Here is a 112,781-nt window from a genome sequence, read left to right as displayed (position 1 = left end):
GTGGGACACCGTGCCGCCGACGCCTACATCGACACCGAGGGGATCCGGCTGACCACCTGGCAGGCGGCCTGGCGGATCTCGGCGGGTCTCGACGCCGCGAAGCAGGTGGCGGTGGCGAAGTTCTGGTGCGCCGAGGGGGCGAAGCGGGTCGTCCACGCGGCGGCCCACCTCCACGGTGGAGTCGGGGTCGACCGCGAGTACCCGCTGCACCGCTATTTCCTGTGGGCCCGTCAGATCGAGCTCACCCTCGGCGGCGGGACGCCCCAGCTCCGCAAGCTCGGGCGGCTGCTCGCGGCCGAGGTCGCCTAGCCAGCCTCCGCCGGGGCAGCGGGGAATCGGGGAGTCCGGGATCAGGGAGTCGGGGAACTGACTGCGGCTCTGCGCGCAGGGTCCGGCGCGGTGTAGGATGGCCCGGCTGGGAAGGGCCGGAGGTCCGATGCCGCGCATTTTCCGATTCGCGTTCCCGTGGGCGCTCGCCGGAGCGCTGCTCGCCCTGCCCGCAGCCGCGACGCCCGTGCGGGTCCAGTGGTCGACCAGCGACGCCCTGATCGACGCCGCGTCGGGGCAGGCCCTCGGCGCCTGGACGAGTTTCGACGTCGACGTCGATCTCGCGGCGGCCGGCGAGCAGGCCTATGCGATTCCCAGCCCGACCCTGCAGGTCGGCACGAGCCCCACCGGACCCCACATCGACTACGTCACCGCCAGCGCCGACGCCCTCTTCCTGCTCTACGACGCAGCCACTGGGGCCGGACGCATCGGGGTCGACCCGAACGCGGGGCCGAACGCCTCGATCCTCTTCGAAGCCTTCGACCGCGGCCCGAGCGATCCGGGCTCTTCGGTCGAGACCGACTGCACCTATTGGACCGGACCGCCGGTCGCGAGCTGCGTGGCGCTGACCCTGCTCCTCGGAAACGCGGACCCGCGTGTGTTCTGGTTCGAGGACGGTGGGGTCTTCGCGTTCCCGATCCCGGGGAAGCACTCGCCCCAGTCGGTGTCGGTCGAGGTGATTCCCGAGCCGGGCACCGCGGCGCTCGTGGGTCTGGGGTTGCTGGCGTTCGGCTGGCGACGCGCGCGTCACCCGGCGCGCTAGCGCACGCGGCTCTCGCGCTCCTCGGGGATCGCGAAGCGCTCCTGGTAGGCGGCGTAGCGTTCGCGCAGCCCGTCGCGGTCGAGACCGAAGTCGCGGCCGTCGTAGCGGTGGCGTCCGTGCACGTCCTGCGGTCGCTCGCGCATCCACGCCTCCATGCGTCTTCGGTGGAGCGGGCTCACCTGCGTGCCGAAGGCGGTGTAGAGCCGGTCGACCGACTCCACCGGGTTCGCGACGAAGTCGGCGTACTGGAGGTGCTGACACCAGTCGCGTTCGGTCTGGGCGGCATCGAAGGCCATCCCGCGCGAGACCGCGAGGTGGAGCTTGCGATCCCACTCGCGACCGACGGCGAGCGGATCCGTGTGGTCCGAGTTCGCGCGTTGCAGCGCGGTGTTCAAGCTCGCGACCGACGGGACGACCTTCAACGGGTCGCGGTGGGTCCAGACGATACGGGCGTCGGGGTAGGTGCGTCGCAGGTCTTCGAGATGCCAGAGGTGCTGGGGCGTCTTCAGCGACCAGGCCCCCGTCGGATAGCGCGACTGCAACACCTGGAGCGCCAGCTTGTGGAGGTCGTAGGCGCCCGCCATCGACGCCCCTTCCAACCAACGCCCGTAGGACGGCATGTGGGCCTGGGTTTCGAGCGCGAGGGAGCGCAGCTCGAAATTGAAGAGCGTCACGCACTCGGTGGCGAGCGTGGCACCGAAGGGATGCATGGCGCGCACGGCCGGGTTGAGGTTCTCGAGCTGGCCGAAGCGCTTCGCGGATTCTGCGATCCGCGGGTCTTCCGCGTGGGTGGCCAGGTCCGGCGGCGGCACCGGCTCCGACGCTTCCCACTGCAGGAGCGGACGCATCTCCGGGTCCAGTCCGAGCAGGAGCGAGAGCAGGGTCGTCCCCGTTCGCGGGAGCCCGACGACGACCCAGGGACGTTCGATGCGCTCCTCGCGCACTTCGGGGTGATGCTTCGCCCAGTCGATCAGGCGCAGCCGCGAGGCCAGGCTGCCGACGAGGAGTCCCCGAAGCGCGATGCGTCCGAAGCTGCTGAGCTGGGCTTCGCGCTCGATCGAGTCGCAGAGGACGTCGAGGGGCTCGCGCCAGCCGTCGTCGCCGAAGTCGTCGAGGCGGGCCTGGCTGCGCGCCGCGCCCACGATCGACTCGGGCGTGAGCCGGGGCAGATCCCAACCCATGCGACGCAGCCGAGCGCCGACGCGGTTCCAGGCGCGCAGGACGCGCGGCTGCAGCCCGGCATCGCGGAACGTGACGTCAGGAGCCGACACGGGTGACCTCCCTCTGCACGCTCATTCCCCGAAGCACGTGTCGACGCGCCGCGCGGCTTCGAGCCACGGGTGGTCGACCGGCACCAGCTTCTTCTTGCCGGCTACTTCGGACAGGGGTACCGCGACGGTCTCCTCGCCGCGCACGGCGGTCATCACGCCGGCCTCTCCACGCGCGACGAGGTCTGCGGCGGCGGTGCCGAGCCGGGTCGACAGCAGCCGGTCGTAGGCCGACGGGGTTCCGCCGCGCACCAGGTGGCCGAGGATCGTCAAGCGCGACTCCTGGCCGGTGCGCGCCTCCAGGGCCTCGGTGAGTTCGAGGGTATGGTCGGTGTGGCGGTCGTGGAACTCGTCGAGCTGGGCCGAGAAGGCGCGCCGTTCTTCCTTCGTGCGCGCAGACTCACGCTGCTCGAGCAGGGACTGCACCTGTTCCTGCTGCACCCGGCTCATCGCTCCCTCGGCCACCGCCACGATGCTGAAGTGTTTCCCCGTGCGGCTGCGCGCGCTGATGGCGTCGGCGACGGCGTCGATGTCGTAGGGAATCTCGGGGATCAGGATTACGTCGGCGCCGCCCGCGACGCCGGCGCCGAGGGTCAGCCAGCCCGCGCGGTGTCCCATGATCTCGACGACGATGATGCGGTTGTGGCTGGTCGCCGTGGAGTGGAGGCGATCGATGGCCTCGGTGGCGATCTGGCGCGCGGTGTCGAAGCCGAAGGTGATGTCGGTGCCCGACACGTCGTTGTCGATCGTCTTCGGCAACGTCACGACGTTGAGTCCGGCCTTTGCCAGGCGCAGGGCGTTCTTCTGGGTGCCACCGCCGCCGAGGCAGACCAGGCAGTCGAGGCGGTGGCGGCGGTAGGTCTCGACGACCGCATCGGTCATGTCGAGCACGCGTTCGCCCACGGCCATCTTGTGGGGCTTGTCGCGGCTGGTGCCGAGGATCGTGCCGCCGTCGGTCAGGATGCCCGACAGCGAGGTGAGGTCGAGCTTCAGGGTGCGATCGCGCACGAGGCCGCGGAAGCCGTCGAGGAAGCCCAACACTTCCATCCCGTGCTGTTGGATCGCCGCTTTGCCGAAGCCACGGATCGCGGCGTTGAGACCCGGGCAATCGCCGCCGCTGGTGAGAATGCCCACGTGCTTCGACATCGAACCCGAAGCCTAGGAGGCTCGGCGGGCGGACTCAATGCACCGGGCGCACTCGGTGCCCCGCGCTACTCGATCCGCGAGACCGCGTAGCCTCGGCCCGAGAGCAGCGCCGGGATCCCGCGCTCCCCAACCAGGTGGAGCAGCCCGACCACGACGAACCGCAGCTTGCCGTCCTGGGCCAGGTCTTCGAGTCGACGCGCCATCTGTTCGTTGCGCTTGTAGATGACGTGCTCGTAGAAGGTGGCGAGTTCCGGATCTTGCGGGTCGAGCAGATCGGTCAGTGCGTCGGTGTCCCCGCTCTGCCAGGAACGCACCAGCTGGGCCGGGTCCGCCGCACGATCCGGGTCCGGGTCGAGCGCATCGCGCAGCAGTCGATCCTGGACCGGGATCGGCAGGTCGGCGAGGGTCTGCAGCTGGGATTCGAGGGTCTCGAGCCCGATTACCGGCTTCGGATCCGAGGCCGCGTCGGGGCCCGCGCCCCCCCGAGCCCGGTCGTCGATCTGGCGGTCGATGCCCTGCTCCGGGATCAGGCCGGCTGAAAGGTAGGCACCCTGGACCAACGCGAAGCCGAGCCACCAGGGCTGCATGCCCTGGACCGCTTCGACGGGCTGGCCCGCCTCGGCGAAGCGCGCCTCGACGAGCGCCCAGGTCTCGGGCGTGAGCACGCTCTCCAGCGTCGCCGGCGGTTCGAGGGTTCCGTACTGCTCCGCCAACAGCAGGGTCTGCTCCGGATCCACCTTCGAGAGATCGATCTCCATCACGACCTCGTCCGAACGCGCATAGGCCTCTTCGACGAGCGGGCCGAAGGCGAGGTCCTCGTTGCCGAAGTGGATCGATCCGAACAGGAAGAAGGAGCCGCGGTCTCCTTCGGCGCGCCAGAGACCTGGCCGCGCGGGCGTCCCGGGCGCGTAGGTGCCACCCGGGGCGGCCGGGAAGTCGATCCACGGCTCGGGCAGCTCGACGTCGAGGATCGGCGTCTCGATGGGCGGCGCCGGCGCGCTCTCCGTGGCGCACGCCACGGGGAGGACCAGACCGAGCAGGGCCGCGAGCAGGAGGGGAAAGCGCCGCACTTCCCCCCGAGCATAGACCGATTCTCGGAAGCTGCGGGGCTGGCCTCGGGTGCGCCCGGCGATCGGATGTGCTGGTGTCCTCGGCGTGGGAATCGGGTTCCTCGTCGCCGTGCCCTTGCTGCTCGGTTTGATCGCCTGGGCGAGCGCCGCCTTGTGGATCGACGGCCCTTCCTCTCGCCTCCCCGGGCGCTTGATGGCCCTCGTCTACGCGGCGACCGCCCTCGCGCTGCTCCTCTGGGTGCGGCCGCTGATCTACGGCGTGGCCGGCGCCGCGCTGCTCAGCGGCGGCGTCTATTTCTGGTGGACGACTCTGCGTCCGCGCAGCGACCGCAACTGGGAGGCGCCTCTCTCGCGCACACCCCGCGCGCGCCTGCAGGGCGACGAGATCACCGTCGAGAACGTGCGCTGTTTCGAGTACCGCACGCCCGAGGACTTCGACGAGCGTTGGGAGACCCGCCACTACCGCTGGTCCCAGCTCCAGGGCATGGACCTCTTCCTCTCCTACTGGGGTCCGCGTTGGATCGCGCACATGATCGCGAGCTGGCGTTTCGAGAACGCGCCGCCCCTCGCCATCTCGATCGAGGTGCGCAAACAGGCGCACGAGGAGTACTCGGCGATCGAGAGCTTCTTCCGCCGCTTCGAACTGCACTACGTCGCTGCCGACGAACGCGATCTCGTGCGTCTGCGCACCCACGGTCGCGGCGAGGACGTGTACCTCTACCCGCTGAAGATCGAACACGAAACCGCGAAGGGGCTCCTGCTCGAGTACCTGACCGAGTTGAACGAGCTCGCCGACGCGCCGCGCTGGTACAATGCGGCCACGCGCAACTGCACCACGGCGAGTTGGGACCACGTACGTGCCGTCACGCCTGGGGATCCGTGGAACTGGCGGATCCTGTTGAACGGGCACCTCGACGAACTCGGTTACGAGCGCGGCTTGATCCACACCGGGTTGCCCTTCGAAACGCTCCGAGAGCGGAGCGCCATCACCGCCAGGGCCCAGGCGCTGCCCGACGACGCCGACTTCTCGCGGGCAATCCGGGAAGGCTTGCCCGGTGAAGCTCCCGACCCCATCCCGCCGACGCCGCCCTAGCCAGCGCACGAGGAGGACCTGCATGCCGCGAAGCACACTCGCCATCGCATCCGCCGCCGGGCTCCTGGGGCTGGCCTGCGCGAGTCCGGCGCCGAGCACCCGCAGCACCCCCGCGCCGACGACGGTGGCGCCCGGCGGTTCTTCGCTGGCAGCGCTCACACCCGCTGGGTCGGGGCACGCCGCGTTCTGTGGCGGTCGTTGGATCGATGTGACCGCGCCCGTGAACGCGATCAGCGCCGACTTCGAGGCCCAGCGTCTCGCCTACGACCGCTCGCGCATGCAGGACTGCTCGGGAATGCTCCACCAGGTGTTGCGCCGCTTCGAGGCCGAGTACTGCCCCGAAGCCGCGGGCGCCTTCCCCGACCCGTCGCGCTGGCGTTCGTCCGACGGGATCGCGGCGTTCTACGCATCACGCGGTCTCTTCACGGTGGTCGACAGCGGAGCCGAGCTGCGAAACGCCGAGGCGCTGCGGCCGGGATCCATCGTCTTCTACGGATCGCGGCACCAGCGCTACACCGGGCTCTCGCCGCAGGAAGCGGCGGCGGTCGTCTCCCACGTGGGCATCGTGACGAGCGTCGTGCGCGGCCCCGAGGGTGTGCAGAGCTACGCGATCTTCCACGGTCGGCGCGTGGGCCGACCTGCGGCGGTCACCAACTACCACGTGCGCCAGCCGCGGAACGGGGGCAGCCCGCCGTTCGGGAACGGTCGCCAACAGTGGGTGGGCTGGGCGCCGCTGCTGCCCGGTCGCTGACCTAGCCGAGTACGCCCGCGTCGCGCAGCGCCGCGATCGCGTCGGCGTCCAGCTCCAACAGGTCGCGCAGCACGTCGTCGGTGCTGGCGCCGAGCGGTTCAGCCGGTGTCGTGTCGGTATCGGTGCGTGACAGGCGCACCGGGAAGGCGGGACCGTGGAACCCACTCGCGGCATCCGCTTCGGCGTCGGGGTGATGCAGGGGCACCAGTGCGCCCCGATGCGCGACCTGCGGATCCGCGGTCGCCGCGTAGGCGCTCTGCAAGGGGCCCACCGGCACGCCGGCGGCGTGCAGGGCGGTGACGGCCGCGTCGGTGGTCTGGGTCGCGCACCAGTCCGACACCACGGCGTGGACCGCGTCGCGCGCGGCCACCCGCGCGCGGAGGTCCGGATAGCGCGGCCCGAGTTCGGGTCGTCCGAAGAGCGTCGCCATCTGTTCCCACTGCGCCTGGGACGTGACCACCAGCGCAACCCAGCCATCCCGGGTGGCGAACAGTCCGAAGGGCGCACCGCGCGGATCGCTGTTGCCGTAGCGCTCGGGCACGCCTCGCGCCGCGTAGTGGTCGAGGGGCTCGTCCCAGAGCAGGCTGACCAGCGTGTCGAGCATCGCGATGTCGACCTTCTGCCCCTGGCCGTCCCGATCGCGCTGACGCAAGGCGGCCACCACGCCGAGGGCGGCGTAGATCGCGGGCAGCTGATCGCCGACAGTGGCGCCGACCTTCGTGGGCTCTCCGTCGGCGAAACCGGTCTTCGCCATCAGACCCGAAACGGCTTGCACGATCAGGTCGAGGCTCGAGCGCCCTGCGAGGGGTCCGTCGGGCCCGTAGCCGGTGATGCTGCAGTGGACGAGGCGCGGAAAGCGCTCGCGAAGCATCGCGTCGTCGAAGCCCAGGTTCGCGAGTGCTCCCGGCACGAAGTTCTCGACCAACACGTCGCTCTTCGCGAGCAATGCGGTAAAGACGCGCTTCCCTTCCGGGTGCTTGAGATCGAGCACGATGCTGCGCTTGCCGCGTCCGCGTCGCAGCGGGGAGAGCGCGAGGTCGCGTTCGCCGCGGCGGCCGTCGTGGACCCCGTCGGGCCCGACGAAGGGAGGCGAGAGCCAGGTGACGTCGCCCCCCGGCGCTTCGACACGGACCACCTCGGCGCCGAGGGCGCCCAGCAGCCACGCGCAGAGGGGACCCGACACGACCCGACTCACGTCGAGCACCCGAATGCCGTCGAGGGGCTTCATGGCGCGGGAGGGTGCCCGCCGCCCCCGTCCCGGGCAAGGCGTTACCATGCGCGGCCATGAGTTGGGAGCCCGAAGTCGAGGAACTGGAACGGCGCCGAGCGGCCGCCCTGGAAGGGGGCGGCGCCGAAGCGACCGAGAAGCAGCACGCACGCGGGCGATTGACCGTCCGCGAGCGGATCGACGCGCTGGTCGACGCCGACAGCTTTCGCGAACAGGGCGGGATCGCGGGGATCTCGGAAACCGACGACGACGGCCGGCTGGTCCGCTTCACACCCACCAACGCCGTGATGGGACACGCGCGCATCGAGGACCGCCCCGTGGTCGTCTGCGGCGACGACTTCACCCTGCGCGGGGGCGCGTACTCGCCCGCCGGCATGCAGAAGGCCGAGTACGCCGACCGGCTCGCCACGAAGCTGCGGATCCCGAGCGTGCGCCTGCTCGAGGCGGGAGGGGCTTCGGTGTCCGGCGTGACCGGCACGAAGGGCCGCTCGGGTTACGACTTCGTCGCCGGCGCCACCTCGAATCTCGCGCTCCTGGAAGCGCGCGCCAGCGTTCCGCTCGTCGCCGCGGCGCTGGGCCCGGTTGCCGGCTATCCCGCCGGGCGCCTGGTCGCGTCGCACTTCTCGGTGATGACGAAGGACACCTCGCAGGTGCTCGTCGGCGGTCCGGCGCTGGTGGCCCAGGCGATCGGGGAGGACGCCACCAAGGAAGACCTGGGCAGCGCGAAGGTCCAGGGGCGCAACGGTGTCGTCGACAACGTCGCCGTCGACGAAGCCGACGTTTGGCGCCAGATCCGGGCCTTCCTCTCCTATCTGCCGTCGAACGTCTGGGAAGGTCCGCCGGTGCGCCCCTGCGACGACCCCCGCGATCGCGCCGAAGAGAAGCTGCTGACCTGGGTGCCCCGCGAGAGCCGGCGCGCCTACAAGATGCGGCGCGTCTTCCAGGCGGTCGTCGACCGCGACTCCTTCTTCGAGTTGTCTCCCGGCTACGGGCGCTCCCAGATCACGGGCCTCGCGCGGGTGGCCGGCCATCCGGTGGGCGTCATGGCGAACGACCCCGTGGTGCACGGCGGCAGCATGACGGCCGAGGGCGCGCAGAAGCTGCGGCGCTTCGTCGAGCTCTGCGACTCCTTCCACCTGCCGATCGTGTCCTTCATGGATGAGCCGGGCTTCATGATCGGCACCGAAGCCGAACGCGCCGCCACGATTCGCTACGGCATGGAGACGATGTTCGCCGTGAACCAGACGATCGTGCCCTGGCTGACGATCGTCGTGCGCAAGAGCTTTGGCGTAGCCGCCGGGCTGCACCTCGGGCCGGGCGGAACCGTCGTGGCCTGGCCGTCGGCCCAGAGCGGTTCGATGCCCGTCGAGAGCGGCGTCGCGCTGGCCCATGGACGCGAGATTGCGGCCTCGGACGATCCCGAAGCCCTACGCAGCCGGCTCGAGGCCGAGTATGCCGACGCCCAGTCGATGCTGCCGCGCGCCGAGGAGTTTGGCGTGCACGATCTGATCGATCCGCGCGAAACGCGCGCACTGCTCTGCGACTGGATCGATCAGATCCAACCGGTGCTCGTGCAGCAGCGTGGGCCGCGCCGCTACGCGCCCCGGCCCTGAGGCAGCGAACGTGCAGTCGCGCTAGCGGCGGCGATAGCGCGGTTCGCGCTCTTCGCTGCGCGCCGCCTTGAACTCGGCGTAGTCGTCCGAAGCCTGGGTCAGAACCTGAGTGACCGCCTCTTCCTGGATCGAGGCTTTCACGGCGGGATCGGCCAGGCGCGACAGGGTCCGCCGAAACATCTTCACGGTGAACGCCGGCATGCGGGCGATCTCGTGGGCCATCTCGAGGCAGGTGTCGTCGAGGGCTTCGTCCGGCACCACCCGAGACACGATCCCGTGTCGCAGGGCCTCCTCGGCGTCGAGGGCGCGTCCGGTAAGGGCGAGATCCGCGGCGAGCCCGTGGCCGGCCATCTGGAAGAGCCGCGCCGTGCCTCCCGAGTCGGGGACCACCCCGTGCTTCACCTCGGGCAGCATCATGCGCGCGCTCTCCCCCGCGACGCGCATGTCACAGAGCAGCGCGCGTTCGAAGGACCCGCCGATCACCCACCCCTTGAGCGCGACGATGATCGGCGCGGGGACGCTGAAGAAGTTCTGGGTGCCCGCGTGGCCGCGCTCGATGAAGTCGAGGTTGCTGATGTCCTCGGTCCGCACGCCGAGCTGGGTGGTGTCGCGGCCCGACGAGAACGACTTGCCGTTGCCGCGCCAGACGATTGCGCGCACGTCCTCGCGACCGTGCAGCTCCCCGAGGGCCTGCCAGAGCTGGGCGTCCATCTCATCGTTGGCGGCGTTGTGCTTCTCGGGTCGGTTGTTCGAGAGCACCGCGACGCCGTCCTGGATCTCGAGGGTGATCAGATCACTCGCCACCGTGTTCTCCTCGCGTGTCGCGGGTCCGGGACGTGGGTCGGCGGACCGAGACGGTCGATCCTAACAGGGACGGCGCCCAACGCCTCAGCTCCCAGGCGGCGTGTACCAGATGGGCGACGTCCAGGCGCGCTCCTGCACCGTCTTCGGGAAGCGCTCGTCGCAACAGCCCTCGTAGCCGGGCGGCACCGTCGCGTCGCAGCGGATCCCCGCCTCGTTGCACGCGAACGCTTGCCAGCGGCAGCTCGGATTCTGCAGGACGCGCGCGTAGTAGAGCGCTGGTTCGTCGGCGTCGAAGTCCGGGTCCTCCCAGACCTCGCAGAGCTGGGGGAAGCCTTCGCCTTCCGGCTCGCAGGTGTCGGGGTCGACGCTCGCGCCGTTCCTGCCATCGCCGGCGACATCGACCACCTTCTCGCGGGTCTTTCCGTCCTCCACCCACAGCTTGATGATCTGCACGCGCTGCAGCGGGACTCCCGGCGCGTCGACGGTGCCGACGTCCTGAAGCGCCCAGACGGCGATGCGCGGAGCCGCTTCGGCCGACGCGGCCGGGGCGAGGACGCCGCCCATCGGCACGCCGCCCTGGTAGCCCTCGCGCGCGAAGCGCGGACCGCAGAGATCGTCCGGGTAGTCCCACCCGCCGAAGAGGCGAACTTCGATGCGGGGTCCGCTCGTGCCGAAGGTCTCGCGTCGACGCATGGCCTCGAAGAGCGCGTCCCGCGAGTTCTCTTCCGCCCAGACGCCCGCGAGGCCGCCCGGGTTGTACTCGACGCGATCGAGGAGCGCGTCGGGGACCGTCACCCCGAGCTGAATGCCGGCGCCGCCGTGACCGGGAAACTCGCGCTCCTCGATCAGGCCCGGCGTCCCGAGATGGGTATCGGTGCTGCCGATCACCCCGAACTCGAAGGGGTTCACACCGAGCTGCTGCCCCAGCAGCAATCCCTTCGCCTGAGCACCGCGCGTGAAGTTGATCGGTTCCGGTTCCGGGGCCATGAACGTCAGATAGCGACCCAGAAAGGTCGTGTAGGGGAGCAGCTCCGAGTTGCAGAGCTCGTCGCTGGTCCCGACGCCCACGCGGCACTCGGAGTCGCCCTTGTGCTGCATGATCTCGACGATCGGTTCGTTGGCGAGACGGCGCCGCGCGTAGTCGGTGTCGAGGGGCTCCTCGCTCTGCATCTTGTGGTTCGCGAACATGCGACCGCCCGAGAGGTTCGAGTTGTGCGGGATCACGATCGCATCGCAACCCGGCTTCTCCTCGCGACACTCGGCGTCGAGGGCATCCCAGAGGGCGCGGGCCGTGCGCACGTCCGTGGCGCTCGGCGGCAGGTCCGGGACCTTCTCGTTGCGGAAGATCACGTTGCGGTGGAGGTTGTCCGACGTGCCCGCGACCTTCGTCCACTCGTAGCCGACGAAGCTCGTGAAGCGACACTGGGACGAACGGTCGTAGGCCGCCTCGGCGGCCTCCTGCATCACGTTCCAGGGACCGCGCGCCGCCTGCAGACAATCGGCGCCGCCCTCACCGCAGTACTCGAAGCGCGGAGCGCCACGCGCGTTCATCACGAAGAACGCCATCCGCGGCCAGTTGCGGTAGATGCCGCAGACCAGCGCGTCGTAGCCCGGCGCGTCCGGGTTGTTGCAGATCGAGAGCTCACCGAAGAGCTCGGCGTGGTCCGTAACCGCGGCGAAGTCGATGGGGCGCGCCAGCTTCGCCCGGCGCATCGGTTCGCCACGCGTCGTGAACGGGTGAAGCCCGAGCTCCTCGCCCTGGGCGAAGGCGTAGGCCTGGGCGGGGGTCGTGCGCGTGCCCTGGGTGTTGGCGTCGAGCGAATACCGGGTGTGGACGTGCAGGTCGCCGAACCACGCGCGTTTCAGCGGATCGTGGAGCTGGCAGCGCGCACGGTCCTCGGTGCGTTCCACGGCGAGGGACGGCAGCGCGAAGGCGATCGTCAGCCCGAAGAGCAGCGCGCGCTTCATTCGAAGATGTGCCAGATCGCGGAGCGCGCGCGGGTGCTCGACAGAGGCGTCTCGTAGAGGGGCAGGAGCGACGACACCCCCAGTAGGAAGATCACGGTCCCGACCGCGGCGACTTGCATGGGGGGCGAGCCCACCCGCTGGATTCCCTTCACCGCAAAGCTCACGGCGAGGTAGAAGAGCGCGACGTAGAGCGCCGTCTGGACGAGCCCCAGCACTCCGAAAATCGTGGTGAAGCCGCCGCCGTCCGCGACCATCAACGCGGTCAGCATGCCCGTGAAGAAGGCGAGGCGAACCACCGGCGCCCATTCGAGTTCACCCAGGAAGAAGGGCACCGGCATCGTGGCGAGTACGGCGATGAGGAGCCAGCGTCGAGCAATCTTGGAGGGCACGCGCGCAGTCTACGGGATTGCCCGCAGGCGGTCAGTCACGGATCTTGTACCGAAGCGAGGAGGCGCCCGTGTCCGAACACCACGCTCACGTGAAGTGGACCCACACCACCGAATCGTTCGCCTACCCGGACTATTCACGGAACCACGAATGGCGCTTCCCGAACGGGGCGATCGTCGAGGCGTCGGCGGCGCCCGACTTCCTCGGCAGCGAGGATCGTGTCGATCCCGAGGAAGCCTTCGTCGCCTCACTCGCCTCGTGTCACATGCTGACCTTCCTGGCGATCGCAGCGCGCCGCCGCCTGGTCGTGGAGGCGTATGAGGACCGTGCCGTGGGCACCCTGGCGAAGAACGCGGACGGGAAGCTCGCAGTCACCGAGGTGATCCTGCGCCCCGACGTGCGCTTTCGTGAGGCGCCCGCTGCGGACGCGGTGGCGAAGATGCACCACCAGGCCCACGAGAACTGCTTCCTCGCCAACTCGGTCGTGACCGCGATCCGGGTCGAACCGATCTGAGCGCCGGGCGCGCGGCGTCGCGGGGGCTTCAGCTGGGCTCGGAGAAGATGCCCGGAAGCGCCGGGTTGCGTTCCTCCCGCAACTCGTCGAGGCGCTGGTACAGGCCCGCCTTCACCGGTTCCTGCGCGGGGATCACGTAGAAGCGCTGGGCGGCGACTGCATCGAAGATCGCGTCGGCGACCCGCGAGGGCGGCCAACCGTCGTCGATGCCCGCCGACAGGAAGCCGGTGATGAAGTTCCCGCCCTCACTGAGCGTGCGCGCGTCCGGGTCGCGGTCGCCCGTACCGGGTTGGTTGCGGGCGCTCTCCATGATGCGCGTCTGGATCAGGCCGGGGCAGACGACCGAGACGCCGACGCCGCTCTCGAGCATCGCGAGCTCCTTGTGCAGGGTCTCGCTGAGGGCCACCACCGCGTGCTTCGTGGCGTTGTAGATGTCGAGGTAGGGGGCCGCGGTCAGCCCCGCCATCGACGCGGTGTTCACGATGTGTCCCTCGCCGCCCTGCTCGAGCAGGATCGGCACGAAGGTGCGAATGCCGTGGATCACGCCCCAGAGGTTCACGTCGACGGACCAGCGCAGCTCGTCGAGAGAGTTCTCCCAGAGCGAGCCGGCGACGAGCACCCCGGCGTTGTTGCAAACCAGGTGAACGGCGCCGAAGTGGTCTAGGGCCGCCTCTCCCAGCCGTGTGACCGCGCCCGCGTCGGACACGTCGGTGGGGACTGCCGCGACCTCCGCTCCCGCTGCGCGCAGCGCATCGGCGGCGGCATCGAGGGTCTTCGGCTCGATGTCGGCGAGGACCAGTCGCATCTGTTTCGCGGCGGCAGCTTCGGCGATGCCCCGTCCGATTCCGCTGGCGGCGCCGGTGATGACGGCAACGCGCTCGGCAAGTTCCTGCACGGCTCTCCTCCCGTGGAGGAGCCACCCTACACCCACGGGCAGCGGGGCGGGGAGGGAGAGCGCAGCCCGGCGGCTATCGCGCCCGGATCGTCTCGAGCTCGGTGGCGTGGGGGGCGCCCGCGTCTTCCCACGTGACGCGCACGGCGAGCTTGCGCACCGACGGGTTCGCGTCGGGCATCTCGACGCGCACCGAGACCTGATACAGGTCTTCTCCACGGATCGTGCCGTCGGCTGCGCGGACCACGACCGGGAGGGATCCCGTCGGCAGGCCGGGATGACACTCCCAGGCCGCCGCCTCGAAACCCTGCGTGGGTGCCAGGGTTTCGAGGGGCAGGGTGTTCACGAACTCCATCTGATTCGCCGCGATCTCCTCTGCCTGGGTGCGTCGAGGCGGGTGGGAGACCTCGTCGTCCGTGCGGAAGCCCATCGCGTCCGCGCCCATCCCATCGGCGCCGAGGAACGCCAGCGCAAACAGCAGCTCGGTGCTGGAGTAGCCACCTCTGCGTCTGCGGTCGTGGGGGTGCGCGAACATGGCGAGTCAGTCCTCTCGCTGGAGCCGGAACACCGGCCGGGGGTGCAGGTTGCTCCCCCTCTAGAGCAATCGGCGTACCAACCAGGACGAGCGCGAGGGCGCACCAGACCGCGCCCGCTGCCGCCGTGAGCCGCGGAAAGGGATCCGTTCCTCCCGGATGGGAAACGCGGGTGCCTCGACGGGCGCGGCTCCGCAGGTTCTTGCATGCTCCCGCGGATGGGATCGCGCGGCGCATTTCTCGATTTTAATAGTCAGGAATTTGGGAAAAGGGCGAGCATCGAGATCGCCCGAGGTTCTCGTGTTCGCGCCGCTTCTGGAAGGCCCGGGCCATCCGTTGCGATCTGGAACCGCGTTGCGGTATTTTCTCGCACCCGAATTCCCGTGTTCTGGTGTCTGGAACTCCGGGAAGATCCGTTCCCGAGACTCGGCGACGGCACCCCCCAGCGCGTACCCAAGAGAGTCCCATGGCCCGCAAGAAGGCTTCGAGCCACGTCGTGATCGCGAATCGGCTGGGAGACGGCCGAGTCGTCTACCTGGGCGAGGGCAATACGTGGGCCGAGCGCATCGAGGATCCGGTCGTCCGGGTCGCCGACAACGAGGCCGACGCCGCCGTGCTCGAGAAGGACGGCTTCGCCGCCGAGGCCCGCCAGGAGGTCGTCGGCGCCGAGCTGATCGGGGTCGAGCGCCGCGACGGCGTGGTCGTGCCGGTCCGCTTCCGCGAGGTGATTCGCGCGGCCGGCCCCACCGTCCGGACCGATCTCGGCAAGCAAGCGGGCAACTAGGCCGCCCCCGCGCCCGCGAAGGAACCCCCATGTATCGCTACGACGAATTCGACGCCGAGCTGGTCAACGACCGCGCGGAGCAGTTCCGACGTCAGACGGCGCGGCGCATCGCCGGCGAGCTCACCGAAGAGCAGTTCCGCCCGCTGCGCCTGATGAACGGGCTCTATCTCCAGCTCCACGCCTACATGCTCCGCATCAACGTGCCCTACGGCGTGATGTCTTCGCGGCAGCTGCGCAAGCTGGCCCAGATCGCGCGCGACTACGACAAGGGCTACGGACACTGGACGACCCGTCAGAATCTCCAGCTCAACTGGATTCAGCTGCAAGAAACGCCGGACATCCTGAAGGAGCTGGCCAGCGTCGAGATGCATTGCATCCAGAGCAGTGGCAACTGCATTCGCAACACGACCGCCGACGAGTACGCGGGTGTCGCGGCAGACGAGATCGAGGATCCGCGCGTCTACGCCGAGCTGATTCGCCAGTGGTCGACGCTCCACCCCGAGTTCTCGTTCCTGCCGCGGAAGTTCAAGATCGCGCTCACCGGCTCGCCGAACGACCGCGCGGCGGTGAAGGTGCACGACATCGGCTTGATCATGCACCGCAACGATGCGGGCAAGCCCGGCTTCGAGGTGATCGTCGGCGGCGGTCTCGGGCGGACGCCCTTCGTCGGCAAGACGATCCGCAAGTTCATCGAGACGCGCGAGCTGCTGAGCTACCTCGAGGCGATCCTGCGCGTCTACAACCGGCTCGGGCGTCGCGACAACAAGTACAAGGCGCGTATCAAGATCCTCGTGCACGAGACGGGCACGGAAGAATTCACTCGGATGGTCGAGGAGGAGTACACGCGTCTCGCCGGCGGTGCTCTCGAGGTGCCGCAGGAAGAGATCGATCGCATCGACGCCTACTTCGCGCCGCCCGACTACCGCGCGCTACCGGCGGCGTCCGAGACCCTGCGCGAGAAGCGCGCCGAGAACCCGGCCTTCGATGCGTGGGTCGAGCAGAACACCCACGCGCACAAGCAGCCCGGCTACATCATCGCGAACATCACGGTGAAGACGCCGGGACGCGCCCCGGGCGACATGTCCTCGGATCAGATGGAGGCCGTCGCGGATCTCTCCGACACCTTCAGCTTCGGCGAGCTGCGCGTCACGCATCGTCAGAACCTGACGCTCACCGATGTCGAGCAGGACCGGCTCTTCGAACTCTGGGAGCGTCTGGTCGAGCTCGATCTCGCGACCGCGAACCACGCGCTGATCGGCGACATCATCGCCTGCCCGGGCCTCGACTACTGCGCCCTCGCGAATGCGCGTTCGATCCCGGTGGCCCAGGAAATCGCGACGCGCTTCGAAGACATCAAACGCCAGAAGGACGTCGGCCCGCTCGAGCTCAACATCTCGGGCTGCATCAACGCGTGCGGTCACCACCACGTCGGCAATATCGGCATCCTCGGTGTCGACCGTGCGGGCGAGGAGCTCTATCAGCTCCAGCTCGGCGGCTGCTCGCGCGAAGACGCGGCGCTGGCCGACATCACCGGACGCGGCTTCGCGGCCGACAAGATCACCGACGCGGTCGAGACCGTGATCGACACCTATCTCGAGCTGCGCAACGACGGCGAGACCTTCCTCGATACCTACCGGCGCGTCGGCATGGATCCGTTCAAGCAGAAACTCTATGACGCTGCTTAGACGCGGGGAAGTCATCGAAGACGCGTTCGCATCGGCCGTGGGCGAAGAGAGCCTGCCGGCCGACGGCGCCGTGATCGTCGATCTCGCGCAGTGGCAGGCCCAGCGCGACGCGCTGCTGTCGCGCGGCGCACCGGTGGGCGTCTGGCTGCGGCCCGACGACGATCCGCGCGCCCTCGCGGACGATCTGTCGAAGCTGGCCGTCGTGGCGCTCGAGTTTCCCGCGTTCACCGACGGGCGGGCCTACTCGAATGCGCGCATTCTGCGCGAGCAGCTCTCCTACCAGGGTGAGCTGCGCGCGGTGGGCGACGTGCTGCTCGAGCAGCTCCACTTCATGGACCGGGTCGGCTTCGACGTGTTCGAGGTGCGCTCGGAAGATGCGGTGCAGGCGTGGAAGACCGCGTCCGCCGACATCGACGTCTGGTATCAGCCGACGGGTGACGGGCGCAAGACCGCCCTCCAGCGTCGCTGGGGACGTTAGGGCGTCCCGCAGAAACGGTGTCCGCGACCCGCCGCATCGTCATCGCGGGCCTCGGCGACACCGGCGTGCTCAGCGCCATCCATCTGGCCCAGCGATCGGATGTCGAGGTCGTCGGCATCGGGGCGAAGTCCTGCCTGGTGAGCGGCCAGGAGCTGGGTCTGCGGTTGACGCGTCCCGAACGTTGGAAGCGCGACTATCTCCTGCGTTTCGCGCGCTACCGGAAGCTCGACGCGGTCCGCACGGTGCACGGTGCGATCAGCCAGGTCGATCCGGTGACGCGCTCGGTGGTCATCGTTGACGCCGACGGGCGCACGACCCGCGAGCCCTACGACGTGCTCGTCGTCGCCACCGGGGTCACCCAGGGGTTCTGGCGCAACGCGACGCTCCAGAGCGAGCGCGAGATCGAGGCGGAGCTCTCGGATCAGGCTGCGCGCGTCGCCGCTGCGAAGTCATTCGCCGTGGTAGGAGGCGGTGCCTCGGGAGTGAGCGTGGCGGCGAACGTCAAGCGCCGCTTCCCCGAGAAGGAGGTGCATCTCTTTCACCCGCATGAGGAGCCGCTGCGGGAGTATCACCCGAAGATCCGCGGCCGCCTCGTCGCGCGTTTGGCCGCGCTGGGCGTGGAACGACACCCGCACCACCGCGCCTTGCTCCCGGATGGGATCGAAGCGCCGTTCAGCAGCGAGCCGGTGCTCTTCGAAACGGGTCAGCCGGCGTTTGCTTCAGATCTGGTCCTCTGGTGCGTTGGCCGCGCACGTCCGAACGCCGACTTCCTGCCCGATGCGTGGCGCGACGACGCCGGCTTCGTCCGGGTCGACGCGAGTCTGCGCGTCGCGAGCGCCGAGGGGGTGTTCGCGCTCGGTGACGTCGCTGCCACCGACCCCCAGCGCAGCTCCGCCCGCAACTGGGGGCACCGCGTGCTCACGCACAACGTGGGCGCCTTCCTCGACGGCCAGCCCGAAGGGATGAAGCGCTACCGACCGCCGGCGCATCGCTGGGGCTCGATCCTCGGACCCCAGCACGACGGTCTCGAGGTGTTCCAACCGAACGGCGGGCGGTATCGCATCCCGGCCTGGATCGTGGACCGTGTGATCACCCCTTGGGTGGTGAACCGTGCGATCTACCGCGGCGTGAGAAAGCCCGAAGCGGACGCCGACCGCTAGGCGACGCGGTACTTCTGCGCCATGCGCGATTCCGCGGTGGCGCCGTCGACGCGCACCTTGCGGACGGCGAAGCCCCAGACGCCGTCGCGGCGTTCGAGCCGGTCCGCATAGACGCCCCAGTGGTCGAGACCCACCTCGGTGTAGACGGCGAAGTAGCTGCGCGCCTCGGCCTCGCCCTCGCCGCCGAGCGTGATCCCCACGCTGGAGACGTGGTGGCGCATGCGTGCCGGACGCGGCGTCTCCGCGCTCTCGTCGACCACGTTCTGCAGGCGCTCCCGAATCGCCGCGCGTCCCTCGCAGGGCGGCTCGTCGGGGAGGTCGAGCACGCCGTCCTCGTGGAAGCACGCGCACAGCCCGACCAGGTCGCCGCGGTCGCCCGCGTGGTTGTAGCGGCTGATGAGGTCGCGGATCGACTCGCGCGCGATCGCCTCGCCGGCTTCCATCGGCGTACGCTCCCCGGATGATGCGCCGGCGCCAGTTTCGCATACTGGTTCCCCGTGCCCCAGATGTCCTACCCCGCCGCCCTGCGATCCCACGCAGCACGCACCCCCGAGCGGGTCGCGCTCGTCTGTGGCGATCGCCGTCTCCGCTACGACGAACTCGACGCCCTGTCCGAGCGCTGGGCCCATGCCTTCGCCGCGCGCGACGTGGGTGCGGGAGACTTCGTCACGATCGCCTTGCCCAACGGCGTGCCCTTCGTGCTGGCGTGCTTCGGGGCCTGGAAGCTCGGCGCGGTGCCCCAACCGATCTCGTGGCGGCTGCCCGCGAAGGAGCGCGAGGCGATCCTCGCCCAGGCGAAGCCGCGCCTGGTCGTCGGCGTCGACGCCTCGGACGCCGCCGGGTTCCCGGCCCTGCCCGCCGATTTCGAACCGCCGGTCGTCGACGCACCGCCGCTGCCCGACCGCACCTCCCCTTCGCGTCAGGCCCTCGCGTCGGGCGGGAGCACGGGTCGACCGAAGCTGATCGTCGACGCGCTGGCCGCGGAATGCGATCCGACCCAGCCCTTCTATGGCAACCAGCCCGGCAACACGGTGTTGGTTCCCGGGCCCCAGTACCACGCAGCGGGCTTCGTGAACACGAGTGTGACCCTGTTGCTCGGCGGCACGGTCGTACTGCTCGAACGCTTCGATCCCCAAGAAGCGCTCGCCGCGATCGAGACCCACGGCGTGCAGTGGGTGTCCTTCGTGCCGACGATGCTGCTGCGGATCTGGCGCCTGCCCGAAGCCGAGCGCACGGCCCACGACCTCGGCAGTCTCGAACGCCTGGTGTCGAGTGGCGGACCCTGCCCGGCCTGGTTGATGACCGAGCTGGTGCATTGGATCGGCCCCGAACGGGTCTTCAACGCCTACGGCGGCACCGAGCGCATCGGGGGCACGCTGATCTCGGGTCGCGAGTGGCTGGATCACCCGGGCTCCGTCGGCAAACCGACCGGTGGTCGCAAGCTGCGGATCCTCGCCGACGACGGCCGCGAACTCCCGCCGGGCGAGATCGGCGAAGTGTTCATGATGCCGCCGGGTGGGCGCGGTTCGACCTATCGCTACATCGGGGCCGAGGCCCGCGGCACCGACGACGGCTGGGAAACCCTGGGCGACCTCGGCTACCTCGACGCCGACGGCTACCTCTACCTGGTCGATCGCCGCACCGACATGATCGTGACCGGCGGCGCCAACGTGTACCCGGCCGAGATCGAGGCCGCCCTCGACGCCCACCCGGCGATTCACTCGTGCGCCGTGATCGGCCTCCCCGACGAGGACCTGGGACAACGCGTCCACGCGATCGTCGAAGCCGACCCCGCTGTGGTGGGCGACGAGACCCTGCGTACCCACCTGGCCGACCATCTCGTCCGCTACAAGATCCCGCGCAGCTTCGAGTACGTCACCACGCCCCTGCGCGACGAAGCGGGGAAGGTGCGCCGCTCGGCCCTGCGCGACGCGCGCCTGCCCGCCTCGTGAGCGACGCGCCGGATCCGCGACTCGCTGCCGAGAACCGGGACCGCTACCTCGAGCTCTTGAAGCTCGCCCTGTGCCACGCCCTCTGGGACGAGCCCGGCCTGCCGCTCGCGACGCGCGACTACAAACGCGGGCTGCTGCGCCGCCTTGCCGTACGCGGTGTCGAACGCGCGTTCGCGCGCCTGGGTTGGCGCGTCTTCGAGCGGCTCGAACCCGACGCTGGCCGCAGCGGGCGCAAATGGGCGCTTCAGGCCCACAGCATGATCGGGGTCGACCGGATGGAACACCTGCGGCGATGTGTCGAGCAGGTGTTGGCCGAGGACGTCCCGGGTGACCTCGTCGAGACGGGGGTCTGGCGCGGCGGCGCGTGCGTCTTCATGCGGGGCGTGCTCGCCGCCCACGGCGTCTCGGATCGACGCGTGATGCTGGCGGATTCCTTCGCCGGCCTGCCGCCGCCCGACCCGGAGCGTTACCCCGCCGACGCCGGCGATCGCCACCACCAGAAGCGCTTCCTCGCCGTGACCGAAGCGGAGGTCGAGGCGAACTTCCGCGCCTTCGATCTCTGGGACGACCAGGTCGTCCTCGTCCCGGGCTGGTTCGCCGACACCCTGCCGCGCTTCCCGAGTGAACGCATCGCCGTGTTGCGCCTCGATGGCGATCTCTACCAGTCGACCCGCGAGGCCCTGGAGCACCTCTATCCGCGCCTCTCGGTGGGGGGCTGGTGCATCGTCGACGACTACGGGCTGGCGCCCTGCGCGCGGGCCGTCGACGACTACCGCCGGGAGCACGGGATCGAAGAGCCGCTCGAGAAGATCGACTGGACCGGGGTGGCCTGGCGAAGGGCCCTGGGCTGACTCATTCTGGCAGGCCGTCGGCCCTCGGGCCGTTCCCTCCCGCTCCCCCTCTCCTTCCCGACTGACCGAGGACGCCTCTTGGACCCCCGCACCCCCGTGCTCGTCGGCTGCGGCCAGACGAAGCAGCGCTGTGATGATCCCGCCGATGCCCGCGAGCCCCTGGCCCTGATGGTGGAGGCGGCGGAGCGCGCCGCCGACGATGCCGGCTCTCGCGACCTGCTCGGCCAGCTCGATTCGATCCGGGTCCCGAAGGGCCTGTGGCCCTACACGAACGCAGCGGCGCTGCTGCGCGACCGCTTCGGCTGCACCGGTGCGCAGACGGCGTCCGGCCCGATCGCCGGCTCGACGGTCCAGCGCATGCTGTCCCACGCGGCGGTCGAGATTCAGGCGGGGAAGCGCGATTGCGTCCTGCTCGTCGCCGCCGAGGCCGAGCACACGAAGCGGCGATCGAAGCAAGCGGGCCTCGAGCTCGCGTGGACCGAGCAGCCCGACGCCTGGCCCGACGAGACCTTCGACTCGGACGCGGGCTGGACGCCCTGGGAAGAGCGCTATCGGGGCATGCCGCCGGCGGTCTTCGCCCTCTACGAGAACGCCCTGCGCGCCGCGCGCGGTGAGTCACTCGCGGATCACCGCGCACGCGTGGGTCGGCTCTGGGCCGGCTTCTCCCGAGTGGCCGCCGACAACCCCTACGCCTGGATCCGCGAACCCATGAGCGCCGAGGCGATCGCCACGCCGAGCGACGCGAATCGCTGGATCGCCTTCCCGTACACGAAGTTCCTGGTGGCGAACATGGTCGTCGACCTGGGCGCCGCGGTGATCGTGTGTTCCGTCGAAGCGGCGCGCCGCCACGGCATCCCCGAAGACCGCTGGGTCTTCCCCTGGGCCGCGACGGACGTACACACCACGACGCCGATGGGCGTGCGCGCGAGCTTCCACGACCAGGCGGCCCTTGGCACCGCGGGACGCCGGGCCCTCGCCCTCGCCGGCGTCGAGGCGGATCAGCTGGGCCCCGTCGATCTCTACAGCTGCTTTCCCTCGGCGGTGCAGATCGCGGCGGACGAGCTGGGCCTCGGCACGGATCGGCCGCTCACCGTCACCGGCGGGCTCACTTTCTCGGGCGGTCCCTTCAACAGCTACGTGATGCACGCCCTCGCGACCCTGATGAACCGCCTGCGCGGGCCCGACCGCGGCCAGCTCGGCTACTCGAGCGGCATCGGCAGCTACATGATGAAGCACGCCGCTGCGGTCTATTCGAGTGAGCCCCCCGAGCAGGGCTACCGCTACGAAGACGTCACCGCGGAGGCCCAGAGCCCGACCCTCGACTGGGACGAGTCCTACACGGGCCGCGTTCAGATCGAGACGGTGACCCAGCTGACCGACCGGGATGGCAGCCATCCGCGCATCCTCGTCGCAGGCCGCACCGAAGCGAGCCCGCCGGCCCGGGTCTGGGCGACCAGCGACGATCCGGATCTGTTGGCGAGCCTGCCCCGCGAAGAGTTCTGCGGGCGGACGGCCCGCGTCCGAACCGGCGGTACCTTCGAGCTGCTCTAGGAGGCCCCGTGCGCACGCTCCGCGACGACGAGATCGCTCAGTTCGAGCGCGATGGGGTCGTCGTGCTCCGCCAGGTGATTCCGCCGGACTGGCTCGAGCGGATGGCCGCGCCCCTCGAAGCCGAGCTGCGGGCCGTGCGCAGCGCGGATCTCTCGGAGATGGCGCGTGCGATCGAGGCGCGCGGAGGCGACACCCTCGTCGAGGGCGACGCACCGGCCCAGGGCGGCTTCGTCGCCGGGACCGACCACTGGCGGCACGACGCCGACTTCCGCGCCTTCGCGCTCGAGTCGCCCCTGGCCGCGGCCGCCAGCGCGCTTCTGCGTTCGCGCGCGGTCTTCCTCTACGAGGACAGCCTGCTCGTGAAGGAGCCGGGCACCGCGGAACACACCGCCTTCCACCAGGACATGGGCTACTTCCACGTGCAGGGGGAGCAGGTCTGCACGACCTGGTGTCCCCTCGATCGCGTGACACCGGAGAGCGGCGCGCTGCGCTACGTCGTCGGTTCCCACCGCGACGGACGGCTCTATAAGCCGAACTTCTTCGTCTCGAACGAGGAGGTGCCGGGCACCGAGGGCGAGAGCGTCCCCGACATCGCGGCGGGCGACTTCGAAGTCGTGAGCTTCGATCTCGAGCCCGGCGACGTGGCGGTGCACCACGCGCGCACGGTGCACGGCGCCTTCCCGAACCTCTCGACGGACCGCCGGCGCGCGATCTCGGTGCGCTACTGCGGCGACGACGCGCGCTTCGCTCTGCGCCCTGGGGCGCCGACGAAGCCGCATCATGCCGAGCTCCGCGAAGGCGACCCGCTCGGCGGCGAAGCTGCGCCGCGGGCCGCGCTGGCGAGGGCCTAGGCGCGGGTGCGTCGGCGCAGGCCCCAGGCGGCCAGCCCGGTCGCCATCAACAGGCCCGTCGAAGGCTCCGGAACCACGGTGGTGCCGAGGTTCGTGATCGCGCCGAAGGCGGCGTCGAGGTTCGGCCCGTAGGTGAAGCGCAGAGCCGCATGGGCCTGGCCGTAGCCGCCTGCGCTCAGATCGCCGAGCAGGGCGTCGAAATCGCAGGCGCTGTAGTCGCAGTTCATCTGCAACGTGAAGCTCTGGGTCTCGCCGGGGGCGATGCGCTCGGTCGCGCTGGCACCGGGCGCGGTCCGCAGCGACTGGTCGAAGTTGCCGAAGAAGGCGGTGGTGCGGTCGTAGCCGTAGTCGCCCACGGACCAGGCGCCGGTGTTCGTGCCGTTCACCGAGCTGACCGCTTCCACCAGGTTCAGGTAGCCAACCTGATCGCCCACGTTGAAGAAGACGTGGGAGATGTCGAAGGCGGTCGCGCCGGCCGTGTCGTTGCGGACGGACAGCGTGAAGGTCTGGAGATCCACGACCTCGTAGGAGAGCGTCGCCCCCAGCCATTCGGCCGGCGTCGAGTCGCTACTGGCTTGGCTGAAGCCGAAGGACGAGAGCGCCCCGGCCGGGGCGGCCAGCGCCACCGAAAGAAATCCGAGGGCGAGAACCGCTGCACCCTGCTTGCACCACTGCTGCTTCCGCATGAGACCCTCCTGCGCTGGCAGGAGTGGTCGGGAAGCCCCAGTTGTGTCAGCAGAGTCTCAGCGGAAGGTGTACTCGATCGTTCCCGAGGGGATGTAGTCGGCCCGCAACCCCTGGTCGTTCAAGCGGAAAACGACGTTGGCGGCGATCACGAGCCGGCTCCAGGGGTTGATCTTCAGGCCCGCCGAGACGGCGAAGATGTCCTTGCCGATGTCCTCGCCCCGGTTGATCAGGTGCTCGCCGATGACGTCTCCGGTGAGGGTGATCAGCTCGTGGGGCTGGATGTCGACGCCGCCCGCCCAGCGGAACTGGTGGAGGTCCGTGTCATCGGTGCGGAACTGGAGGCCCGCGTTCGCGTGGGGCGAGATCAGGCCGAAGTTCTTCGAGAAGATCAGGGTCGGGCCGAAGGCCGGGCTGCCGAAGCCGCGCAGGTCGTCCTCGTCGCCGGTCGGGATCGTGACGTCGGCCCGCAGGGCGGCGTCGATGAACTCGCTGGTGAGCAGGCGCGCCTTACCGCGAACCGTGACGTCGCCGAAGCCGAAGGTGTTGTCCCGCTCCCGGAAGGTCCGGACGATGATCGGGTTGCCCGCCGTGTCCGTCAGGCCATAGATCGTGCCCTGACCCGAGGCATCGATGTTGAGCAGCGGGACCACCGCTCCGACGTCGAGCCAGTCGGTCACGCCGTAGTTGAGGAAGAAGGCGAACACGTCGACGTCGAGCTCGGCGTCGAGGAAGGCCTGGACGTTCGGCACGCCCACGCTGCCGCCCCCGAATCCCGAGGTGTGGAAACCGACGAGCTCGCCACCGGGCGTTCCGATCGTGCCGCCGCCGGTGTCGCCGAAGACGATCTGGGAGCCGGGCCCGAGGTTCACGTCCTGGTTGAAGTCGAGGAGGGTGCCGCCGCCCTGGAAGTTCAGCTGACTGGCTCCCGGCGAGGAGCCACCGAGGATGGTGAAGTTCAGTCCCGACAGGTCGATCGGGATGCGGTCGAGGTCGTTGCCCTCGAACACGCTGAACGCCACCCGCGAGTACGAGAAGGCCATGTTGATCTTGCCCTGGCCGGTGGTCTGAGCGCGCTCGGAGAGCAGCGGCCCGAGGCCCTGCGTCGAGCGATTGAAGACGTTCAGCTCCGGGTCGAACTCGAAGGTGAAGGCCGCCACCGTGGATCCGAGCGGGAAGCGCTGGAACTGCCCCGAGATCTGACTGGACAGGCTCGCGACACTGGCCACCGGGTCGACGGTCCCCACGACGAACTGGCCGCCGTCCGCCGTGAAGGTGCCGGAGTCGGTGCCTCCCGTGAAGGTCACCGTGGGCGCGAAGCCCACTTGCTGCGAGCTGAGCTGCGCCTGCTGGATGACGCCGGGAAACAGATCCTCGAGGTCGCCGGCGGCGACCGAACAAGGAACGAGCAAGGCGCAAACCGCGAGGAATCGCGGAAATCGCATAGAGGGCACCTCGGGTGGGGGGACAGTGCGAACGACGCTAGACGGGGAGTCGACCGGCTGTCAACAAACGGTACAGCCGGGCGCGAACGCCACGGACGCAGCGCGTCACGCGCTGGACATCCCACCTGCGCGGCGCGTCGGCTCGGTCAGCGTAGGAGCGAGGGCGCGTAGTCGTCGGGCGCGTCGAGGCCCAGCAGCTGGAGCACCGTGGCCGCGAGGTTGGCCAGGCCCGGTTCGTTCACGCCCGGCCGCAGGGACAGCCCGGCCCCGGGCGCGTGTACGTAGAAGGGCACCTGGTTCAGCGTGTGGCTGGTCTTCGGCTTCGGTCGCCCGTCTCGAGCCAGCACGACTTCGCCCTTCTTGTCGCGCTCGAACATGTCGTCGCAGTTGCCGTGGTCGGCGGTCGCGATCAGCGCGCCGCCCAGCTCGTCGATCGCGCGCAGGAGTCGTCCGAGCTGTAGGTCGACGGCCTCGACGGCGATGACCGAAGCGCCGAGGTCGCCCGTGTGACCGACCATGTCGCCGTTGGCGTAGTTGAGGCGCACATGTCGGAAGCGTCCGGTTCGCAGCTCGGTGATCACGCGGTCGGTGATCTCCGCCGCCTTCATCCAGGGACGTTCTTCGAAGGGGAGCGTGTCGCTCGGCACCTCGACGTAGAGCTCGCGGCTGTCGTCGAACGTGCCGCTGCGATTCCCGTTCCAGAAGTAGGTGACGTGGCCGAACTTCTGGGTCTCGCTGATCGCGAGCTGGTGCACGTCGTTGCGAACGAGGTACTCGCCGAGGGTGCGCTCGATCTCGGGCGGGGAGACGAGGAAGCGCTTGGGGATCGCGAGGTCGCCGTCGTACTGCATCATGCCCGCGAAGAGCACGTCGGGGCGGGCACCGCGGTCGAAGTGCGGAAAGTCGTCGTCCTCGAAGGCCTGGGAAAGCTCCATCGCGCGGTCGCCGCGGAAGTTCAGGAACACCACCGACGATCCGTCGCGGATCGGGCCGACCGGTCCGTCGTCGTCCGCGATCACGAAGGCGGGCAGCTGCTGATCGCCCACCGAGGCGTCTTCGCGGTAGAAGGTCTCGACCGCTTCCTTCGCCGTGCGGAACGCGCGGCCCTCGCCCCGCACGTGGGTCTGCCAGCCCCGCTCGACGATGCGCCAGTCGGCGCCGTAGCGGTCCATCGTCACCAGCATGCGCCCGCCGCCCGAGGCGATGCGGTAGTCGCGGTTCGGCTTGCGCCGCAGGGTCTCGAGCAGCTCTTCGAGGGCGTCGAGGTAGCCGAGGGCGCTGCGCTCGGGGACGTCGCGACCGTCGAGCAGCGCGTGGATGCGCACCGCGCTCACCTCCTCTTCGTCGCAGCGTCGCAGCAGGGCGAAGAGATGGTCGATGTGGCTGTGGACGTTGCCGTCCGAGAGCAGGCCGATGAAATGCAGCGGCTGCCCCGAGGCGCGCACCCGCTCCGTCACCTCTTGCCAGGCATCGCCCTGGTAGATCCGACCGTCGGCAATCGCCTGGGCGACCAGCTTCGCGCCCTGGTCGAAGACCCGGCCGGCCCCCAACGCGTTGTGGCCGACCTCGCTGTTGCCCATGTCGGCGTCGCTGGGCATGCCGACCGCCGTGCCATGGGCGCGGAGCTGGGTGGCCAGCGCGTTCTGGGCGAGCCAGTCGAGGTGGGGGGTGCGGGCGAGGTGGACCGCGTCGGACGCGTCGCGGGCGCCGATGCCCACGCCGTCCATCACGCAGGCCACCACCGGTCCGCGCACGCCGGAGAACGTCGGGTGCGAGCGGAGCTTCCAAGTCATCGACGGGTTTCTAGTACACCCCTTCCTGGGACGCCGGCAGGCCGGCCCAGGCGGATTGGCGCGACCACAGTCCGATGCCGATGGCGTAGACCGCGCAAACGGCGGCACCCGCCAGCAGCGTGGGGACGACGCCGAAGGAGCCCGCGGCGGCGCCGAGCGCCAGCCCGCCCCACGGCACCAGGCCGGCCCAGGCCACCTGGAAGAGGCTCATCACCCGGCCGCGCTTCGACTCGTCGACGAGCTGCTGCACCAGCGTCTGCAGGCTCGTCATGATCGCGAAGTAGCACCATCCCAGGACGAACTGGGTGAGGAGCGCGGCCCAGAGAGACGTGGAAACGGCGAAGGCGGCGAGGGCACCGGAATAGGCGAGCATCACCCACACCGAGCTCGCCAGCGTGGGATCACTGCGCCGGTAGCCGATCGTGAGTGCGCCGAGGACCGCGCCGGCCCCGGTCGAGACGACGATCCAGGCGAAGGCGTCGAGGTTGCCGAGCACCTCCTCGGCGAAAACGGGCAGCACCACCGCGTGGGAGACGCCGAAGAGCGACAGCACTGCGACCACGCTGAGGGCCGGAACCGCGGGTTTGCGCTCGCTCGCGTGACGGAAGCCGCCGGCCAGCCGGGCGAGGATGCCGCCTTCGCTGGGTTCTGGTGTGTAGGGCCGCACGCGCATCGCCGCGGTGAGTCCGCCAGCAATCGTGGCCGCCACGACGAACGCCATGAAAGCCCACTCGAAACGCCCGGTCGCGATGATCGGTGCTACCGCCATCGGCCCGACCACGCGCGTCAGGTTGTTCGCCGCCGACTGGAGCGAGACGGCGCTCGGCATGTCCTCGGGCGGGACCGTGTTGGCGGCGAGCGCGTAGCTCGCCGGACCCGAGAAGCAGAAGCACAGGCCCATTCCGAACCCGATCGAGAGCAGGGAGAGCGGGGTGATCGCGTCGGTGGCGGTGAGCGCAGCCAGCACCGCCGAGAGCGCGGCGATACCCGCGTAGCTCACCAGCATGATCCGCTTGCGGTCGTACCGGTCGGCGGTCACGCCCGCCAGTGGGGCGAGGGCGAAGGCTGGGATGAAGAGCGCGAAGAAGAGCCAGCCGAGCCACAGCGGGTCGTTGCCGCTCTTTGCGGCCATCAGGCCCTGCATGCCGAGGTGGGACAGCCAGAAGCCGGTCTGGTTCACCAGGAACGCGGAGAACAGCAGCCGATACGGGCGGTGGGCCAGCGCGCGAAACGCACGACCGCGCGACGAGCCCAGGAAGCCCGGGGCTTTGGAGGCGGGCACGCCCATCGCCACCTGATCGGCGGGATTGAGGGCGGCGTCCCCGGGGTTGGCCCCGAGGCTCTCTTCGACGTGGGTATCGACCATGGTGCGGGTGCCGACGGGCGTTCGGCCCCAGGAGTGGGGACGGCGCAGTCTACCGAACTCCGTCGGGTCCCCGCGTCGACCCCTGCGAAGCGGAGACGCGCAGCCGCGGGGGGCGCACGAGACGCGATAGCATCCGCGCGTTTCGCGTCCGCGAAGGAGCCCCCATGATCGACCTGCGCCGCGAGGGCGATGTCTTCGTCCTGCAGATGGACTCTGGAGAGAATCGCTTCCACCCGGACTTCGTGGCGGCCTGGAACACGGCCCTCGACGAGGTGGAGAAGGCGTCCGGGCCCAAGGCCCTCGTCACCACCGGCAGCGGGAAGTTCTACTCGAACGGCCTGGACGTGGAGTACATGACGGGCTGCCCCGACGTCCCCGCCTACCTGAACACGGTGCTCGCGGTGATGAGGCGCATCCTGGTGTTCCCGGCCTTCACCGTGGCCGCGCTGAACGGCCATGCGTTCGGCGCCGGTGCCCAGATCGCTCTCGCCCACGATGCCCGGCTGATGCGCTCCGAGCGCGGCTTCTTCTGCATGCCCGAGATCGACATGAAGGCGCCGCTGCATCCGGGCATGACCGCGATCATCCAGGCGCGTCTGCCGCGCCAGACGGCACACGAGGTCATCGTCACCGGCACCCGCTACCCGGCCGAGCGTGCCCTCGAGGCGCGCATCGTCGATCGCGTCGTGCCCGAGCCCGAACTGGTCGCCGCGGCGACCGCCGTGGCCGCCGAGTACGCACCGAAGGCCGATCCGGTCATGACGGTGCTGAAGGAAGGCATGTACCCGCAGGCGCTCGCGGCGCTGTCGAAGACCTTCGGCGAGTAGCGCGCCCGATGCTCGAGACCGCGGTGTGCCGCCTCGACGACCTGCCGGATCCGGGGGCGCGGGGTTTCGTGGTGGACGGGGGCGACGGCGCGCAGCGGGTGATCGTGCTGCGCGAGGGCGACGTCGTGCGGGTCTTCGAGAACCGCTGCCCGCACCGCGGGACGCCCCTCGATCTGCGCCCCGACGACTTCCTCGACCGCGAGGGCGAACACCTGGTCTGCGCGACCCACGGCGCCCTCTTCCGCAAGGACGACGGGCATTGCATCGCCGGTCCCTGCACGGGGGATCGCCTCGAGCCCTTCGAGGCGCGCGTCGAGGCCGGCGTGGTGCTCGTGAACCTGCTGGGCGGGCTCGAGCCCGACCCCACCTGACGCGACGGGTGAAGCCGCCCGCGCTCAGACGCGGATCGGCAGCTCGGTGTAGGCGCGGAAGAACTCGGAGCGCATGCGCTTCGTGTTCGCGGCGTCGACGCGGTACTCGGGGAACGCGGACAGCACTTCCTCGACGAGGATGCGGCCCTCGAGCTTCGCCACGTGCGCGCCCAGGCACATGTGTTGCCCGTGTCCGAAGGAGAGGATGCGGGGGGCGCGCCGCGTGACGTCGTAGCGGTCCGGCTCCTCGAACTCGCGCTCGTCCCGGTTCGCCGATCCCCACAAGAAGAGCAAGCGGCTGCCGCCGCGCAGCGTGTGCCCCTGGAACTCGAAGTCGTTCACGATCGTGCGACCCAGCATCTGGGTGGGCATGTCGATGCGCAGGGCTTCGTAGAAGGCATCGGCCGCGAGGCCCGGGTCGGCGACGCAGGCAGCGCGCTGATCCGGGTTCTGGGCCAGGCGGTCGAGGGTCGCCGAGAACACTTTGGGGAAGGTCTCGGTGCCGCCGATCACCAGCATGTTGAGCTGGATCGCGATGCCCATGTCGTCGAGCTTCTCGCCGTTCAGCTCCTCCTGGTGGAGTTTCTGCATCACGCTGCCTTCGGGCGCGCCCTCGCTGCGCATGCGCTTCGAGGTCTGGAACAGGTAGATCGCGAGTTCCTTCGCGGCCTGGATCCCGCGCTTCGTGCTGCCGCGTTGGCCGGGTTCGCGATCGAAGTAGAGGTTCACCCACTCCTGGATCCGGTCGGCGTCTTCGAGGGGCAGCCCGATCAGCGTGCAGACCACCCGCGACGAGACCTTGCCGCCGAGTTCGACACCGCATCCACCGCCGGCTTTCTGCAGCTCGGCGATCGCGTCACGCGCGAAGCCGCGGATCTGGGGCTCGAGCGTCGCAACGGCGCCGGGCTTGAAAGCCGGATTGAAGAAGCTGCGCACCCGGTTGTGTTCCGGCGGATCGAGTCCGGCCAGGTTGGGGGAGGTCGGCGTCTGCTGGATCACCAGGTGGGTCGACGTCGTGCCGTACTTCGTCGTGAGATTGCGTTGGTCCTGTTCCAGCGCCCAGACGTCGGCGAAGCGCGAGAGGAACCAACAGTCGAACTCCTCCACGTAGTGCACCGGCGAGTGATCGCGCAGCGCGCGGTAGGTGGGGAAGGGATCGTCGTAGATGGCTTCGCTGAACGGGTTGTAGTCGACCTTCACGCCGAGAACGGTACCACTCCACCGTCGGTGACGGCCCTGCGCTAGCGTGCGCCGCGCCATCGAAACGTCCCAGGAGGACCGCCATGAAGCGCTTCGAAGGAAAGGTTGCCCTGATTACCGGTGCCGCCTCGGGCATTGGTCGCGCGACGGCACTGCGCTTCGCCGAGGAAGGCGGACGCATCTTCGGCGCCGACATCAACGCCGAGGGACTCGCCGAGACGGCGAAGGCGGTCGCCGAAGCAGGCGGACAGATGGAGAGTGGTCGCTTCGATCTGACGAAGTTCGACGAGTGCGGCGCCGCCGTCGAAGCCGCGGCCTCGGCCTACGGTCAGCTCGACACGCTGGCCAACGTCGCCGGTGCGAGCCGCTTCCATCACTTCCACGAGATGGAAGAGGGTCAATGGCGCTTCCTGATGGCGCTGAACCTCGATTCCGTGGCCTTCATGTGCATGGCCGCGATCCCGCGCCTGCTCGAGTCGAAGGGCTCGATCGTGAACGTGGCGTCGGTCGCGGGCATGATCGGTCAGGCCTACACCGTCGGGTACTGCGCGGCGAAGGGCGGAGTCGTCCAGCTGACGCGTGCGCTGGCGGCGGAGTACGTGAAGACGGATCTCCGCGTGAACGCGGTCGCCCCGGGTGGCGTCGACACGCCGCTCAACCAGAACATCGACTTCCCCGACGGCATGGACTTCAAACTGGTCCAGCAGTACTCGGGGCATCGGGGCTTCGCCCAGGCGAGCGAGATCGCCGCATCGGTCGCCTACCTCGCCTCGGACGAGGCGCGCTTCGTGCACGGCACGGTGCTGTCGATCGACGCGGGCGTCAGCTCGAGCTAGCGACGCTTCAGGGCCGCCATGCGGGGGGATGCGTAGGCTCGTTCCGCGAGGCGCTCTTCGCCCAACACGCTCGCCGGACTCTGTCCGTCGATGTGGCCCATGATGCCCTTGTAGAGGCTGTAGCCGCAGAGCTCGAGCAGCCGGTCCGAGAAGCCGCGCGCGATCTCGGGCGGTACGCCGAGGTACTGGTTCTGCTGCGGCCGGCACCAACCCGCGCAGTACTGGACGTTCACGCCGAGGCGCCATTCGTCCGAGGTCTGGTTCGCGCCACCGCCGTGCCAGGTGCTGCCGTCCAACAAGAGGACGCTGCCCGCCGGCATTTCGGCCGGGATCCAATCGTGCTCGCCCTTTGGATCCGGGAGACCGGGAAAGCGGTGGCTGCCCGGGATCACACGGGTGGCTCCGTTGGCTTCGGTGAAGTCGGTGAGCGCCCAGATCGACGTGCACATGACGGGCGGGTGGGGCCGCGGTGCCGTGACCACCAGGTCGTCCGGATGGATGGGCTGGGGGACCTCGCCCGGGCCCATGTCGATGGCGGTCATTCCGGAGAGCAGGCAGCCCTCGTCGAGCACCCCCTCGACCACCGGGAGAACGGCCTCGTGGGTGGGCATCTCCTGAAAGGCTGCGCCCTTCGCCAGCAGGTTGTAGGTGCGGAGGGTGGCGTATCCCTCGGTGGAGTTGCCCCGTGGGGCCGCCGCGGCCTCGGCAGTGACCTCCCGGATCGCGTCGCGGAGCCGCCGGACGAGCGCCGGCTCGATCGCGCCTTCCAGGATCACGAAGCCTTGATCGGCCAGGGCTTCGACGGTCTCTTGCGGATCGGGGCCGGTCGACATGCTTTCCCTCCGGGGGTCGGAGGCGGTTCGGAGCGGCGAATTCGGGGCCCCGCCGACACACCTCTCGACCTTTTTTCGAGGCCGTTCATTTTCCTTGTACCCTTTTTGGCCTGAAGGGGCACAGGAAAGAAAGCGAAGATTTTCAGCGGTTTAGGTGCACTTCAGGCTTGAGCTGAGGCTCCGAACTCTGATAGTCTTCGCCTCGACCCACGCTGTTTTCGGCGGGCCGGGTCGCTGCTTCTACACACCGAGTCGGGCTGCGCTGCGGAGTGCCCTCGCACTCCTTGGAGGACGGAAACAATGCTCAAGAAGAACTGGAGCTCCAAGGGACTGTTTATTGCTTCCCTTGCGACGCTCACTTTGCTGGTCGCTGGCGCCGCGAACGCGGTCGCCATGTTCGACCTGACCAGCAAGAAGAACTGGTACGGAAAGTCGTGGTCGACCGAGGTCCACGGCATCGAGCTGAAGCTCACGGCTCACAGCACCGATGGTCGCGAGTGGGTGCACATGGGCAAGTGGGGCACGGGCGTCTACTCGTACAAGGGTGACTCCACTCAGATCGATGGCTGGGGCCCGGACGAGCGCCTGCGCATGCACTTCTCCGAGATGGTGCACATCGTGAAGGTCGAGTTCACCGAGGCCAACGGCAGCGGTGACGACTGGTCGCTCGACATCGACGGCAAGACGATCGTCGACGACAAGGCTTCCGGTAGCGGCATCTGGTGGGCCAACAAGGCTGTCTTCGACAAGCCCGGCACCATCATGGACTTCTACGCCGACCACAAGAACGACGACTTCAAGATCAAGAAGATCTGGGTCAAGAAGTGGGAGAAGCCCGTTCCGGAGCCGAGCGCTGCGCTCGTGTTCGGAATCGGCCTCCTGGTGGCGAGCCAGGCCTCGCGCCGCCGCCGCTAGTACCCGGCCACCGTTCGAAACGAAGCAAGGGCCTCGCTCCTCCGGGAGCGGGGCCCTTCGCTTTGGTGGCGGTGCTCGCCGACCGAAACCCGCCGCGCGCTCAGAACTTCGCGATCACGTCATCGGCGAAGCGGCGCAGGCCGTCCTTCTTCTCCGAGAGCACCTTCGTGTCGCCCTGGGTGAAGATCCACGGGAGCGTCAACACGTGGGTCACGCCGGCGTCGGCCAGGCGGCGGTAACCGTCGACATCGAAGGCGTCGCTCGCGCTGGCCATCACGTCGAGGGGCGCGTCACCGCGCCCGAGCTCCTCGCGGTACTGACGCACGCGCGCAATGCACTCGGCGATCTCGGCCGAGCTCTGCAGGTCGGAGAGCCAGCCGTCGTTGCGCGCCGCGCGTCGCAGCGCCGGGTCCGAGATGCCGCCCACCCAGATCGGGATGCGCTCCGGCGGCTTCGGGTTCATCTCGAGGGGTTCGCACTGATAGAAGCGGCCCTCGTGGGAGACCATCTCGCCGGTCCAGAGCTTGCGGATCAGCTCGATCATCTCGTCGGTGCGCTTGCCGCGGGTGCGGAAGTCCTGGCCCATCAGCGTGTACTCGACGTTCGACCAGCCGACGCCGAGGGTGAGCGTGACGCGCCCCCCGGACATCGCGGCGGCCGTCGCGATCGACTTCGCCGCGAGATACGGGTTGCGCATCGCCAGCACGAATACGTTGTTGGTGAAGCGCAGCCGACGCGTGACCGCGGCGCAGGCCCCGATCGCCACCCAGGGATCGACCCACGGCGTGAAGGCCTCCCAACGCCGCGAACCGTCCTCGGTGTAGGGATAGGGCGTATCGAGCTGCTCCGGGTGGACGACGTGGTCGGGAAAGGCCATCGCCTCGTAGCCGTGCTCGTCGGCACAGATCGCCAGCTCGGTCAGATGGTCGGGGTCGTTGAAGGCAGCGGAAACGACGAACTTCACGGGGGCTCCGTTGGCTCGGGGGTGGACGCACAGGGCCCAGCGGGGCCCGTCGCAGCGGTCGTAGAGCGCAGGGACTAGCGCAAGAGCTGGATCGGCAGCGAGGCGAAGCCCTGCACGAACTCGGTGCGCAGGCGCTCGGCGCCGTCGAGGTCGATGCCGTACTCCGGATCGCGCTCGAGCAGCTCCTCGAGGGCGATTCGCCCCTCGGCCTTTGCCACGTGGATGCCCAGGCAAGCGTGGGTGCCGTGGCCGAAGGAGAGAATGCGCGGTGGGCGCCGCTCGATGTCGAAGCGGTCCGGGTCGTCGAACTCGGCCTCGTCGCGGTTCGCGGAGGCGTAGAGGAAGATCACGGACTCGCCCTCGCGCAGCTTCTGATCGCGGATCTCGACGTCGCGCAGCAGGGTGCGGCCCAGGAACTGGGTCGGCATGTCGTACCGCAGCCCCTCGGTGAACGCGTCGGGTGCCAGGCTCGGGTCGGCCGCCACCTTCGCGCGCTGCTCCGGAAACTCGGCGAGCCGCCGGGCCAGGTTGGCGAACACCTTCGGGAAGGTCTCCGAGCCCCCGATCAGGAGCATCGACATATGGGAGGCGATCTCGTCGTCGACGAGCGGTCGGCCGTCCTGTTCGAACTCGATCAGGACGTCGAGGGGGTCGGCGCCGTTCGTGCCCTGGGCGCGTCGCTTGCGGGTGAGCTCGCCGAAGTACGCGAACATCTCCATCATCGCGGCGATCCCGTCCTCGGTCATGCCGTCGACGCCCTCTTCCCGGCCGAAGAAGCGCTTCACGAGCTCGTAGAGCATCTCGCCGTCCTCGAGCGGGATCCCAGCCACGATCGACGCCACCTTCGTCGCCACCCGGGTGCCGAACTCGCCGACCAGGTCGCCGCCGCCGCGCTCGACCAGCTCATCGAGGGCCTTGCTGAACAGCTCGCGAATCGTCGGGTCGAGGGCGCGTACCCGCGCCGGCCCGAAGAAGGGCCGGAACTGGGAGCGCAGGCGGGTGTGATCCGGCGGGTCCAGGTTGTTGATCATCGGCGTGACCGGCTGGACCTTCGTGAGCTGCTGGGCCGGCGTGGTGCCCTGCGCCACGGAGTAGGACTTCGCGTCCATGCTCGCGTTCCAGACGTCCTCGAAACGCGACAGCGCCCAGCACGGGTAGTCGGCGAGCCGGTAGACCGGGGCCTCGGCCCGGAGCTGGCGATAGATCGGGTAGGGATCCGCCATGATCTCTTCGGAAAACGGGTTGTACTCGACCATCGGCTGCCTCCTCGTCGATCCGCGACGCCGCCGGCGAAGGTAGCTCTACCGACGCCCACGTCCCCGCTATCATCCGCTCCCGTCGGAGGAGGAGACATGGCCGATCCGGTGCTGCGCGAGCTCGACGAGGATGGAGTCCTCCTCGTCACCCTCAATCGACCCGAGAAGAAGAACGCCTTCCACGATCCACAGTGGGACGGGCTGCGCGACGCCCTGCGTGACGCACGCGAAGACCCCCGGGTCGCCGTCGTCGTGGTGACGGGTGCCGGCGACGACTTCTCGGCGGGTCAGGACCTGACCGCGTTCGGCAGGCCAGCCGAACCAAGAGACGACGGCCACCCCAGCGGCTACCACGCGTGCATGGAGGCCCTGGTGGCCTTCGACAAGCCGCTCCTCGCGGCGGCGAAGGGCGTCGGAGTGGGGATCGGTGCCACCTTCCTGTTCCACTGCGACGTCGTCTACGTGGGCGAGAGCGTCCGCCTGCGTCTGCCCTTCGTATCGCTCGGGCTCGTGCCCGAAGGCGCCTCCAGCTACATGCTCCAGCAGGTGATCGGTTCCCAGAAGGCCGCCGAGCTCTTCTACACCGCCGAGTGGATCGACGCCGGCCAGGCGGTCGAACTGGGGATCGCGGCCGGCGTCTTCCCCGACGCCCAGCTGCTCGAGGCGACCCTCGCGGTGGCGCGCGAGATCGCGGCCCACCCGGTTTCGTCCCTGCAGGCGACGAAGCGCACCCTGCTCCGCGCGCATCGCGACGGCATCCAGGCGGCGCTGGACGCCGAAGACCACGGCATGAAGGAAATGGCGGGCTCGCCCGAGAACCTGGAGGCCGTCCAGGCCTTCATCGAGAAGCGCAAGCCCGACTTCAAACAGTTCCGCTAGGCGGCGACCCATGACGCGGCGACAGATTCTCGTCACGACCGCCCTGCCCTACGTGAATGCCGACATTCACCTCGGGCATCTGGTCGAGCACATCCAGACCAACATCTGGGTGCGCTTCCAACGGATGCGCGGCCACGAGGTGGCCTACGTCTGCGCCGACGACACTCACGGCACCGCGACGATGCTGCGCGCCCAGCAGGAGAACCGCGAACCCGAGTCACTGCTCGAAGAGGTGCGCAGCGCCCACGAGCGTGACCTCGCCGATTTCGGCGTCGTGTTCGATCACTACGGCAGCACCCACAGTCCCTCGAACGAGCGCCTGGTCGGCGAAGTCTGGGCGGCTCTGCGCGCGGGCGGGCACGTCGTCAGCCGTGACGTCACCCAGCTCTACGACGCCGAGGCGGGAATCTTCCTGGCCGATCGGTTCGTGAAGGGCGAGTGTCCGCGCTGCGGGGCACCCGACCAGTACGGCGACAACTGCGACGTGTGCGGATGCGTGTATCAGCCGCACGAGCTCAAGGACCCGGTGAGCACGATCACCGGCACCGTCCCCGAGGTGCGCAGCGCGACGCACCATTTCGTCGCCCTCGCTCCGTTCCAGGAATTCCTCACCGAGTGGACCCAGGCCGAGGGCCGGATGCCGCGCGAGACCGCGAACTGGCTGAAGGGAGCCTTCCTCGCCGAGCCCCTGCGCGACTGGGACGTGTCGCGTCCCGCGCCCTACTTCGGCTTCGAGATCCCCGACGAGCCGGGTCACTTCTTCTACGTCTGGCTCGACGCACCCGTCGGCTACATGAGCGCCACCTGGGACTGGTGTGAGCGCACCGGCGACGACTTCGAGCGCTGGTGGGGGAACCCGGAGTGCGAGATCCACCACTTCATCGGCAAGGACATCGCGTACTTCCACACGCTCTTCTGGCCGGCGATGCTGAAGGCCTGGGGGCGGCCGCTGCCCACGCGCGTGCACGTGCACGGCTTCCTGACCGTGAATGGCGAGAAGATGAGCAAGCGCAAGGGCACCTTCGTGCTCGCACGGACCTACCTCGATCATCTTCCTTCCGACTACCTCCGCTACTACTTCGCGACGAAGATCTCCGGCGGCGCGTCGGACATGGATCTGAACCTCGAAGAGTTCCACGCCAAGGTGAACGCAGACCTGGTGGGGAAGGTCGTGAACCTCGCGAGCCGCACGGCTCGCTTCGTCCAAGGAAAGGCGCTCTCGGACGCGTATCCCGACGACGGCGGCCTGTTCGCTGCGGCGGTGGCGAAGGGCGACGAGATCGCGGGAGCCTACGAAGCCTGCGATCACGCGCGCGCGACCCGGCTCGTGATGGGGCTGGCGGATCAGGCGAACGAGTTCGTCGAGGCGCGTGCTCCCTGGAAGCTCAAGAAGCAGGAAGGGGCCGAGGCCGAGTTGCGCGACGTGTGCAGCGTGGCCCTCAACCTCTTCCACCAGATCATCGTGTACCTGGCGCCGGTGCAGCCGCGGCTGGCCGCCGACGCGCGCAGTCTTCTCGGTCTGTCGGCGGAACCCAACTGGGACGAGGCGGCGACTCCGTTGACGGGCACCGCGGTCGGCAAGTTCCAGCATCTGATGGCCCGGCTCGAAGCCGAGAAGGTCGAGGCCTTCATCGCGGCGGGCGCCGCGGCGGCTGCCGTGGCCGAAGCAGCGACGGTGCCGGTCGACGACGGGGAGGCCCTCGCGGGCGAGCCCCTCGAGCCCGAGATCGCCATCGACGACTTCGCGAAGCTCGATCTGCGCGTCGCGCGCATCGAGTCGGCCCAGGCGGTGAAGGGGGCGAGCAAGCTCCTCGAGCTGGAGGTGAGCCTGGGCGGCGACGAACGCCGCACCGTGTTTGCCGGCATCAAGAAGGCCTACGAGCCCGAGTCGCTGGTGGGCCGCCTGGTCGTGGTCGTCGCCAACCTCGCTCCGCGCAAGATGAAGTTCGGGACCAGCGAGGCGATGGTGCTGGCCGCCGGACCGGGCGGGTCGGACCTCTTCGTCCTGTCACCGGACAGTGGCGCGGTGCCCGGCCAGCGCGTCCGCTAGCGCTGCGCACCCAGGGACGAAGGGCAGCGACTCGCGCGCTCAGATCTGGGTGCTGGGGCGATCGGCGAAACGCTCGCGCCAGGCGAGCAGGTTCGCGTACTTCGCATCGATCTCGACATCGCGGAACTTCGCGAAGTTGAACCCGGCCCACAGCGTGCAGTCGGCGATCGTGACGCGATCGCCGGCGACGAAGGGCCCGGCGCCCACGCGGGCGTCCAGCACCTCGAGGTTGGCCTGCAGGTTCTCCCAGGCGACCTCCGCGACCTGCGGCTTCGGCGGCAGGTCGAGCGGGGATTTGGTGGCGTGGATGTAGCGCGCCACCGCCGACAGCACGCCGTTCTCGCAGATGCGCTCGAGCTCGCTGATTCGCGCCCGCTCGAGGGGCGTGGTGCCGACCATGTTGGGCTCGGGGTGGAGCTCCTCGAGGTAGCGCATGATCGCGAGCGATTCGGTGAGGATGCTTCCGTCGTCGAGCTCGAGGACGGGGAGCTTGCCGAGCGGGTTCTTCGCACGGAACTCGGGGGTGTTCTGGGCTCCCTCGAAGAAGCTCACCAACTCGAGTTCGATCTCGATGCCCTTTTCCGCGAGGTAGGTGCGGACCTTGGTCGGGTTGGGAGCAATCGGGAAGAAGTAGAGCTTCATCCCTCGGCTTTAGCTGTCTTCAGAATGCCCTGCCAAAGCGAACGCAGGGCCTGCTGGGCCTGCGCGAGTTCCTTCTGGCCGACCAGGTTCGCGTAGTCGTCCCAGATCTCGTGGATCACGGCCGCGGCGTCGGCCATGAAGGCGCGACCCTTGACGGTGAAGCGGACGATCTTCGCGCGCCCATCGGCCGGATCCGGCACACGTTCGACGTAGCCGAGTCGTTCGAGGTCGTCGACGATCTGACCCATCGCCTGCTTCGTCATCGCGGCGCGACGTGCGAGGTCGGTGAGGCGCGTGCCCTGGGCGCCGAGCCCCTGGAACACCGCGTTGTGCGAGGCCTGGAGCTGGGGGTGGCCCCGCTCCTCGAGCTTCGCCGTGCAGCGGCGCGTGAAGTCCCGCGTGAGCAACTGAACCAGCAGCGGGAAGTTGCGTTCCTTCATGTCGGCGATCGACTGCGCCGCGTCTTGGATCGTGGCTTCACTCATGAGGCTTCCAGTCTATGGTGGGTTGACCGCTTAGTCAAGATAGTTTACCAAATGGGGCGCAGGAGAACCCCCATGCATTTTGGATTGAACGAGGAGCAACAGCTCCTCCAGGAAACGGTCCAGGGCTTCGTCGCTGGCGAGTGTCCCCCGCCCCGGCTCCGGGAGCTCTTCGACGCGGGCACCGGCCACGACCCGGGCCTCTGGAAGGGCCTGGCCGAGATGGGCATTCCCGGCCTGGCGATCGACGAGGCCCACGGCGGCGCCGGCATGCAGCTGCTCGAGCTGGCGATCGTCTTCGAGGAGCTGGGCGCGGGCTGTCTGCCGGGGCCGCTCTTCGGCCACGCCCTCGCTGGCCTGGCGATCCAGCTCGCGGGCAGCGACGCCCAGCGCGAGCGCTGGCTTCCAGGCATCGCGTCGGGCGAGACCCTTGCGACCGTGGCCTTCGCCGACGGGGCGGATGGCTGGGACCCGGAGCAGTGGAGCCTTGGGCTCGACGGCGGGTCTCTGCGCGGCCAGAAGCAACACGTCCCCCACGGTGGGCACGCCGAGTTCTGCGTGGTCGGCGTGGCGGGCGGTGGCTTCGCGGTCGTCGAGACCCAGGCCGACGGCGTGCGCTGCGAGGACGAGAACGGCATCGATCGAGGACGCCCCCTCGCCACGCTCCACTTCGACGGCGCGGCCGCCGAAATTCTCGAGGGCGATGCGGGAGCGGCCGCACGCGTGCGTGATGCAGCCGCGGTGCTGTTGGCCGCCGAGGCCTTCGGCGCGGCCTGGCGCCTGGTCACGATGACCACCGAGTACGCGAAGACCCGCGAACAGTTCGGGACGCCGATCGCCCAGTTTCAGGGGGTGAAGCACCAGCTCGCCGACATGGCGACCCAGGTCGAGGCGTCCCGCGCGCTCTACTGGTACGCCGCCCACGCCTGGGACGAGTTGCCCGCGGAGTCCGCCCATGCGGCGGCGCTCGCGAAGAGCCACATCACCGACCGCGCCATCGAAGTCGCGCGCGCGTCGGTCGAGCTGCACGGCGGCCTGGGCTTCACCTGGGAGTGCGACGTCCAGCTCTGGTTCAAGCGCGTTCTCTTCGATCGGGCCTGGGGGGGGACGCCCGAACAACACCGTCGGCGGATCGCCGAGCTGGGAGCCTGGTAGATGAACCTCACCTACGGACCCGAGTACGAAGCGTTCCGTGCCGAGCTGCAGGAGTTCCTGCGTGGCTGGCCGCTCCAAGGCGACGAAGCGAAGCTGCCCCGCAACGAACAGGAGCGTCTGTTCCGCAAGCGCGGCATCGAGGCGGGCTACGTCTACCGCAGCATTCCCGCCGAGTACGGCGGCGCCGGACGCCAGAGCGACCCGCTCTACGACCGCATCATCCAAGAGGAGTACGCGCGCACCGGCGCGCCCGGCAACCGCCTGAACCAGGGTCCGGGCCTGCTCGTGCCGACCCTGCTCGACTTCGGCACCGAGGAGCAGAAGCGCCGCTTCATTCCGCCGACGCTGGCGGGAGAGATGCAGTGGTGCCAGGGCTACAGCGAACCGGGCTCCGGGAGCGATCTCGCCTCGCTGCAGACCAGCGCGCGTCTCGATGGGGATCACTGGGTGATCAACGGTCAGAAGATCTGGACGAGCAACGCGCGCGAAGCCCACTACATGTTCGGTCTCTTCCGCACGGAGCCCGACGCCGGCAAGCACGCGGGCATCTCGTACCTGCTCGTGCCCATGGACGCCGAAGGCATCGACGTGCGCCCGCTGAAGCAGATGACCGGGAGCGAGGAGTTCAACGAGGTCTTCTTCAACGACGTGCACACGCCCGCGGACCACATCCTCGGCAAGCGCGGCGAAGGCTGGACGATCTCGCGGGCCACCCTGCGCCACGAACGCAACCTGATCGGCAACCCGGCGCTGATGCGCCAGCAGTTCGAGATGATGCTGGCGATCGCACGTCGGACCGAGCGCGGGGGGCGACCGGCCATCGAAGAGCCCGGTATTCGCGATCGCATCGCGGAAGTCGAGGGGTTCGTGCGCTGCGTCGAAACCACCAACCTGCGCATGCTCTCGGCCGAGTCCCGCGGCGAAGCGATGCAGGTGATGCTGCCGATGATGATGATCAAGCTCTACTCCACCCAGGTGATGGAGCGGGTCGCGAGCCTGGCCTACGACCTGCTCGGTGGTGACGGGCTGCTCGCGCCGATTGTCGAAAACGACAGCATCTACGACGGCTCGGGGACGCTCCGCGGCGGCGTGCACAACTTCCTGTACTCTATGGGCCCGTCCATCGCGGGCGGTGCCTCGAACATCCAGCGCAACATCATCGGCGAGCGCGGGCTGGGGCTCCCCCGAGACCTGCGCCCCAGCGGAGGCTGATCCGACTGCCGCGCCGCTGTGTCGGTCGCGGCACGTCTCGAACCCGGATCTCCCCTCGCGAGCGAACGATGAGGTCGTCGTGAGATTTGCGTGATCTTTGCCCGCCACTCTGGGGGCATGGACACGACACGACGACCCGACTCGATCGACGCGAAGGCTTCCGCGGCTCCGGCCGCGGCAGCGCTGGCAACCCCCGAGGCCCTGGCCGAAGCCGCGACCGCCTACCGGTCGCGCCTCCTGGCCGCCGCAGATCGCCTGGTGCGCGATCCGGACGAGGCCGAGGACGTCGTCCAGGAGGCGGTGCTGGCGGCACTCCGCTCGCTCCACCGCTTCCGCGGCGACTCCCAGCTCTCCTCGTGGCTCTACCGGATCACCGTGAACTGCGCGCTGATGCGCCTGCGGTCGCGCCGACGCCGCCCGACCGTGGCCCTGGACGAGGTCTCCAACGGCGAGGCCGAGTGGCCCGATGCGAACCTGCCCGCGGCCGACGAGCGGCTCTGGCAGCGCGAGCGGCTGCACGCGGTCCGCGATTCGATGGAGTCGCTCTCGGACGTCCAGCGCGAGGCGCTGCTGCTCCGCGGGGTCCAGGAGCTGCCGGTGGGCGAGGTGGCGAAGCGCCTCGGCCGGACGCCGAACGCGGCGAAGATGCTCGTTCACCGGGCGCGCGAGCGCGTGCGGGGCGACCTCGAACTGCTCGATTCGGCGGCCTAAGCGTGGCTCTCTCCCTGCCTCCCCCCGACCCGGAGCCTCGGAACCCGGGGGCGTCCCCCGGCATCGAAGGCCCCATGCGGCGCTTGCTGGTGGTGGAGGACGATCCCGAGATCGCCGACCTCGTGCTGCTCCACCTGCGCAACACGGGCTACGAGGCGGAGCACGTGCGGAAGGGGCGCGATGCCCTCGACCGCCTGGACGCCGATCGCTTCGACCTGCTGATCCTGGATCTCGGGCTGCCCGGGGGCGTCGACGGCCTCGAAGTGTGTCGTCGTCTGCGGGCGCGTGGCGACCTGACCCCGGTCGTGATGCTGACCGCCCGGGGAGAAGAGATCGATCGCGTCGTGGGTCTCGAACTCGGCGCCGACGACTACGTCACCAAGCCCTTCAGCGTTCGCGAGCTCCTGGCGCGGGTGAATGCCCTGCTGCGGCGCCTGGAAGCGATCGACGAGCGCCAGGAGGGGCTGCCCCCCGTACTCGAGTTCGGCGCGCTGCGCATCGACACCGTGCGGCACCGGGCGGAGCGCGAGGGAGCCGCGATCGACCTGACGCCGCGCGAGTTCGATCTCCTGGTGTGGTTCGCCAGGCACCCTGGGCGGGTGTTCACGCGCGGCGAGCTGCTCGAACATGTCTGGGGCTATGGCCACGAGGGCTACGCTCACACCGTGAACTCCCACATCAACCGTCTGCGCTCGAAGCTCGAACGCGATCCCGCCGCGCCGGAGTTCGTGCTCACGGTCTGGGGGGTCGGATACAAGTTCGCCGAGCATCCGGCCCGCTGAGCGTGCGCCGCACCCTGTATCGCAAGCTGGCGCTGGCGCTCACCGCGTTGGTCGCTGCCCTGCTCGTGGCCCAGCTCGTGGTCTGGATGCGCGTCAGCCAGGTCTACGAAGACGAGGCCATCCAGGCACTGCACCGAGAACTCGCCGGGACCCTGCTGACCGACGAGGTCGATCCAAAGTGGGGCCTTCCGGTGCTCGAGAGCGAGTTCGAGACGCTCATGCATCTGAACCCGAGCGTCGAGCTCTACTGGCTCGATCCGGCGGGCGGCCTGCTCGCCTACTCGGCACCCGAAGGCAGCGTGGTGCGTCAGCGCGTCGACGTCGAACCGATTCGCGCCTTCATCGAGCGCGGCGAGATGCTGCCGATCTACGGTGACGATCCGCGCGACGCGGGTCGCGAAGTGATCTTCTCGGCGGCACCGGTGTTGGGCGACGACGGCGGACCCACGGGCTTCCTGTACGTCGTGCTCGAAGGCCAGCGCTATCAGAGTCTCGGCGGCTTGATGAGTCGCAGCCGGATCGCCCAGCTCGCCGTCGGCAGCGTCGCGTTGGTCAGCGTCTTCGGCCTGGTCGTCGGGCTGGTGCTGTTCCGCTCGATCACCCGCCGCGTCACCGACCTCGACCAGCGCATGGCGACGTTCCTGGCCGACGCCGACCCGGACGAACCGATCGCGCCGCTGGGCGCCGACGAGCTCGATCGCCTGCGCGCCACCTTCGACCACCTCGCCGATCGGGTTTCCCAGCAGGTGAACGCGCTCGAGGAGGTCGACCGATTGCGTCGTGAACTGGTCGCGAGCGTCTCCCACGACCTGCGCACACCGTTGGCGTCCCTGCGCGGCTATCTCGAGACCCTCCAGCTGATGGGCGATCAACTCTCCCGCGAGGAGCAGCTCCGCTACCTCGAAGCGGCGGCGCGCCACACGGATCGCCTCTCGGCGCTCGTCGACAGTCTGCTCGAGCTGGCGCGTCTCGAGTCGGGGGGGGTCGAGCTGCGCCGCGAACGCTTCGCGCTGGGAGAACTCGTGCAGGACGTCCTGCAACCCCACGTACTCCGCGCCGAGGAAGCAGGGGTGCGACTCGAGGCGAGCGTGGCACCCGGGTTGGCGCCCGTGCACGCTGACATCGGCCTGGTCGAGCGGGTGCTCGAGAACCTCGTCGAGAACGCGCTGCGCCACACCCCCGACGGGGGCGATGTTAGCGTGCGCGCCGAGCGGGCCGGGGCGGGCATCCGGGTCGAGGTCACGGACACCGGCCGCGGGATTCCGTCAGAGGCTCTGCCCCACATCTTCGATCGCTTCTATCGGGTCACGGATGTCCCGGGCGAGGGAATGGGCCTCGGCCTCGCGGTGGTGCACCGGATCCTCGACCTGCACGGCGAGGCGATCGAGGTCGAGAGTGAGCCGGGACGCGGCACGTGCTTCCGCTTCCACCTGCCCTGTGCGGGCGCCGCCGCGGAAGCCTAGGACGCCCGGAAGAACGCCCGCTTCGCGTAGGCCTGGATGCGCCCCGCGAGATCCGCGGGCGCTTCCCGCATGCCGCTCTGCAGCCAGTGGCTCAGGTGCACCTGGTGGCTGGCCCGCATCAGGCTCTGCAGGACGCCCGGATCCTCTTCGATGAGCTCACCTTCGGCGACGCCGCGCTCGTAGAGCGCGTCTTCCATGAACGCCGCCGCCGCTTCCGGGATTCCTTCGGCGTCGAAGCCCCAGCCCCCGGCTTCGCGCAGGTACATGCGGAGGTAGTCCGGGCGGGACGTGAGGAAGCGCGTCGAGACGCCGGAGCGGGCGAGGATCGTCTCCTGCACCGATCCGCCGGGCGGGATCTCCGCATAGGCGGCGGCCAGGGCATCGAGGTTCTCCCGGTGGACCGCGCGGTAGAGATCGCGCTTGCTGGGGAAGCACGCGTAGACCGTGCCCGTCGCGATGCCCGCGCCCAGGGCGATCTCGGCGACCTTCGCCTCGCCGTAGGGCTTGGCGCCGAAGACCCGCACGGCGGCCTCCAGGATCAGGCCCCGGTAGGCCTCCTGTCGGGCGCGGCGCAGGGTGTCCTTGGCGTGGGCTTGGCTGGGCACCCCGGCTCCTCGCGCTTCGGCGGGCGCCTCGCCGCCCCCGACCTCCGGAAGCGCCGGGCTCGGCCCCGCTCACGATTGTATGAATAGCGGTTCATCGAAACGAACGCTAATATTTCGGCAACGAACCACGAGTCATTCCGCGAGCGGGACCCCAGCGGCCCGCACCGCCAAGGAGCTCCCGTGTCCCAGATCGCTTCCTCTCACATCGACTTCGCGGCCTTCGACGCCGACAACCACTACTACGAGGCCGAGGACGCCTTCACCCGCCACATCGATCCGAAGATGGCCCGACGCGCCATGCAGTGGGGCACGCTGAACGGCCGCAAGTGCCTGCTGGTCGGCGGCAAGGTGAACCGCTTCATCCCGAACCCCACCTTCGACCCGGTGGCGAAGCCCGGCTGCCTCGACGAGTACTTCCGCGGTCGCAACCCGGAAGGGAAGAGCATCCGCGAGGTCTTCGGTGACCTCGAGCCGATCAACCCCGCCTACCGCGATCGCGATGCGCGCCTCGCGCTGATGGATACCCAGGGGCTCGAGGGCATGTTCATGTTCCCGACGCTGGGCGTCGGTATGGAAGAGTCGCTGAAGGGAGACCCCGAGGCGCTGTGCGCCGCCTTTGGTGCGTTCAACCGTTGGATGGACGAGGACTGGGGCTTCTCCTACAAGGACCGCATCTTCGCGGCGCCCTACATCACGCTCGTCGACGTCGACCACGCCGTCGCCGAACTCGAGTGGTCGCTCGCGCGGGACGCGCGGGTCGTCGTGATGCGGGCCGGTCCGATCCACACGCCGGCCGGTGGCGTCAGCCCTGCGGACGAGCGCTTCGACCCGTTCTGGTCTCGCGTGAACGAGGCGGGCATCACCGTGGCGTACCACTCGGGCGACTCGGGCTACTACGAGTTCTACGACTCGTGGGGGCTCGGCACCGAGTTCCAGTCCTTCGACTTCAACCCGCTGCGGCTGTGCATGTCGCCGTCGCCGATCCTGGACACGATGGCGGCGCTCGTCTGCGGAGGCCTCTTCGATCGTCACACGCGCCTGCGCCTGGCGACGATCGAGACCGGCAGCTCCTGGGTTCCCCCGCTGCTCTCGAAGCTGAAGAAGGCCTACGGACAGATGCCCTTTGCCTTCAAGCAGGACCCGGTCGAGGCCTTCCGCAAGCACGTCTGGGTGTCGCCCTACTACGAGGACGATCTGCCGGCGCTGCGCGACTCGATCGGCGCGGATCACATGCTCTTTGGTTCCGACTTCCCCCACGGCGAAGGTCTGGCGGATCCCACCGAGTTCGTGAACGACCTCGCGGGCTTCAATGCCGAGGACACGCGTCTCGTGATGCGCGACAACGGGCTCGGACTGACGCGACCGCTCTAGGGCGCGCGGACCGAGGGTCGGGGCCCGGAGCCCCGACCCGCTCTCCGTGCCAACGGGGTCGAAGCAGGACCGCGCACCCGAGATCGCTGTAGCATGCGGTCGTGGAAGAACGCGAGGCGCTGACACTCGGGTCGGGAGGGCGGGACACCGCCCGCTACAGCTGGCTCCTGGTCGCGGTGTTGCTCGCGCTGTTCCTGCCGCCGCTCTTGCGCGCGACCGAGCTGCACGTTCCGACGTTGCGGATCGGCCTCTCGGTGGTGCTCGTCGCCGCGCTGTTCACCATCAGTCGCCGGCGAGCGGTGCTCGTCGCGGGCCTGCTGCTCGGGGTGCCGGCGCTCGTGTTCGATTGGGCCAGTTGGATCACCGCCTCGCGCGGCTTCGCGATGCTGAGTTCGCTCGCAGCGAGCGGTTTCCTGGCGCTGGTGACGGCGACGCTCGGCGCGCGGCTGCTCGCGACCGATCGCGTGACCAGCGACACGATCCTCGGCGGCGCCTGCCTCTATCTGCTGCTCGGGATCCTGTGGGTCACCCTCTATAGCTTCGCCGAGATCGCGCAGCCCGGTTCGCTCTGGATCGAAGGGGCGCCGCTCACCGATGGGAGCGTGCCCGGGGAGACGTTCCGGCATCCCGAGATCCTCTACTTCAGCTTCGTGACGCTCACGACGCTGGGCTACGGCGATATCGTTCCGCGCTCGGATGCGATGCGCGCGCTGGCCGCCGGCGAGGCGATCGTGGGCCAGCTGTACATCACCATCTTCATCGCGCGCCTGGTCGGCCTGCATCTGGCCCACGGACGCCCCGTGCCAAGGCCGCCCGTGGATTGAACCGGGCTCTGCTCGCGCGCCTCACCGGGAATTCGCGACCGGCGCCCGAGGATTCGCAGTATGCTGCCGGCGCGGAGGCCACGTTGGACGCAGGCGCGAATCTTCCCGACATCAGCTCGATTCTGTTCGCCACGAACAAGTCGAGTGCGAGCCATGAGGCCTTTGCCCACGCGCTGGCCGTCGCGCTCGTGCGCCGTGCGTCGCTGACGATCCTCGAGTGCAAGGAACGCGTGCGCGGTCCCGCCATCAGCCCGGCCGTACGCCGCACACTGGCCGGCTGGGGGTTGCTCTCTCCGCGGGCCGCGCGCCGCGAGGTGGCCGAGAAGCTCGGGTTGCGCGTCGTCAAGCAGCCCGGTCGCGGGCATCGCTTGAAGGCGGTGACGCGCTACGCCTACGAAGAACCCACGGACCTCGTGGTCGTGTCGAGCGAGCCGCTGCCGGGTTGGCGTCGCGTCCTGCGGCCGGGGCGGGTCGCGCGCATCTGTGAAGCGACGCCCGGCATGACGCTGTTCGTACCGCGCGACGGTCAGGGACTCGTATCGGCCGAGGACGGCACTCTCTCCCTTCAGCACATCGTGGTCGTGCTCGACGAGGTCCCCGAGCCCGAGGTCCCGCTGCTGCGCGCGTTGGATGCCGCGAAGGCCTACGGCGACGCGGAGGTTCGCATCACGCGCCTGCACGTCGGCGAACCGAGCGCTCCGCCGCCCGACCTCGGCGCGGAACCCGATGGGGTCTGGGAGGATCGCCACCACGAGGGGTCGGCCGAAGACGCGTGGATCGCCGCCTCGGAAGAAGCCGATCTCCTCGTGATGTCTCGCCCGGCGCGCAAACGCCTCGAACGGGCGCTGCCCAAGTTGGCATGTCCGACGCTGGTGATTCCTGCACCGACGGTTTCGACCGACTGACGCACCGCGCGCCTCGTGTTTCGTAAGGCCGCGTTGACAGCGGTCTTGCGCGCTCACCGCCGTCGGTATCCGTGCTAGCGTGGCCAGCCCGACGGGCCTGGCCCCCCGCCCTCGGCAAACTGGCCGTCCGTCGCGCCCTGTTCGTTCCCCCAGTCTCGACGGAGCCCTTCATGGCCGATAGCCCCGACGTTCTGCGCGGGCCCCACGTCCTCGAGTATCCGTACAAGCGGTCGCTCGGGCCGGTGCTCTCGCGTTTCTTCACGAGTCTTCGCGACCGAAAGTTCGAAGGCATCAAGTCCCAGGACGGCAAAGTGCTCGTCCCGCCCCAGGAGTACGACCCGTATACGGGCGAAGCGCTCTCGGAGTGGGTGTCCGTCGGACCGGGCGGCAAGGTGGTGTCGTGGTCGTGGGTGTCGAAGCCCCGCACGAAGCAGCCGCTGAATCATCCCTTTGCCTATGCGCTGATTCAGCTGGACGGGGCCGACGTCCCGCTCCTGCACGCCGTCGACGCGGGCGAAGAGTCCAGGCTCTCGATCGGCGCGCGCGTGCAACCTCGCTGGGCCGACGAGCCGAAGGGCGGGATCAACGACGTGGTGTGCTTCACGTTGGAGGAGGGCGCATGAGCGACGAAGCGAACGAGATCAAGGCGATCGTCACGCCGGTACGCCTCGACTACGACTTCACGGCTGGGCTCGCCGCGACCCAGTTCCTGCGCGGCCTCGAGCAGAAGAAGATCATCGGCGCGCGGTCCGGGCCGGGCGCTCCGGTCATGGTGCCGCCCCGTGGCGCCGACCCGCGAACCTCGGAGCTCGTCACCGAATCGGTCGAAGTTTCCGACAAAGGCACCGTCGTCACCTACTCGGTGATTCGCGTGCCGTCGGACAACATCAAGTTCGAGCTGCCCTACGTGTGCATCAACGTCCTGCTCGACGGTGCGGGGGTCGGCATGTTCCACGTGCTGCAGAAGTGCCCCCTCGACGAGGTGCGCATCGGCATGCGCGTGCAGGCGAAGTGGGTCAGCGACGATCAGCTCTCGCCGAACGTCGCGAGCATCGACTACTTCGAGCCGATCGACGAGCCCGACGTGACCTACGAGCAGATTCGGGAGAACACCTGATGCGCAACGTCGGAATCGTTTCGTTCGCCCAGTCCAACGCGCGCGCCGAGGTGCGCAACGAGGTCGAGTTCCTGCTGCCCGTGGTGAAGGAAGCCGTGGCGCGCAGCGGCATGGAGCGCACGGACATCGAGTTCACCTGCTCGGGAAGCAGCGACTTCCTGCAGGGTCAGCCCTTCGCGTTCGTGTTGGCGCTCGATGGCGTCGGCGCGTGGCCGCCGATCAAGGAGTCCCACGTCGAGATGGACGGCGCCTTCGCGCTCTACGAAGCGTGGGTGAAGATCCAGACCGGCGAAGTCGACTCGGCGATCATCTACTCGTTCGGCAAGACCTCACCGGGTGACCTCGCCGAGGTCGTCGCGCTGCAGCTCGACCCCTACTGCGTGACTCAACTCTGGCCCGATGCGGATAGTGTCGCGGGAATCCAGGCCCGCCTCTTCCTCGAACGTTCGGGGAAGAGCGAGCGGGACCTCGCCGAGATCGCGGCGCGCAGCCGCCGCGACGCCCAGGACAACCCCCACGCGGTGACGAAGGGCGATTTCGATGTCGAGAAGCTGCTCGCCGAGCCGTACCGCACCTCGCCTCTGCGCGACCACGATTGTCCGACGAACACGGACGGAGCGACGGTGATGGTGATCGCGGCCGAGGAGAAGGCGAGGGAGCTCTCGAAGCGCCCGGTCTGGATCCGCGGCATCGACCACCGCATCGATCCGCCGGCACTCGGGGTGCGCGACCTGACGAGCGCACCGTCGGCCGAGCTGGCGGCGTCGAAGGCGGGGGTCGGCAGCGACAAGGTCGACTTCGCCGAGCTCGATGCGCCCTACACCCACCAGGAGCTGATCCTGCGCGAAGCCCTCGGGCTTGCCGATGACCTGCGGGTGAACCCGTCGGGCGGATCGCTTTGTAGCCGCACGCTCTTCTCGTGCGGACTGAACCGGATCGGCGACGCCTTCGAGCGCATCGCCGCAGGCGACGGCGACCGCGCCGTGGCTCATGCGACCCAGGGGCACTGCCTCCAGCAGAACCTGGTCTGCGTGTTGGAGGGCGAGTAGTCATGGCGAACCTGTGCGGCGTGGTCGGCATCGGCCAAACCAAGTACGACGCCAAGCGCATCGACGTCTCGATGCCCGGTCTGCTCCGGGAGGCGGCGCTGCGCGCCCTCGAGGACGCCCAGCTCACCTTTGCCGACGTCGACGCGGTGGTGATCGGCAAGGCCCCCGACATGTTCGAGGGGGTGATGCTGCCCGAGAACTACCTCGCCGATGCGATCGGTGCGACGGGGAAGCCGCTGCTCCGCGTGCACACCGCCGGCAGCGTGGGCGGTTCGACGGCGAACGTCGCGATGAGCCTGATCCACGCGGGCATCCACGACCGCGTCCTCACGATCTCGTGGGAGAAACAGTCCGAGAGCAACGCGATGTGGGGGCTCACGCTCTCGCCGCCCTTCTCGGTGGCGGTGGTGGCGGGCGCCGGTGGCTACTTCGCGCCGCTGATCCACGCCTACATCGAGCGCTCCGGCGCGCCGGAAGACACGGGCATCCGCACGGCGCTGAAGGATCGCAAGAACGCGCTCTTGAACCCCTACGCGCACCTCAAGATCCCGGACATCGACTTCGAGCAGATCGCGAACTCGCCGATGCTCTGGGATCCGATCCGCTACCTCGAGAGCTGCCCGTCTTCGGACGGGGCGTGCGCGATGGTGCTCGCCAAGGAGGACCTGGCCGAGCAGGCGCCGCACGCACCGGCCTGGGTGCACGCCACCGCCATGCGCAGCGAACCCAACCAGTTCCCCGGGCGCGACGCAGTGAACCCTCAGGCGGGCCGCGACGCCGCACGTGATCTCTACAAGCAGGCCGGGATCCAGAACCCGCGTCAGGAGATCGACTGCGCCGAGATCTACGTCCCCTTCAGCTGGTTCGAAGCCATGTGGATGGAGAACCTCGGCTTTGCAGAAGAGAGTCAGGGCTGGAAGATGGTCTACGAGGGAGCGACGGCGCTCGATGGCGACCTACCGGTCAACATGTCCGGCGGCGTGTTGTCGTCGAACGCGATCGGTGCCTCGGGCATGATCCGGTACGCGGAAGCCGCGATGCAGGTCCGGGGACAGGCCGGCGAGCACCAGGTGGACGGCGCTCGCAAGACGCTGGGCCACGCCTATGGTGGGGGCTCGCAGTACTTCTCGATGTGCATCTTCGGGGCCGACAAACCCTGAAAGCCGACGGGGAACGGGACTTTCCGACCGCTCCAGCGGGCGCTCGCAAACCCGCAAAAGGCCGGCCAAGGCCCCGAACCGCATGTAGAATGGGCGCGACGCCAAGCCCTGGCGTCCCGTCTTCGAGAGCCCGCCCCGTCCCAACCAGGGAAGGCCCTCGAGCCCGCTGGTTTCCGTCGCGCGCGCCTCGCGCCGCCGACGCCAAGAAAGGACCGTCATGGAAATCCTCAGCATGGAGGGCTGGAGCGTCCTCCTCCGTTGGTTCCACGTGCTCGCCGGCATCACCTGGATCGGCATGCTCTACTACTTCAACTTCGTTCAGACGCCGTTCTTCGGGACCGAGCTCGGTGGTCAAGCGAAGAGCCTGGTGACGCGCGGCCTGGTGCCCAACGCGCTGTGGTGGTTCCGCTGGGGCGCCATGTTCACCTTCATCACCGGCGTCCTGTTGCTGCTCACCAAGTGGGGGCACGAGAGCGTCCCGCTGAGCAGCGGCTACATGACGCTGATCCTCACCGGCGCACTGATGGGCACGCTGATGTTCCTCAACGTCTGGCTCGTGATCTGGCCGGCGCAGCAGGTCGTGATCGCCAACGCCGAGAAGGTCGCCGCCGGCGGCGAAGCCGATCCGGCCGCGGCGTCCCGTGCCGCGCGGGCGGGCCTGGCTTCGCGCACCAACACGCTGTTCTCCATTCCGATGCTGTTCTTCATGGTGGCGGCGGCCAACTTCCTTTCGCTGCCGCTCGGCACGAACATCACCGCCTACTGGGCGATCGCGCTGGTGCTGATCTTCGCGGTCGAGGCGAACTGCCTGGTGGGTACCGGCCAGGGGCGACAGAAGTTCCTCGGCACCGTTTCCGGCACGATCCACGTGGGCGTGATCCTCACGATCGTCCTGTACATCCTGATGAGCGTGCTCTAGCCGGCGCGGGCGACGGGCCGATGCGGCTCCGACAGATCGCCCTCGCGGCCACGGACCTCGCCGGGACCGTGGAAGCCCTCACCGATGTCCTGGGCATCGAGGTGGGTTTCCGCGATCCCGGCGTTGCCGTTTTCGGCCTCGAGAACGTGGTGATGCCGGTGGGCGACACCTACCTCGAGGTGGTTTCGCCGGTGCGCGAGGACGCCACCGCGATGCGCTGGATCCGCAAGCGCGGCGGCGACAGCGGCTACATGGTGATCCTCCAGTGTGACGACTACGCCCACCTCGAGCGCGAGCTCGCGCGCGCCGAGAGCGCTGGGGCGGTGCGAGTCTGGGAGGGCACCCACGAGGGCGCGCGCGGCGTGCACTTCCACCCGCGTCATCTCGGAGCGATCCTGTCCTTCGACGCCATGCCCGCCTGGGAGGAATGGGTCTGGGCGGGGCCGAGTTGGCGTGCGCACCGACGCACCGAAATTTCCAGCGCCATCACCGGCGCCGTGCTCGAGAGCCCCGAGCCCGAACGGCTCGCGGCGCACTGGGCCGAGGTGCTGGGCGTTGCGGAAGGCGACGGCCGGACGCTCAGCCTGCCGCGGGGCGGAGAGCTTCGCTTCGTGCCGAGCCAGGCGGGTGAAGGCCTGGTCGAAGTGCACATCGCGCTCGCGGATGCCGACGCCTTCGCGTCGCGTGCCCGGGCGCGTGGCGTGCTCGAAGCCGACGGCGCCGCGCGAATCGCAGGCGTTCGCTTCGCCGCCGCCTAGGGCGCGTCCCGCTCCACTTCGGCCAGGTAGGCGGCCAGGGCCGGGATGTCCTTCTCCAGATACGGGAAGCGCGGCATTGCCGAGCTGTCGGGACGCTTCGGCGTGTAGCCCTCGGGGTAGGTGCCGTTCACGACCTTGGCGAGCAGCAGCGCCTCCGACGCACCGGCGTTTGCCGGACCGAGGGCTCCGTCCTTGTTCGGGTCGCCGTTGTGGCAGGCAATGCAGACGTTCTGGTAGATCGCCTCCCCCTCTCGAGCGAGGGGGGAGAGCGCGACGCTCTCGCCGCCTTCGCCGCACGCGATCGCGCCGCACGCGACCAGACCGGCGAGGCCGACGGTCATTGCCTGTCGAAATCGGATTCGGTTCCGTCGCATCGGGCCGCGACTGTAGCGGCGCTGGCTGCGGCGGGTAGGTGGCCCGGAGCGGGGTCCCGCCGGGCACGAATCGGCACGTCGCGCCTGCCTCTCGACAGATCCAGGAGCGCGGGCGAGATTCCATCCATGGCTTCGGCTGCCTCCTGGTCGACGCGCGCAAACGCGCTCACCCTGGTCCGGCTCTTGCTCGCGCCGGCGATCGCAGGCGCGATCCTCCAGGGGATGACACCGCTCGCGGCGTGGCTGCTGGGTCTCGCGATCGCGACGGACTTTGCAGACGGCTGGGTCGCCCGCCGCTACGGCGAGGAGTCGGCGTTCGGCGGTTTCGCCGACCACGCGGTCGACGCGTTGCTGGTCACGGCGGGGACGGCGGCTCTCGCCTGCGCCGGGGTGCTGCCCGCGCCGCTGCCCTGGTTGATCGCGCTGGCCTTCACCCAGTACGCCCTCGACTCGCGCATCGTGGCCGGGCACGCCCTGCGTGCGAGCGCAGTCGGCCGCTGGAACGGCATCGCCTACTACGTGGTGCTCGCGATTCCTCTGGTGCGCGACGCGCTCGCGCTCTCCTGGCCGGCCGACGCATTCGTGCGTCAGCTGGGTTGGCTGCTGGTGGCCAGCACCCTGGTCTCGATGGGGGATCGACTGCTCACGTATTGGCGTCGCGGGGACTGATCCGCCGCCGGTAGCGCCGCAGCGCGATTCCGGCCCACAGGCTTTCCACCGCAGCGAAGGGCCACGAACCAATCGCCACGGCGTAGCCCGCGGAAGCCGCACAGCCGACGGCGAAGAGGGCGGTGTAGCGCGGGTCGCGCGGCTCCAGCGCGTAGGTCAGTGCCATGCTCGACACCGCCAGCGTCCCGTAGATCTCGATCGGATCCATGCGCATCTCCTCCGGAGTCGACGCGCGTTCCGAGGCCGTCGACCCTCGCCGCCTCTGGAAGATCGCAGGACGGCATCGAGGTGAAGATGGGGCTTCGAGCGCACTCGAGGTCAAGGGGGACCGGCGGCGGCATCGACGGGAACGTTCCGGCTCACGTCGACCAGAAAGTCTCCCTGGATCCAGTCACGACCGATCAGCAGCTTGTAGGTCAGCGGACGGCGATCGCGCAGGTTTACTTCGATGCGCTTCTCCACGCCCTGCCAACGCAGTCGCAGCGGCACCCGGTAGCGCGGCTCGCTGCCGTTCGCCGTACTGACCCAGACCACCGCTGAGATCGTCGAGCGCACTTCGCGGGTCTCGCCCCGCTCGTTCGCGACGCGAAACACGATCGGTTTGCCGATGTTCTGGGCCATCGCGTCCGAGGCGTGGGCGATGCGCAGGTCGATGGCGTGGATCGAGGTGGAGTGCGCGCCCGTGTCGACCAGGGCGAGAAAGTCGAGCTCGGCGTCGAGCACCCGGATGGTCTCGGTCGCGCCGAGGACGTGGGTCGGTCCGGAGGGCGTTGCGCAGGCGGCGAGCAGGAGCCCACCGCCAAGGGCGGCCAGGCCGGCGCGGGCCCAGCCCGAGCGTCGCTGAGAGAGGTGGTCACGCATCGGGCGGCCGAGCGTATCGCGGCGCTGGCGGCGTGCCGACCCTTGCCCCGCCGGGCGGCAGCGTCGCCGGACCGGCCTCCGTGACGCGGTGAAAAACCCAGTTGCCGAGGCTACTTTGCCGTCGCTGCCCGACGCCTCGCGACACACGGATCGCGAGGTCTCGGTGACGATCCCCCCAGCGTCGTCTTCCCCAGCCCACGTCCCGAGCGCCCTCGGCGACGTCGCGCTGGTGGCGGCCGGAGGGTTCGCGCCGAGCGGGCGCGACGCGGAGGGGCACCCGCCACGCTCCGCGGCGACCCAACCAGGAGGTGACCCGTGTCGGAGCAGTGTCCTTGGGACATCAGCGTCGAAGACCTGAAGGCGCTGCGTGACGCCGGCAGCGAGTACGTGCTGCTCGACGTCCGGGAGCCCCACGAGCACGAAATCTGCCACCTCGAGGAAGGCCAGCTCGTGCCACTCCAGACCCTCGAGGGTCGTCTCGGCGAGCTGCCGCGGGACGGGCACATCGTCGTGCTCTGCCGATCGGGCATGCGCAGTGCGGCGGCCGTGAACGCGATGCGCGAGATCGGGTTCACCAACACCTGGAACGTCCAGGGCGGCATCCTCGCCTGGATCCACCAGATCGACCCCAGTTTGACGCCCTACTGAGGATGTCTCACGTGAGTGGCGGACAACTGGAGCGCACCCTCGCTGCGATCGACGCGGCGAACGCCGACGACCCGAACACGTTGGTCGTGCGGGGAGAGCTGCAGCCAAAGGAGCTGGCCCACGCTCGGCTGGTCTCCGAATGGATCGAGCGGCTGGCACCCGATGCGGGGGACGCGCTGCGCCTCGCCGGACGCGCTCATCACGTGCGCCGCTGGTCGATTCCGCGAACCGACCATCCCGAGGGCAAGGCCGGCTATCACCGCTGGCGTAAGGCGCTCCAGGCGATGCACGCGGAAACGGCGAAACGCATCCTGAACGAGCACGGCTACGACGCAGCCATGACGAAGCGCGTCGGCGAGCTGATCCAGAAGCGCGGCCTCGGACGCGACCCTGAAGTGCAAGTCCTCGAGGACGCCCTCTGCCTCGTCTTTCTGGAGACTCAATTCGCCGCGTTGGCCGAGCGCTTCGACGCGGAGAAGGTCCTCGACATCACCACCAAGACGCTTCGCAAGATGAGCCCGGCCGGGATCGCGCTGGCGCGCGAACTCGCGCTCGATCCCGACCAGGCGGCTCTCTTGGAGCGCGCCGCCGAGCATCTCTAGCTCACCTCTGGAGGAACCGTGGAAGTACGCGACGGATTCGTCGACACCATCGGCAACACGCCCCTGATCAAGCTCCGCAAGGCATCGGAGCTGACGGGGTGCACCATTCTCGGCAAGGCCGAGTTTTTGAACCCGGGTGGCTCGGTCAAGGACCGCGCGGCGAAGTACATGATCCTGGACGCCGAAGCGCGCGGCGATCTGCAGCCCGGCGGCGTGATCGTCGAGGGCACCGCCGGCAACACCGGGATCGGCCTGGCGCTCGTCGGAAACGCGCGCGGCTACAAGACCGTGATCCTCATGCCCGAGACCCAGAGCCAGGAGAAGAAGGACATGCTGCTCCTGTGCGGGGTCGAGCTGCGCTGCGTGCCCGCGGTTCCCTTCAAGAACCCGGACCACTACGTGCATCAGGCCGAACGTCTCGCCGAGGAGCTCGCGAAGACCGAGCCGAACGGCGTCCTCTACGCGAACCAGTGGGACAACCTCTCGAATCGCAGCGGCCATGTGCGTTCGACCGGCCCCGAGATCTGGGAGCAGACCGACGGGACGGTCGACGGCTTCTCTTGCGCGATCGGTACCGGCGGCACACTGTCCGGCGTCGCCGAGTTCCTCAAGTCGAAGAACCCGAACGTGAAGATCGCGGCCGCCGATCCGAAGGGCGCCTGCATGTACCACTGGATCAAGGACGGTGAGGTCAAGGCCACCGAGGGCGGCTCGATCAGCGAAGGCATCGGCCAGGGCCGCGTGACGGGCAACGTCGACGGGGCGCAGATCGACGACGCCTACTCGATCCCCGATACCGAGATGCTGCCGATCGTCTTCGATCTGCTGCGCGAGGAGGGGCTCTGCCTGGGTGGATCGAGCGGAATCAACGTCGCCGGGGCGATTCGCCTCGCGAAGGAACTCGGGCCCGGCCACACCATCGTGACCGTGCTCTGTGACTACGGCACCCGGTATCAGAGTAAGCTGTTCAACCCGGCATTCCTGCGAGAGAAGGATCTGCCGGTTCCGAGCTGGCTCGAAGCCTAGGAGGCGCATATGGGAACGCGGTTCGCTTGTTGGCTCGTTGTGGCGCTCTGCTTCGGCAGCGCGCCGGCGATCGCTGGGATCTGGGACGACCTGAAGGAAGGCGTCGGTGCCGCCGGTGATCTCGTGGAGGACGTGCGCGAGACCCGAGACGACGCGAAGGACACCTATGACGAAGGGAAGGGCGTCGTCACCGATACCCGTGACGAGGTCGACGCGGCGCTCCCCGAAGACGCGCCGCCGCCGCCCCCGAGCGCGTCGAAGCCGGCCGACCCCGGCGTCGACGCACCCCCGCCGCCGCCGAGCGCACGCCAGTGGTTTCTCGACGATGGCAAGGGGGGCACCCGCAACGTGTCCGAGGCCCACCTGGTGCAGCTGATCCGCAGCGGTGCCGTCGACGCGACGACGCCCGTCTATGGCAACGGGTTGGAAGCCTGGACCGCAGCCGGCGAGGTCCCGGCGCTGGCGTCGCACTTCAAGTAGCCGCGGGCGCCTCGGACGGGTTCAGGTAGGCGAAGCCCCCGCGTTTCACGTAGACGACGCAGGGAGCGGAGACCCGCGGCGTGTGCTCCGCGCCGGTGGGGAGGCGCAGCCAGGTGCCCGGTCCGTGGACGTCGCTCGCGTCTTCCCACTGCCCCTCGATCACGAACAGCTCCGCTCCTTCCGGATAGGAGCGCACGCTCGAGAGCTCGGGGGTCCAGCGCTCGAGCGTCGTGGTGTCGCGGAAAGAGGACTGGGCGTAGAGCGCTTTGCGTTCCAGCCCGGGAGTCTCGGTCGCAGCCCACGGGAGATCGCGGGTCTGAATCGCGATGTGTTCCCGATCCGTACCGGGGAACTGGCGTAGCTTGACGAAGATGTCGCAGCCTTCCTTCGAGAAGGGCGCGTGTCGGAAGCCCTCGGGGTTCAGCAGGTAGGTGCCCGCCGGCCAATCGCCGTGCTCGTCCGAGAACACGCCGTCGAGCACCAGGATCTCTTCGCCTTCCGGGTGGTCATGCGCTGGGAACGCGGCGCCCGGCAGGTAGCGCACGACCGAGGTCACCTGGCCCGACTCGGCGGGTCCGACGCGATGGACCCGTTTGCGCAGCACCTGTGCGCTCGGGCTCGCGACCCAGTCTTCCCGAGTCGTGTCCACAGATTCGAGGATCGAGAGGTCCGGTCGCAGATCGGACATGGGGGTCTCCGGGCGGGCGCTGGCGGATGGGACTTGCGTTTCGATGCCAGCCCCAACTCTGGGAAACCGCGCGCCCGTCGCGCAGGCGCGGCGATCAGCGTCCCTTGAAGACCGGCTTGCGCTTCTCGAGGAACGCCTTCGGGCCTTCGGCCGCGTCCTCGGAAGACATGGCGACCATGCCGTGCTTCATCTCGATGCCGAAGGCCTCGGCCTCGGGCAGCGTCGCGGTCTCGCGGATGGTGGCCATGATGGCCTTGACCGCGAGCGGTCCGTTGTCGGCGATCCGCTGGGCGATCTCGCGGGCCTTGGCGAGGGCCTCGCCGTCGGGGACGACGTGCCCGATCAGGCCGAGGTCGTAGGCGCGCTGCGCGGTGATCGAGGTGCCGGCGACCAGCATTTCGATCGCCACCGTGTAGGGCATCTGCCGCGGCAAGCGCACGGTGGAACCGGCCATCGGGAACAGGCCGCGTTGCACCTCGGTCACGCCGAACTCGGCTCCCTGCCCCGCGACGCGGATGTCGGTGCCCTGCAGGATCTCGGTACCGCCGGCCAGCGCGTAGCCTTCCACGGCGGCGATCACCGGCTTCGCGGGCCGGTAGGTCTTCAGCCAGCCGTCGAAGATCACCGAGCCTTCTTTCAGCAGGCGCTCTTCGTACTCATCGTCGGCCTTCCCCGCACGCAGCTTCGGGATCACCGAGAGATCCATACCCGCGCAGAAGACCGGGCCGGTGCCGGTGAGGATCGCGACCCGCAAATCGTCTTCGGCATCGAGCCGGTGCCAGGCGTCCGAGAGCCCGCACAGCACTTCCGCGTTCACGGCGTTCTTCTTCTCGGGCCGGTTGAGCGTCACGGTGAGCACGTGGCCGTCGGTCTCGGTGAGTAGGGCGGGCATGGAATCTCCTGTGGGATCGAGGGGTTCATCGGGGTGGGCGCGGCCGCGTGAAACACGGGTTCCCGGCGCGACGCGGCCTGCGCGGAATTTTCTCCGGACGTGGCGAAGCAGATGTAACCCCCGACGAGAACGGGGGCACTCATCTACCGCAGCCCGGCCGGAGCGTGGATCCGTATCTGCGTTCCTTATGCGGAGTCAACCACGCGGGCCCGCGCTCCGGTCATGCTGCGGTGGGGTCGCCATCAGCGCCACCCCCAGGTTCGCGTCCAGCGTCGCCTCGCGGACTCACGCTGTTCGACTTTCCGAACACCCTTCGCGCGTCGGTTGCGGCATGCTTGCCCCCGAATGCGGTACAGGAGGCCTTCCCGTCCCCGTCGAGCGGGCTTGCTCGGTGGCCCTCCCGGGTGGGTGTGGCTCGCACTGGCGCTCTGGGCGGGCGTTGCCGAGGCCAGCTCGCGCGGCGAACGGCTCGCGCTGGAGGGCCGCTGCGCGTCCGCGATCCCGGAGCTGACCGAGCACCTTGCCGCGAACCCGGGTGACGCAACGGCGGCCTGGCGGCTCGGCCAGTGCGCCCTGCGTCAGGGGGACCACGCCCAGGCCGTCGAGGCCTTGCGCCAGGCCCTGGATCACGCGCCCGACCTCGCCCACGCACGTCTCGATCTCGCGCGGGCCCACTACCACCTGGGTCAGCTCGACGCGGCGGAAGAAGCCCTCGCCGCCGCCGCCACGCTGGAGGACACCGCGCTCTGGCAGCTCTATCGGGGCATGCTGGCCTGGGCCCGCGAGGACGCCGAGACCGCGGTGCGCGCCCTGGAGCGCGCTCGCGCCCTCGATGCGGCCGCGGTCGACCCGGCGGCCGCCTACTACCTGGGCCGCGCCCTCACGCAGCTCGGCGCCCGCGAGGAGGCTCTCGCCGCTCTGGATGCGGCGGCCGCGGCGGCGCCGGGGAGCGTCTGGGCCGAGGAGGCGGAGCGCCCGCGCCGGCCACCCGAGGCGGCCGCCCGCGGCTGGCTCGAGCTGGGAGTCGGGGCCGAGTACGACGACAACGTGGTTCTCACGGGTCGCGACACGCCGCTCCCCGCCAACATCTCCGACGAGGAAGACCTGCGCGCGGTCTGGCAGGCGCGCGCTGGCGTCGAGACCGGCCGTCGTGACGCGACGGCGCTCGGCGTCATCGCCAGCTACCGGGGCCGCGCCCACGGTGACACGGATCTGCGTGACTTCGACACCCACTTTCCCGGTGCCACGGTGTGGGTGCAGCGGGCCCTCGGCGAAGCCACGGCGGTCCGGGCCGACTATGACCTCCGCTACCTCTGGGTCGACGCCGAACCCTTCCTGTTCTCGAACGCGGGCCGGTTGTCCCTGCGTCATGGCTGGTCCGCCGACCAATCGACGGCGGTGTTCACCAGCCTGTTCCACGACGAGTACCTGTTCAGCGTGCTCGACGTGCCCGACGCCGCGGGTGGGGTCTGCCCGGTCCTCCCGCCGCCCTTCACCGTTTGTGGGCCGCCGGGTCTCGACGAACGCGACGCGCGGGAACGCGACGGCTGGGGTTGGGGTGCCGGCCTCTCCCACGTCCTGCGGCTGCGGCTCGATCCGCTACCGGCCGTGACCCTGCGTGGGGGGTATGCGTTCGCCCGCTTCGAAGGCGAGGGACGCGACTACAGCCATGACGCGCACCAGGGCTTCGCCGGGCTCGCCTGGGTGCTGCCCGGGACGCGCGGGGTCGGCCTCGACCTGCAGGCGGCCTACGTCCATCGCCCCTACCGCCACGCGACCACGTTTCCCGACCCCGGCAACCTGGTGGCAGGCCAGCCCTACGCGCTTTCCCAGATTCGCCGGCGCGAGGATGTGGTCCTGGTGACCACTCAATTGCGCTTTCCCCTGGCGGACCGCCTGACCGCGACCGCCTACCATCGCTACCGCGACCACCGCTCGAACGCCGAGGTCTTCGACTACGACCAGCACGTCGTGGGCCTGCGCTTCGAGGCTGCCCTGGAGCTCTTCTAGTGGCCCATCGCCTCCTCCGCACCTCGCGCGCCCTGACCTTCGGGCTCGGCGTCTGGCTGGCGATGGCCCCGGGAACGCCGAGCGGGGCTGCGGGCATCGCCCCCGCAGGGGAATGTGCTGGCTCCGAGCCCGACCCCCGGATCACCCAGGGCGGCGACGTCGACGTCACCCGCCGCGATCTTCTGGAAGGGCCTCCCGAGTCCCCGGAGGACGATCCGGGCGACGTGGTCGGCCCGCCGTCGGACCTGTTCGACCCGCGGGACGTCGCGGGCGGCCCCGGAATCCGCACCGGAGGCGGTCTGGGCACGGAAACCGACGGAAATCTCGAGATTCCGCGTCTCGACCGTGACCCGAAGCTGCCGGATCTCGACCTACCTGATGCGCCGGGAAACCCCGGGCCCGGGACCCCCCCGTTGGTGGAACCGGAGCCTCCCCCGCCCATGATGGGTCCTCCCGGCGACGACTAGAACCAAGCTGATCTCGCTGGAAGACAACGACAGCAAAGGTCCTGAGAGTTCAGGACATCCCGACAGCCCAGGAGGGAAAATCCATGCAGCTTCGTGTCGTTCCCGGCGGACGCGCCCAAAGGCAGAAAGAAGCCGAGGCCGCCGCCAACGATCCGAACAGCGACCGCGCACTGCTCGCGCGCGTCGTCAAACACGACCACGCGGCCCACCGCTCTCTGTTCGACCGCTACTACCGCCGGGTGTTCTCCTTCGTTCAGCGACGGGTGCGCGACGAAGGACTCGCCGAGGAAGTGACGGCCGATGTGTTCTTCGAGGTGTGGCGCAACGCCGCCTCCTACCGCGGTGAATCGCCGGTGTCGACCTGGATCTTCGGCATCGCGAATCTCAAGGCCTTGTCGGCCCGCCGCTTCTACGCGCAGCCGCGCCGCGCTTCGGTGAAGGTGACACCGGACGAGGTGCTGTCGCGCGTGGCGGATCCCGGCGACGCGGGTGCCACCATCGACGCGCGCGAAGAGCTCACGCGCGTTCTCGGCGCCATCGAGAAACTCCCGGAGGGCCAGCGCGAAGTCTTGCGCCTCGCCTTCCTCGAAGGACGTTCGTACCCCGAGATCGCAGAAGAGCTGCAGATCTCCGAGGCGAACGTCAAGACGCGGGTGAATCGCGCACGCACGCGCTTGCGCAGTCTCTCCCGCTACCTGCCCCAGAGCCAGAGGTAGTCCCCATGGCCCAAACTTCGTCCTGCCCCGACACCATCCTGGTTTGGATCCCCTGGTACCCCGACGGTCTCTCGATCGAGGAGCGCGGTGCCGTCGAGTCGCACGCGGCCGACTGCGCCGATTGCCGTGCCGAGATCGCGTACATCGCGGGTGAAGAAGAGCCCGAGATCGAGGTACCGGATCCGGATCGGGTCTATGCCCGCGTCACCGAGCACATCGACTCCTACGAGAAGGCCGAAGGCCAGATGGCCGAGGCCGCCCTGCCGCGTCGACTCCGCCAGGAGCTGCACCTGCGGGCGGCGAAGCCGCTGTCGATGGCCGCCGGTCTGCTGGTCGCCCTGGTCTCCGGGATGGCCACGATCGGTGTGATCTGGGTGGCCCGGGAGGTTCCGGCCTACCAGACGGCTTCGGCCACGGCGGTCACCGCCATGGCCGGGCCCGAGCTCGAGATCGTGTTCCGACCCGACGCCACGGCGGCTGCGATCCAGCAGACGCTGCGGTCGGCGGGGGCAAGCTTGATTTCCGGACCCTCCGAGCGAGGGGTGTATCGCGTCCGATTGAACCCGGGCGCCGACGTCGAGGCTGCGCTGAAATTGCTGCGAGGAGATGGCCGAGGCGTTGCAGGATTCGCGGAACCAAAATCAGGCTGATCCCACCCCTCCCGGTTCGCGACCGAACGGGCGTGCCGCCAGGCGCGCGTTCGCCGCATTCGTGTGTCTGGCCTTCGCCGGCGCTGGGCTGCGGGTAGCCGCCGCTACCGACGCGGGATGCGAGCCGATCGCGCTGCCGCGCGAGTACGCCCAGCTGGCGCCGAGTGCCGACCCTGGGGTTGCCGCTTCGCGCCCGGGGACCGGTCCGATCATCACGCTGCCCGAGGCGCCTCCGAGTGACGTCGCCCAGCAGGTCGCGGGTGAGGCGTTGCTGGTGGTGCCGAAGCGGGGCGACGGGTCCCTCGCGGACGGCTACACGCTCGCCGGCGGGACGCGGGTCGTCGACTCGTATTGGAGCCCCCTGCTGTGCGCGACGGTCGCACGCCTGGCTGGCGCCGAGGATGCCGCGCCCGGCGATCTCGTCGATTCCCTGCCCGACGATGTCGGGATCGTGCCGAACCACGTCTACACGACCGCCGCCGAGCGCGTCGTGCCCGTCGACGATCCGTACCGCGAGATGCAGCACGGCCTCGATCGCCTCGGCATCGACGCGGCGCGGCGGGTGTCGACCGGCGCGGGGGCGCGCGTCGCCGTTCTCGACTCGGCTCCCCAGCGCACCCATCGCGACTTCGACGGGCTCCGCGTGGCCACGATCTCGCGCGGCCCGGGTGTGGCACCGGCCGTCCACGGCACGCTCAGCGCCGGTGTCATCGCCGCGGTGGCGGCGAATGGCTTCGGGATCGTCGGGGCCTCCCCCGACGCCGATGTCGTCGTGATCCCGGTCTGTCGTCCTCTCGGCGCGACGGCGCGCGATCACTGTCGCCTCTTCGACCTCTTGCGCGGGCTCGACGTCGCCCGCGAACAGCGCGCCCAGGTGCTCAACCTCTCGCTCGTCGGGCCCCACAACCCGCTGCTCGAGCGCGCCACGGATCGGCTCGACGATCTCGGCGCCGTCGTGGTGGCGGCCGCCGGCAACGAGGGGACCGGGGAGCCGCGCTACCCGGCAGCCTACGCGTCCGTCGTGGGCGTGGGCGCGCTCGACGCCGAGGGTCAGCGCTATGCGGGCAGCAACCACGGTCTGTCCGCCGAGCTGTGGGCGCCCGGAACCGAGATCCTCTCCACCGTTCCCGGCGACGCCTTCGCGTTCGCCACCGGCACCAGCTTTGCGGCGGCCCATGTGAGCGGCGCGCTCGCGGTGCTGGTGGGCAGTGGCGCGACCCCCGTCGAGGCGCGGCGCGCCCTCTTCCTCGCGGCCCAGGCGGCGGTGCCGGCCGGCGGCGGGGTCCGAGGCCCCTCGATCACGGCCCTCTGCGATGCGCTCTCGCGGGTCGGTCACCCCTGCGGCACGGAAACCGCGCAACCGGCCCCCGCTGGAGGGATACCCTCTCTCTGAGGAGGGTTGCGCCCCGTACTTGCACACGGCTGAAGACCGCCGCGGGGCGCGTCGATGAGCACCTGGCCGGTGGCCGAGGCGCAACTGTGATCTCCCCCACCAGATCCCAGCCGTTCTCGCCGATGGAAGAAAGCGAGGCGGTGCATCCCGAGACCGCCCGGGCCACGCGCTTGTTGCCGCGGCCAAGCGCATGGGAGTAGCGATGCCGGAACCCCAGGGTCGTTGGCGATCGACACGAAGAGCGATCTTGGCGCGCGTCTCGATCGCGTGGATCGCGCTTGCGCTCGCATCCGCCTGTGGCGGCGGCGGAGGCGGTGGCGGCGGCGGCGCGTCCGGTCCTCCCTACACGATCACGGGTTCGATGCCCGCCGCGGTCTCGACCCAGGTCGACTCGGATACGAACAACCCGAGTGCGCCGTTCACGGCCAACGACTCTTCGGTGACCGCCCAGGAGATCAGCAACCCGGTCACCTTGGGCGGGCACGTCAACGTCGCGGGCGCGAAGCCGTTCGGGGTTCCCGACGGCCGCACCACGGTGGCGGGTGACGCGGCCGACTGGTTCCGCGTCTCTCTCGCCGCAGGCCAGACCGTGCGGCTGCAGATCGCCGAGGATGGGAACACCAACAACGTCGACCTCGAGCTGCGCATGCTCGACACGACGCTCGTGGCGAGCAGTACCTCCACCGGTCGCAGCGAGGAGATCACCGTGATGACGACGGGCGACTACTACGTCGTCGTCGTCGCCACCGCCGGCTTCTCGAACTACACGCTCACGATCGGCCAGACCGGGATGCGCGCCGACGGCCCGGCCCCGCTGATGGACTTCGTCCCGGGCGAGATCATCGTCCGCTACCACGACGGGCCGAGTCATCCCATGAACGTGATGAGCGCCCAGGCCGCGGCCGGGCGTTTCGCCATGGACTACATGGCCGGCGACGCCGACGGCCCGATGCTCTATTCCTGCAAGGACCCGAACGACCGGGCGCTGGCCTTCTCCGCGCTGGGTATCTCGGACGACGCCCCGACCCGCAGCATCGTCGCCGCCGATCCCGAGGCCCGCCTGCGCGAAGACACCCAGAAGATGGTGGAGGCGCTGCGCGCCCAGCCCGACGTGCAGTCGGCGGACCTCAACTACATCCGCCAGCCCAGCGCCGTTCCCACCGACGAGTTCTTCCCGCTCCAGTGGCACTACCAGCAGGTCAACCTTCCGACCGCCTGGGACGGTGTGTCCGACAACAACGGCGTGATCGTCGCGGTGATCGACACCGGCGTGAGGACCGCCCATCCCGATCTCGCCGGTCAGCTGGTGGGCGGCTACGACTTCATCCAGAGCACGGCCATCTCCAACGACGGCGACGGCTGCGACGGCAACCCAGACGATCCCGGCGACCTGGCCGCCGGCGGCAGCTCCTTCCACGGCACCCACGTGGCCGGCACGGTGGTTGCGCGGACCTCGCTCCAGGGCGGCGGTGACGCCAACGGTGTCGCGGGAGTCGCCTGGAACGCCGAGGTGATGCCCCTGCGCGTACTGGGCGTCGGCGGCGGCACCGACTTCGACATCATGGCGGCGATGCGGTACGCGGCCGGCCTCGACAACGCCTGTTCGGTCACGCCCCCGGCCACCGCCCAGATCCTGAACCTGAGTCTCGGCGGTCCCGGCTTCAACCAGACCTTCCAGGATCTGGTCACCACGCTGCGGAACGACCACGACATGGTGATCGTGGCTGCGGCCGGCAACGACGCGTCGTCGGCACCGATCTACCCGGCCGCCTATGCCGGCGTCATCTCCGTGTCGGCGGTGGGTCCGACCCAGCTCCTGGCGCCCTACTCGAACTTCGGGGCGACCATCGACATCGCTGCACCCGGTGGCGACTTCACCCGCGATACCGACGGTGACGGCTTCCCCGACGGCGTGCTGAGCACGCTCTTCGACGTCGCGAACAACGACTTCGTCTACGCCTTCTACCAGGGCACTTCGATGGCGACGCCCCACGTCGCGGGCATCCTGGCGCTGATGCTCGGGGTGAACCCGGCGCTCACCCCGGTCGACATCGACAACGCGATCAACCTCGGCGAGATCACCGAGGACATCGGCAGTCCCAACTTCTTCGGCGCGGGTTTGATCGATGCGGTCAAGGCCGTGAACAAAGCCGCCGAGGGCGGAGGTGGCGGCGGCGTCCTCGCACCGGTGCTGCGCATCGAGCCCGACGCGCTGAACTACGGGTTCCTCGCGAACAGCTTCACGGTGACTGCGCGCAACGGCGGCAACGCGATGGCCGCCCTGAACCTGATGGCCCCGACCTTCATGAGCGACGACGGCATGCCCTGGCTCACGATCACGCCGGCCACCGTGGGTGCCGACGGCCTCGGCGACTACACCGCGACCATCGACCGTTCCGGACTCGCCGACGGGCTCTACACCGGGACGATCACCTTCGACTCGGATTCCAACGACGTGATGGTGCCGGTGATCATGCAGGTCGGCGACGCCACCGCGGCCCAGTCGAATGCCGGCCACCACTTCGTGCTGCTCGTGGAGCCGGGGACACTCGCCACCGTCGACTTCGTCGAAGTCGACCCCGTGTCGGGTTCGTACTCGTTCGCCTTCGGGAACGTGCAGCCCGGTCAGTACATGCTGATCGCGGGGACGGATTCGGACAACGACTTCGTCGTATGCGACGAGGGCGAGGCGTGCGGTGCCTATCCGACCCTCGAGACCATCGTCGAGATCGACGTCCAGTCGAATCTGGGCCTGCAGTTCCTGACGGGCTTCACCTCGACGGTCGGGACCGCGGGTGTGGGGGGCACCGGTCGGGTCGGCTTCTCCCGCGAGGTGGGAGGCCGCGTCGCGCCTCCGGTGCCGGCCCCCTGAAGCGGTGGGCCGTGGGCGGGGCCAGCGCGCTCTAGCGCGGCGGTGCTGCCCAGGGGTCGATGCGCTCGCGGTGGTGTCGGCGGTGCTCGATCTGGGCGAATAGCACGAGCGCGACCACCCAGGCGGCCCCGAGCCCTTTGACCGAGGTCGGCGGGACGCGCTCGGGCGCGAGCCAAGCGCCTCCGATCCAGAGGATCGGGACCAACGCGCTCAGCGCGAACACGCGCAGCAGGCGTCCCGTGATGCCATCCACCCGCACGTGGTGGTGGGTGCGCCAGTGCTCGACGAGACGCTGGGCGTGGTCACGCTCGTCTTCGGGGACCCAGACCTCGGTCTGGGGCAGGGCGCCGCTCTCGGTGGTGCGAGGCGCCTCCTCGAGCCGTTCGAAGACCGGGACGCCGCTGCGGTCGAGCTGCTCCGCCAGGCTGTGCGCCGCCGAGCCGTAGCCCGCGAAAATCTTCGCCCAGCCCTCCAACTAGCGGATCCTCGCGGCGCTCGGTTGGCGCCGCGCCGCGCTCGGGGGGTCGCTGCTGCGGAGATGGCGTCGGAGGGGGGCCATGCCTTCAGCTTGGCAGAGTCGTGGCCCAGGGCAAAGCACCGGCTGGCTCGGTCGCGGGGTTCGGGGTACTCCTCCCGCATGGACCCGAGCTACGTGAGCGAGCGCAACCGCGGTGTGCGTCCGGCCCAGCCGGGCGAGTTCGCGCCCCTGCGCATCGGGCCGCTCGAGCTCCCGGTGCCGGTGGTCCTGGCGCCGATGGCGGGCATCACGAACCCGCCCTTCCGGACCCTGTGCCGGGGCTTCGGCGCTGGGCTCTACGTCAGCGAGATGATCACCGCGCGGGCGCTCGTCGAGGGCAACGCGAAGACGCTTCGGCTCGCCGGCTTCGATCCGAGCGAGAAGCCGCGGAGCCTCCAGCTCTACGGCGTCGACTCTCACTACACCGGTGAGGCGGTCCGGTTCCTGGTGGGCGAGGGGTGGGTCGACCACATCGACCTCAACTTCGGCTGCCCGGTTCCGAAGGTGACCCGCCGGGGCGGTGGAGCGGCGATCCCCGTGAAGCCGAATCTGCTTCGCGACATCCTGCGCGCTGCGGTGGGCGCCGCGGGCGAGATCCCGCTGACCATCAAGTTCCGCATGGGGATCGACGAGGATCTCTTCACCTTCCGCGAGACCGGCCACATCGCCGAAGAGGAGGGCTGCTCCGCCGTCGCGATGCACGCGCGCACCGCCGCTCAGCTCTACTCGGGGGAGGCGCGCTGGGAGGCGATCGCGGCGCTCGTCGACGCGGTCGAGACCATCCCGGTGCTCGGCAATGGCGACATCTGGGAAGCGTGGGACGCCCTGCGGATGATGCGCGAGACCGGTTGCGACGGCGTGGTCGTCGGACGGGGCTGCCTCGGACGCCCCTGGCTCTTCCGCGACCTGGCCGATGTCTTCTCCGGGCGCGAGCCCGAAGACCCGCCGAACTTCGGTGCGGTTGCCGCCGTGATGATCGATCACGCCGAGCGACTCTGCGCGTGGATGGGGGAGCGCATGGGCGCGCGCAACTTCCGCAAGCACGCGACCTGGTACACGAAGGGCTTTCCCGGGAGCACCAAGCTGCGCGACGCCCTGATTCGCATCGAGAGCCTGGGCGAGCTGCGCGACATCCTCGCCGACACGAACGGCGACGAACCCTTCCCCGCCCACGCGATGCGCCTGCCGCGCGGCAAGCGCGGCAGCACCCAGCGTGTCGCGCTGCCGCCCGGCTATCTGGCGGATCGCGCCGACGCCACGCCGCCACGCGCCGAACTCGACACCGTCGAAGCGGTGTCGGGCGGCTGAGTCGAAGGAGCGCGCGGCGACACCCCCAATGTCCACGGCCATCGTCCACGAGTCCGAGATCCCGTCCTGGGACGACACCGCCGACGTCGTCGTCGTCGGCCTGGGTGCCGCCGGTGCGGCAACCGCCTTGGAGGCGTCGGCGGCCGGCGTGGACGTGCTCGTCCTCGAGCGCGCGGGCGGTGGCGGGGGAACGTCCGCGATGAGCGGCGGGGTGCTCTATCTCGGGGGCGGGACGCCCCTGCAGAAGGCCTGCGGCTTCGAGGACTCGCCCGAAGAGATGGAGAAGTATCTGCAGGCCTCGGTCGGCCTCTCCCCCGACGAGGCGAAGCTCTCGCTCTACTGCGAGGGATCCGTCGAGCACTACGCCTGGTTCGTCGCTCAGGACGTTCCCTTCAAAGCGGTCTTCTATGAGGGCGTCAGCGGGGAGCCGCCGACCGACGATGGACTCGTGTGGTCGGGCTCGGAGCAGTGTCATCCGTACTGCGACATTGCGGTTCCTGCGCCGCGGGGTCACGTCCCTCAGCAGGAGCACGCCACCGGGCCACTGTTGATGCGGAAGCTCGTGGCCGCCGTGGACGCGAGCCCGGCCCGGCTCTCCACCAACCACCGAGCCCGCGCGCTCGTCCGCGCTTCCGACGATCGCATCGTCGGGTTGGTCTGCGACCACTTCGGAGAAGAGCGCCGGATCCGTGCGCGCCGCGGAGTCGTGCTGACGACGGGCGGCTTCATCCAGAACGACACGATGCTCGAGGCACACGCGCCGCTCACCCGGCGCTGCCAGGTGCGCGTCGGTGCCGAGGGTGACGACGGTTCCGGTATCCGGCTCGGCATCGCCGCGGGTGCCGCCACGCTCCACATGGATGCGGTCTCGATCTCCCTGCCCGCCACCCAACCCTGGGGACTCAAGCGCGGGGTGATGGTCGACGCCCGCGGCCAGCGCTTCACCAACGAAGACGCCTACTACGGACAGCTCGGCGAGCGCGCCCTGCTGGGCCGCGACGGAAAGGCGTGGTTGGTCGTCGACGACGCGGTCTTCGAACAGCCCGACTATCCGCGCGAACTGGTGGCGGTCGGAGAAACGCCGGACGAGCTCGAAGCCGAGCTGGGTCTGCCTCCGGGCAGTCTCGGTGCGACCCTCGAGCTCTACAACCGGCACGCGGCCGACGGCGTCGATCCCGTCTTCCAGAAGGCTGCGAAGTACGTCACGCCGCTGGTGGCGCCGCCCTTCGGCGCGTTCGACTGCACCACCGACAACTCGCTCTACGCGGCGTTCACCCTCGGTGGTCTTCACACCGATGTGGACGGCCGGGTGCTCGACCCCGAGGCCGCACCGATCCCCGGGTTGTATGCGGCCGGCCGCGCGACCTCGGGCCTGTCCGTCGGTGGCTACAGCAGTGGTCTGTCGTTGGGCGATGGCACCTTCTTCGGTCGGCGTGCGGGGCGGAGCGCGAGTCAAGAGCCCGCGTGAGCGACACGCTCTTGCTGGTCGTGTTCGCGACCCACGCGCCGTTCTTCGCGCTGCGCTGGGTCCGCACGCGAGAGCCGCGCTTCGCCGCAACGACTGTGACCTTTGCGCTGCTGGTAGCAACCTACGGGGTGAAGATCGCTGCACCCGATCTGCGCATCGGTGAGCTCCCCGTGTTTCACGCACTGCGCGTGGCGGCCTGGGCCGCGGCCACGGTGAGCCTCGGAATGCTGCTGCGCCACTGGGTGCTCCGGAAACGGCGCTCGCACGCCTGAAGGCGCGCACGCTCAGGCGTGTGCAAGGACCCCGCGAAGTACGCTTCGGAACGGGCTTCAAAGGCCCCCGTTGCGTGCTCGTGAAGTCCCCTATCTAGCCGATTTCATTAAAAAAAGTCGCCTGGAACGCCGTCACTGTTGAGACCTGGCCGGCCACTTACCGGTCGAACCGCCGCAGCCTGCCGCGCGGCGCCTCGGGAGACCGTTCCTATGCGACGACACTTCGTACTCAGCCTGCTGGCGATGGCTGCGCTCTTGATGGGCGCCGACTGCGACGGAAGCAGTGGCAGCAGCGGAAGCGGTGGTTCGGGTCTCTCCGCAGCGGCGGCCGCGAGTGACGGTGGACCGATCCTGGTTCCGATCGATGGCGAGACGCCCGGCGACGGCGGCGATTCCCCGTACGACGGCGATCGTTCGGATCATCCTGGCTCGGTGGTCCCCGAGCCGAGTGCGGCGCTGATCTTCGGCACCGGCCTGCTGGTCGCCTACGCGGCCCAGCGACGTCGCAAGTAGTCAGGCCCGCGAGCCACACCGCTCGCGCTCCTCGAAACGCCCGGTCCTCGTGGCCGGGCGTTCTTCGTTGGGGGCGCCTTCGTGTCAGGCGCGCGCTCTCGGCTACGGGTGGACCGAGTAGGCGAAGACACCTGCGTCGGTACGACGTCCGATCCGGATCGTGCGGCCCTGTACGCGCTTCGCGAACGCCGTCGCGCCCGAGCGATCGGCAGCCGCGCGTTCGGCCATGCCCATGACCGTGCGCGTGACGGCCTTCGCTTTGGCGCCGAAGATCGCGCTGTTCAGTCGCAGGATCTCGTGGCGGGCGAGGCCGGGCAGTTTGGTTCGCTTCGACGACATCTTTACGGTCAACGCCACGCGCTGATGTGCGACCTCGTAGCGGGCCGAGCCGCGCTTCGCGGTGTACGCGGTGGCGCCATCGGTCCGCTTCGATGCACGCCAACCCGAAACACCCGAGTCGGCTGCGGTCATCGGTTCGCGCATCCGAGCGACGATCGAGTCGACCTCGAACCCGCCGAAGTAGGTGCCGCCCGGTGCAGCAGATGCGGGCGAGGAGGCGCGCCTCGGGGCGTGTGCGGCGCGCACCTTGGCGCGCTTCGCCTGAGCCTGGGCTCGGCGCTGTCCCACCTGCCGTTGACGCTGCAGCTGGGCTCGCACCGTCTCCGGCAGCCGCTTCAGGAGACTGCCCGGGATGCGTCCCAGTTCGGTGACCTGGCTGTCCTCGAGCAGGACGCGTTCGAACTTGGCGGCGCGGTCTCGCTGGAGATAGAAGAAGTAGAGCTTCTGACGACTCTCGATGTAGAAGTAGTCGGGCTTGCCGTGCTTCTCCGCGTAGGTGGCCATCGTGGCATCGGAAGCAAGCTCGCCGGCCAGGCGCTGGGCGGCACGCGCTTCGCCCGTGTGGAGGGGCTGCCCGATGAAGGCGCCCGTGTCCTTGTGGTGCTGCAGCGACGCGCAGCCGAGGGCGAACGACGCCAGACAGGCGAGCACGACCGCATGAGACAGGCGAAGAGGTTTCGAGCGCAAGGTGGTCTCCCGTCCGAGGAATCGCGGGTCCCCAGACAGGTATCGACCGATCGCAGCCGGTGATTGACGTCACAGAGAGGGGCAAACCCCACTCTCTCGACTGCGCTGCGCCGTCCCCGGCACGCCGGCGGAGCGGCGTTCCGCTACAGACGGAATCGTTCGCGTAGGGTTGGACTCTGGAACGCCTGGCCCAGCAGGTCGCCGTCGGCTTCGCTGGCATCGCCGAGACTGTCGCGGCGCGCATAGCCGCGGAGCTGGGTCTTGGTCATGTGCACCGCGAGTTCGGGCAACGCGAGCACCTGCTCGGCCAGCTGCGCCACCGCGTCGTCGAGCTCGGCGGCGGGCACCGCCCGATGCACGAGCCCGATCTCGGCCGCGCGCCGTCCGTCGATGCGCGTCCCCAGCATTACCAGCTCCCGGGCGCGCGCGGCCCCGATCTCGTGGATCAGCCGCGGCACCGCTCCCCAGGTGAGGGGCAGGCCGAGCTCCACCTCGGGCAGACCGAACTCGGCGTCCTCGGCCGCGACGCGGAAGTCGCAGGACTGGGCGAGACAGAAGCCGCCACCCAAGGCATGCCCCTGGACGCGCGCGATCGTGGGGACCTCGCAGTCCTCGATGGCCTGACAGGCGCGTCGCCCGAGTTGGGAGAACCAGCGGCGCTCGCGCTCGGTCGCGCCCTCGTCCGGCTCTCGGCGTTCGCGGCGATCGGCCCCGGCGCTGAAGCTGCGGCCGCGGCCGCCGAGCACCACGGCGCGGATGTCGAAGTCGGTCTCCAGGTTCCGGAACAGATCGCCGAGCTCGCGCAGCACCGACGTGCTGATCGGGTTCAGCTGCTTCGGTCGCGAGAGCCAGACGTGTAGGAGCGGACCGGAGCGTTCGACGTCGAGGGACTCGGTGGGCAAGGGATTCTCCAGACCTGCCCGGCGAGCGGGGCGTTCCGCACCTAGTATAGGCAGGCGCCACCGCCCGCCGCCCCCGGCTGAACGCGGATCGGCCCCCCACGAGACTTCGAGGAATTGCGATGACCCAACCGATCACCGAGCTGGCCGAAGACGAACGCATCTTTCGCGACACCGTGCGGGAGTTCGCCGAAGAGCGGGTACGACCGCTCGTCGCCGACATGGAGCGCAACCGCCAGCAGCCGAGGGAGTTGCTCGACGAGCTCTTCGCGCTGGGGCTGATGGGGATCGAGATCCCCGAGCAGTACGGCGGAGCGGGCGCGACCTTCTTCATGTCGATCCTGGCAATCGAAGAGCTGGCCCGCGTCGATCCGGCGCTCGCGATCCCCGTCGACGTGCAGAACACGCTGGTGGTGAACCAGTTCCTGCACTGGGCGTCGGATGCCCAGAAAGAGAAGTTCCTGCCGCGCCTGGCCACGGACACCGTGGGTTCCTACGCACTCTCCGAGGCGGGCTCGGGCAGCGACGCCTTCGCACTGGAAACCCGCGCCGAGAAGTCGGGCAACGACTGGCGTCTCTCGGGCCAGAAGCTGTGGATCTCGAACGCCGCCGAGGCGGGAATCTACGTGGTGTTCGCGAACGTGGACCCGGGTGCCGGTTATCGCGGGATCACCGCGTTCGTCGTCGAGCGTGACATGCCGGGTTTCAAGGTCGGCAAGAAGGAAGGGAAGCTCGGCGTGCGCGCTTCGAGCACTTGTGAGCTGACCCTCGACCAGGTCGAAGTGCCCGGTGACCACGTGCTCGGCGAAGTCGGCCAGGGCTACAAGCTCGCGATCGAGACGCTCAACGAGGGACGCATCGGCATCGGGGCCCAGATGCTCGGCCTGGCAGAGGGTGCGCTAGCGGGCGCCGTCGAGTACGCGGGGCAGCGCGAGGCGTTCGGTCAGAAGATCGGCGAGTTCCAGGCCGTGCAGCACCTGCTCGCCGAGTGCGCGACCGACGTCGAGACGATGCGCCTCCACGTCTACAACTCCGCGCGCACACGCGAAGCGGGTCTGCCGATCGTTCGCGCTGGTGCCATGACCAAGCTCGTCGGCAGTCGCGTCGCCGAGTCGGTGGCCAGCCGTTGCATCGACGTCTACGGAGGCATCGGGGTCACCGAGGAGTGCCCCGCCGAGAAGTACCTGCGCGATGCGAAGGTCGCCCAGATCTACGAGGGGACGACCTTCATGCAGCTGAACACGATCGCGCGCGACGTCCTGCGCGAGGGGGCCTGAGCCCAGAGCTAGGGTGCGCGATGCTCCACGGCGTCGTGCAGCCAGCCGAGCATCTCGGTCTTCGATCCGCCATCGCTCTGTCGGCGGTGGGTCGAACGCCGGATGCGCGCGACGAGGCCGCGCTCTTCCAGGCCGCGCCGCGCCGCCCGGAGCAGCAGCTCGGGACGCGGGTGGTGGTCGACGAAGGATCGCGCCAGCACGTCGAAGTCGCCCGGCGCGTGGCGCCAGATCGATCGCAGCACCGAAGACGTCTCGCGGGCCAAAGCGCTCCACGGGCACAGCTTCGGGTGGAAGCGGGTCTCGAGATCGATCGAGACGAGTCGCTCGTCACTGAGGACGACGTGCTTCAGTCCGGCGTGTTCGATGAAGAAACGCACGTCCTCGGAGTCGACTCCGCGCTGGTGGCGCGCGCCCCACTCTCCGGCCAGTCGCGCCAGGAGCGCCGTCTTCTCGGGGACCGATAGGTCGGGGTTCGCGATCCAGCCCGACAGCAGCGGACCATCGAGGTATTCCATCCAGTTGGCGGTGCGGGTCTCGGTTCCGGACGGCAGCGGCAGGGTCAGCAGCTTCGGCACGCAGAACCCGGCGTCGTGCCAGAGCGAGAGATGATCGCGCTCGATCTGGCAGCGCTCTTCGGCCGTGACGCCGAGGCGCGCCTCGACCGGTCCGCAGGTCGCCCGTTTCAGCATCTCCTTCGGCCACGGCGTGCGCCGGAAGTAGAGCTTCAAGAGCGCGGTCGAGCCGTCTTCGTGCCAGCGCAGAATGCGGTTGCCGGCGCCGCCGGGTCCGCCGTCCTGAATGGTGCTCCACGGGGAAAACGAGAAGACGGCCTCGGTCATGATGCGAGCCGGTCCAGCAGCTGCTGGGCGACGTTGTACTTCGACGTCGGCTTGCGCGCGCGGGCACGCAGGGTGCGATCGAGGCGTCGCGCCATTCGCCAACCCAGGCGCGGGTGCTCCAGGAACGAAAGGCAGGCCGCGCGGAGCCGCGCGAGGTCCGGGTAGCTCGTCACCGTCTCGTCGAGCAGGCGCCCGCGCAGCGACTCGGGAATCGATTTGTGGATGTTCCAGACGTACTGAACGATCTCGTGCCAGACCTGTTCCTCGACGCGCGCCGCGCTGCGCCAGATCATCTCGAAGTCGAACCAGTGGAAGCCGTCGTCGAAGACGAGCACGTGCTTCCCATCTCCGTTCTCGTGGACGAGGCGGGGTTCCCGTTCGGCGATCGCGAGTTCGTGACGGCGCGACCACTCGAGGAGGAAGCGCCGATAGGTGTCGAAGCGCTCGCTCTCGGGCACCTGGGCGTCCGCGAGATACGCGTTGAGCTTCGGGCCGTCGCGGTACTCGAACACGGTGTAGCCGTCATCCGGGCAGCCGGGGGCTTCGACGCGGACGTCGTCGTAGGTCTCGTAGACCCGGAAGCCGTGTCGACGCCACACGTCGAGGCATTCGCGTTCGATGCGTCGGCGGGTGCGGGGCATGTATGACGTCTGGCCCGCGAGCAGCACGTTCTCGGCGCTCTTGACCAGGTTGGCAAAGCCGCCGCGGCTGCCGAAATAGACCTTCACCACCGCGAAATCGTCGCGAAACGGCACCTTGTAGAGGTAGTTCCCGTTTCGCAGCAGCAGGTACGGGGAGAGGTCTTCGAAGCGAAGGCACTCGAGCGGCGGCACCGGCCGCAGAATAGCGGAGGCAGCGGGCGCCGCGGGTTGCGCGGTAGGATGCGAGCCACTTGCGGCGCACCGGCGGGACGCGCCCGAGCGAGGAGGCCATTGCATGCGACGATCGAACGGGGTCCGGATCTACGCCTGGGTGGCCCTTGCGGTCGGCTTTGGGTGCGTGGCAGCGACCGCGTCCGAGACGGGTGCCGAGATGCCCTCCGAAACGCCATCCGAGACGAACGCGGTGGCCGCTGCGTCCTTCGAACGCACGGAGGTTCGCGAGAACTGTGCTCGTTTCGAGCCACTTCGTCAGCCGCTCTTTGGCGATCTGCACGTCCACACCCGCTACTCCTTCGACTCCTACACCTCGGGGCAGCGCAACGGTCCCGACGAGGCATACCGCTATGCGAAGGGCGATGCGATCACGCTGCCCGACGTGGATGGCGAGCCCACGGTCGAGGCGAAGATCGACCGACCCCTCGACTTCACGTCGGTGACCGACCACTCCGAGTTCCTCGGCGAGATGCACCTGTGCACCGAGGACGCCTGGTCGATGGGCTACTGGACGCCCCTGTGTGTGCTGACGCGCGCCGACTCCTTCTATCTCCAACTCTTTGCGGCCGGCGAGTGGGTGGAGCTCGGAGTCCTCGACGAGTCCGAGACGAAGGAGCGCAGCGTCGCGTGCAGCCTGCCTGGCGGCGACTGCGAGGCCGGTGCCTCGGTGTTCTGGGAGAAGCTTCAAGAAGCCGCAGAGGCGCACTACGACCGCTCGGCGGAGTGCCGATTCACGACCTTCGTCGGCTACGAGTACACCGACGCCCCGGGCTTCCGGAACCTCCACCGCAACGTGATCTTCCGCAACGAACAGGTCATCCCGCTTCCCATCAGCACCTATGACACCGGGACGCGGAACTTCCCCGAGCTGTGGCGCCAGCTCCGGGCCCAGTGCATCGAGGGCGCGCCGGGCTGCGACGTGCTGTCGATCCCACACAATCCGAATCTGGCGGGCGGGCTGATGTTCCCCGACCCGAAGGACGAAACCGAAGCCAACGACCGGCGCTTCTTCGAGCCGCTGGTCGAACTGGTGCAGCACAAGGCGGCTTCCGAGTGTCGCTTCGATCGCCTGGCGGGCCGCGGCGTCGGCACCGAGGACGAGCTCTGCACCTTCGAGCAGAACAAGACGGACAACCTTGCCGCGCTGAGCACGCTGTTTGGAGAGTTGCAGACCGAGGAGGGGAAGGCGGTCGCGATCGACGACTACGCCCGGCGCAACATGGTGCGCAACGTGCTCGTCGACGGGCTCGCGCTCGAGCAGCGGCAGGGCGTGAACCCGTTCCAGATGGGCTTCATCGGCAGCACCGACACCCACAGCGCCGTGCCCGGCGGCGCCATGGAGTACGACTACGTCGGCCACCTCGGTCGTCGCGATACGGGTTATCGCAACGTGCAGGACCACTTCCAGGACAACCCGGGCGGTCTCGCGGTGGTCTGGGCCGAGGAGAACTCGCGCGACAGCGTGTTCGCGGCGATGCGTCGACGCGAGACCTATGCGACGAGCGGAACGCGACCGGTCGTTCGCTTCTTCGGAGGCTACGACCTGGGCAAGGATCTCTGCGACGACCCGGACCGCGTGGCGGCGGCCTACGCCAGCGGCGTGCCGATGGGCGGCAACCTCCCCGCGGCGCCCGAGACCGGCGCGCCGCGCTTCCTGGTGAGTGCGCTGAAGGACCCGGGCGTCGCGTCGCACCCCGGCACCGATCTCCAGCGCATCCAGATCATCAAGGGCTGGGTCGATGCCGAAGGCCAACCCCGCGAGCGCGTGATCGACGTCGCGGGTTCCGCGGACAACGGCGCGGGGGTCGACGCGAGCTGTCGACCGACCGGATTGGGACACGCGTCCCTGTGCAGCGTCTGGGAAGACCCGGACTTCGACCCGGCGCACCCCGCGGTCTACTACGCGCGGGTGCTCGAGAACCCGACCTGTCGTTGGAGCACGCTGCAGTGCCAGGCCGCCGGCGTGAACCCTTTCGCCGAAGACTGTGCCGAACAGGCGGCGGCGGCGACGGCCGCCGTGCAGCGCGCGGGCGGGCGCGGCGACGTCTACGGCAGCTGCTGTCTGGATCCGGCCGAAGAGCCCTTCTACTCCCCGGTGATCCAGGAACGCGCCTGGACATCGCCGATCTGGACGACACCGCCGGCGCGCTGATCGCTCCGCTCAGGCCTCGGCGTCGGGCTTGCCCTCGAGGATCTCGACCAGGGTGCCCACCTCGACCTGATCGAAGAGTTCGCAAACGTCCGCGTTGCACATGCGAATGCACCCGTGGGACGCGAGCGTGCCGATCCGTTCCTCCTCGGCGGTGCCGTGGATGTAGATGTAGCGGTCGTGACTGTCGACGCCGGGGCCGTGGTTCTTGCCGGGCTCCAGTCCGTCGAGCCAGAGAATCCGGGTGAGGATCCAGTCGCGCTCGGGCGCGCCGGCATAGAGAGCCGCATCGCAGATCTCGCCGGTCGGTTCGCGACCCACGAAGACCGCCCGGTCCGGGGCGTCGGCCCCGATCTTCTCCGCGATGGTGTGCAGACCGCGCGGCGTCTTCTCGCTGCCATCGGCCTCGCCCGCACCGTTCGCAGCCGACGAGATCGGGTAGCTGGCCCGTACCTCGTCTCCGGCGAGGAGCTCGAGGCGCTGGCGAGCGAGGTCGACCCGAATCCGTGTCTCGGCCATAGGGTGAGCGTAGCGGTTGACCGCCCGCTTCGAGATGTGATCGCCGCCACCGTGAAACATGGGAGACAAGCGGGCGCCCGGCGGTGCATGCTGATGCCCGCATCTGGCGAGCACCACGGCGCCGGACGGGGAGAAAGCGATGCGCGAACCGAGATCTCGGACAGGGCCCTGGCTCGCCGCCGAGCGGAGGCTCGGCCTGTGGCTGGCACTCGGTCCGGCCCTGCTGAGCGCTGGTTGCCTCGCGCCGATTCACCTCTACGACGGCCCGCCGAAACCCTTCGAAGAAGTGGCGATCATCGATGCGCCGGGGGATGCCACGATCCTCCAGGTGGACGGCCAGTCCATCCCGCGTCTGGAGTCGACGGTCGCCGTGCTGCCCGACACCCACGTGTTGCTGTTTCGGGTGCGGACCGCCTACAAGAACCTCGGCGATGGCGGTTCGACGGACGGATCGACCGTGAACCCGCAGCACGTGGTTCACTGCTTCATCAAGGCCCCCTTCGAAGCGGGCCACCAGTACACGATCCGTAGCCGTCTGCTCGAGCACAACGAGCAGGTCTACAAGCGGGGTTGGGACATGACCCGGCACGACCCGCGGCTCCAGCCCGTCGTGGTCGACACCGCGACCGAGGAGCCCCTCGAGGGCCTGCGCTGCAACCAGCCGTTGCCCGGGCCGCAGCACCGCTAGGCCCTCCGGCCGGGCGCCGACGGCCGCCCGATTCGGTGTTGACACTGTCTACAAAATGGTAGACACTGTCTACATGGACGCTCTCCCCCTCGAAGCCCGCCTGGTCGACGTCGGGCTCGCGCTCCTCGAGGAGGAGGGGGTCGAGGCGCTGACCCTGCGGCGAGTGGCACGCGCCGCGGGCGTTTCCCATGGCGCCCCCCTGCGTCATTTCAGGAGCCTGGCCGACTTCAAGGCCGAGCTCGCCTCCCACGGATTCGAGCGTCTCCACGGCGCAGTCGAGAAGTCGGGAGCCCAGCTCGCTCCGGGTGCCGGGGCGCTGGCCCGGCTGAAGGTTGCCTCTCGCGCCTACGTGGACTGCGCCGTCGCGCACCCCGGCCTGTTCGCCCTGATGTTCCGACCCGGCGAGATCGACGACGACAACGAGCGCTTTCGCCGGCACGCCCCAGCGGCCTTCGAGCACGTCGTGCAGCTGGTGCGGTTTGCCCAGGACAGCGGCTGGCAACCGGAGCGCGAGACGCGAGAGTTGGCGGGAGCGGTCTGGGCCGGCGTTCACGGCGTCGCCTCGCTGTGGAATCAGGGCGCCGTGCAAGGTGCGATCCCCGGCGCCTCGCTCGAGGCGGTCCTCACGCACCTGATCGAACTGATGATTCAAACGGGCACGCTCGCGGAGCGCGTCCCGACCTCCCCTGCCGATTCCCATCACCGGACGCCGCCCACGACGTCCACCGAAGGAGCATCCTCATGACCGACAATCTGTATCTCTCGGGGAACTTTGGGCCCATCGAAGAAGAGCGCACCGCCCACGATCTGCGCGTGCGCGGTGAGATCCCCGAAGCGCTGAACGGACGCCTGCTGCGCATCGGCCCGAACCCGATCGCCGCGGACCCGGCGACCTACCACTGGTTCCTCGGCAACGGCATGGTTCACGGAGTGGAGATCGCAGGGGGGCGTGCCGTCGGATACCGCAATCGCTTCGTGCGGGACGACGAGCTGGTGGCCGCGAAGGGGTGGCCCCCGGTCGAGGGCCCCGCGCGCGACATGATGGCCGCGGGCGTCGCGAACACGAACGTGATTGGCCACGCCGGCAAAACCTTCGCGATCGTCGAGGGTGGGAACCTCCCCGTCGAGCTGACCCGCGATCTGGAGACCGTCGCGCGCAGCGACTTCGAGGGCACGTTGCCGGGTGGCTTCAGTGCCCACCCGAAGCGCGACCCCGACACCGACGAGCTCCACACGGCGGTCTACTCGCCGACCATGAACGCGATCCAGTACGTCGTGCTCGGCGCCGACGGTCGCGTGCGCAAGGTCGTCGACGTCCCGGTTCCCGGTCGTCCGATGGTGCACGATTGCTCGATCACGAAGAACTACTTCGTGCTCCTCGACCTGCCCGTGATCGTCGACGAGGACGCCGCCGACGGCGGACTCACCCTTCCCTACGCCTGGACGCCCGACTACGGCGCACGCATCGGGCTGCTGCCGAGAGAAGGCGACGCGTCGGACGTGACCTGGCACGAGGTGGATCCGTGCTTCGTGTTCCATCCCCAGAATTCGTACGAGGACGCCGACGGACGCGTCGTGCTCGACGTCGTGCGGCATCCCACCCAGTTCAACCGCACCGGCGAAGGCGACGGCCCGCCGAGCCTCGATCGCTGGGTCATCGATCCGAGCGGGGGCCCGGTGAAGGAAGAACGGCTCGACGACCACCCGCAGGAGTTCCCGCGTTGCGACGAGCGCCTGGTGGGGAAGCCCTATCGCTACGGGTACGGCGTCGAGATCGGCCCCGGTTTCCGCTTCGAGGCTCTGCTCAAGCACGACGTGAAGTCGGTCCGGACGGCGGTCCACCGCGGGCCCGAGTCGCGCCTGTTCATGGAGCCGGTCTTCGTGCCCCGGCACGAGACGGCCGCAGAAGACGAGGGCTGGCTGCTCGCCTACACCTACGACACCGAGCGCGACACCAGCGAGGTGGTGATTCTCGATGCGCAGCACTTCGAGGAAGAGCCCGTCGCGGTGATCGATCTCCCGGGTCGGGTGCCCTTCGGATTCCACGGCAACTGGGTTCCGAACCCGGCGTAGCCCGGTGCGTCGGGCCGGCCATCCGGACGTGGGGCCGGGCGCCGGCTTGACGCTCCGCTCGACCGCGACCTAAGTTCCTCATCGCACTCGAGCCGGGCGGACCCGGTTTGCGGCGACGCGACCCTCGCTCCGCGTCGCGAACGGGCGCGAAAGGGGCTGGCCGCATGTGCTGGAGACGGAGAGCGCGCGCCGCTCTCTGCGCGATCACGACCCTCGTGTGGGGGCTCGGCGGCAGCCTGTCCTGTGGCGGGGGCGGTGGTGGCGGCGGCGGCGGCATCATCACGATCCCGTTCGCCTTTCCGCAGGGCTTCTTCCCGATTTCGATCACGGCTGCGGGGCCGAGCGACGCCGCGTTCGCGCCGGGCGGGGGGGATCTCCTGTTCGTGACGGGCACCGGAGACATCTTCCGGGTCGCGATCGCAGACGGCGCGCTGACGACCTTCGCCACGGGGGTCGGCGGCGGTGCCCTGCTGCGCTCGATCGTGGTGGCGGGGGATGGCGCCGTCTTCGTCGGCGCCGCGAACGGCGACGTCCTGCAGGTCGACGCGATGGGTGTGTCGATGCCCTTCGCGAACACCGGGGCCAACCCGGTGACCGGTCTCGCGATCGGCCCGGCGGAAAGCCCCTTCGAGGGCAACGTGCTGGCTGCGGCCGGCGCGAGCGGCATCCAGGTCATCGATCGCAACTCGCCGGGCACGCCGATGGTGCTGACCACGGCCGCGGACTACATCGACCTGACCTTCAGTGGCGTGACCCTCGTCGCCCTCGATACCACCAACGACGAAGTCGACACGATCGCGACCGACGGGACGGACACCGTGCTCCAGGCGGGCCTCAACGATCCCGTCGGGATCACCCTGGACGCGGCAGCCCAGCAGCTGTTGGTCGCGGAGGCCGGCAACGACCGCCTGAGCTTCGTGCCCGTTACCGGGGGTGGCCCGACACCGCTCGCTCCCTACGACTTCGATCCGATGGGCACGGGCATCGCCTACGACGGACTCGGCACGATCGCCTTCGTCTCGGCGGACCCTCCGGGCGCGGCGGCGACGCTGCAGGGCATCAACGTGCCCCCGCTCTCGCCGGCCACCTTCGGCGGCACGTTCGGCGGCCCGACGGCTGGCTTCGGGGACCTCGAGCTCTTGCGCGACGGCAACTTCGTCGCGGTCGCGAACGACCCCGACGATCCGATGGATCCGACGGACTCGTTCAACAACTTCCTGTTCACGGTGAATCGCTTCGCCGAGATCCAGCTGGTCCAGACCGGCATCGCCGGCGCCCAGGAGCTGCTGCTGAGCCTGACGAGCGATCCGGTGACGCAGCAGCTCTTCATCGGCACCGCGTCGGGCACGATCATCGAACGGAACGGCCTGGGCGGGCTGAGCTTGTTCGCGACCGACCCCGCCGGTGGCCAGATCCTCGGACTCGAACGCGCCCCGGCCACCTTCGGCGCCTTCGGCGGTCAGCTCTTCGCCACGACCGACCGAGGCGACATCCTGCGCATCGATCCGGCCAACCCGATGCCGGTGGTGTTCGCGAACGTCATGACTCCGGCCGCGCAGCCGGCACCGCTCTCGGACCTGGTCTTCTCCTCGGATGGCCGGCTCTTCGTGCTCGACAACGGCGACGAGATCACGCCGACGCCCCGCGTCTTCGAGTTCGACGCCGCCGGGATGGCGACGGACCTCGGTCTGAATCCGGCCAGCCTCGGCCAGCCCGACGGGCTCGGGATCGACGAAGGAGGCAACCGCCTGTTGGTGGCGACGGTGGTCACGGCCCAGGCCCAGCTCCTCGCCGTCAACCTGACCACGCCGCCGACCGTCTCCGCGCTGAATCTGCTGGTTTCCCTCGATGAGGGATTCCTTCCGACGGGCGTCGTCTACGACCGCATCGGCGGCGCAGTGGTGCGCATCGGCTCGGACACGGCGGGCTTCGCCCTCGTCCAGGTCTTCCCCTAGGCCGTTGCGCTAGGCGGCTTCCAGCGAGAGCCACAGGCGCAGCAGGTGGCGCCGGTACTCGGGCTCCGGGTGGTCTTCGTACTCGGTGCGCGCGTGGAGGATCCGGTGGTTCGAGAGCCACTGGATGTCGCCGCGGGCCAGCTCCATGTCGAAGTAGAGTTCGGGCCGCTCGGCGATGCCCTCGTAGAGGTCGAGCAATGCCGTCTCGTCGTCGGTGAACGGAGCGACGTCGTCGTGTCGCTGCACCGAGCGGAAATAGTCGCTGTGGAAGAACGTCGCGAGCGCTCCCTCGGCGAAGCGGCAGGGCGATACGGGGAAATGCCGCAAGGCTCCAGACGCGTCCTCGTTGCGGACGTCGAGCAGGAAGGGCTCGAAGAGGCGCGGTACGAACTCGGGACGCCGACGCTGGACTTCGTCGAAGACGCTGACCGAGCTGACGATCCGGCTGGCCCCGCCGGATTTCGCGGGTCGCAGGCACAAGAGGCCCACCACGTCGGCGGCGTCGCAGTGGTAGGCGATGTTCGCGGAGGTCTGATAGAGGCGAACGAAGGGGTCGTCCGTGGCCGCGCCCGAGTCGCGCACGTGTCCGAGCAGATCGCCTTGGGGGTTCTGTGCACCCGGGGTGCCCATGTGGAGCCCGAGCCCCCAGTACGCCACCGACGCTTCCGCTTCGTCCCAGGCATCGAGTGGCATTCCCGAGACGACCTGGAAGCCGAGGCCGTGCTGGATGGCGTGGCGCCATTCTGCGACCCGCGCCGCGAGCGTGGGGAGCGGAAAGTCCGCGGCTCGCAACTCGCCCATCGGGATGCCGCGCTCACGCACCTCGGAGACCGCGCTCTGAAGCTCGGCGGCTTCTGCGTCGCTGAGCCGGTAGCGCCAGCCCGGGTCGTCGGCGACGTCCGCACGCTTCCAAGCGGCAGGACCCCCGACCGGACCTGCCGGCACTTCGGTGTGGGGCCGCCCGAAGTAGTGCAGGGTCTGCTCGCCGTAGCTCTTGAATCGCGACATCTCCGTCCCTCTCTGACTTCCCGAGCCGCTCAGGCGTCGCGCAGGGCCTGCTGCACCAGGGCATCGAGCCGCGAGGCGAAGCGCGACCGGTCCTTCCCCGAGAGCGGGGCGGGCCCGCCCGTCGCCACTCCGCCTTCGCGGAGCTCTTCGCGCAATGCGCGGGTCGCGAGCGCTCCGCCGATCGAGTCTTCGGTGAAGGGGCGCCCGTCGGTACCGATCACCCGCGCACCGCGCTCGAGGCAGCGCGCTGCGAGCGGAATGTCGGCCGTGATCACGACGTCTCCCGGCCCCGCGCGTTCGGCGATCCAGTCGTCCGCCACATCCGGTCCCGCGTCGACCACGACCATCTCGACGCCAAAGTCCGCCGGGACGTGCTGGTATTGATTCGCCACCAGCGACACGGGAACCCCGTAGCGCGTGGCGACGACATAGATCTCGTCCTTCACGGGGCAGGCGTCGCCATCGACGTAGAGTCGGGTTTCCGGCTGCACACCCACACCCTAGCAGCGCGGGAGCGGCGTTGAGCGCGCGGGAGACCGAATGGTAGGCTCTCCGCATGCAATCCCTACACGCTTCGCATCTCTCCTTGCGCGCCCTCGCTCTCGGAACAATCGCGGTGCTCGGTTTCGGTTGGGCGGCCCAGGCGGTCGTCTACTCCGACGCCGAGTCCGTCGAGCCGTTGGCCGTCGGCGCCTCGGTTCCGAGTGCCGAAGTCACGGACCTCGACGGGAAACCCGTCGACATCGCGTCGCTCGTCGGAGAACAGGGGGCGCTGCTCGTCTTCTACCGCGGTGGCTGGTGACCCTATTGCAACACGCAGCTCGGCGAGCTGCGCAAGATCGAAGCGGAGCTCGAGGGCCTCGGTTATCGCGTGATCGCCCTCAGCCCCGATCTTCCGAAGAACCTGCAGCAGAGCCGCAAGGCGGAGGGTCTCGGCTACACCCTCTACTCGGACAGTGCGATGAACGCGGCACGCGCCTTCGGGATCGCGTTCCAGCTCTCGAAGGCGACCGTCCTCCAGTACAGGACCTTCGGCATCGATCTCGAAGCCGCAGCCGGGCGCGACCACTACCAGCTCCCGGTGCCCTCCGTGTTCCTCGTCGAACCGGGTGGCCAGGTTGGCTGGGTGTACTCGAACCCGGACTACAAGGTCCGACCCGAGAACGACGCGCTGCTCGACGCGGCGAAGCGTCTGCACGGAGCGCGCTAGTCGTGCCGGTCGTCGCCTTCGATCACGTCGCGCTTCCGACGAGCGATCCCGAGGCGCTGATCACCTTCTACGGCGCCTTGGGGTTCGAGGTCCCCGACCTCGAGGCGTGGCGCGCGGCGGGCGTTCCGTTCTTCTCGATCCATCTCGGGCCTCAGAAGATCAACGTGCACGCCCCCGCGATGTGGCAGAACGAGACGTTCACCCTGCGCGGCCCGACGGCAGAGCCCGGCTGTGGGGACCTCTGCTTCGTCTGGGAGGGCGGCGACGCCCTGCTGCGCGAGACGCTCGCGAAGGCCGGGGCGGAGATCATCGCCGGCCCGGTCGAGCTCCCTGGTGGTCGCGGGCAAGGGGTGAGCGTCTACATCCGCGATCCCGATCAGAACCTCCTCGAGTTCATCATCTACGACGGGTAGGGCGTCGACGGTGGCGAATTCCGCTCGGGTGATGCTGGTGACCGGAGCGAGCCGGGGCATCGGTGCGGCGACGGCGCGGCTCGCCGCCCGGCGCGGCTTCGACGTGGCCGTGCACGCGCATCGCAGCCTCGAGGCGGCGGAGGAGGTGGCGGCCGACGTACGTGCCACCGGTCGTCGCGCCCTCTTGCTGTGCGCGGACGTGGCTCACGAGGCCGAAGTCGTCGCGCTCTTTGCGCACCTCGACTCCGAGTGGGGTCGGCTGGACGTGCTCGTGAACAACGCCGGCATCCTCGACACCCAGATGCCCCTCGCGGAGATGTCGGGTGAACGCATCCAACGCATTCTCGACGTGAACGTGCTGGGGTCGCTGCTGTGTGCGCGTGAAGCGGTTCGCCGGATCGCGCGCTCTGCTGGGGGCGAAGGCGGTGTGATCGTCAACGTCTCTTCCGGCGCCGCGCGTCTGGGCTCGCCGGGCGAGTACATCGACTACGCCGCCTCCAAAGGCGCCATCGACACCTTCACGATCGGGCTCGCGAAGGAGGTCGCTTCCGACGGCATCCGGGTCTCGGCCGTACGGCCCGGTGTCATCGACACGGAGATCCACGCGAGCGGAGGCGAGCCCGATCGCCCGAAGCGGCTTCGGGAACGCATTCCGACCCAGCGTCCGGGCACGGCCCAGGAGGTGGCCGAGGCGATCCTGTGGCTCGCGTCGGATGCCGCGGCGTACAGCCACGGCAGCATCCTGGACGTGACGGGCGGCCTCTAGCGCGTCCTGCCGCCTGACCGATCGGGACTAGCGCGCGACCAACCGGTAGAGCACCGCCTGTTCGCGTTGTCCTTCTTCGGGCTCGAAGTCGTACTTCGCCATGGCGGCTTCGAGAAAGGCGTCGACCTCGGCGTCGTCGTCGGCGCGGACCGCGCGGAGGTCGTAGAGGTCGTCGCCCACCCGCAGGCGCACGCGCGGATCGGCCTCGATGTGCTGGACCCAAGCGGACTCGGCGCCCGTCCCGGCCACGACGTAGAGGGCGTCGTTGGCGGCCACGGTCCAGACGTTCACCGAGTACGGATCGTCGGGTCGGGTCTCGAGCTGCACGACGTCGACGCCGTCGGTGAAGCTCCAATCGCGGGGCACCTCCTGGGGCATCCCGGAGAGCGCGCCGCCGGGAATCATGACCAGCGGACCGCACGCGGTGGCGAGCAGCAGGGGAAGGACGAGCCAACGTACAGACGTCATGACGATCTCCTCGGGCGGCGCGACCCATGCTGCCGCATCGGTCGGACCATTCCCAGCGTCTCGCGTCCGCGTTTCGCTGGCGCGGGTCGGGGGGTTAGGATGGCCGCACCGCGATTTGCGGCTCGCCCCACCGCCAGGAGTCTTCGTGCCGATCAGCCCGATGGACGAGTTTCTCGCCCACCAGACCACCGATACCTTCGACTACGTCTTCACCAGCGATAAGAACTTCTACGATCGCTACTACTTCAACTGTCATCCGTCGAGCGACGAGCTCTTCCTGGTCACCGGCATGGGGCAGTACCCGAATCTCGGCGTGACCGATGCGTTCGTGACGATCTCCCACGGCGAACAGCAGTACACCGTGCGCGCGTCACGCGAGCTGGGGCACGACCGGCTCGACACCCAGGTGGGGCCGCTCTCGGTCGAGGTGCTCGAAGGGTTGAAGAAGCTCCGGCTGCGCTGCGACGAGAACGAATGGGGCATCGCCTTCGACCTCACCTTCGAGGGGACGATCCCGGCGCTCGAGGAGCCGAAGTCCTTCACACGCACGCGCGCGCGCATCACCCAGGACGTCAGCCGCTACGCCCAGGTGGGCAGCTGGAGTGGGCGTCTCGAAGTGGCCGGCCAGACCTACGAGGTGGAGCCGACCCGGTGGAAGGGCGCCCGCGATCGTTCCTGGGGCGTCCGGCCCGTCGGCGAACCCGAAGCGCCCGGCATCCGCCTGAAGGACATGGCGAACGCCACGGTGGGTTTCCTGCACAACTGGTTGCCGATGCAGTTCGACGACTACATGGTGAAGGTCTGCGTCGACGAGGACTACGACGGGAATCGTGTCCAGGAAGAGTCGATGAAGGTGTGGAACTTCGGGCACGACAAGCCCCACGAACACCTCGGGCGCCCCGAGGTGGAGATCGACTACCTCTCGGGCACACGGGAGATGGCTGCGTCACGCGTCGTGATCCGACGCGACGATACGGTCACCCTCGAGAGCCGGAACACGCCGCTCCGCACGGTGTACCTCGCGGCAGGCTCGGGCTACCGCCCCGACGCCGATTGGGGTCACGGCACCTGGCGCGGAGAGAACGTCGTCCAGGGCCTGGTGCACGACATGAGCACCCAGGAGAAGCGCTCTTCCTGGGCGTTCCTCAACGAGACCCTGTGCCGCTATGAGCTCTCGACCGGCGAAGTCGGCTACGGCATGCACGAGAACATGTGCATCGGGATCCACCGGCCGAGCGGTTTCGACACGCCGGACACGATGGCCCCCTGACGTCCAGCGGCTGCCCTTCGGCTCAGCCGATCGCGTCGCGGATGAACTCGCCGTCCCGCACGATGCCCACGATGCGATCGCGCAGGCAGGAGATGTCCGCCACCGGGTCACCGTCGACCACGATGAGGTCGGCGCGCTGGCCCGCGACCAGGGTTCCGTGTCCCGCGTCGAGGCCGAGGGGGCCCGCCATCACCTTCGCGCCGTTCACGCTGGCCCAGCGCAGCACCTCGAGGGCCGGCAGGTTCATCTGCTTCGTGTAGACCTCGTACTCGGACACGTAGTCGCCGTGGGGCATCATCGCGAAGCCGAAGTCGTCGCCACAGACGAGACTCACGCCGGCTTCCATCATCTTCGGAAGCTGCTCGCAGGTGTACTCGAAGTCCTCACGCACTCCGCGCAGCCGGGCGAGCACCTGGTCGTGGGTCTCGGCGAAGCCTTCGCCGATCGGGAACGGGCCATTCGCGTAGTCCCAGTTCTCGGCGAACTGCAGGAAGCGCGTCGACCAGAGCAGACTCGGCGTGATCGCCGCGCCGCTCTTCACCACGGCTTCGATACATTCGTCGTCGATGCGGTCGGCGTGGTCGATGATGTCGACGCCTGCGCGGGCACACTCGAGAATCCCGATTCGCGACGGGCAGTGGGCGCGCACCAGCTTTCCGTGGTCGTGGGCGACGCCCACCACTGCTTCGAGTTCTTCGCGGCTGAGGTAGCAGACGTCCCGCACCGGCGAGGAACCGTGGCCGGGTGCGATCGAGAGCTTGATGATCTCGCAGCCGCGTCCGATCTCCTCGCGGGTCGCCTGGCGGAACTCCTCGGCGCCATCGAGGCGCCGCGTGAGGCCCGAGTGCTGGATCCCCATGAACCAGGAGCGGTTCATGCCGTCGGCCATGTCGCCGGATGCCATGAACTCGTGTCCGCAGGCGATGATGCGGGGTCCCTGGACGAGACCCATGATCATGGCCTCGCGCAGGCAGACATCGAGGTTGTCGCCGCAGCTCGAACCGATGATGCCCGTCGTGCCGGTCTGCAGCGCGATCTGCGCGTTCTTCGCGGCGACCATCCCCATGTAGGGCGGTGCGGCTTCGAGACCGAGGATCGGTGCGGCGCCCAGCGTCGGATAGGGGCCGAAGCCCGAATGGAAGTGGCCCTGGACGAGGCCCGACATCACCGTCTTGCCAGCCAGGTCGACGACACGGTCGTCGGGTCGGGTCTCGGCATCACCCGCGCCAGCGGCGGTGATCGTGTTCCCTTCGATGACGAGGTGGGCCCCGCTCTTCGGGTCCCCCACTCCGTCGATCAGCTGAGCGTTCGAAAGGACGACGCGGGCATCCGCCATGGGGTGAGCTCCTTCGTGGCGCACGAGAGTACCAGACCGGCGTTGGCGTCCACGCGCTCCGCCACTTAGGTTCTGGCCGCTTGACGTTCTCCGCGACCGACGGTTTCACGAGGCGCTCGGTCGCGCCAGTGGGAGGTTTCGCAAGATGAAGCGTTGGATCCTTCTCGCGACCCTGCTCTGCTCGGTTGCGGCCCTGGCGCAGCTGGCGTGCGGCTCGGTCTCGACCCGCGTGATGCGCACGGTGCTCGAGCGCAACATGGCGGGAGACGCGGTGGACGATCTCCCCGACGGCCTGCACGTGGGGCTTTGTGGTGCGGGAGGGCCCCTGCCGTCGGAGGAACGCTCCGGGCCGTGCGTGGCGGTCGTGGCCGGTGAGCGGATCTTCATCATCGACGCCGGGACCGGCGGCGTGCGCAACCTGCAGCGCTTGTTCCGCTGGGGGCCGGGTCGCATCCAGGCGGTCTTCCTCACCCATTTCCACAGCGACCACATCGATGGACTCGGCGAGCTGGGGATGCAGCGTTGGGTCAACGGAAGCCACACGTCCCCGCTTCCCGTCTACGGCGGCCCGGGTGTCGAGCAGATCGTGAACGGTTTCAACATGGCCTACGCCCAGGACGCGGTGTATCGCACGGCGCATCACGGGGAGGCGGTCGTGCCATCCTCGGGTACCGGCCTGAGCGCGCGCGGGTTCGAGCTGCCGCCGCCGGGTGAGACCGTCGTCGTCTACGAGGACGACGGATTGCAGGTGCGCGCCTTCGCCGTCCAACACGCGCCGGTCGAGCCGGCGGTGGGGTACCGCTTCGACTATCGCGGTCGTTCGGTTGCGATCAGCGGCGATACCACGCGCTCGGAGAGCCTGATCCAGGCCAGCCAGGGCGTCGACCTGCTCGTGCACGAAGCGCTCTCGTTCGAGCTGGTCGGGATCATGCAGGAGGCGGCCGAGGCCGCGGGCAACGAGGCCATCGCGAAGATCGCGGTGGACATCCTCGACTACCACGCCGACCCGGCGCAGGTGGCCGAGGTCGCGACCGCCGTCGGGGCGGGGCATCTGCTCTTCTACCACGTGGTGCCGCCGCTGCCGCTCCCCGGGCTCGAGGGCATCTTCCTCGAGGGCGTCTCGGACAACTACGACGGCGGCGTCACGCTGGGCCGCGACGGATCGTGGATCTCGCTGCCGGCGGGCGTCGAGGACATCGACGTGATGGCCGACTGAGCCGGGGTTCGCGCCGCGCGCCTGGGTCCGATATCGACACGGAACATGACAGTATGCGATGATCCCGCGGCGCCCGTGGGGGAGTGCAGGAGAACATCATGAAGCTAGGACTGGGAGCGATCGCCTTCGGACCCAAGGCGAAGGTCAACCTCGAACTGATCCAGCGCGCCGAGTCCCTCGGCTTCGACTCGGCCTGGACCGCCGAGGCCTACGGCAACGACGCCGCCACGACGGCCGCCTGGGTCCTGGCGCACACCACGAAGATCCGCGCCGGCTCTTCGATCATGCAGATGCCCGCGCGTACGCCGGCCATGACCGCGATGACGGCCATGACCCTCGACCATCTCTCGGGCGGTCGCTTCATCCTCGGCCTCGGACCCAGCGGCCCGCAGGTGGTGGAAGGCTGGCACGGCGTGCCCTACGGCAAGCCGCTCACGCGCACGCGCGAGTACATCCAGATCGTTCGCCAGATCCTCGCGCGCGAGAAGCCCGTCGAGTTCCACGGCGAGCACTACGACATCCCCAACAACGGCCCGGGCACCACCGGTCTCGGCAAGCCGCTGAAGAGCATCCTGCACGGGGACCCGCAGATTCCGATCTACACCGCGTCGATCTCGCCGAACGGCCTGCGCTGCGCGGGCGAGGTGGCCGACGGCGTCTTCCCGATGATGTGTGACCCGGAGAAGGTCGATACGACCTATCTGCCGTACATCGAAGAGGGCTTCAAGAAGGCCGGCGGCGGCAAGAGCCTCGAGAACTTCAACATCGTGCCCGGCGTGACCGTCGTGATCAGCGACGACGTCGAGAAGGCGCGCATGCCCGTCAAGGGCAACCTGGCCCTCTACGTCGGCGGCATGGGCGCGCGCGACAAGAACTTCTACAACGACCTGGCCAAGCGCCTCGGCTACGAAGAGGCGGCCGTGAAGATCCAGGACCTCTTCCTCGACGGGAAGAAGGCCGAGGCGATGGCCGCCGTCCCCGACGAGCTGGTCGACGCCGTGCACCTGGTGGGCCCGGCCGATCGCATCCGCGAGCGCCTGCAGGCCTGGAAGGAAGCCGGGAAGAAGCGCTGGGTCGAGACGATGAACATCGGCACGAGCCAGCCCGAGGCACTCGAGCTGGTCGCCGAAGAGCTCCTCTAGTGAACACCGCCGCGCGGCTCGACGGGAAGGTCGCGCTCGTCACCGGCGGCTCGCGCGGGATCGGCAAGGGAATCGCCAAGGCGTTCGCCGATGCGGGCGCCCAGGTGATGATCACGTCGCGCAAGGCCGAGTCGTGCGAGGCTGCGGCGAAGGAACTCGGCGACTCGGTTCACTGGGAAGCGGGTCACATCGGCAAGAACGAGGATGCCGAGCGCGTGATCGGCGCGACCGTCGACAAGCTCGGCGGTCTCGACATCCTGGTGAACAACGCTGCGACCAACCCCTACGCCGGCCCGACCATCGACGTCGACCGCGCCCGCTGGGACAAGACCTTCGAGGTGAACCTCACCGCCCCGATGTTCTGGACCCAGCTGGCCTGGAACACCTGCATGAAGGAGCAGGGGGGTGCGGTCATCCACATCTCGAGTGTGGGCGGCCTCTCCACGAACCCGATCCTCGGCGTCTACGACGTCACGAAGGCCGCGCTGATGCACCTGACGAAGCAGCTCGCGGCCGAGCTGGCCCCGAAGGTGCGCGTCAACTGCATCGCGCCCGGTCTGGTGAAGACCGACTTCGCGAAGGCGCTCTGGGAAGGCGGCAAGGGCGAGCAGGTGGCCCAGCAGTACCCGCTGGGTCGCCTCGGCGAACCCGAGGACATCGGTGCCGCCGCGCTCTACTTCGCGAGCGACGCCAGCCGCTGGGTGACGGGCCAGACCCTGGTGCTCGACGGCGGTGGTCTGATCGGCTTCCGCAAGATCGGCTGATCGGTCGCAGACCTCGGGCCCCGACAGCGGGTGTCCGGACCTGGACAGCGAATGGACGGCGGCGCGTTTCCCCGGGCAGCGGGGGGCTCCGCCGTTTTCGCTGTGTGCGCGCACACTTCCGCGCCCTCCACAGCCTTGGCACGCGATCTGCTCTGGGGGACGGCACACCTCGAAGGAGATCGTCCATGTCTGGCATCGTTCGACGTCTGACCCTCGGCTTCTCGATTGCTGCGCTGCTCTTCGCGTCGCGCGCGGGCGCCGTCCCGGATTCCCAACCCCCGCTACCGACGCCCGCTCCCCAGGAGCAGGGGCTCGACCTCTGGCCCCTGGTCGTCGCCACCGAAGACGAGAAGTCGCTCCTCTACCCGCTCTTCGTGCACGAGGACGACTTCACCCTCGTCTTTCCCGTCTATGCGCGCACCCGCGACGGGCGCGACCACCACGTGCTCTGGCCCCTCGTGAAGTGGAGTGACGACGGGCTCGAGCGTGCGGCTCCGTTCTGGTTCCGCTCGCCCCAGGGCGAGTTCCTGTTCTTCCCGTTCTTCTATCAGAGCGACCGCTACACGGTCTGGCTGCTGCCCCCGACCTGGGTGGCGAAGGACCGGCCCTTCTCGGCGATGTTTCCTCTCTATGTGCGGGCGGACGACACGCTCTACACCCTCCCGAATCTGCGCATCGTCGACGGCCCGGGCGAAGACCTGCGCGTCACCTCGTTCGGCCTCTTCGACTGGAAGCGCGACGGCGACGCCCGCTCGGTCGAGGTCGCCCTGCTCGCCGGCGCAGAATGGGGTGGTGAGCGCCGCAGTGCGCGGTTCCTCCCGCTGTTCCAGATCGAGGAGAGCGCCGACGCCTCTCGCGGCCATGCGGGGCTCGTGTACTGGTCCCGCAGCGCGGCGCACAGCGCGCGCGGCGTGGCGCCGCTCTTCATGCACCGTCGCACGACGCGCCCCGACGGCGCTTCCGACGACGCCCTGCGCATCCTGTGGCCCGCCTACACCCGCACCAAAGCGGTCGACGCCGAGGGTGGCCTGATCTCGCGGAACCGGCGCTTCCTGCTCTTCGGCGACGAACGCGCCGCCGACGGCACCCGCACGCTGCGCTTCCTGGGCCTGCCGATCTGGGAGCGGACGTGAGGACGAGACGCGGTGGGGCTTCCACCGAGATCACTCGGAAGCGGCGCTAGTCCACCGGTTCGCGCGGGAACCGAGCGAGCACCTCGTGCACCACCTTCGCCGCGGCCTGGGGCTGGCTCGACTCGGAGACGACGTCGATCTGCCCCACGCCCTGCCAGAGCACGTCGCCCGTTTTCGCATCGAGCACGTCGATCTCGATCGTCTTCTCCGTGTACGCCTGGAGCGTCCCGAAGTCGCCGCCTTCGGCATTCGGGACGCTCGCGATGCGCTCTCGCGGTTCCCGGTTCGTGCGGTACGCGATCTTCACCTCGGCCTCCCCGAGCGGCACGTCGCGCAGGCCGCGGTCCGCGAGCTCCGAGCGCAGCGTCGACTCGATGCGCTTCGTGACGGCCGGCGGCGGCGGGGATTCTACGGGGGCGAGCGCGAAGGTCTGAGCGGCCGCGAGCCGCTCGACGGCCCCTTCGGTCACCTCGACCCGCACCGGAGCCTGGATGCAGGCAGCCCACAGGAGCGCGACCCCCGCGAACGCGAGCAGCTGCCGGAAGCGACGTGCTGCAGATGCCACGGGGTTTCGCATGCGCCCGAGCGTAGCGACCGTGCCCGCTCGCTCCACGATGGGGTCCGGTGTGCGCCGCGGGTTCGCTAGCTCCGCACCTGGCCGCCGACGCCGCGCGCCGTGAAGAGCGGCAGGTCCAGCGTCGAGACGACGCCCGGCGCGTGCGCGACCACGGTCGGGATCGCATTCACCACGCGCATCGCCGTCCCCAGGATGCCCGCCGTGTTGTGGTCGCCGTCTTCGCCCACCGGTTCGATCTCGCAGGTGAGGGACGGGGAGCCGACGACCTCGATCTTGTAGCCCGAGTGCTTGTCGCCCGAGAGACGATCCCACTGGGGCCCGATGTCCTGGCGCAGCCGATTCACGTGGGCGGCGACGAGGGCGGGTTCGCCGTCGACGATGCCCTGCACTTCGAAGCGCACGCCGGCGCAGGTTCCCTTCTCGATCTTGCCCATGGCGGTCTCGAAGCTCTCCGGCGCCGGCAGACGCTCGTGCTCTTCGCGAATCTCGTCGAGGGAGACGCCCAGGGCGTCGGCGAGCATGAGCACCATGCAACCCCAGCCACCCTTGAGCATGCCCGGCTGAAGCAGCGGCGCTTCGTAGTCGAGGGGACGTCCGTAGCCGAAGAAGACGCCGGTGAAGCCCGGGTCCTCGTAGGTCGAGTAGTCCATGCACTCGGTCACCCGGATGCGATCGACGCGTTCACAGGTGCTCGCGAGCGCGAGCGGGATCACGTCGCCCGACCAGCCCGGGTCGAAGCCCGAGGTGTAGAAGGTCGAGCCGCCCTCCTCGCAGGCCGCCTGCAGGGCGTCGCGCAGCTTCGGGGAGAAGCCCGGGTAGCAGAGAGAGACGAGCGAGGTGTTCACCACGTTCTTCCCGGACCGCAGGATCCGGGAGAGGTCTTCGATCGTCTCGCGGATGCGGGTCTCGCCCTGGGCCATGTAGCAGACGCAGTCTGCGTCCATCGCGAGCAGGGCATCCACGTCGCCGGTGGCGGTGACGCCCGTCGGCGTGTCCAGGCCGGCGAGGGTGGCTGCGTCGACGCCGTGCTTCTCGGTCGAGTGGGCGTGGACGCCGACGAGCTCGAGATCGGGGTGACGCACGATGCCGCGAATCGCGGGACGACCGGCGTTGCCCGTGGACCACTGGATGACGCGCAACGGACGCGCGGGGGGATGCTGCATGGGGGACTCCTGGGTGGGCCGCCAAGCTTGCCACAACGGGCGTCGGTGCGCGGTTCGGCCCACCTGACCTCCCGCGTTCAGCCCGCCATGTCTGAACTGGGCTCCGTGCGCAGCGCGAGCAGAGCCGGCAGCAGCACGAGGTTCGAGAGGACGGTCAGGACCATTCCGATCGAGAGCAGGATGCCCAGGCCCGCCATCCCTACGTGGGACGAGAGTCCCAGGCTGCCGAAGCTGATCGTCGTGGTGAGCGCGCTGTAGAAGACCGCGCGCGCGGTGGTCGTGCCGAGCAGGCCCTCGGCCGAGTCGAGTTCGCGGGAGCGGTGCACGAGGTGGATGCCGCTGTCGACACCGATGCCGAACATCAGCGGGATCACGATCACGTTCACGAAGTTGAAGCTGATCCCGAGCAGGCCCATCGTGGCCACCGAAAGAACAGCCGAGAGGAAGAGCGGAGCCAGCACCAAGAAGGTGTCGTCCCAGCGGCGCCACAGCCAGAAGAGCAGGACGCCGATGCAGAGCACCGCCGAGCCCAGCGCCTGCAGGAACGAGCGCTTCGTCGCCTCTTCGAAGGCGAGCAGGTTGTAGGCGATGCCATTCGCGCCGGGCGCGACGTCGGCCACCGCCTCGGTGAACGCGCGCATCGCGTTCTCCTCACGCAGGTTTGCTTCCGGAAAGATCTGGACGCGTGCCTGGCCATCGGGGGCCACCAGGCGCTCGCGCAGCTCGCGCGGCAGGCTCTCGAGGCTCACCGCTTCGGGTTCGAGGGCGAGGCGCAGACGCTCGAGCTGGCGATCGAGGTTGGCCAGTAGCAGCGTCTCGAGCCGGGCGAGCGCCGCTTCCGGGTTTCCGTCGGCGTCCACACGCTCCAGGAACTCGGCGAGATGGCGACGCAGCTTCTGGATGCTGGCTGCGAGCACGCCCGAGTCGGCGGACGAACGCTCCTCGAGGAACGCGTGCAGGTCGCGGAGGGCCTCCACCTGGCTCTCGGTGCTCGGCGCCGGCCCGGGCAGAGCCTCGCCGGGGCTCTCGAGCAGGAAGGCGAGGTCGAAGAGGAGTTCGCGTTTCTCTTCCTGATCGGCCGGGACATAGCTCGCGAGGGTCGTCGCGCGCGCCACCGGCGCCAGCCCTTCGAGCTCCTGGCCCAGCGCGACGGCGGCATCGAGATCCGCGGCCACCGCATCGACGTACCAGGGTGAGGCCGCACCGCTGGCGTCCAGCAGATCGTTGAAGGCCTGCACCGACTCGGTGTCCGGATCGCGCATGTCGATCACGTTGGGGTCGAAGCGCGCCGACGGGATCGCGGCGAGCCCCGCGACGAAGAGCGCCGCCGCGATCCAGCGCACGGCCCGCGCACGGCGCACCACTGCCGTCCCCAGGTCCATCTCGAACTGGAGCGGCGCCGAGATCGGCCGTTCGCCGCGCAGCGCGAGCCAGGAGGACAAGAGCGCGGGGAAGAACGTGAAGGTGAGGAAGGAGACCGCGATCATGCTCGAACCCGCGATCACCCCGAGCTCGGCCACGCCGACGTAGTCGGTGGGGGCGAACACGAAGAAGCCGATGGCAGTGGTGATCGTGCAGAGCACGAGCGAGCTGCCGACGTCGCGGGTCGCGCCGCGCAGGGCGTCCGCGTGGGGCTCGCCGTCGCGCAGGCGCTGGGCGTACCGCATGCCCAGATGGATCGCGAAGTCGACGCCGAGCCCGATGAACAGGATCGCGACCGAGAGCGAAACCACCGTCAGGTGCCCGACCGTCGCAGCGGCGATCGCGGCGGCCCACACCAGGCCCACCAGCAGCGTCGCGATGGCCGCGATGGTGAGCTTCCACGAGCGCAGCGCGGCGTAGAGCACGAACACCACGAACACGAAGCAGAAGACGCCGCCGAGCCCGACGTCCCAGGCGATGCCGACCATCTCCTCGAAGTTGAGGGCCGGGTTGCCGGTGACCCGCACCTGAACGCCGTGCTCCGCGTCCCAGCCGCCGGCGAGGGCTTCGCCGTGGATCTGACCGACGGCGGCCGCGGCCGCGAAGGGGCTGCTGAAGTCGAGGGCAGCGTGGACGATCAACACGTGGCGCTTCGTCGTTTCGAGGGCCGAGCCGCGCGCCAACACCTCGGTCCACGAGATGGCCACCGGGTACTCGCGGTAGACGTCGACGGTGGCCTGGGAGACGCGGTCGAGGACGGCGCTCCATTCGGTGGCCTGGGTGGTGTCCGGGCTCTGATCTTCGAGGGCCCGCAGGCCCCGTCGTACCAGCTTCGAGAGGCTGGCGATCGACGGGTCCTGTTCGAGGGTTGCGAGGATCGGCTGCAGGCCGGCGAGCCGGTCCGAGAACTCCTCCAGGTCTTCGACGCTGCGGTAGAGCAGGCCGTGGCGTCCGAAGAACTCCCCCCCACCGGGGCGATAGACGGCCTGGAAGTCGTCGGGGCGCGCGGCCAAGCGCGCTTCGAGATCTTCGGCGGCTTCGCGTGCCAGTTCCGGCGTGGCGCCGTCCACCACGACGAAGAGCGCACTCTCGAGGTTCGGGAAGAGCTCGGCGAACGCGGCGTGGTTGCGCCGCGCGGGGATGTCCTCGGAGAGCAGGGCCAGGTTGTCCGAGTTGATACGAAGGCCGAAGGCCGCGTAGACGCCGAGGACCACGGTGGCGAGCAGACACGCCCAGACGACGGCGACTGCCCGTTCTCGGACGCCGTCGACCCAACCGGCCAGCCGGACGCCGAGCCAGGCGTCGAGTTGGCTCATCAACGCGAGGGTCCCCCTTGGTGCACCGTCACGGCGGCCCGGGCATCACCCGGTCCCGGACCACGATGGCGCGACCGCGGAAGAGTACCCGCGTCGCTCTTGCAGACCAGGGAGGCGGGTCTCGCGGTTCTCGGACCGTGCGAGGGCGAGGTGGGCTCAGCTCGCGGGGACCGCCACCACCTTCGTCTCGAGGTACTCCTCGAAGCCGGCGACGCCGTTCTCGCGTCCCAGCCCGCTCTGCTTGTAGCCGCCGAAGGGCGTATCCACGTGGAACCACTGGGCGCCGTTCACGCTGATCGTGCCCGTGCGGACCTGTCGCGCGACGGCGAGCGCCCGGTCCGCGTCGGCCGAGTGCACCGCGCCGGACAGCCCGTACTCGGACTGGTTCGCGATGCGCACCGCGTCGGCGTCGTCGTCGTAGGGGATCACGCAGAGGACCGGGCCGAAGATCTCTTCCTGGGCGATCGTGCTGGCGGGGTCGACGTCGGCGAAGAGCGTGGGCTCGATGAAGAAGCCCTTCTCGAGGTGCTTCGGGATGCCGCCGCCCACCAGCAGCTTCGCGCCGTCGCGCTTCCCCTTCTCGATGTACTCGAGCACCCGCTCCTGCTGGCGACGGCTGACCTGCGGTCCCTGCATGTTGGCCGGGTTCTTCGGGTCGCCGTAGTTCCAGTTCTCGAAGGCCTGCTTCACGAGCGCCAGGCCCTCGTCGTAGCGCGAGCGCGGCAGCAGCAGGCGCGTCGTGATGGCGCAGCCCTGTCCACCGTGGGTGCAGGTGAAGGCCGTGCCCGGGAGGACGGCTTCGAAGGCCGCGTCGTCGAGCACGATGTTCGCGGACTTGCCGCCGAGCTCGAGGAAGACCTTCTTCACCGTCGGCGCGGCGCATTCCATGATGCGGCGGCCGGTGGCGGTGGAGCCGGTGAAGGTCACGACGTCGATGCGCGGGTCGGTCGACAGGATCTCGCCGGTGAGATGGTCGGCCGAGCTCACGATGTTCACGACGCCGGCCGGAATGTCGGTGTGCTCGGCGAGCAGCTTGCCGAGGTGGGTGCCGCTCCAAGGCGTGTCGGGGGCGGGCTTCAACACGAGGGTGCAGCCCGATGCCAGGGCCGGGCCGATCTTCGCGATGTTCAGGTAGAGCGGGACGTTCCAGGGCGTGATGGCGCCGACCACGCCGGCCGGCTCGCGCAGCAGGATGCGCCCCTGCGGATTGCCGCCGAACATCACGTTCTCCATCCGCTCTTCGTAGCGGTAGCTCTCCGCGAGATCGGCCCAGTACGACATCATCTCGATCGGATCGTCGACGTGCATGAAGCCCGTCAACGACACCGGTGCGCCCGCCTCGTGCACGACGATGCTGCGGAGCTGTTCCTTGTCGGCGAGCATGGCTTCGTAGAGCTGGCGAAGGCAGCGCGATCGGAAGCTCGCGTCGCGCGACCAGTCGGTCTCGTCGAAGCTGCGCCGCGCCGCGGCCACCGCGCGCAGCATGTCGTCCTTCGTGCCGTCGGCGCAGGTCCCGAGCACTTCTTCGGTGCTGGGATCGACGTTCTCGAAGGTGTTGCCGTTGCTCGCGGCGGTGAGCTCGCCGTCGATCAGATTGCGGGTCTCGGGAGCCAGGGGGGCCAGGGCCATGGGGATCTCCAGTGACAGTCGGCGCAGGGGTGGCGCGCCGCCCATCCTACCGAAATTTACATTGCGGGCATAATGTAATTCTTCGCTGCGCCTCGTTCTGCTATGTCGGGTCCGTGTCCGAGGTCCACGGTCGTTTCGAGCCGCGCTTCGCCGCGGTCCGCGATGCCTTTGCCCAGAACCTTCCCGAAGAGGTCGGGGCCGCGTGCTGCGTCTATTGGCGTGGTGCACCCGTCGTCGATGTCTGGGGCGGTCTCGCCGATCGCGACAGCGGGGCGCCCTGGCAGGAAGACACCGCCGGGATCGTCTTCTCCACCACCAAGGGACTGACCGCGACGCTGGTGCACCGTCTCGTCGAGGGGGGCGTGCTCGACCTCGACACGCCGGTCGCCGCCCTCTGGCCCGAGTTCGCGGCCGAGGGGAAGGGCGGGATCCTGCTGCGCGACGTGCTCACCCACCGCGCCGGGCTCGCCGCCGTCGACGGGAATCTCACCCTCGAAGACGTTCTGGCGTGGCAGCCGGTCTGCGACGCGATCGCGGCCCAGAAGCCGAACTGGGAACCGGGCACGGCCCACGGCTACCACGCGCGCAGCTTCGGCTGGATCCTCGGCGAATGCGTGCGGCGCGCGACCGGGAAGACGCTGGGCCAGGTGTTCGCGGAAGAAGCGGCGGCTCCCCTCGGTCTCGACTTCTGGATCGGGCTGCCCGACGCGGAGCAAGCGCGCGTCGCCACCCTCTACGGCCCGCCCGAACCGACCGATCCGAAGCTCATCGCCCTGCGCGAGAAGTTCATGGGGCCCGAGACCCTGCTCGGCCGCGTGCTCAGCGGACCCTCCAACCTGTTCCAGTACGGTCCGATGTGGAACGAGCCCGCCGTGCGCGCTGCCGAGATGCCCTCGTCGAACGGCATCGGGACCGCGCGCGCGCTGGCGCGCTTCTACGCGGCGGTCATCGGAGAGATCGACGGCACGCGGCTCTTGTCGTCCGCGTCGGTGGACCGGGCGCGCGCGGAACAGGCGTCGGGGGACGACGCCGTGATTCCGCTTCCGACGACCTTCGGCCTCGGCTTCATGCTGCCCCCGACCCTGGGCGTGGCGTGCCCGGAGGGCAGCTTCGGTCACCCGGGTGCTGGCGGATCGCTGGCCTTCGCCGACCCCGAGCGCGAACTCGCCTTCGGTTACGTGATGAACCAGATGCAGACCGGCATCACTGGCGACCCGCGCAGCGAGCGGTTGGTCGAGGCGCTCTACGCCAGTATCGATTGACGCCTGCCCCGGTCGCCGAGCGCGAGGCTCAGGGTTCGATCAGCACCTTGCCAGCGACGTTCGGATCGCGCGCCGTGTCGAGGGCCTGGGTGTAGTCGGCAAGACCGAAGCGGTGCGTGATCGCCGGGGAGAGGTCCACCTCGGAGAGCATGCGCACCATGTCTCCGTAGTCTTCGGGGTAGGCGATCGAGCCGGCGATGGTCAGCTCCTTCGCCATCACGCTCATCAGATCGAGGGTGCGGGGCTGGCGGTGGAGCGCGACCAACGAGATCGCCGCACCGGGGCGGGCCTGGGCGAGGATGTCCTGGAGCACTGCTTCCGAGCCCGTCGCCTCGATGTACGCATGGCTTCCGGTGGTGGGCACGACGTCCATGAAGAACGCCTTCCCGTGGAGCTTCCGGAGACGCTTCCAGAGGTCGCCGTCGTCGGGGTTCAGCAAGAGGCTGGCGCCGAGCTTCTCGGCGATCCCGAGCCGGTGGGGCGACAGGTCGACGATCGCGACGTCGTCGAAGCCCCGGTATTTGAGGACGGCCAGCGACATCAAGCCGATCGGACCGGCGCCGAAGATCGTCACCTGGTCGCCGGGCGACACGCCCGCGCGCTCTACGGCGTGCATGCCGACGCCGAGAGGCTCGGCGAGAGCCGCGCGGTCGAAGGGCAGATCCTCGGGAATCGGAAACAGCACGCTGCCGTCGTCGACGTTGCGCACCAGCACCTCGGGCGCGTAGGCGCCTTCGCCTCCACCGCTGCCGATCGCGTTCGATGCCGCGATGGGATTGACCACGACGCGGGTGCCCGGCGGGAAGCGACGGACCTCGCTGCCGACGCGATCGACGACGGCCGAGAATTCGTGACCCAGCGGCATCGGCTCGGGCGTAGGCCCGGCCATGCCGCCGATCTTGATGTAGCCGAGGTCGCTGCCGCAGATCCCGCAGGCCTGGACGCGCACGACCGCGTCGCGGGGGCCCGGCTCGGGCGTCGGGACGTCGTCGAGCTGCACTTCGCCCGGCGCGTGGATTCGTACTTGTTGCATGACCTCTTCTCCCGTCGCGGCGCCGGCAGGGCTCCGTCGCGTGCGCGTACGCGCACGCACATGGACGCGTCGGAAAGGTATCACGTAGACTGCTCGCCCCGGCCGAGAACCGACACAGGAGTCCCCCGATGCCTCTCGATCTCTTGGTTCGCGGCGGTAGCGTCGTCGACGGTACGGGCCTGCCGCCCTTCACGGCCGACGTCGGCATTCGCGACGGGCGCGTGGCGGCCATCGGCCGCATCGACGAGAGCGCCACCCGCGTCGTCGACGCCGACGGTCTGTGCGTAACGCCGGGCTTCATCGACGTGCACACCCACTACGACGTGCAGCTCGACTGGGACCCGACCGCGTCGCCGTCGATGCAGCACGGCGTCACGACCGTGCTGACCGGCAACTGCGGCTTCACCCTGTATCCGGCGAAGCCCGAGGACGTCGGTTGGTTGGCCGGGATGCTCACGCGCGTGGAAGGCATGTCGGCCGAAGCGATGAAGGAGGGCTTCCGCTTCACCGGGGGCGGCTTCGCCGATTTCTGGAAGCGCCTCGAAGGCAAGATCGCGCTGAACGTGGGCGGCTACGTCGGCCACTGCGCGGTCCGCCGTTTCGTGATGGGCGACGATGCCTCCGAACGCACGGCGAACCCGGACGAGATCGTGCAGATGCAAGAGCTCGTGCGCCAGGCGATGCGCGAAGGCGCGGTCGGCTTCTCCACGTCGCAGCTCGACCTGCACGTCGGCGCCGACGGTCGCGGGGTGCCTTCGAACTTCGCGAGCCCCGAAGAGCTGGTCGCGCTGGCCTCGGTGCTCGCCGAGTTCACCCATGGGGTGATCGAGATCATTCCGCGCAGCCACGGCGAAGGGCACGATGAAGCCGACCGTGCGCTCGTCCTCGAGATGGCCCGGGTGTCCGGCAAGGCGATCGAGCTCGGTCCGCTGGCGCCGACGCCGGAGCAGCCGATGGGCTGGCAGAACACGCTGTCCTTCGTGCGTGAGGCGCGCGAGCAGGGGTTGCGTCTGCATCCCCAGTTCATGAGTCAGCAGATGGGGTTGCATCTGCGGCTCTCGGACACCTTCGTGTTCGACGAGATGCCGGCCTGGCTCGAAGCCCTCACCGGCACCAACGAGGAGCGCTGCCGCGCCCTCGCCGACCCGGAGCGCCGCCAGCGCATGCGCGCCGAGCTGGATCTGCCCCGAGCGGCGCCCTTCCAGATCGCCGACCTGGAGCTCGAGCACGTTCGCGATCCCGAGAACCGCGAGATGGTGGGGAAGACGGCGGGCGAGATCGCAGCGGAACGTGGCGCCGATCCGCTAGACGTGTTCCTCGACCTCAGCATCGCGGAAGATCTGTCCACGGCGTGGAAGACGCGCATGGACGACGTCGCGCGCCAGTTCATCGAGCACGTGGTGGGCGAGACGATCGCCGAGCCGCTGGTCATGGCGGGCTCGAGCGATGGTGGCGCCCACCTCGCGAGTTTCGTCGGCGCCGACTACACGACGATGCTGCTCGACACCTGGGTACCCGAGCGCCTGAGCCTCGAGCAGGCGGTGTGGCGACTGGCGGGCATGCCCGCCGCCGTGCACGGCCTGCGCGACCGCGGCGTCCTGCGCGTCGGCGCGAAGGCCGACCTCAACCTGATCGATCGCAGCAAGCTCAGCGCCGGGGCGCATCGCATCGCCTGCGACTTCCCCGCGAACACCGAGCGCTATACGGTGGACGCGGAGGGCTACGAGATGGTCGTGGTGAACGGCGTCCCCGCGATGGAACAGGGGACGCCCACCGGCGCGACGCCCGGCGAGATCCTGCACGGCGCCTGAACCGAGAGAGGCACGCGATGAAGTTCGGACTGTTCGGAATCAACATGGGTCCCTTGGGCGACACCGACGCCATGCTCGCCGTTGCGGAGCACGCCGAGGCGGCGGGGCTCGAGTCGGTGTGGACCGGCGAGCACGTGGTGCTGCCCGACCCCCAGGTACCGCCCTCGCCCGCCAAGCCGGGCACCCCGTTCCTGGACCCCTCGGTGGCGCTCGCGGCCATCGCGGCGCGCACCGAACGCATCCGGCTCGGTACGGGCATCATCATCCTGCCCCAGCGCAATCCGGTCGAGCTCGCGAAGGAGCTGGCGAGCCTGGATCAGGTCTCGCGCGGACGGCTGCTCTTCGGGCTGGGCGCGGGCTACCTCGAGCCCGAGTTCCGCGCCCTCGGCGCGAACTTCCCCGAGCGCGGAGCCGTCACCGACGAGGCGATCGACGTTCTGCGCGCCCTCTGGACCGAGGAGAAGCCCGCGTTCCACGGCAAGCACTACCGGTTCGAGGGCATCGACGCGCACCCGCGTCCCCACCAATCGCCCCACCCGCCGATCATCGTGGGCGGCATGAGCCGAGCCGCGGCGCGCCGCGCTGCGCGTCGGGGCAACGGCTGGTACGGGTTCTTCACCGATCCGGACATCACCGCCCGGAGCCTCGGTTGGATCCGCGAGGCGGTCGACGAAGGCCTGCGCGACGCGAAGCTCGGCGATCTCGAGGTGAGCGTCTCGCCGCCGCCGGATCCGGACGACGCCACCTTCGCGCGCTACGCCGAGCTCGGCGTACATCGGATCGTCGGGGTCAGCACGGCCCGCACGCCGGACGACATGCGACGCTATGTCGACACCCTCGCCGCACAGGCGGAGCGCTTCTAGCGCCTTCCCAGCCTAACGAGCGCTTCCCTAGCGGGAGTCGCCCGCGATGCGCGCCGCGATCTCGGGCGGCGTTTCCAGCCGCAGGCGTCCCTCGTCGTCGAGGGTGGCGAGCGTGGTGTGGCCGCGCGCGGTGCGCTTGTCGTGGGTGAGGTTGCGGATCTCGTAGCGCACGGTGACGCGCCGGGCGTACTCGGAGATCCAGGCGCAGATCTCCACCCGGTCGGCATAGCGCATCGGGAAGCTGTGCCGCACCGCCGAGTCGATTACCACCATCTTGAAGCGGGTGCCGCCGATCTCGCCCGAATCGAGGCCGAGCTTCTGCAGGAGTGCGGTGCTCGCGAGCTCGAAGTACTTCGGGTAGTGGCCGTGCCACACGATGCGCAGGGCGTCGACGTGGTGGAAGGGCACGTCGGTCTCGACGCGCGTCTCGTGCAGTCGGAGACCCGCCCTCACCGGGCGCCGTCCGCGTCCTCGAGCGCGGCGAGCAGACTGCCGTCGCGGTAGTGGTCGAGCACCGTTGCGATGTCGAGGTCCTGGCGCCGGTCCTCCTCGACGGGGGCGACCCACTGGCGGAGCGTGGCGCGTAGCTGGTGAGCCGGGCCAGGCCCGGTGGCGTCGCCGCGCAGCTCGAGCGCCTGGCCGTTCGCCAGCAGCAGCATCGCCGCCGCGGTCTCGGAGAGTTCGAGCACCCGGCGACAGTCGCGCGCCGCGATCGTGCCCATGCTCACCTTGTCCTGGTTGTGCGCTTCCGTGCTGCGGCTGAACGAGGCGGCCGGCATCGTCAGCTTGAGCGCCTCGGCGGCCAGCGCCGACGTCGAGATCTGCAGCGCCTTGAAGCCGTGGGTGCCGGCGGCTCCGGCCGTGAGATTCTCCGGGAGCCCACCGTTCGTCGCCGGGGAGCAGAGGAGCTGCATCTGTCGATCGACGAGGTCGGCGATTCCGGCCACCGCGGCCTTCACCCCGTCCATCGCGAAGGCGATGTGGCCGCCGTAGAAGTTGCCGCCGTGGAAGACGCCGCCGCCGTCCGGGTCGACGATCGGGTTGTCGTTGACACCGTTGAGCTCGATCTCGACCCACTCCTCGGCGAACCGCAGCGCGTCGAGAAGCACGCCGATCACGTGGGGGGCGCAGCGCAGCGAGTAGACGTCCTGCAGCCGCATCGGCTTCCAGGCATCCGCCGGGGCCAGATCCGCGCGAATCCAGGCTGCCGCGCATTCGCTGCCCGGGTGCGGTTTCAGCGCGAAGATCTCGGGCGCGTAGTGGGCCGGGTTGCCCGCGATGGCGCGCACGCTCATCGCCGTCAGCGCGCACGCGAAGCGGGCCAGGCGCCGCGCGCGTTCGAGCGAGAGGGCGGCGAGCGCCGTCATCACGCTCGTCCCGTTCATCAGGGCCAGGCTCTCCTTCGGCTCGAGCGCCAAGGGGTCGAGCCCCTGTGTCTGGTGCGCTTCCGCCGCGTCGACGATCCCGTCACCGACCCAGGCTTCGCGTTCCCCCACGAGCAGCGCGGCGACGTAGGAGAGCGGCGTGAGATCGCCGCTGGCGCCGACCGATCCCTCCTCGGGAATGCGCGGCAGCACGCGGGCGTTCAGCAGCGCGCAGAGCCGCTCCAAGACCTCGGGGCGCACGGCGGAGTAGCCCCGCGCCAGCGACGCGAGTCGCGTCACGACGACGGCCGCCGCCTCTTCCGGGTCGAGCACGCGCCCGGTCCCGACGCCGTGGAAGCGGAGGATGTGGGCCGCGGCCTCTTCCCGTGCGTGGGCCTCGACGTGGGTGCCCTGGCTGGCGCCCACCCCGGTCGTCACGCCGTAGACCTCGCCGCCGTTCTCGAGACGGGACGCGAGAGCCGTGCGTCCGGCCTGCAAGCGCGCGCGGTAGTCGGCGTCGCCAGCAAGAACGACGCGGCGCTCGCCGCGGGCGACCGCGCAGACGTCCGAGAGGCGCACGGCCTCGGTGCCCAGCGTCAGCGGAGACGGGGTGGAGGAGCTTCGGGCTGTGTCGGCCGGCGGGGGAGTTCCGGAGAGTCCTGCGGCCTCGGGCTTACTGGCCATCCTCGTTCGGATCGTAGTCGATGCGCACGACGCGCAGGCGGCCGTTCCAGCGGTGCACGCCGAACACGACGCGGCCCTCGCCCTTGTACTTGTAGTCGACGCGGCGGCCGCTGTCGCTGCCGAAGTACCAGGGGATGAACGCCTTGCCGGTGATGTAGCTGTTGTCCGAGGTGGGGTCGCCCATGATCTTCTCGACTTCGCGAGGGGACATGTTGAGCTGGACGCCGGCCATGCGGTGTCCTGTGGGCGGTGCGACGCCACGCGGCACCGCTTGCTTCGCCGGCTCGGTCGTCTCGCCACCGCCCGATTCGCCTCCGCCTCCACCTCCTCCCGAGGCGCACGCGCCGAGCGCGAGAGCGGCACAGAGAAGCAGGGCGGCGAGGGTCCAGGGGGACAGAGTCGCGCGGAGTCGTCGCATCAGAATTCCTCTCACTCGGTGGGGTCGGTGGTCGAAGGGCTCGGCCCGGGCCCATCACCCGGGCCATCTCCAACCGGCGCGCGCGCGGCGGCTGGCACGTGCGCAGCGTATCAGCCACACCCCGAGGGCGAAACCCGATCCCCTCCGACGGTGGGGGTGGTACCTTCCGCGCCGTGCGTCGCATCTGGTTGCTCCTGCCCCTGCTCTCGATCGGGGTCGCCTGTGCCACTCCCGGCCACTGGGCCGACACCCGCAGCGAGGTGATCGATCCGATCCACGCGCTGCTGCACCACACCTACCCCGAGAGCTACGAGACGATGGACCCGGCGGAGCTGCAAGCCAGCTTCACCGACGCCGAGGCGGCCGCCCCGAGTCTCGCGCTGCTCGCGACCTTCGGGCAGATCGAGCGGGGCAACGGCTACATCGAGTCCGTCGACCTCGAAGCCCAGCCCGTGACCGCCCGCGTGCGCCTGCGGGTCGAAGGCGTCGACGCCGACGGCAAGCCCCGGAGCGTGCGCCAGGAGAAGCGCTTCGAGCTCGCTCGGGGGCCCGACGGCTGGCGGATCGCTCGGGATCTCTCCGATCCCTACGTCGTCGTCCCGGCGCCCAGCGCCCACTTCTTCGACGAAACGCCGCTGCGCGGTCTGTGGTTTCGCCACGAGGGGAAGGACAAGCGCGACCTCCAGGGGCAGCCGCGCCGCTACGTCTATGGTTCGGGGATCGCGGCCACGGATCTCGACGGTGACGGCTGGGACGATCTGATCCTCGCCACCGGAGAACGCATCGAGGTCTACGCGAACGAGGAAGGGCGCTTCCGCTACGCGTCCGAAGACCTGGGCCTCGGGAAGGCGCTTCCCTCCAACGGCTCACGCATCTGGAACGTCGTGGTGCCGGCGGACTTCGACAACGACGGCTACGTCGATCTCTTCGTCGGGGCCGAGTTCGGCCAGCCCCTGCTCCTGCGCGGCAGTGCGGAGGGCTTCCGCGCCGTGACCGACTCCGGTCTCGAGACCAGCGAGCGGACCATCAGCGCGACCGTCGCCGACTTCGATGGCGACGGCCGCCTGGACCTCTACCTCGCGAACCACGAGGACGAGTTCCGCGAGGCGCCGAACCCGCCCTGGTCGAAGAACGCCCACGCCGACCAGCTCTATCGCAACGAGGGCGGGCTGCGCTTTCGCGACGTCACCGAAGAGGCGGGGCTCGGCAATCGCGGCTGGTCGCTGACGCCGGTCGCGGCCGACTACGACGGGGACGGCGACGTCGACCTCTTCGTCGGCAACGACTTCGGCTTCGACGTGCTGTATCAGAACGACGGCGCGGGGCGCTTCTCCGAGGTCAGCGACGACGTCGGGCTCGATCGGCCGGTCGCGAGCATGGGCGCCGACTGGGGCGACTACGACGGAGACGGCGACCTCGACCTCTTCGTCGGCGGGATGTCCTCGAACGCCGGCTGGGTGCTCGAGGCGCCCGACTTCAAGATCCGCAAGGTGCCGGGCTTCGTCGACTGGATGTTTCGCCCCTACGTCCGCGAATACGTGCGCGCCTGGTTCCGCGGCAACCGCTTCTACGAGAACCAGGGCGATGGCACCTTCCGCGAGATCGCCCGCGAGAAGGGCGTCGACGCCCACGGCTGGTCCTGGGCGACGGTCTGGCTCGACTTCGACAACGACGGGCACCTCGATCTCTACGCCCTCAACGGCTTCATCACCGGTGCGCTCGAAGACGACCTCTGAATGGACCTCGTGATCGAGAACGTCGGTCGACGTTCCAACACCTGGGGAGGCGAGGGGGATCCCACCGACGTCGGCGAAGCGTCGCTGAACGGCCGGGAGCGCAACGCGCTCTACTGGAACCGCGGCGATGGCAGCTTCGAAGAGGTCGGACACCTCACCCACGCCGGCCGCATCGAGGATGGACGCGGGGTCGCGGTGGCCGACTTCGATCGCGACGGGCGGCTCGATCTCGCGATCCAGAATCTCGACAAGCCCGCGGTGCTGTTGATGGGCAAGGGCGAGACCGGAAACTGGCTCCAGGTGCGCCTGGAGGGAACGCGGAGCAACCGCGATGCGATCGGGGCCGAAGTCGTCGTCGAGACCGACGGGCGCCGCCAGCTGCGTCAGGTCTCTGCCGGGGCGGGGTTCCTCTCGAGCTCGTCGCGCGTGCTCCATTTCGGCCTCGGCGCCGTCGAGACGATCGAGCGCCTCGAGGTGCGTTGGCCCTCGGGTGAACGCCAGGTCGTCGAAGCGCTCGACGCGAATCAGCAGATCCTGCTGCGCGAAGGCGACGCCCGCGCCACCGCGGCGCGCTAGGGCCGCGGGGAGTCTGGGTAGAGCGGAGTCTGGCTGGCAGGACTCAGGGCGCTTCGAGCAGGCTCGCTTCGTCGCTGCGCTCGAGCACTCGGGCGGCCGCGCGCAGCCCCGAGCGCACCACGCCCGCGACGCCTCCGCCCGGACGCGTCCAGTGGCCGGCGAGGAAGAGACCGGGCAAGGGCGTCTGGGTGTCGAGGCGGCCCGGCCCTACCTGGTTCGGCGTGACGTCGAACCCGTAGATCGCACCGTCGGTGTTGCGCGTGTAACGCTCCATCGTGCGCGGCGTCGCGGCCTCGGCATAGCGGAGCGAGGCGCGCAGGCCGGGCAGGCGCGTCTCGGCGAGGTCGAGGAGATGGTCCTGCAACGTCTCCTTGAGTTCGGACCAGGGGCGGGCACTTCGCCCCGAGACCAGTGCGGTCAGGACGAGCGGATGCTCGTTCGCCGACGCGATCTCGGGGTCGACCACGCTCGGGGCGGTCAGCGAGATCCAGCTGGGGTGGCCCTCGGTCCCCCGTCGGTAGGCGTCTTCGTGGTCCGGCCCCGCGAAGCAGAAGGTCTCGTAGGCGAGACCCTGTGCGGCGAGGTCGGTGGACGTCGAGGCGTAGACGACGAACGCCGAGGTCGAGACGCGGGCCTGGTCGAGGCGCCGTCGGTAGCGCTCGGGAAAGTGCTCGGCGCCGCAGAGTTCATCCACGGTCTGGCGCGCGTCGGCGTTCGATACCACGACGGGAGCGGCGATCCGCTGACCGTTCTCGAGCACCACGCCCACGGCGCGTCCGCTTTCCACCTGAATCCGGCGTACCGGAGCCCGCAGCAGGACTTCGCCGTCGCGGCTCTCGATGGCGTGCACCAGGGCATCGGCCAGCGACTGGAAGCTGCCGCGGCAGTAGTAGGCGCCGTCGGCGACGTAGCTCATCAGCATGGTCGCGAAGTAGAGGAAGGAGACGCGCGAAGGCGGCAGGCCGAGATAGGGCCAGAGCGCGGCCAGGGCGGCCCGCGCATCCGCGTCGTCGACGCGGTCTTCGAGCACCTGGGCCAGCGTCGCGCGCCGGTAGCGCAAGAGCAGCGGGTAGCGCTCGGGCCGCGCGAGCGAGCCCTGCCCCGCGTCCTCTTCGACGCGACGCGCCTCCCCGGCGATCGCGAGGCAGTCCTCGAGGAAGCCGCGGATCCCCTTCGCCTGCTTCGGGAAGCGCGCGATGTGCGCCTCGGCGAAGCCGGTGAGATCACACGGC

113 protein-coding genes and 1 pseudogene (2 of these 114 cut by a window edge) are annotated in these 112,781 nt (G+C 69.3%); 69 read left to right on the top strand and 45 right to left on the bottom strand.

The genetic code is table 11. The features are described 5' to 3' along the window. Window positions 1-309, top strand: the 3' end of a protein-coding gene (locus AAF430_04605; protein ID MEM7409502.1) for an acyl-CoA dehydrogenase family protein. The gene continues 795 nt to the left of window position 1, outside the view; only the last 309 of its 1,104 coding nucleotides appear in the window; its start codon lies off the left edge, out of view; it ends in the stop codon at window positions 307-309. Window positions 310-436: 127 nt separating this feature from the next. Continuing rightward, a complete protein-coding gene (locus AAF430_04600; GenBank protein MEM7409501.1) occupies window positions 437-1,090 on the top strand; it encodes a PEP-CTERM sorting domain-containing protein in 654 nt (217 codons plus the stop codon). Here AAF430_04600 and AAF430_04595 read toward each other — a convergent pair. The 3 genes from AAF430_04595 to AAF430_04585 form a co-directional block, all read right to left on the bottom strand. Then, a complete protein-coding gene (locus AAF430_04595) occupies window positions 1,087-2,361 on the bottom strand; it encodes a sulfotransferase (protein ID MEM7409500.1) in 1,275 nt (424 codons plus the stop codon). The two genes, AAF430_04600 and AAF430_04595, sit on opposite strands and share 4 nt — an antisense overlap. A 21-nt stretch (window positions 2,362-2,382) precedes the next feature. Then, complete coding sequence (locus AAF430_04590; protein MEM7409499.1) at window positions 2,383-3,504, bottom strand: ATP-dependent 6-phosphofructokinase; 1,122 nt, start codon at window positions 3,502-3,504, stop codon at window positions 2,383-2,385. Window positions 3,505-3,569: 65 nt separating this feature from the next. Further along, window positions 3,570-4,574 carry a TraB/GumN family protein gene (locus AAF430_04585; GenBank protein MEM7409498.1) on the bottom strand — a complete coding sequence of 335 codons (1,005 nt, stop codon included), beginning with the start codon at window positions 4,572-4,574 and terminating at the stop codon, window positions 3,570-3,572. Between the two features lie 85 nt (window positions 4,575-4,659). Between AAF430_04585 and AAF430_04580 the strand changes: the two genes are divergently transcribed. Both AAF430_04580 and AAF430_04575 read left to right on the top strand, forming a co-directional pair. Further along, complete coding sequence (locus AAF430_04580; GenBank protein MEM7409497.1) at window positions 4,660-5,667, top strand: DUF4105 domain-containing protein; 1,008 nt, start codon at window positions 4,660-4,662, stop codon at window positions 5,665-5,667. 22 nt (window positions 5,668-5,689) lie between these two features. Further along, a complete protein-coding gene (locus AAF430_04575) occupies window positions 5,690-6,418 on the top strand; it encodes a hypothetical protein (protein MEM7409496.1) in 729 nt (242 codons plus the stop codon). Window position 6,419: 1 nt separating this feature from the next. On the opposite strand, the gene AAF430_04570 is transcribed toward AAF430_04575, so the two are convergent. Next, the gene (locus AAF430_04570; GenBank protein MEM7409495.1) at window positions 6,420-7,646 is read right to left on the bottom strand and encodes a CoA transferase; all 1,227 of its coding nucleotides are present in this window, start codon (window positions 7,644-7,646) and stop codon (window positions 6,420-6,422) included. 56 nt (window positions 7,647-7,702) lie between these two features. Here AAF430_04570 and AAF430_04565 point away from each other — a divergent pair, with 56 nt between their 5' ends. After that, window positions 7,703-9,259, top strand: a complete 1,557-nt coding sequence (locus AAF430_04565; GenBank protein ID MEM7409494.1) for a carboxyl transferase domain-containing protein — start codon at window positions 7,703-7,705, stop codon at window positions 9,257-9,259. A 21-nt stretch (window positions 9,260-9,280) separates the two neighbouring features. On the opposite strand, the gene AAF430_04560 is transcribed toward AAF430_04565, so the two are convergent. The 3 genes from AAF430_04560 to AAF430_04550 all read right to left on the bottom strand — a co-directional run bounded on the left by AAF430_04560 (window position 9,281) and on the right by AAF430_04550 (window position 12,420). Beyond that, on the bottom strand, window positions 9,281-10,063 hold the full coding sequence (locus tag AAF430_04560; GenBank protein MEM7409493.1) for an enoyl-CoA hydratase/isomerase family protein: 783 nt from the start codon (window positions 10,061-10,063) through the stop codon (window positions 9,281-9,283). Between the two features lie 84 nt (window positions 10,064-10,147). Further along, the gene (locus AAF430_04555; protein MEM7409492.1) at window positions 10,148-12,031 is read right to left on the bottom strand and encodes a DUF3604 domain-containing protein; all 1,884 of its coding nucleotides are present in this window, start codon (window positions 12,029-12,031) and stop codon (window positions 10,148-10,150) included. Then, window positions 12,028-12,420, bottom strand: a complete 393-nt coding sequence (locus AAF430_04550; protein MEM7409491.1) for a hypothetical protein — start codon at window positions 12,418-12,420, stop codon at window positions 12,028-12,030. Before AAF430_04550 ends, AAF430_04555 begins: the two co-directional genes overlap by 4 nt. Window positions 12,421-12,488: 68 nt before the next feature. Here AAF430_04550 and AAF430_04545 point away from each other — a divergent pair, with 68 nt between their 5' ends. After that, a complete protein-coding gene (locus AAF430_04545; GenBank protein ID MEM7409490.1) occupies window positions 12,489-12,932 on the top strand; it encodes an OsmC family protein in 444 nt (147 codons plus the stop codon). Between the two features lie 28 nt (window positions 12,933-12,960). Here AAF430_04545 and AAF430_04540 read toward each other — a convergent pair whose 3' ends face one another. Then, window positions 12,961-13,827: an SDR family NAD(P)-dependent oxidoreductase gene (locus tag AAF430_04540; GenBank protein ID MEM7409489.1), complete on the bottom strand. Its 867-nt coding sequence runs from the start codon at window positions 13,825-13,827 to the stop codon at window positions 12,961-12,963. Window positions 13,828-13,900: 73 nt separating this feature from the next. Continuing rightward, entirely contained in the window at window positions 13,901-14,359 is a 459-nt protein-coding gene (locus tag AAF430_04535; protein ID MEM7409488.1) for a hypothetical protein, read from the bottom strand. Between the two features lie 464 nt (window positions 14,360-14,823). Between AAF430_04535 and AAF430_04530 the strand changes: the two genes are divergently transcribed. From AAF430_04530 to AAF430_04515, 4 genes are read left to right on the top strand one after another with little or no spacing between them, the layout of a single operon-like run. Beyond that, window positions 14,824-15,141 (top strand): DUF2849 domain-containing protein, encoded by a 318-nt coding sequence (locus AAF430_04530; protein MEM7409487.1) that lies wholly within the window; start codon window positions 14,824-14,826, stop codon window positions 15,139-15,141. Between the two features lie 29 nt (window positions 15,142-15,170). Continuing rightward, window positions 15,171-16,826: a nitrite/sulfite reductase gene (locus AAF430_04525; GenBank protein MEM7409486.1), complete on the top strand. Its 1,656-nt coding sequence runs from the start codon at window positions 15,171-15,173 to the stop codon at window positions 16,824-16,826. Beyond that, complete coding sequence (locus tag AAF430_04520) at window positions 16,813-17,304, top strand: DUF934 domain-containing protein (GenBank protein ID MEM7409485.1); 492 nt, start codon at window positions 16,813-16,815, stop codon at window positions 17,302-17,304. The genes AAF430_04525 and AAF430_04520 overlap by 14 nt, the downstream gene beginning before the upstream one ends. 17 nt (window positions 17,305-17,321) lie before the next feature. Next, a complete protein-coding gene (locus AAF430_04515) occupies window positions 17,322-18,464 on the top strand; it encodes an FAD-dependent oxidoreductase (GenBank protein ID MEM7409484.1) in 1,143 nt (380 codons plus the stop codon). On the opposite strand, the gene AAF430_04510 is transcribed toward AAF430_04515, so the two are convergent. Next, window positions 18,461-18,907 (bottom strand): nuclear transport factor 2 family protein, encoded by a 447-nt coding sequence (locus AAF430_04510; protein ID MEM7409483.1) that lies wholly within the window; start codon window positions 18,905-18,907, stop codon window positions 18,461-18,463. The two genes, AAF430_04515 and AAF430_04510, sit on opposite strands and share 4 nt — an antisense overlap. A gap of 63 nt (window positions 18,908-18,970) precedes the next feature. On the opposite strand from AAF430_04510, the gene AAF430_04505 reads away from it, so the two are divergent. From AAF430_04505 to AAF430_04490, 4 genes are all read left to right on the top strand, one after another. Beyond that, the gene (locus AAF430_04505; GenBank protein ID MEM7409482.1) at window positions 18,971-20,416 is read left to right on the top strand and encodes an AMP-binding protein; all 1,446 of its coding nucleotides are present in this window, start codon (window positions 18,971-18,973) and stop codon (window positions 20,414-20,416) included. After that, complete coding sequence (locus AAF430_04500; protein ID MEM7409481.1) at window positions 20,413-21,267, top strand: TylF/MycF/NovP-related O-methyltransferase; 855 nt, start codon at window positions 20,413-20,415, stop codon at window positions 21,265-21,267. Before AAF430_04505 ends, AAF430_04500 begins: the two co-directional genes overlap by 4 nt. Before the next feature lie 78 nt (window positions 21,268-21,345). Then, the gene (locus tag AAF430_04495; GenBank protein MEM7409480.1) at window positions 21,346-22,818 is read left to right on the top strand and encodes a hypothetical protein; all 1,473 of its coding nucleotides are present in this window, start codon (window positions 21,346-21,348) and stop codon (window positions 22,816-22,818) included. Window positions 22,819-22,826: 8 nt separating this feature from the next. Continuing rightward, the gene (locus tag AAF430_04490; protein MEM7409479.1) at window positions 22,827-23,669 is read left to right on the top strand and encodes a phytanoyl-CoA dioxygenase family protein; all 843 of its coding nucleotides are present in this window, start codon (window positions 22,827-22,829) and stop codon (window positions 23,667-23,669) included. Here AAF430_04490 and AAF430_04485 read toward each other — a convergent pair. The 4 genes from AAF430_04485 to AAF430_04470 all read right to left on the bottom strand — a co-directional run bounded on the left by AAF430_04485 (window position 23,666) and on the right by AAF430_04470 (window position 28,957). Next, window positions 23,666-24,355: a PEP-CTERM sorting domain-containing protein gene (locus AAF430_04485; protein ID MEM7409478.1), complete on the bottom strand. Its 690-nt coding sequence runs from the start codon at window positions 24,353-24,355 to the stop codon at window positions 23,666-23,668. The two genes, AAF430_04490 and AAF430_04485, sit on opposite strands and share 4 nt — an antisense overlap. A gap of 57 nt (window positions 24,356-24,412) precedes the next feature. After that, window positions 24,413-25,798: a hypothetical protein gene (locus AAF430_04480; GenBank protein ID MEM7409477.1), complete on the bottom strand. Its 1,386-nt coding sequence runs from the start codon at window positions 25,796-25,798 to the stop codon at window positions 24,413-24,415. 146 nt (window positions 25,799-25,944) lie between these two features. Further along, entirely contained in the window at window positions 25,945-27,591 is a 1,647-nt protein-coding gene (gene gpmI, locus AAF430_04475; GenBank protein MEM7409476.1) for a 2,3-bisphosphoglycerate-independent phosphoglycerate mutase, read from the bottom strand. A 10-nt stretch (window positions 27,592-27,601) separates the two neighbouring features. Further along, window positions 27,602-28,957, bottom strand: a complete 1,356-nt coding sequence (locus AAF430_04470; protein ID MEM7409475.1) for an MFS transporter — start codon at window positions 28,955-28,957, stop codon at window positions 27,602-27,604. Window positions 28,958-29,121: 164 nt separating this feature from the next. Here AAF430_04470 and AAF430_04465 point away from each other — a divergent pair, with 164 nt between their 5' ends. Beyond that, window positions 29,122-29,784 (top strand): enoyl-CoA hydratase/isomerase family protein, encoded by a 663-nt coding sequence (locus AAF430_04465; protein MEM7409474.1) that lies wholly within the window; start codon window positions 29,122-29,124, stop codon window positions 29,782-29,784. 8 nt (window positions 29,785-29,792) lie between these two features. Further along, window positions 29,793-30,155 carry a Rieske (2Fe-2S) protein gene (locus tag AAF430_04460; protein MEM7409473.1) on the top strand — a complete coding sequence of 121 codons (363 nt, stop codon included), beginning with the start codon at window positions 29,793-29,795 and terminating at the stop codon, window positions 30,153-30,155. Window positions 30,156-30,179: 24 nt separating this feature from the next. On the opposite strand, the gene AAF430_04455 is transcribed toward AAF430_04460, so the two are convergent. After that, window positions 30,180-31,355, bottom strand: coding sequence for a cytochrome P450 (locus AAF430_04455; protein ID MEM7409472.1), 1,176 nt, complete (start codon window positions 31,353-31,355; stop codon window positions 30,180-30,182). Window positions 31,356-31,438: 83 nt separating this feature from the next. Between AAF430_04455 and AAF430_04450 the strand changes: the two genes are divergently transcribed. Beyond that, on the top strand, window positions 31,439-32,191 hold the full coding sequence (locus AAF430_04450; protein MEM7409471.1) for an SDR family NAD(P)-dependent oxidoreductase: 753 nt from the start codon (window positions 31,439-31,441) through the stop codon (window positions 32,189-32,191). Here AAF430_04450 and AAF430_04445 read toward each other — a convergent pair. Beyond that, a complete protein-coding gene (locus AAF430_04445) occupies window positions 32,188-33,024 on the bottom strand; it encodes a phytanoyl-CoA dioxygenase family protein (protein ID MEM7409470.1) in 837 nt (278 codons plus the stop codon). The two genes, AAF430_04450 and AAF430_04445, sit on opposite strands and share 4 nt — an antisense overlap. A 300-nt stretch (window positions 33,025-33,324) precedes the next feature. Here AAF430_04445 and AAF430_04440 point away from each other — a divergent pair, with 300 nt between their 5' ends. Further along, complete coding sequence (locus AAF430_04440; protein MEM7409469.1) at window positions 33,325-33,939, top strand: PEP-CTERM sorting domain-containing protein; 615 nt, start codon at window positions 33,325-33,327, stop codon at window positions 33,937-33,939. A 100-nt stretch (window positions 33,940-34,039) separates the two neighbouring features. Here AAF430_04440 and AAF430_04435 read toward each other — a convergent pair whose 3' ends face one another. Together AAF430_04435 and AAF430_04430 are read right to left on the bottom strand one after the other, a co-directional pair. Then, the gene (locus AAF430_04435; protein ID MEM7409468.1) at window positions 34,040-34,903 is read right to left on the bottom strand and encodes a TIGR03619 family F420-dependent LLM class oxidoreductase; all 864 of its coding nucleotides are present in this window, start codon (window positions 34,901-34,903) and stop codon (window positions 34,040-34,042) included. Between the two features lie 74 nt (window positions 34,904-34,977). Further along, the gene (locus tag AAF430_04430) at window positions 34,978-36,159 is read right to left on the bottom strand and encodes a cytochrome P450 (GenBank protein ID MEM7409467.1); all 1,182 of its coding nucleotides are present in this window, start codon (window positions 36,157-36,159) and stop codon (window positions 34,978-34,980) included. Window positions 36,160-36,255: 96 nt separating this feature from the next. On the opposite strand from AAF430_04430, the gene AAF430_04425 reads away from it, so the two are divergent. Further along, the gene (locus AAF430_04425; protein ID MEM7409466.1) at window positions 36,256-37,038 is read left to right on the top strand and encodes an enoyl-CoA hydratase-related protein; all 783 of its coding nucleotides are present in this window, start codon (window positions 36,256-36,258) and stop codon (window positions 37,036-37,038) included. A gap of 10 nt (window positions 37,039-37,048) precedes the next feature. After that, window positions 37,049-39,088 carry a methionine--tRNA ligase gene (gene metG / locus AAF430_04420; GenBank protein MEM7409465.1) on the top strand — a complete coding sequence of 680 codons (2,040 nt, stop codon included), beginning with the start codon at window positions 37,049-37,051 and terminating at the stop codon, window positions 39,086-39,088. Between the two features lie 39 nt (window positions 39,089-39,127). Here metG and AAF430_04415 read toward each other — a convergent pair whose 3' ends face one another. Together AAF430_04415 and AAF430_04410 are read right to left on the bottom strand one after the other, a co-directional pair. Then, complete coding sequence (locus AAF430_04415; GenBank protein MEM7409464.1) at window positions 39,128-39,730, bottom strand: glutathione S-transferase family protein; 603 nt, start codon at window positions 39,728-39,730, stop codon at window positions 39,128-39,130. Then, window positions 39,727-40,215 (bottom strand): MarR family winged helix-turn-helix transcriptional regulator, encoded by a 489-nt coding sequence (locus tag AAF430_04410; protein MEM7409463.1) that lies wholly within the window; start codon window positions 40,213-40,215, stop codon window positions 39,727-39,729. Before AAF430_04410 ends, AAF430_04415 begins: the two co-directional genes overlap by 4 nt. A gap of 72 nt (window positions 40,216-40,287) precedes the next feature. On the opposite strand from AAF430_04410, the gene AAF430_04405 reads away from it, so the two are divergent. From AAF430_04405 to AAF430_04385, 5 genes are all read left to right on the top strand, one after another. After that, a complete protein-coding gene (locus tag AAF430_04405; GenBank protein ID MEM7409462.1) occupies window positions 40,288-41,367 on the top strand; it encodes an acyl-CoA dehydrogenase family protein in 1,080 nt (359 codons plus the stop codon). Continuing rightward, window positions 41,368-42,579, top strand: a complete 1,212-nt coding sequence (locus AAF430_04400; GenBank protein MEM7409461.1) for an acyl-CoA dehydrogenase family protein — start codon at window positions 41,368-41,370, stop codon at window positions 42,577-42,579. Window positions 42,580-42,696: 117 nt separating this feature from the next. After that, a complete protein-coding gene (locus AAF430_04395) occupies window positions 42,697-43,290 on the top strand; it encodes an RNA polymerase sigma factor (GenBank protein MEM7409460.1) in 594 nt (197 codons plus the stop codon). 74 nt (window positions 43,291-43,364) lie between these two features. Next, window positions 43,365-44,072 (top strand): response regulator transcription factor, encoded by a 708-nt coding sequence (locus AAF430_04390; protein ID MEM7409459.1) that lies wholly within the window; start codon window positions 43,365-43,367, stop codon window positions 44,070-44,072. Between the two features lie 2 nt (window positions 44,073-44,074). Continuing rightward, window positions 44,075-45,535 carry an ATP-binding protein gene (locus AAF430_04385; protein MEM7409458.1) on the top strand — a complete coding sequence of 487 codons (1,461 nt, stop codon included), beginning with the start codon at window positions 44,075-44,077 and terminating at the stop codon, window positions 45,533-45,535. Here the strand turns inward: AAF430_04385 and AAF430_04380 are convergent. Further along, window positions 45,532-46,140: a helix-turn-helix domain-containing protein gene (locus AAF430_04380; GenBank protein ID MEM7409457.1), complete on the bottom strand. Its 609-nt coding sequence runs from the start codon at window positions 46,138-46,140 to the stop codon at window positions 45,532-45,534. The two genes, AAF430_04385 and AAF430_04380, sit on opposite strands and share 4 nt — an antisense overlap. Window positions 46,141-46,320: 180 nt before the next feature. On the opposite strand from AAF430_04380, the gene AAF430_04375 reads away from it, so the two are divergent. The 9 genes from AAF430_04375 (at window position 46,321) to AAF430_04335 (ending at window position 54,243) form a co-directional block, all read left to right on the top strand. Then, window positions 46,321-47,511, top strand: coding sequence for an amidohydrolase family protein (locus tag AAF430_04375; protein MEM7409456.1), 1,191 nt, complete (start codon window positions 46,321-46,323; stop codon window positions 47,509-47,511). A 101-nt stretch (window positions 47,512-47,612) separates the two neighbouring features. After that, complete coding sequence (locus AAF430_04370; protein ID MEM7409455.1) at window positions 47,613-48,335, top strand: ion channel; 723 nt, start codon at window positions 47,613-47,615, stop codon at window positions 48,333-48,335. Between the two features lie 83 nt (window positions 48,336-48,418). After that, a complete protein-coding gene (locus AAF430_04365) occupies window positions 48,419-49,240 on the top strand; it encodes a universal stress protein (protein ID MEM7409454.1) in 822 nt (273 codons plus the stop codon). 170 nt (window positions 49,241-49,410) lie between these two features. Then, complete coding sequence (locus AAF430_04360; protein ID MEM7409453.1) at window positions 49,411-49,863, top strand: OB-fold domain-containing protein; 453 nt, start codon at window positions 49,411-49,413, stop codon at window positions 49,861-49,863. Next, a complete protein-coding gene (locus tag AAF430_04355) occupies window positions 49,860-50,357 on the top strand; it encodes a Zn-ribbon domain-containing OB-fold protein (protein ID MEM7409452.1) in 498 nt (165 codons plus the stop codon). The genes AAF430_04360 and AAF430_04355 overlap by 4 nt, the downstream gene beginning before the upstream one ends. Next, a complete protein-coding gene (locus AAF430_04350) occupies window positions 50,357-51,406 on the top strand; it encodes a thiolase domain-containing protein (protein ID MEM7409451.1) in 1,050 nt (349 codons plus the stop codon). Before AAF430_04355 ends, AAF430_04350 begins: the two co-directional genes overlap by 1 nt. A gap of 2 nt (window positions 51,407-51,408) precedes the next feature. Then, window positions 51,409-52,566: a thiolase domain-containing protein gene (locus tag AAF430_04345; GenBank protein MEM7409450.1), complete on the top strand. Its 1,158-nt coding sequence runs from the start codon at window positions 51,409-51,411 to the stop codon at window positions 52,564-52,566. A gap of 217 nt (window positions 52,567-52,783) precedes the next feature. Further along, window positions 52,784-53,485, top strand: a complete 702-nt coding sequence (locus AAF430_04340) for a urate hydroxylase PuuD (protein ID MEM7409449.1) — start codon at window positions 52,784-52,786, stop codon at window positions 53,483-53,485. 20 nt (window positions 53,486-53,505) lie between these two features. After that, complete coding sequence (locus AAF430_04335; GenBank protein MEM7409448.1) at window positions 53,506-54,243, top strand: VOC family protein; 738 nt, start codon at window positions 53,506-53,508, stop codon at window positions 54,241-54,243. Here the strand turns inward: AAF430_04335 and AAF430_04330 are convergent. Next, complete coding sequence (locus tag AAF430_04330; GenBank protein ID MEM7409447.1) at window positions 54,240-54,617, bottom strand: cytochrome c; 378 nt, start codon at window positions 54,615-54,617, stop codon at window positions 54,240-54,242. The genes AAF430_04335 and AAF430_04330 overlap by 4 nt on opposite strands. Before the next feature lie 126 nt (window positions 54,618-54,743). Here AAF430_04330 and AAF430_04325 point away from each other — a divergent pair, with 126 nt between their 5' ends. Beyond that, complete coding sequence (locus AAF430_04325; GenBank protein MEM7409446.1) at window positions 54,744-55,286, top strand: CDP-alcohol phosphatidyltransferase family protein; 543 nt, start codon at window positions 54,744-54,746, stop codon at window positions 55,284-55,286. Here the strand turns inward: AAF430_04325 and AAF430_04320 are convergent. Together AAF430_04320 and AAF430_04315 are read right to left on the bottom strand one after the other, a co-directional pair. Then, window positions 55,261-55,494 (bottom strand): hypothetical protein, encoded by a 234-nt coding sequence (locus AAF430_04320; protein ID MEM7409445.1) that lies wholly within the window; start codon window positions 55,492-55,494, stop codon window positions 55,261-55,263. The two genes, AAF430_04325 and AAF430_04320, sit on opposite strands and share 26 nt — an antisense overlap. 110 nt (window positions 55,495-55,604) lie before the next feature. After that, a complete protein-coding gene (locus tag AAF430_04315; GenBank protein ID MEM7409444.1) occupies window positions 55,605-56,147 on the bottom strand; it encodes a RimK/LysX family protein in 543 nt (180 codons plus the stop codon). 315 nt (window positions 56,148-56,462) lie between these two features. Here AAF430_04315 and AAF430_04310 point away from each other — a divergent pair, with 315 nt between their 5' ends. Genes AAF430_04310 through AAF430_04295 form a run of 4 tightly spaced genes read left to right on the top strand, consistent with a single transcriptional unit; the run spans window position 56,463 to window position 58,903 of the window. After that, window positions 56,463-56,795 (top strand): rhodanese-like domain-containing protein, encoded by a 333-nt coding sequence (locus AAF430_04310; GenBank protein MEM7409443.1) that lies wholly within the window; start codon window positions 56,463-56,465, stop codon window positions 56,793-56,795. Between the two features lie 11 nt (window positions 56,796-56,806). Then, window positions 56,807-57,397 (top strand): DUF4202 domain-containing protein, encoded by a 591-nt coding sequence (locus AAF430_04305; GenBank protein MEM7409442.1) that lies wholly within the window; start codon window positions 56,807-56,809, stop codon window positions 57,395-57,397. Between the two features lie 18 nt (window positions 57,398-57,415). Next, a complete protein-coding gene (locus tag AAF430_04300; protein ID MEM7409441.1) occupies window positions 57,416-58,423 on the top strand; it encodes a cysteine synthase A in 1,008 nt (335 codons plus the stop codon). A gap of 9 nt (window positions 58,424-58,432) precedes the next feature. Further along, the gene (locus AAF430_04295) at window positions 58,433-58,903 is read left to right on the top strand and encodes a DUF4339 domain-containing protein (GenBank protein ID MEM7409440.1); all 471 of its coding nucleotides are present in this window, start codon (window positions 58,433-58,435) and stop codon (window positions 58,901-58,903) included. Here AAF430_04295 and AAF430_04290 read toward each other — a convergent pair. Continuing rightward, on the bottom strand, window positions 58,896-59,591 hold the full coding sequence (locus tag AAF430_04290; GenBank protein ID MEM7409439.1) for a cupin domain-containing protein: 696 nt from the start codon (window positions 59,589-59,591) through the stop codon (window positions 58,896-58,898). The genes AAF430_04295 and AAF430_04290 overlap by 8 nt on opposite strands. 94 nt (window positions 59,592-59,685) lie before the next feature. Then, a complete protein-coding gene (locus AAF430_04285) occupies window positions 59,686-60,483 on the bottom strand; it encodes a crotonase/enoyl-CoA hydratase family protein (protein MEM7409438.1) in 798 nt (265 codons plus the stop codon). A 408-nt stretch (window positions 60,484-60,891) separates the two neighbouring features. Between AAF430_04285 and AAF430_04280 the strand changes: the two genes are divergently transcribed. The 6 genes from AAF430_04280 (at window position 60,892) to AAF430_04255 (ending at window position 68,591) form a co-directional block, all read left to right on the top strand. Then, on the top strand, window positions 60,892-62,493 hold the full coding sequence (locus AAF430_04280) for a tetratricopeptide repeat protein (protein ID MEM7409437.1): 1,602 nt from the start codon (window positions 60,892-60,894) through the stop codon (window positions 62,491-62,493). After that, on the top strand, window positions 62,493-62,960 hold the full coding sequence (locus AAF430_04275) for a hypothetical protein (protein MEM7409436.1): 468 nt from the start codon (window positions 62,493-62,495) through the stop codon (window positions 62,958-62,960). Before AAF430_04280 ends, AAF430_04275 begins: the two co-directional genes overlap by 1 nt. A gap of 83 nt (window positions 62,961-63,043) precedes the next feature. Further along, complete coding sequence (locus AAF430_04270) at window positions 63,044-63,676, top strand: sigma-70 family RNA polymerase sigma factor (GenBank protein ID MEM7409435.1); 633 nt, start codon at window positions 63,044-63,046, stop codon at window positions 63,674-63,676. Window positions 63,677-63,681: 5 nt separating this feature from the next. Continuing rightward, complete coding sequence (locus AAF430_04265; GenBank protein ID MEM7409434.1) at window positions 63,682-64,326, top strand: zf-HC2 domain-containing protein; 645 nt, start codon at window positions 63,682-63,684, stop codon at window positions 64,324-64,326. 61 nt (window positions 64,327-64,387) lie between these two features. Further along, window positions 64,388-65,719, top strand: a complete 1,332-nt coding sequence (locus tag AAF430_04260; GenBank protein ID MEM7409433.1) for a S8 family serine peptidase — start codon at window positions 64,388-64,390, stop codon at window positions 65,717-65,719. A 247-nt stretch (window positions 65,720-65,966) separates the two neighbouring features. Further along, window positions 65,967-68,591, top strand: a complete 2,625-nt coding sequence (locus AAF430_04255; protein ID MEM7409432.1) for a S8 family serine peptidase — start codon at window positions 65,967-65,969, stop codon at window positions 68,589-68,591. Between the two features lie 31 nt (window positions 68,592-68,622). Here AAF430_04255 and AAF430_04250 read toward each other — a convergent pair whose 3' ends face one another. After that, window positions 68,623-69,066, bottom strand: a complete 444-nt coding sequence (locus AAF430_04250) for a hypothetical protein (GenBank protein MEM7409431.1) — start codon at window positions 69,064-69,066, stop codon at window positions 68,623-68,625. A 162-nt stretch (window positions 69,067-69,228) separates the two neighbouring features. On the opposite strand from AAF430_04250, the gene dusB reads away from it, so the two are divergent. From dusB to AAF430_04230, 4 genes are all read left to right on the top strand, one after another. Next, window positions 69,229-70,416: a tRNA dihydrouridine synthase DusB gene (dusB, locus tag AAF430_04245; protein MEM7409430.1), complete on the top strand. Its 1,188-nt coding sequence runs from the start codon at window positions 69,229-69,231 to the stop codon at window positions 70,414-70,416. 28 nt (window positions 70,417-70,444) lie between these two features. Beyond that, window positions 70,445-71,884: an FAD-dependent oxidoreductase gene (locus tag AAF430_04240; GenBank protein MEM7409429.1), complete on the top strand. Its 1,440-nt coding sequence runs from the start codon at window positions 70,445-70,447 to the stop codon at window positions 71,882-71,884. After that, window positions 71,881-72,156 carry a hypothetical protein gene (locus AAF430_04235; protein MEM7409428.1) on the top strand — a complete coding sequence of 92 codons (276 nt, stop codon included), beginning with the start codon at window positions 71,881-71,883 and terminating at the stop codon, window positions 72,154-72,156. The genes AAF430_04240 and AAF430_04235 overlap by 4 nt, the downstream gene beginning before the upstream one ends. Before the next feature lie 210 nt (window positions 72,157-72,366). Then, a complete protein-coding gene (locus tag AAF430_04230; protein MEM7409427.1) occupies window positions 72,367-72,669 on the top strand; it encodes a PEP-CTERM sorting domain-containing protein in 303 nt (100 codons plus the stop codon). Window positions 72,670-72,771: 102 nt separating this feature from the next. On the opposite strand, the gene AAF430_04225 is transcribed toward AAF430_04230, so the two are convergent. Then, complete coding sequence (locus tag AAF430_04225) at window positions 72,772-73,695, bottom strand: hypothetical protein (GenBank protein ID MEM7409426.1); 924 nt, start codon at window positions 73,693-73,695, stop codon at window positions 72,772-72,774. A gap of 143 nt (window positions 73,696-73,838) precedes the next feature. Continuing rightward, window positions 73,839-74,597 carry an enoyl-CoA hydratase/isomerase family protein gene (locus AAF430_04220; protein MEM7409425.1) on the bottom strand — a complete coding sequence of 253 codons (759 nt, stop codon included), beginning with the start codon at window positions 74,595-74,597 and terminating at the stop codon, window positions 73,839-73,841. A 119-nt stretch (window positions 74,598-74,716) separates the two neighbouring features. On the opposite strand from AAF430_04220, the gene AAF430_04215 reads away from it, so the two are divergent. After that, complete coding sequence (locus AAF430_04215) at window positions 74,717-75,871, top strand: acyl-CoA dehydrogenase family protein (protein MEM7409424.1); 1,155 nt, start codon at window positions 74,717-74,719, stop codon at window positions 75,869-75,871. A gap of 8 nt (window positions 75,872-75,879) precedes the next feature. Here the strand turns inward: AAF430_04215 and AAF430_04210 are convergent, their stop codons facing one another. Next, complete coding sequence (locus tag AAF430_04210) at window positions 75,880-76,710, bottom strand: hypothetical protein (GenBank protein MEM7409423.1); 831 nt, start codon at window positions 76,708-76,710, stop codon at window positions 75,880-75,882. After that, entirely contained in the window at window positions 76,707-77,543 is an 837-nt protein-coding gene (locus tag AAF430_04205; GenBank protein MEM7409422.1) for a hypothetical protein, read from the bottom strand. The genes AAF430_04210 and AAF430_04205 overlap by 4 nt, the downstream gene beginning before the upstream one ends. Window positions 77,544-77,646: 103 nt before the next feature. On the opposite strand from AAF430_04205, the gene AAF430_04200 reads away from it, so the two are divergent. Then, window positions 77,647-79,737: a DUF3604 domain-containing protein gene (locus AAF430_04200; GenBank protein ID MEM7409421.1), complete on the top strand. Its 2,091-nt coding sequence runs from the start codon at window positions 77,647-77,649 to the stop codon at window positions 79,735-79,737. 9 nt (window positions 79,738-79,746) lie between these two features. Here AAF430_04200 and AAF430_04195 read toward each other — a convergent pair whose 3' ends face one another. After that, window positions 79,747-80,253, bottom strand: a complete 507-nt coding sequence (locus tag AAF430_04195) for a L,D-transpeptidase (protein MEM7409420.1) — start codon at window positions 80,251-80,253, stop codon at window positions 79,747-79,749. Window positions 80,254-80,392: 139 nt separating this feature from the next. Between AAF430_04195 and AAF430_04190 the strand changes: the two genes are divergently transcribed. From AAF430_04190 to AAF430_04175, 4 genes are all read left to right on the top strand, one after another. Next, window positions 80,393-80,941: a hypothetical protein gene (locus tag AAF430_04190; GenBank protein MEM7409419.1), complete on the top strand. Its 549-nt coding sequence runs from the start codon at window positions 80,393-80,395 to the stop codon at window positions 80,939-80,941. Window positions 80,942-81,014: 73 nt separating this feature from the next. After that, window positions 81,015-81,686: a TetR/AcrR family transcriptional regulator gene (locus AAF430_04185; protein MEM7409418.1), complete on the top strand. Its 672-nt coding sequence runs from the start codon at window positions 81,015-81,017 to the stop codon at window positions 81,684-81,686. Then, window positions 81,683-83,014: a carotenoid oxygenase family protein gene (locus AAF430_04180; protein ID MEM7409417.1), complete on the top strand. Its 1,332-nt coding sequence runs from the start codon at window positions 81,683-81,685 to the stop codon at window positions 83,012-83,014. Before AAF430_04185 ends, AAF430_04180 begins: the two co-directional genes overlap by 4 nt. A gap of 164 nt (window positions 83,015-83,178) precedes the next feature. Next, entirely contained in the window at window positions 83,179-84,969 is a 1,791-nt protein-coding gene (locus AAF430_04175) for a hypothetical protein (GenBank protein ID MEM7409416.1), read from the top strand. A gap of 9 nt (window positions 84,970-84,978) precedes the next feature. On the opposite strand, the gene AAF430_04170 is transcribed toward AAF430_04175, so the two are convergent. Then, the gene (locus AAF430_04170; protein ID MEM7409415.1) at window positions 84,979-85,977 is read right to left on the bottom strand and encodes a TauD/TfdA family dioxygenase; all 999 of its coding nucleotides are present in this window, start codon (window positions 85,975-85,977) and stop codon (window positions 84,979-84,981) included. Window positions 85,978-86,006: 29 nt separating this feature from the next. Beyond that, window positions 86,007-86,468, bottom strand: a complete 462-nt coding sequence (locus AAF430_04165; GenBank protein MEM7409414.1) for a YaiI/YqxD family protein — start codon at window positions 86,466-86,468, stop codon at window positions 86,007-86,009. A gap of 65 nt (window positions 86,469-86,533) precedes the next feature. Between AAF430_04165 and AAF430_04160 the strand changes: the two genes are divergently transcribed. The 4 genes and pseudogenes from AAF430_04160 (at window position 86,534) to AAF430_04145 (ending at window position 88,366) form a co-directional block, all read left to right on the top strand. Further along, a complete protein-coding gene (locus AAF430_04160; GenBank protein ID MEM7409413.1) occupies window positions 86,534-86,779 on the top strand; it encodes a hypothetical protein in 246 nt (81 codons plus the stop codon). A 12-nt stretch (window positions 86,780-86,791) separates the two neighbouring features. Beyond that, window positions 86,792-87,187: pseudogene (locus AAF430_04155) on the top strand (redoxin domain-containing protein). A gap of 2 nt (window positions 87,188-87,189) precedes the next feature. Further along, window positions 87,190-87,600: a VOC family protein gene (locus tag AAF430_04150; protein MEM7409412.1), complete on the top strand. Its 411-nt coding sequence runs from the start codon at window positions 87,190-87,192 to the stop codon at window positions 87,598-87,600. A gap of 31 nt (window positions 87,601-87,631) precedes the next feature. Next, window positions 87,632-88,366 (top strand): SDR family oxidoreductase, encoded by a 735-nt coding sequence (locus AAF430_04145; GenBank protein MEM7409411.1) that lies wholly within the window; start codon window positions 87,632-87,634, stop codon window positions 88,364-88,366. Window positions 88,367-88,393: 27 nt separating this feature from the next. Here AAF430_04145 and AAF430_04140 read toward each other — a convergent pair whose 3' ends face one another. After that, complete coding sequence (locus tag AAF430_04140) at window positions 88,394-88,834, bottom strand: nitroreductase/quinone reductase family protein (GenBank protein ID MEM7409410.1); 441 nt, start codon at window positions 88,832-88,834, stop codon at window positions 88,394-88,396. Window positions 88,835-88,979: 145 nt separating this feature from the next. Here AAF430_04140 and AAF430_04135 point away from each other — a divergent pair, with 145 nt between their 5' ends. Beyond that, window positions 88,980-90,104 carry a hypothetical protein gene (locus tag AAF430_04135; protein ID MEM7409409.1) on the top strand — a complete coding sequence of 375 codons (1,125 nt, stop codon included), beginning with the start codon at window positions 88,980-88,982 and terminating at the stop codon, window positions 90,102-90,104. A 22-nt stretch (window positions 90,105-90,126) separates the two neighbouring features. On the opposite strand, the gene AAF430_04130 is transcribed toward AAF430_04135, so the two are convergent. After that, window positions 90,127-91,440: an amidohydrolase family protein gene (locus AAF430_04130; GenBank protein ID MEM7409408.1), complete on the bottom strand. Its 1,314-nt coding sequence runs from the start codon at window positions 91,438-91,440 to the stop codon at window positions 90,127-90,129. Between the two features lie 145 nt (window positions 91,441-91,585). Here AAF430_04130 and AAF430_04125 point away from each other — a divergent pair, with 145 nt between their 5' ends. The 4 genes from AAF430_04125 (at window position 91,586) to AAF430_04110 (ending at window position 95,695) form a co-directional block, all read left to right on the top strand. Further along, window positions 91,586-92,656, top strand: a complete 1,071-nt coding sequence (locus AAF430_04125; GenBank protein ID MEM7409407.1) for an MBL fold metallo-hydrolase — start codon at window positions 91,586-91,588, stop codon at window positions 92,654-92,656. A 98-nt stretch (window positions 92,657-92,754) separates the two neighbouring features. Further along, window positions 92,755-93,798, top strand: a complete 1,044-nt coding sequence (locus AAF430_04120; protein ID MEM7409406.1) for an LLM class F420-dependent oxidoreductase — start codon at window positions 92,755-92,757, stop codon at window positions 93,796-93,798. Further along, a complete protein-coding gene (locus AAF430_04115) occupies window positions 93,798-94,562 on the top strand; it encodes an SDR family oxidoreductase (protein ID MEM7409405.1) in 765 nt (254 codons plus the stop codon). Before AAF430_04120 ends, AAF430_04115 begins: the two co-directional genes overlap by 1 nt. 185 nt (window positions 94,563-94,747) lie before the next feature. Then, window positions 94,748-95,695 carry a hypothetical protein gene (locus tag AAF430_04110; GenBank protein ID MEM7409404.1) on the top strand — a complete coding sequence of 316 codons (948 nt, stop codon included), beginning with the start codon at window positions 94,748-94,750 and terminating at the stop codon, window positions 95,693-95,695. Between the two features lie 46 nt (window positions 95,696-95,741). Here AAF430_04110 and AAF430_04105 read toward each other — a convergent pair whose 3' ends face one another. From AAF430_04105 to AAF430_04090, 4 genes are all read right to left on the bottom strand, one after another. Then, window positions 95,742-96,272, bottom strand: a complete 531-nt coding sequence (locus AAF430_04105) for a DUF4136 domain-containing protein (protein ID MEM7409403.1) — start codon at window positions 96,270-96,272, stop codon at window positions 95,742-95,744. A 65-nt stretch (window positions 96,273-96,337) separates the two neighbouring features. Then, the gene (locus AAF430_04100) at window positions 96,338-97,435 is read right to left on the bottom strand and encodes a diacylglycerol kinase (protein ID MEM7409402.1); all 1,098 of its coding nucleotides are present in this window, start codon (window positions 97,433-97,435) and stop codon (window positions 96,338-96,340) included. A gap of 77 nt (window positions 97,436-97,512) precedes the next feature. Next, window positions 97,513-100,173: an MMPL family transporter gene (locus AAF430_04095; GenBank protein ID MEM7409401.1), complete on the bottom strand. Its 2,661-nt coding sequence runs from the start codon at window positions 100,171-100,173 to the stop codon at window positions 97,513-97,515. Window positions 100,174-100,329: 156 nt separating this feature from the next. After that, window positions 100,330-101,802, bottom strand: a complete 1,473-nt coding sequence (locus AAF430_04090; protein ID MEM7409400.1) for an aldehyde dehydrogenase family protein — start codon at window positions 101,800-101,802, stop codon at window positions 100,330-100,332. A 113-nt stretch (window positions 101,803-101,915) separates the two neighbouring features. Here AAF430_04090 and AAF430_04085 point away from each other — a divergent pair, with 113 nt between their 5' ends. Then, the gene (locus AAF430_04085; GenBank protein MEM7409399.1) at window positions 101,916-103,064 is read left to right on the top strand and encodes a serine hydrolase domain-containing protein; all 1,149 of its coding nucleotides are present in this window, start codon (window positions 101,916-101,918) and stop codon (window positions 103,062-103,064) included. 28 nt (window positions 103,065-103,092) lie between these two features. Here the strand turns inward: AAF430_04085 and AAF430_04080 are convergent, their stop codons facing one another. After that, window positions 103,093-104,097: a zinc-binding dehydrogenase gene (locus AAF430_04080; GenBank protein ID MEM7409398.1), complete on the bottom strand. Its 1,005-nt coding sequence runs from the start codon at window positions 104,095-104,097 to the stop codon at window positions 103,093-103,095. A gap of 128 nt (window positions 104,098-104,225) precedes the next feature. Between AAF430_04080 and AAF430_04075 the strand changes: the two genes are divergently transcribed. Then, a complete protein-coding gene (locus AAF430_04075) occupies window positions 104,226-105,908 on the top strand; it encodes an amidohydrolase family protein (protein ID MEM7409397.1) in 1,683 nt (560 codons plus the stop codon). 17 nt (window positions 105,909-105,925) lie between these two features. Beyond that, window positions 105,926-106,771 (top strand): LLM class F420-dependent oxidoreductase, encoded by an 846-nt coding sequence (locus AAF430_04070; GenBank protein ID MEM7409396.1) that lies wholly within the window; start codon window positions 105,926-105,928, stop codon window positions 106,769-106,771. A gap of 27 nt (window positions 106,772-106,798) precedes the next feature. Here the strand turns inward: AAF430_04070 and AAF430_04065 are convergent, their stop codons facing one another. The 3 genes from AAF430_04065 to AAF430_04055 are packed head-to-tail and all read right to left on the bottom strand — an operon-like array spanning window position 106,799 to window position 109,237. After that, window positions 106,799-107,224, bottom strand: coding sequence for an acyl-CoA thioesterase (locus AAF430_04065; protein ID MEM7409395.1), 426 nt, complete (start codon window positions 107,222-107,224; stop codon window positions 106,799-106,801). Then, window positions 107,221-108,819 (bottom strand): aromatic amino acid ammonia-lyase, encoded by a 1,599-nt coding sequence (locus AAF430_04060; GenBank protein ID MEM7409394.1) that lies wholly within the window; start codon window positions 108,817-108,819, stop codon window positions 107,221-107,223. Before AAF430_04060 ends, AAF430_04065 begins: the two co-directional genes overlap by 4 nt. Next, complete coding sequence (locus AAF430_04055; GenBank protein MEM7409393.1) at window positions 108,809-109,237, bottom strand: hypothetical protein; 429 nt, start codon at window positions 109,235-109,237, stop codon at window positions 108,809-108,811. Before AAF430_04055 ends, AAF430_04060 begins: the two co-directional genes overlap by 11 nt. A 173-nt stretch (window positions 109,238-109,410) precedes the next feature. On the opposite strand from AAF430_04055, the gene AAF430_04050 reads away from it, so the two are divergent. Both AAF430_04050 and AAF430_04045 read left to right on the top strand, forming a co-directional pair. Further along, entirely contained in the window at window positions 109,411-110,973 is a 1,563-nt protein-coding gene (locus tag AAF430_04050; protein ID MEM7409392.1) for a VCBS repeat-containing protein, read from the top strand. Further along, window positions 110,974-111,549, top strand: coding sequence for a CRTAC1 family protein (locus tag AAF430_04045; protein ID MEM7409391.1), 576 nt, complete (start codon window positions 110,974-110,976; stop codon window positions 111,547-111,549). A 43-nt stretch (window positions 111,550-111,592) separates the two neighbouring features. Here AAF430_04045 and AAF430_04040 read toward each other — a convergent pair whose 3' ends face one another. Continuing rightward, window positions 111,593-112,781 carry the 3' portion of an NAD(P)/FAD-dependent oxidoreductase gene (locus AAF430_04040; GenBank protein ID MEM7409390.1) on the bottom strand. Its footprint extends 341 nt past the window's final position, so 1,189 of the gene's 1,530 nt are visible here — the last part of the coding sequence; its start codon lies off the right edge, out of view — the gene reads right to left on this strand; the stop codon is at window positions 111,593-111,595.

It is taken from the genome of Myxococcota bacterium, from assembly GCA_039030075.1.
GTDB lineage: Bacteria > Myxococcota_A > UBA9160 > UBA9160 > SMWR01 > JAHEJV01.
The sequence above is the reverse complement of the archived record's forward strand: the minus strand, read 5'-3'. Positions and strand labels throughout refer to the sequence as shown.

Coding starts and splice junctions, on each gene's coding strand:
- AAF430_04055 (MEM7409393.1), bottom strand. CDS start 109,237: ATGCGACGACTCCGCGCGACTCTGTCCCCCTGGACCCTCGCCGCCCTG.
- AAF430_04395 (MEM7409460.1), top strand. CDS start 42,697: ATGGACACGACACGACGACCCGACTCGATCGACGCGAAGGCTTCCGCG.
- AAF430_04525 (MEM7409486.1), top strand. CDS start 15,171: ATGTATCGCTACGACGAATTCGACGCCGAGCTGGTCAACGACCGCGCG.
- AAF430_04240 (MEM7409429.1), top strand. CDS start 70,445: ATGTCCACGGCCATCGTCCACGAGTCCGAGATCCCGTCCTGGGACGAC.
- AAF430_04470 (MEM7409475.1), bottom strand. CDS start 28,957: ATGGTCGATACCCACGTCGAAGAGAGCCTCGGGGCCAACCCCGGGGAC.
- AAF430_04175 (MEM7409416.1), top strand. CDS start 83,179: ATGTGCTGGAGACGGAGAGCGCGCGCCGCTCTCTGCGCGATCACGACC.
- AAF430_04575 (MEM7409496.1), top strand. CDS start 5,690: ATGCCGCGAAGCACACTCGCCATCGCATCCGCCGCCGGGCTCCTGGGG.
- AAF430_04285 (MEM7409438.1), bottom strand. CDS start 60,483: ATGCCCGCCCTACTCACCGAGACCGACGGCCACGTGCTCACCGTGACG.
- AAF430_04480 (MEM7409477.1), bottom strand. CDS start 25,798: ATGCGATTTCCGCGATTCCTCGCGGTTTGCGCCTTGCTCGTTCCTTGT.
- AAF430_04070 (MEM7409396.1), top strand. CDS start 105,926: ATGAAGTTCGGACTGTTCGGAATCAACATGGGTCCCTTGGGCGACACC.
- AAF430_04520 (MEM7409485.1), top strand. CDS start 16,813: ATGACGCTGCTTAGACGCGGGGAAGTCATCGAAGACGCGTTCGCATCG.
- AAF430_04315 (MEM7409444.1), bottom strand. CDS start 56,147: ATGCGTGACCACCTCTCTCAGCGACGCTCGGGCTGGGCCCGCGCCGGC.
- AAF430_04080 (MEM7409398.1), bottom strand. CDS start 104,097: ATGCAACAAGTACGAATCCACGCGCCGGGCGAAGTGCAGCTCGACGAC.
- AAF430_04530 (MEM7409487.1), top strand. CDS start 14,824: ATGGCCCGCAAGAAGGCTTCGAGCCACGTCGTGATCGCGAATCGGCTG.
- AAF430_04390 (MEM7409459.1), top strand. CDS start 43,365: ATGCGGCGCTTGCTGGTGGTGGAGGACGATCCCGAGATCGCCGACCTC.
- AAF430_04095 (MEM7409401.1), bottom strand. CDS start 100,173: ATGAGCCAACTCGACGCCTGGCTCGGCGTCCGGCTGGCCGGTTGGGTC.
- AAF430_04210 (MEM7409423.1), bottom strand. CDS start 76,710: ATGACCGAGGCCGTCTTCTCGTTTTCCCCGTGGAGCACCATTCAGGAC.
- AAF430_04555 (MEM7409492.1), bottom strand. CDS start 12,031: ATGAAGCGCGCGCTGCTCTTCGGGCTGACGATCGCCTTCGCGCTGCCG.
- AAF430_04340 (MEM7409449.1), top strand. CDS start 52,784: ATGGAAATCCTCAGCATGGAGGGCTGGAGCGTCCTCCTCCGTTGGTTC.
- AAF430_04355 (MEM7409452.1), top strand. CDS start 49,860: ATGAGCGACGAAGCGAACGAGATCAAGGCGATCGTCACGCCGGTACGC.
- AAF430_04510 (MEM7409483.1), bottom strand. CDS start 18,907: ATGGAAGCCGGCGAGGCGATCGCGCGCGAGTCGATCCGCGACCTCATC.
- AAF430_04125 (MEM7409407.1), top strand. CDS start 91,586: ATGAAGCGTTGGATCCTTCTCGCGACCCTGCTCTGCTCGGTTGCGGCC.
- AAF430_04400 (MEM7409461.1), top strand. CDS start 41,368: ATGAACCTCACCTACGGACCCGAGTACGAAGCGTTCCGTGCCGAGCTG.
- AAF430_04325 (MEM7409446.1), top strand. CDS start 54,744: ATGGCTTCGGCTGCCTCCTGGTCGACGCGCGCAAACGCGCTCACCCTG.
- AAF430_04170 (MEM7409415.1), bottom strand. CDS start 85,977: ATGTCGCGATTCAAGAGCTACGGCGAGCAGACCCTGCACTACTTCGGG.
- AAF430_04185 (MEM7409418.1), top strand. CDS start 81,015: ATGGACGCTCTCCCCCTCGAAGCCCGCCTGGTCGACGTCGGGCTCGCG.
- dusB (MEM7409430.1), top strand. CDS start 69,229: ATGGACCCGAGCTACGTGAGCGAGCGCAACCGCGGTGTGCGTCCGGCC.
- AAF430_04445 (MEM7409470.1), bottom strand. CDS start 33,024: ATGTCGACCGGCCCCGATCCGCAAGAGACCGTCGAAGCCCTGGCCGAT.
- AAF430_04060 (MEM7409394.1), bottom strand. CDS start 108,819: ATGGCCAGTAAGCCCGAGGCCGCAGGACTCTCCGGAACTCCCCCGCCG.
- AAF430_04320 (MEM7409445.1), bottom strand. CDS start 55,494: ATGGATCCGATCGAGATCTACGGGACGCTGGCGGTGTCGAGCATGGCA.
- AAF430_04295 (MEM7409440.1), top strand. CDS start 58,433: ATGGGAACGCGGTTCGCTTGTTGGCTCGTTGTGGCGCTCTGCTTCGGC.
- AAF430_04180 (MEM7409417.1), top strand. CDS start 81,683: ATGACCGACAATCTGTATCTCTCGGGGAACTTTGGGCCCATCGAAGAA.
- AAF430_04130 (MEM7409408.1), bottom strand. CDS start 91,440: ATGGCGGATGCCCGCGTCGTCCTTTCGAACGCTCAGCTGATCGACGGA.
- AAF430_04485 (MEM7409478.1), bottom strand. CDS start 24,355: ATGCGGAAGCAGCAGTGGTGCAAGCAGGGTGCAGCGGTTCTCGCCCTC.
- AAF430_04110 (MEM7409404.1), top strand. CDS start 94,748: ATGTCTGGCATCGTTCGACGTCTGACCCTCGGCTTCTCGATTGCTGCG.
- AAF430_04360 (MEM7409453.1), top strand. CDS start 49,411: ATGGCCGATAGCCCCGACGTTCTGCGCGGGCCCCACGTCCTCGAGTAT.
- AAF430_04405 (MEM7409462.1), top strand. CDS start 40,288: ATGCATTTTGGATTGAACGAGGAGCAACAGCTCCTCCAGGAAACGGTC.
- AAF430_04350 (MEM7409451.1), top strand. CDS start 50,357: ATGCGCAACGTCGGAATCGTTTCGTTCGCCCAGTCCAACGCGCGCGCC.
- AAF430_04200 (MEM7409421.1), top strand. CDS start 77,647: ATGCGACGATCGAACGGGGTCCGGATCTACGCCTGGGTGGCCCTTGCG.
- gpmI (MEM7409476.1), bottom strand. CDS start 27,591: ATGACTTGGAAGCTCCGCTCGCACCCGACGTTCTCCGGCGTGCGCGGA.
- AAF430_04430 (MEM7409467.1), bottom strand. CDS start 36,159: ATGGTCGAGTACAACCCGTTTTCCGAAGAGATCATGGCGGATCCCTAC.
- AAF430_04410 (MEM7409463.1), bottom strand. CDS start 40,215: ATGAGTGAAGCCACGATCCAAGACGCGGCGCAGTCGATCGCCGACATG.
- AAF430_04290 (MEM7409439.1), bottom strand. CDS start 59,591: ATGTCCGATCTGCGACCGGACCTCTCGATCCTCGAATCTGTGGACACG.
- AAF430_04090 (MEM7409400.1), bottom strand. CDS start 101,802: ATGGCCCTGGCCCCCCTGGCTCCCGAGACCCGCAATCTGATCGACGGC.
- AAF430_04460 (MEM7409473.1), top strand. CDS start 29,793: ATGCTCGAGACCGCGGTGTGCCGCCTCGACGACCTGCCGGATCCGGGG.
- AAF430_04565 (MEM7409494.1), top strand. CDS start 7,703: ATGAGTTGGGAGCCCGAAGTCGAGGAACTGGAACGGCGCCGAGCGGCC.
- AAF430_04330 (MEM7409447.1), bottom strand. CDS start 54,617: ATGCGACGGAACCGAATCCGATTTCGACAGGCAATGACCGTCGGCCTC.
- AAF430_04450 (MEM7409471.1), top strand. CDS start 31,439: ATGAAGCGCTTCGAAGGAAAGGTTGCCCTGATTACCGGTGCCGCCTCG.
- AAF430_04140 (MEM7409410.1), bottom strand. CDS start 88,834: ATGACGTCTGTACGTTGGCTCGTCCTTCCCCTGCTGCTCGCCACCGCG.
- AAF430_04570 (MEM7409495.1), bottom strand. CDS start 7,646: ATGAAGCCCCTCGACGGCATTCGGGTGCTCGACGTGAGTCGGGTCGTG.
- AAF430_04075 (MEM7409397.1), top strand. CDS start 104,226: ATGCCTCTCGATCTCTTGGTTCGCGGCGGTAGCGTCGTCGACGGTACG.
- AAF430_04120 (MEM7409406.1), top strand. CDS start 92,755: ATGAAGCTAGGACTGGGAGCGATCGCCTTCGGACCCAAGGCGAAGGTC.
- AAF430_04100 (MEM7409402.1), bottom strand. CDS start 97,435: ATGCAGCATCCCCCCGCGCGTCCGTTGCGCGTCATCCAGTGGTCCACG.
- AAF430_04505 (MEM7409482.1), top strand. CDS start 18,971: ATGTCCTACCCCGCCGCCCTGCGATCCCACGCAGCACGCACCCCCGAG.
- AAF430_04335 (MEM7409448.1), top strand. CDS start 53,506: ATGCGGCTCCGACAGATCGCCCTCGCGGCCACGGACCTCGCCGGGACC.
- AAF430_04345 (MEM7409450.1), top strand. CDS start 51,409: ATGGCGAACCTGTGCGGCGTGGTCGGCATCGGCCAAACCAAGTACGAC.
- AAF430_04190 (MEM7409419.1), top strand. CDS start 80,393: ATGCGCGAACCGAGATCTCGGACAGGGCCCTGGCTCGCCGCCGAGCGG.
- AAF430_04270 (MEM7409435.1), top strand. CDS start 63,044: ATGCAGCTTCGTGTCGTTCCCGGCGGACGCGCCCAAAGGCAGAAAGAA.
- metG (MEM7409465.1), top strand. CDS start 37,049: ATGACGCGGCGACAGATTCTCGTCACGACCGCCCTGCCCTACGTGAAT.
- AAF430_04465 (MEM7409474.1), top strand. CDS start 29,122: ATGATCGACCTGCGCCGCGAGGGCGATGTCTTCGTCCTGCAGATGGAC.
- AAF430_04590 (MEM7409499.1), bottom strand. CDS start 3,504: ATGTCGAAGCACGTGGGCATTCTCACCAGCGGCGGCGATTGCCCGGGT.
- AAF430_04105 (MEM7409403.1), bottom strand. CDS start 96,272: ATGCGAAACCCCGTGGCATCTGCAGCACGTCGCTTCCGGCAGCTGCTC.
- AAF430_04230 (MEM7409427.1), top strand. CDS start 72,367: ATGCGACGACACTTCGTACTCAGCCTGCTGGCGATGGCTGCGCTCTTG.
- AAF430_04535 (MEM7409488.1), bottom strand. CDS start 14,359: ATGTTCGCGCACCCCCACGACCGCAGACGCAGAGGTGGCTACTCCAGC.
- AAF430_04265 (MEM7409434.1), top strand. CDS start 63,682: ATGGCCCAAACTTCGTCCTGCCCCGACACCATCCTGGTTTGGATCCCC.
- AAF430_04415 (MEM7409464.1), bottom strand. CDS start 39,730: ATGAAGCTCTACTTCTTCCCGATTGCTCCCAACCCGACCAAGGTCCGC.
- AAF430_04215 (MEM7409424.1), top strand. CDS start 74,717: ATGACCCAACCGATCACCGAGCTGGCCGAAGACGAACGCATCTTTCGC.
- AAF430_04425 (MEM7409466.1), top strand. CDS start 36,256: ATGGCCGATCCGGTGCTGCGCGAGCTCGACGAGGATGGAGTCCTCCTC.
- AAF430_04045 (MEM7409391.1), top strand. CDS start 110,974: ATGGACCTCGTGATCGAGAACGTCGGTCGACGTTCCAACACCTGGGGA.
- AAF430_04440 (MEM7409469.1), top strand. CDS start 33,325: ATGCTCAAGAAGAACTGGAGCTCCAAGGGACTGTTTATTGCTTCCCTT.
- AAF430_04160 (MEM7409413.1), top strand. CDS start 86,534: ATGCAATCCCTACACGCTTCGCATCTCTCCTTGCGCGCCCTCGCTCTC.
- AAF430_04600 (MEM7409501.1), top strand. CDS start 437: ATGCCGCGCATTTTCCGATTCGCGTTCCCGTGGGCGCTCGCCGGAGCG.
- AAF430_04145 (MEM7409411.1), top strand. CDS start 87,632: ATGCTGGTGACCGGAGCGAGCCGGGGCATCGGTGCGGCGACGGCGCGG.
- AAF430_04195 (MEM7409420.1), bottom strand. CDS start 80,253: ATGGCCGAGACACGGATTCGGGTCGACCTCGCTCGCCAGCGCCTCGAG.